109 protein-coding genes and 2 pseudogenes (1 of these 111 only partly in view) are annotated in these 109750 nt (G+C 63.3%); 52 read left to right on the plus strand and 59 right to left on the minus strand.

The window, feature by feature from the left end; genetic code table 11:
- Positions 1–167 precede the first annotated feature (167 nt).
- The 3 genes from ACL9RJ_RS06475 to ACL9RJ_RS06485 all read left to right on the plus strand — a co-directional run bounded on the left by ACL9RJ_RS06475 (position 168) and on the right by ACL9RJ_RS06485 (position 2466).
- Positions 168–797: a LysE family translocator gene (locus tag ACL9RJ_RS06475; RefSeq protein ID WP_042934610.1), complete on the plus strand. Its 630-nt coding sequence runs from the start codon at positions 168–170 to the stop codon at positions 795–797.
- 162 nt (positions 798–959) lie between these two features.
- Complete coding sequence (locus tag ACL9RJ_RS06480) at positions 960–2063, plus strand: aminotransferase class I/II-fold pyridoxal phosphate-dependent enzyme (RefSeq protein ID WP_422765053.1); 1104 nt, start codon at positions 960–962, stop codon at positions 2061–2063.
- A 151-nt stretch (positions 2064–2214) separates the two neighbouring features.
- A complete protein-coding gene (locus ACL9RJ_RS06485; protein WP_017124362.1) occupies positions 2215–2466 on the plus strand; it encodes a DUF1652 domain-containing protein in 252 nt (83 codons plus the stop codon).
- Positions 2467–2487: 21 nt separating this feature from the next.
- Here ACL9RJ_RS06485 and ACL9RJ_RS06490 read toward each other — a convergent pair whose 3' ends face one another.
- Together ACL9RJ_RS06490 and folD are read right to left on the minus strand one after the other, a co-directional pair.
- Entirely contained in the window at positions 2488–3057 is a 570-nt protein-coding gene (locus ACL9RJ_RS06490; RefSeq protein ID WP_017124363.1) for a methylated-DNA--[protein]-cysteine S-methyltransferase, read from the minus strand.
- On the minus strand, positions 3054–3962 hold the full coding sequence (gene folD, locus ACL9RJ_RS06495; protein ID WP_042934611.1) for a bifunctional methylenetetrahydrofolate dehydrogenase/methenyltetrahydrofolate cyclohydrolase FolD: 909 nt from the start codon (positions 3960–3962) through the stop codon (positions 3054–3056). Before folD ends, ACL9RJ_RS06490 begins: the two co-directional genes overlap by 4 nt.
- A gap of 264 nt (positions 3963–4226) precedes the next feature.
- Here folD and ACL9RJ_RS06500 point away from each other — a divergent pair, with 264 nt between their 5' ends.
- Both ACL9RJ_RS06500 and ACL9RJ_RS06505 read left to right on the plus strand, forming a co-directional pair.
- Positions 4227–6554: an AAA family ATPase gene (locus ACL9RJ_RS06500; protein WP_370591020.1), complete on the plus strand. Its 2328-nt coding sequence runs from the start codon at positions 4227–4229 to the stop codon at positions 6552–6554.
- A gap of 3 nt (positions 6555–6557) precedes the next feature.
- Entirely contained in the window at positions 6558–7577 is a 1020-nt protein-coding gene (locus ACL9RJ_RS06505; protein WP_422765054.1) for an endonuclease, read from the plus strand.
- A 19-nt stretch (positions 7578–7596) separates the two neighbouring features.
- On the opposite strand, the gene ACL9RJ_RS06510 is transcribed toward ACL9RJ_RS06505, so the two are convergent.
- Both ACL9RJ_RS06510 and ACL9RJ_RS06515 read right to left on the minus strand, forming a co-directional pair.
- Entirely contained in the window at positions 7597–8247 is a 651-nt protein-coding gene (locus ACL9RJ_RS06510) for an START domain-containing protein (protein WP_017124367.1), read from the minus strand.
- A gap of 66 nt (positions 8248–8313) precedes the next feature.
- Positions 8314–9258, minus strand: coding sequence for a LysR family transcriptional regulator (locus ACL9RJ_RS06515; RefSeq protein ID WP_017124368.1), 945 nt, complete (start codon positions 9256–9258; stop codon positions 8314–8316).
- A 110-nt stretch (positions 9259–9368) separates the two neighbouring features.
- Here ACL9RJ_RS06515 and ACL9RJ_RS06520 point away from each other — a divergent pair, with 110 nt between their 5' ends.
- On the plus strand, positions 9369–10352 hold the full coding sequence (locus ACL9RJ_RS06520; protein ID WP_422765055.1) for an aldo/keto reductase: 984 nt from the start codon (positions 9369–9371) through the stop codon (positions 10350–10352).
- Positions 10353–10635: 283 nt separating this feature from the next.
- Here the strand turns inward: ACL9RJ_RS06520 and ACL9RJ_RS06525 are convergent, their stop codons facing one another.
- Positions 10636–11412: an SDR family NAD(P)-dependent oxidoreductase gene (locus ACL9RJ_RS06525; protein ID WP_017125162.1), complete on the minus strand. Its 777-nt coding sequence runs from the start codon at positions 11410–11412 to the stop codon at positions 10636–10638.
- Positions 11413–11548: 136 nt separating this feature from the next.
- Between ACL9RJ_RS06525 and ACL9RJ_RS06530 the strand changes: the two genes are divergently transcribed.
- Entirely contained in the window at positions 11549–12472 is a 924-nt protein-coding gene (locus ACL9RJ_RS06530) for a LysR family transcriptional regulator (protein ID WP_177087800.1), read from the plus strand.
- A 45-nt stretch (positions 12473–12517) separates the two neighbouring features.
- On the opposite strand, the gene ACL9RJ_RS06535 is transcribed toward ACL9RJ_RS06530, so the two are convergent.
- On the minus strand, positions 12518–12793 hold the full coding sequence (locus ACL9RJ_RS06535) for a hypothetical protein (protein WP_083875303.1): 276 nt from the start codon (positions 12791–12793) through the stop codon (positions 12518–12520).
- Positions 12794–13043: 250 nt separating this feature from the next.
- Between ACL9RJ_RS06535 and ACL9RJ_RS06540 the strand changes: the two genes are divergently transcribed.
- On the plus strand, positions 13044–14300 hold the full coding sequence (locus tag ACL9RJ_RS06540; RefSeq protein ID WP_017125164.1) for a 3-phosphoshikimate 1-carboxyvinyltransferase: 1257 nt from the start codon (positions 13044–13046) through the stop codon (positions 14298–14300).
- Between the two features lie 13 nt (positions 14301–14313).
- Here the strand turns inward: ACL9RJ_RS06540 and ACL9RJ_RS06545 are convergent, their stop codons facing one another.
- Complete coding sequence (locus ACL9RJ_RS06545; protein ID WP_017125165.1) at positions 14314–14964, minus strand: HAD-IA family hydrolase; 651 nt, start codon at positions 14962–14964, stop codon at positions 14314–14316.
- 167 nt (positions 14965–15131) lie between these two features.
- Positions 15132–15974 carry an oxidoreductase gene (locus ACL9RJ_RS06550; protein ID WP_017125166.1) on the minus strand — a complete coding sequence of 281 codons (843 nt, stop codon included), beginning with the start codon at positions 15972–15974 and terminating at the stop codon, positions 15132–15134.
- Between the two features lie 134 nt (positions 15975–16108).
- Between ACL9RJ_RS06550 and ACL9RJ_RS06555 the strand changes: the two genes are divergently transcribed.
- Together ACL9RJ_RS06555 and ACL9RJ_RS06560 are read left to right on the plus strand one after the other, a co-directional pair.
- Positions 16109–17059 carry a LysR family transcriptional regulator gene (locus tag ACL9RJ_RS06555; protein ID WP_017125167.1) on the plus strand — a complete coding sequence of 317 codons (951 nt, stop codon included), beginning with the start codon at positions 16109–16111 and terminating at the stop codon, positions 17057–17059.
- A gap of 131 nt (positions 17060–17190) precedes the next feature.
- Entirely contained in the window at positions 17191–17967 is a 777-nt protein-coding gene (locus ACL9RJ_RS06560; protein WP_017125168.1) for an alpha/beta hydrolase, read from the plus strand.
- 17 nt (positions 17968–17984) lie between these two features.
- Here the strand turns inward: ACL9RJ_RS06560 and ACL9RJ_RS06565 are convergent, their stop codons facing one another.
- The gene (locus ACL9RJ_RS06565; RefSeq protein ID WP_017125169.1) at positions 17985–18269 is read right to left on the minus strand and encodes a hypothetical protein; all 285 of its coding nucleotides are present in this window, start codon (positions 18267–18269) and stop codon (positions 17985–17987) included.
- Positions 18270–18439: 170 nt separating this feature from the next.
- On the opposite strand from ACL9RJ_RS06565, the gene ACL9RJ_RS06570 reads away from it, so the two are divergent.
- Both ACL9RJ_RS06570 and ACL9RJ_RS06575 read left to right on the plus strand, forming a co-directional pair.
- Positions 18440–18643, plus strand: a complete 204-nt coding sequence (locus tag ACL9RJ_RS06570; protein ID WP_017125170.1) for a hypothetical protein — start codon at positions 18440–18442, stop codon at positions 18641–18643.
- Positions 18644–18831: 188 nt separating this feature from the next.
- A complete protein-coding gene (locus ACL9RJ_RS06575) occupies positions 18832–19131 on the plus strand; it encodes a putative quinol monooxygenase (RefSeq protein ID WP_017125171.1) in 300 nt (99 codons plus the stop codon).
- A gap of 39 nt (positions 19132–19170) precedes the next feature.
- On the opposite strand, the gene ACL9RJ_RS06580 is transcribed toward ACL9RJ_RS06575, so the two are convergent.
- From ACL9RJ_RS06580 to ACL9RJ_RS06605, 6 genes are all read right to left on the minus strand, one after another.
- A complete protein-coding gene (locus ACL9RJ_RS06580; RefSeq protein ID WP_177119146.1) occupies positions 19171–19983 on the minus strand; it encodes a hypothetical protein in 813 nt (270 codons plus the stop codon).
- Positions 19984–19994: 11 nt separating this feature from the next.
- Positions 19995–20342 carry a DUF2493 domain-containing protein gene (locus ACL9RJ_RS06585; protein WP_017125173.1) on the minus strand — a complete coding sequence of 116 codons (348 nt, stop codon included), beginning with the start codon at positions 20340–20342 and terminating at the stop codon, positions 19995–19997.
- Complete coding sequence (locus ACL9RJ_RS06590; protein ID WP_177109112.1) at positions 20330–22078, minus strand: Na/Pi cotransporter family protein; 1749 nt, start codon at positions 22076–22078, stop codon at positions 20330–20332. Before ACL9RJ_RS06590 ends, ACL9RJ_RS06585 begins: the two co-directional genes overlap by 13 nt.
- A gap of 24 nt (positions 22079–22102) precedes the next feature.
- The gene (locus ACL9RJ_RS06595; RefSeq protein WP_017125175.1) at positions 22103–22318 is read right to left on the minus strand and encodes a hypothetical protein; all 216 of its coding nucleotides are present in this window, start codon (positions 22316–22318) and stop codon (positions 22103–22105) included.
- Positions 22319–22428: 110 nt separating this feature from the next.
- Positions 22429–25143, minus strand: coding sequence for a magnesium-translocating P-type ATPase (mgtA, locus tag ACL9RJ_RS06600; RefSeq protein ID WP_422765056.1), 2715 nt, complete (start codon positions 25141–25143; stop codon positions 22429–22431).
- 288 nt (positions 25144–25431) lie between these two features.
- Entirely contained in the window at positions 25432–25731 is a 300-nt protein-coding gene (locus ACL9RJ_RS06605) for a hypothetical protein (protein ID WP_177119144.1), read from the minus strand.
- 435 nt (positions 25732–26166) lie between these two features.
- On the opposite strand from ACL9RJ_RS06605, the gene otnI reads away from it, so the two are divergent.
- Positions 26167–26952, plus strand: a complete 786-nt coding sequence (gene otnI, locus ACL9RJ_RS06610) for a 2-oxo-tetronate isomerase (RefSeq protein WP_177119143.1) — start codon at positions 26167–26169, stop codon at positions 26950–26952.
- On the opposite strand, the gene ACL9RJ_RS06615 is transcribed toward otnI, so the two are convergent.
- From ACL9RJ_RS06615 to ACL9RJ_RS06645, 7 genes are all read right to left on the minus strand, one after another.
- Positions 26949–27356, minus strand: coding sequence for a VOC family protein (locus ACL9RJ_RS06615; protein WP_017125178.1), 408 nt, complete (start codon positions 27354–27356; stop codon positions 26949–26951). The genes otnI and ACL9RJ_RS06615 overlap by 4 nt on opposite strands.
- A 25-nt stretch (positions 27357–27381) precedes the next feature.
- Entirely contained in the window at positions 27382–30015 is a 2634-nt protein-coding gene (locus ACL9RJ_RS06620; protein ID WP_422765057.1) for an MGH1-like glycoside hydrolase domain-containing protein, read from the minus strand.
- Positions 30016–30054: 39 nt separating this feature from the next.
- Positions 30055–31074 (minus strand): DNA topoisomerase IB, encoded by a 1020-nt coding sequence (locus tag ACL9RJ_RS06625; protein ID WP_178991907.1) that lies wholly within the window; start codon positions 31072–31074, stop codon positions 30055–30057.
- 74 nt (positions 31075–31148) lie between these two features.
- On the minus strand, positions 31149–32237 hold the full coding sequence (modC, locus tag ACL9RJ_RS06630; RefSeq protein WP_178991905.1) for a molybdenum ABC transporter ATP-binding protein: 1089 nt from the start codon (positions 32235–32237) through the stop codon (positions 31149–31151).
- A 3-nt stretch (positions 32238–32240) separates the two neighbouring features.
- On the minus strand, positions 32241–32921 hold the full coding sequence (gene modB, locus ACL9RJ_RS06635; RefSeq protein ID WP_017125182.1) for a molybdate ABC transporter permease subunit: 681 nt from the start codon (positions 32919–32921) through the stop codon (positions 32241–32243).
- Between the two features lies 1 nt (position 32922).
- Complete coding sequence (gene modA, locus ACL9RJ_RS06640) at positions 32923–33690, minus strand: molybdate ABC transporter substrate-binding protein (protein WP_017125183.1); 768 nt, start codon at positions 33688–33690, stop codon at positions 32923–32925.
- A gap of 240 nt (positions 33691–33930) precedes the next feature.
- Positions 33931–34995, minus strand: coding sequence for an NAD(P)H-dependent flavin oxidoreductase (locus ACL9RJ_RS06645; protein ID WP_177087824.1), 1065 nt, complete (start codon positions 34993–34995; stop codon positions 33931–33933).
- A gap of 202 nt (positions 34996–35197) precedes the next feature.
- Here ACL9RJ_RS06645 and ACL9RJ_RS06650 point away from each other — a divergent pair, with 202 nt between their 5' ends.
- From ACL9RJ_RS06650 to ACL9RJ_RS06660, 3 genes are read left to right on the plus strand one after another with little or no spacing between them, the layout of a single operon-like run.
- Positions 35198–35656 carry a GyrI-like domain-containing protein gene (locus ACL9RJ_RS06650; RefSeq protein WP_177087826.1) on the plus strand — a complete coding sequence of 153 codons (459 nt, stop codon included), beginning with the start codon at positions 35198–35200 and terminating at the stop codon, positions 35654–35656.
- A 57-nt stretch (positions 35657–35713) separates the two neighbouring features.
- A complete protein-coding gene (locus ACL9RJ_RS06655) occupies positions 35714–36349 on the plus strand; it encodes a TetR/AcrR family transcriptional regulator (protein WP_177106964.1) in 636 nt (211 codons plus the stop codon).
- A gap of 57 nt (positions 36350–36406) precedes the next feature.
- Complete coding sequence (locus ACL9RJ_RS06660; protein ID WP_422765058.1) at positions 36407–37390, plus strand: MDR family oxidoreductase; 984 nt, start codon at positions 36407–36409, stop codon at positions 37388–37390.
- 75 nt (positions 37391–37465) lie between these two features.
- On the opposite strand, the pseudogene alkB reads toward ACL9RJ_RS06660, so the two are convergent.
- From alkB to ACL9RJ_RS06675, 3 genes and pseudogenes are all read right to left on the minus strand, one after another.
- Positions 37466–38121, minus strand: a pseudogene (alkB, locus tag ACL9RJ_RS06665) (DNA oxidative demethylase AlkB).
- 28 nt (positions 38122–38149) lie between these two features.
- Positions 38150–38314: a hypothetical protein gene (locus ACL9RJ_RS06670; protein WP_017125188.1), complete on the minus strand. Its 165-nt coding sequence runs from the start codon at positions 38312–38314 to the stop codon at positions 38150–38152.
- 41 nt (positions 38315–38355) lie between these two features.
- A complete protein-coding gene (locus ACL9RJ_RS06675) occupies positions 38356–38661 on the minus strand; it encodes a DUF1883 domain-containing protein (protein WP_017125189.1) in 306 nt (101 codons plus the stop codon).
- Positions 38662–38884: 223 nt separating this feature from the next.
- On the opposite strand from ACL9RJ_RS06675, the gene ACL9RJ_RS06680 reads away from it, so the two are divergent.
- Positions 38885–39241, plus strand: coding sequence for a hypothetical protein (locus ACL9RJ_RS06680; RefSeq protein ID WP_017125190.1), 357 nt, complete (start codon positions 38885–38887; stop codon positions 39239–39241).
- Between the two features lie 33 nt (positions 39242–39274).
- Here the strand turns inward: ACL9RJ_RS06680 and ACL9RJ_RS06685 are convergent, their stop codons facing one another.
- Entirely contained in the window at positions 39275–39556 is a 282-nt protein-coding gene (locus ACL9RJ_RS06685) for a hypothetical protein (protein ID WP_017125191.1), read from the minus strand.
- Positions 39557–39568: 12 nt separating this feature from the next.
- Positions 39569–39751 (minus strand): hypothetical protein, encoded by a 183-nt coding sequence (locus ACL9RJ_RS06690; protein WP_017125192.1) that lies wholly within the window; start codon positions 39749–39751, stop codon positions 39569–39571.
- A 281-nt stretch (positions 39752–40032) separates the two neighbouring features.
- Here ACL9RJ_RS06690 and galU point away from each other — a divergent pair, with 281 nt between their 5' ends.
- The 6 genes from galU (at position 40033) to ACL9RJ_RS06720 (ending at position 44997) form a co-directional block, all read left to right on the plus strand.
- Positions 40033–40872, plus strand: coding sequence for a UTP--glucose-1-phosphate uridylyltransferase GalU (gene galU / locus ACL9RJ_RS06695; protein WP_042934967.1), 840 nt, complete (start codon positions 40033–40035; stop codon positions 40870–40872).
- Between the two features lie 186 nt (positions 40873–41058).
- The gene (gorA, locus tag ACL9RJ_RS06700) at positions 41059–42417 is read left to right on the plus strand and encodes a glutathione-disulfide reductase (RefSeq protein ID WP_017125194.1); all 1359 of its coding nucleotides are present in this window, start codon (positions 41059–41061) and stop codon (positions 42415–42417) included.
- Between the two features lie 2 nt (positions 42418–42419).
- Positions 42420–43187 carry an AraC family transcriptional regulator gene (locus tag ACL9RJ_RS06705; protein ID WP_177106962.1) on the plus strand — a complete coding sequence of 256 codons (768 nt, stop codon included), beginning with the start codon at positions 42420–42422 and terminating at the stop codon, positions 43185–43187.
- A gap of 104 nt (positions 43188–43291) precedes the next feature.
- Entirely contained in the window at positions 43292–43465 is a 174-nt protein-coding gene (locus ACL9RJ_RS06710) for a DUF1427 family protein (protein ID WP_177106961.1), read from the plus strand.
- 34 nt (positions 43466–43499) lie between these two features.
- Positions 43500–44459 (plus strand): quinone oxidoreductase family protein, encoded by a 960-nt coding sequence (locus ACL9RJ_RS06715; protein ID WP_103032636.1) that lies wholly within the window; start codon positions 43500–43502, stop codon positions 44457–44459.
- A gap of 79 nt (positions 44460–44538) precedes the next feature.
- Positions 44539–44997, plus strand: a complete 459-nt coding sequence (locus ACL9RJ_RS06720) for a DUF2214 family protein (RefSeq protein ID WP_177106960.1) — start codon at positions 44539–44541, stop codon at positions 44995–44997.
- Between the two features lie 120 nt (positions 44998–45117).
- Here ACL9RJ_RS06720 and ACL9RJ_RS06725 read toward each other — a convergent pair whose 3' ends face one another.
- Positions 45118–45663 carry a DUF4946 domain-containing protein gene (locus ACL9RJ_RS06725; RefSeq protein WP_177087838.1) on the minus strand — a complete coding sequence of 182 codons (546 nt, stop codon included), beginning with the start codon at positions 45661–45663 and terminating at the stop codon, positions 45118–45120.
- A gap of 219 nt (positions 45664–45882) precedes the next feature.
- Between ACL9RJ_RS06725 and ACL9RJ_RS06730 the strand changes: the two genes are divergently transcribed.
- The 4 genes from ACL9RJ_RS06730 to ACL9RJ_RS06745 all read left to right on the plus strand — a co-directional run bounded on the left by ACL9RJ_RS06730 (position 45883) and on the right by ACL9RJ_RS06745 (position 50901).
- Positions 45883–47142 carry an amidase gene (locus ACL9RJ_RS06730; RefSeq protein ID WP_017125199.1) on the plus strand — a complete coding sequence of 420 codons (1260 nt, stop codon included), beginning with the start codon at positions 45883–45885 and terminating at the stop codon, positions 47140–47142.
- A gap of 64 nt (positions 47143–47206) precedes the next feature.
- Entirely contained in the window at positions 47207–48502 is a 1296-nt protein-coding gene (locus tag ACL9RJ_RS06735) for a dicarboxylate/amino acid:cation symporter (protein ID WP_377652630.1), read from the plus strand.
- A 16-nt stretch (positions 48503–48518) separates the two neighbouring features.
- Positions 48519–49469 (plus strand): LysR family transcriptional regulator, encoded by a 951-nt coding sequence (locus tag ACL9RJ_RS06740; RefSeq protein WP_017125201.1) that lies wholly within the window; start codon positions 48519–48521, stop codon positions 49467–49469.
- Between the two features lie 154 nt (positions 49470–49623).
- Positions 49624–50901, plus strand: coding sequence for a serine/threonine transporter (locus ACL9RJ_RS06745; RefSeq protein WP_017125202.1), 1278 nt, complete (start codon positions 49624–49626; stop codon positions 50899–50901).
- A 52-nt stretch (positions 50902–50953) separates the two neighbouring features.
- Here ACL9RJ_RS06745 and ACL9RJ_RS06750 read toward each other — a convergent pair whose 3' ends face one another.
- The 4 genes from ACL9RJ_RS06750 to ACL9RJ_RS06765 all read right to left on the minus strand — a co-directional run bounded on the left by ACL9RJ_RS06750 (position 50954) and on the right by ACL9RJ_RS06765 (position 55440).
- Complete coding sequence (locus tag ACL9RJ_RS06750) at positions 50954–51811, minus strand: helix-turn-helix transcriptional regulator (protein ID WP_177119134.1); 858 nt, start codon at positions 51809–51811, stop codon at positions 50954–50956.
- A gap of 53 nt (positions 51812–51864) precedes the next feature.
- The gene (locus ACL9RJ_RS06755; protein WP_177119133.1) at positions 51865–53283 is read right to left on the minus strand and encodes an aminotransferase; all 1419 of its coding nucleotides are present in this window, start codon (positions 53281–53283) and stop codon (positions 51865–51867) included.
- A gap of 46 nt (positions 53284–53329) precedes the next feature.
- Positions 53330–54433 (minus strand): polyamine ABC transporter substrate-binding protein, encoded by a 1104-nt coding sequence (locus tag ACL9RJ_RS06760; RefSeq protein ID WP_177087848.1) that lies wholly within the window; start codon positions 54431–54433, stop codon positions 53330–53332.
- 182 nt (positions 54434–54615) lie between these two features.
- Entirely contained in the window at positions 54616–55440 is an 825-nt protein-coding gene (locus tag ACL9RJ_RS06765) for an aspartyl/asparaginyl beta-hydroxylase domain-containing protein (RefSeq protein WP_017125205.1), read from the minus strand.
- Positions 55441–55717: 277 nt separating this feature from the next.
- On the opposite strand from ACL9RJ_RS06765, the gene ACL9RJ_RS06770 reads away from it, so the two are divergent.
- From ACL9RJ_RS06770 to ACL9RJ_RS06780, 3 genes are all read left to right on the plus strand, one after another.
- Positions 55718–56365, plus strand: a complete 648-nt coding sequence (locus ACL9RJ_RS06770) for a ribonuclease T2 family protein (RefSeq protein ID WP_177119132.1) — start codon at positions 55718–55720, stop codon at positions 56363–56365.
- A gap of 96 nt (positions 56366–56461) precedes the next feature.
- Positions 56462–57160: an AzlC family ABC transporter permease gene (locus ACL9RJ_RS06775; protein ID WP_177119131.1), complete on the plus strand. Its 699-nt coding sequence runs from the start codon at positions 56462–56464 to the stop codon at positions 57158–57160.
- A complete protein-coding gene (locus ACL9RJ_RS06780) occupies positions 57160–57471 on the plus strand; it encodes an AzlD domain-containing protein (protein WP_177119130.1) in 312 nt (103 codons plus the stop codon). Before ACL9RJ_RS06775 ends, ACL9RJ_RS06780 begins: the two co-directional genes overlap by 1 nt.
- A 17-nt stretch (positions 57472–57488) precedes the next feature.
- Here the strand turns inward: ACL9RJ_RS06780 and ACL9RJ_RS06785 are convergent, their stop codons facing one another.
- From ACL9RJ_RS06785 to ACL9RJ_RS06810, 6 genes are all read right to left on the minus strand, one after another.
- Positions 57489–59843 (minus strand): TonB-dependent siderophore receptor, encoded by a 2355-nt coding sequence (locus ACL9RJ_RS06785; protein ID WP_177119129.1) that lies wholly within the window; start codon positions 59841–59843, stop codon positions 57489–57491.
- A 78-nt stretch (positions 59844–59921) separates the two neighbouring features.
- A complete protein-coding gene (locus ACL9RJ_RS06790; protein ID WP_017125210.1) occupies positions 59922–60743 on the minus strand; it encodes a FecR family protein in 822 nt (273 codons plus the stop codon).
- Complete coding sequence (locus ACL9RJ_RS06795) at positions 60740–61264, minus strand: RNA polymerase sigma factor (RefSeq protein ID WP_017125211.1); 525 nt, start codon at positions 61262–61264, stop codon at positions 60740–60742. Before ACL9RJ_RS06795 ends, ACL9RJ_RS06790 begins: the two co-directional genes overlap by 4 nt.
- Positions 61265–61383: 119 nt before the next feature.
- Positions 61384–61866: a DUF4440 domain-containing protein gene (locus tag ACL9RJ_RS06800; RefSeq protein ID WP_177087857.1), complete on the minus strand. Its 483-nt coding sequence runs from the start codon at positions 61864–61866 to the stop codon at positions 61384–61386.
- A 90-nt stretch (positions 61867–61956) separates the two neighbouring features.
- Entirely contained in the window at positions 61957–62916 is a 960-nt protein-coding gene (locus ACL9RJ_RS06805; RefSeq protein ID WP_177087859.1) for a GlxA family transcriptional regulator, read from the minus strand.
- A gap of 84 nt (positions 62917–63000) precedes the next feature.
- Entirely contained in the window at positions 63001–64077 is a 1077-nt protein-coding gene (locus ACL9RJ_RS06810; protein WP_244861749.1) for a GlxA family transcriptional regulator, read from the minus strand.
- Positions 64078–64188: 111 nt separating this feature from the next.
- On the opposite strand from ACL9RJ_RS06810, the gene ACL9RJ_RS06815 reads away from it, so the two are divergent.
- The 9 genes from ACL9RJ_RS06815 to ACL9RJ_RS06855 all read left to right on the plus strand — a co-directional run bounded on the left by ACL9RJ_RS06815 (position 64189) and on the right by ACL9RJ_RS06855 (position 72040).
- A complete protein-coding gene (locus ACL9RJ_RS06815; RefSeq protein WP_017125215.1) occupies positions 64189–65058 on the plus strand; it encodes an ABC transporter substrate-binding protein in 870 nt (289 codons plus the stop codon).
- Positions 65059–65125: 67 nt separating this feature from the next.
- Positions 65126–65914, plus strand: a complete 789-nt coding sequence (locus ACL9RJ_RS06820) for an amino acid ABC transporter ATP-binding protein (RefSeq protein ID WP_042935023.1) — start codon at positions 65126–65128, stop codon at positions 65912–65914.
- Positions 65915–66571 (plus strand): amino acid ABC transporter permease, encoded by a 657-nt coding sequence (locus ACL9RJ_RS06825; RefSeq protein WP_017125217.1) that lies wholly within the window; start codon positions 65915–65917, stop codon positions 66569–66571. It abuts the gene before it with no gap.
- Entirely contained in the window at positions 66568–67251 is a 684-nt protein-coding gene (locus tag ACL9RJ_RS06830) for an amino acid ABC transporter permease (protein ID WP_017125218.1), read from the plus strand. The genes ACL9RJ_RS06825 and ACL9RJ_RS06830 overlap by 4 nt, the downstream gene beginning before the upstream one ends.
- Before the next feature lie 4 nt (positions 67252–67255).
- The gene (locus ACL9RJ_RS06835) at positions 67256–68680 is read left to right on the plus strand and encodes an amidase (protein ID WP_422765059.1); all 1425 of its coding nucleotides are present in this window, start codon (positions 67256–67258) and stop codon (positions 68678–68680) included.
- A complete protein-coding gene (locus ACL9RJ_RS06840; protein WP_103032542.1) occupies positions 68680–69909 on the plus strand; it encodes a D-amino acid dehydrogenase in 1230 nt (409 codons plus the stop codon). Before ACL9RJ_RS06835 ends, ACL9RJ_RS06840 begins: the two co-directional genes overlap by 1 nt.
- Before the next feature lie 23 nt (positions 69910–69932).
- Positions 69933–70298, plus strand: coding sequence for a RidA family protein (locus ACL9RJ_RS06845; protein WP_017125222.1), 366 nt, complete (start codon positions 69933–69935; stop codon positions 70296–70298).
- Between the two features lie 130 nt (positions 70299–70428).
- A complete protein-coding gene (locus tag ACL9RJ_RS06850; RefSeq protein ID WP_212809768.1) occupies positions 70429–71007 on the plus strand; it encodes a TetR/AcrR family transcriptional regulator in 579 nt (192 codons plus the stop codon).
- Between the two features lie 760 nt (positions 71008–71767).
- The gene (locus ACL9RJ_RS06855) at positions 71768–72040 is read left to right on the plus strand and encodes a colicin immunity domain-containing protein (protein ID WP_017125225.1); all 273 of its coding nucleotides are present in this window, start codon (positions 71768–71770) and stop codon (positions 72038–72040) included.
- A gap of 90 nt (positions 72041–72130) precedes the next feature.
- Here the strand turns inward: ACL9RJ_RS06855 and ACL9RJ_RS06860 are convergent, their stop codons facing one another.
- Genes ACL9RJ_RS06860 through ACL9RJ_RS06870 form a run of 3 tightly spaced genes read right to left on the minus strand, consistent with a single transcriptional unit; the run spans position 72131 to position 75923 of the window.
- Positions 72131–73432 carry an NAD(P)/FAD-dependent oxidoreductase gene (locus ACL9RJ_RS06860; protein WP_177087870.1) on the minus strand — a complete coding sequence of 434 codons (1302 nt, stop codon included), beginning with the start codon at positions 73430–73432 and terminating at the stop codon, positions 72131–72133.
- Positions 73429–74517: a polyamine ABC transporter substrate-binding protein gene (locus ACL9RJ_RS06865; RefSeq protein WP_103032540.1), complete on the minus strand. Its 1089-nt coding sequence runs from the start codon at positions 74515–74517 to the stop codon at positions 73429–73431. Before ACL9RJ_RS06865 ends, ACL9RJ_RS06860 begins: the two co-directional genes overlap by 4 nt.
- A gap of 47 nt (positions 74518–74564) precedes the next feature.
- On the minus strand, positions 74565–75923 hold the full coding sequence (locus ACL9RJ_RS06870) for a glutamine synthetase family protein (RefSeq protein WP_017125226.1): 1359 nt from the start codon (positions 75921–75923) through the stop codon (positions 74565–74567).
- 172 nt (positions 75924–76095) lie between these two features.
- On the opposite strand from ACL9RJ_RS06870, the gene ACL9RJ_RS06875 reads away from it, so the two are divergent.
- Positions 76096–77007, plus strand: a complete 912-nt coding sequence (locus ACL9RJ_RS06875) for a helix-turn-helix domain-containing protein (protein WP_178989807.1) — start codon at positions 76096–76098, stop codon at positions 77005–77007.
- 7 nt (positions 77008–77014) lie between these two features.
- Here ACL9RJ_RS06875 and ACL9RJ_RS06880 read toward each other — a convergent pair whose 3' ends face one another.
- Positions 77015–77416, minus strand: a complete 402-nt coding sequence (locus ACL9RJ_RS06880) for a hypothetical protein (protein WP_042934985.1) — start codon at positions 77414–77416, stop codon at positions 77015–77017.
- 35 nt (positions 77417–77451) lie between these two features.
- Entirely contained in the window at positions 77452–78618 is a 1167-nt protein-coding gene (gene ampC, locus ACL9RJ_RS06885; RefSeq protein WP_063824051.1) for a class C beta-lactamase, read from the minus strand.
- Between the two features lie 250 nt (positions 78619–78868).
- Between ampC and ACL9RJ_RS06890 the strand changes: the two are divergent.
- Positions 78869–79729: pseudogene (locus ACL9RJ_RS06890) on the plus strand (LysR family transcriptional regulator); the annotation flags it as partial.
- A gap of 205 nt (positions 79730–79934) precedes the next feature.
- Here the strand turns inward: ACL9RJ_RS06890 and ACL9RJ_RS06895 are convergent.
- The 3 genes from ACL9RJ_RS06895 to ACL9RJ_RS06905 all read right to left on the minus strand — a co-directional run bounded on the left by ACL9RJ_RS06895 (position 79935) and on the right by ACL9RJ_RS06905 (position 83284).
- Entirely contained in the window at positions 79935–80627 is a 693-nt protein-coding gene (locus ACL9RJ_RS06895; RefSeq protein ID WP_017125231.1) for a hypothetical protein, read from the minus strand.
- A gap of 128 nt (positions 80628–80755) precedes the next feature.
- Complete coding sequence (locus ACL9RJ_RS06900; RefSeq protein WP_017125232.1) at positions 80756–81976, minus strand: diaminopropionate ammonia-lyase; 1221 nt, start codon at positions 81974–81976, stop codon at positions 80756–80758.
- Positions 81977–82021: 45 nt separating this feature from the next.
- Positions 82022–83284, minus strand: a complete 1263-nt coding sequence (locus tag ACL9RJ_RS06905) for a Zn-dependent hydrolase (protein WP_017125233.1) — start codon at positions 83282–83284, stop codon at positions 82022–82024.
- Between the two features lie 143 nt (positions 83285–83427).
- Between ACL9RJ_RS06905 and ACL9RJ_RS06910 the strand changes: the two genes are divergently transcribed.
- On the plus strand, positions 83428–83892 hold the full coding sequence (locus ACL9RJ_RS06910; protein ID WP_177087882.1) for an Lrp/AsnC family transcriptional regulator: 465 nt from the start codon (positions 83428–83430) through the stop codon (positions 83890–83892).
- 3 nt (positions 83893–83895) lie between these two features.
- Here ACL9RJ_RS06910 and ACL9RJ_RS06915 read toward each other — a convergent pair whose 3' ends face one another.
- Positions 83896–84966 (minus strand): hypothetical protein, encoded by a 1071-nt coding sequence (locus tag ACL9RJ_RS06915; protein ID WP_422765060.1) that lies wholly within the window; start codon positions 84964–84966, stop codon positions 83896–83898.
- A 345-nt stretch (positions 84967–85311) separates the two neighbouring features.
- Here ACL9RJ_RS06915 and ACL9RJ_RS06920 point away from each other — a divergent pair, with 345 nt between their 5' ends.
- From ACL9RJ_RS06920 to ACL9RJ_RS06930, 3 genes are all read left to right on the plus strand, one after another.
- Positions 85312–85842 carry a DUF3087 domain-containing protein gene (locus tag ACL9RJ_RS06920; RefSeq protein WP_422765061.1) on the plus strand — a complete coding sequence of 177 codons (531 nt, stop codon included), beginning with the start codon at positions 85312–85314 and terminating at the stop codon, positions 85840–85842.
- An 85-nt stretch (positions 85843–85927) separates the two neighbouring features.
- Complete coding sequence (locus ACL9RJ_RS06925) at positions 85928–86947, plus strand: hypothetical protein (RefSeq protein WP_177118712.1); 1020 nt, start codon at positions 85928–85930, stop codon at positions 86945–86947.
- An 88-nt stretch (positions 86948–87035) separates the two neighbouring features.
- Positions 87036–88391 (plus strand): MATE family efflux transporter, encoded by a 1356-nt coding sequence (locus ACL9RJ_RS06930; protein WP_422765062.1) that lies wholly within the window; start codon positions 87036–87038, stop codon positions 88389–88391.
- Positions 88392–88408: 17 nt separating this feature from the next.
- Here ACL9RJ_RS06930 and ACL9RJ_RS06935 read toward each other — a convergent pair whose 3' ends face one another.
- Positions 88409–89623 carry an MFS transporter gene (locus tag ACL9RJ_RS06935; protein ID WP_212809761.1) on the minus strand — a complete coding sequence of 405 codons (1215 nt, stop codon included), beginning with the start codon at positions 89621–89623 and terminating at the stop codon, positions 88409–88411.
- A 132-nt stretch (positions 89624–89755) separates the two neighbouring features.
- Here ACL9RJ_RS06935 and ACL9RJ_RS06940 point away from each other — a divergent pair, with 132 nt between their 5' ends.
- From ACL9RJ_RS06940 to ACL9RJ_RS06950, 3 genes are all read left to right on the plus strand, one after another.
- Complete coding sequence (locus ACL9RJ_RS06940) at positions 89756–90712, plus strand: LysR family transcriptional regulator (RefSeq protein WP_256351521.1); 957 nt, start codon at positions 89756–89758, stop codon at positions 90710–90712.
- Between the two features lie 83 nt (positions 90713–90795).
- Positions 90796–91407 carry a LysE family transporter gene (locus ACL9RJ_RS06945; RefSeq protein WP_103032539.1) on the plus strand — a complete coding sequence of 204 codons (612 nt, stop codon included), beginning with the start codon at positions 90796–90798 and terminating at the stop codon, positions 91405–91407.
- A 66-nt stretch (positions 91408–91473) separates the two neighbouring features.
- On the plus strand, positions 91474–92454 hold the full coding sequence (locus ACL9RJ_RS06950) for an arsenic resistance protein (protein WP_177118716.1): 981 nt from the start codon (positions 91474–91476) through the stop codon (positions 92452–92454).
- 6 nt (positions 92455–92460) lie between these two features.
- Here ACL9RJ_RS06950 and ACL9RJ_RS06955 read toward each other — a convergent pair whose 3' ends face one another.
- A complete protein-coding gene (locus ACL9RJ_RS06955) occupies positions 92461–92859 on the minus strand; it encodes a hypothetical protein (protein ID WP_017125242.1) in 399 nt (132 codons plus the stop codon).
- A 249-nt stretch (positions 92860–93108) separates the two neighbouring features.
- Complete coding sequence (locus ACL9RJ_RS06960; RefSeq protein WP_017125243.1) at positions 93109–93726, minus strand: TetR/AcrR family transcriptional regulator; 618 nt, start codon at positions 93724–93726, stop codon at positions 93109–93111.
- A 93-nt stretch (positions 93727–93819) separates the two neighbouring features.
- Here ACL9RJ_RS06960 and ACL9RJ_RS06965 point away from each other — a divergent pair, with 93 nt between their 5' ends.
- On the plus strand, positions 93820–94449 hold the full coding sequence (locus ACL9RJ_RS06965; protein ID WP_177087894.1) for an NAD(P)H-dependent oxidoreductase: 630 nt from the start codon (positions 93820–93822) through the stop codon (positions 94447–94449).
- Positions 94450–94463: 14 nt separating this feature from the next.
- On the opposite strand, the gene ACL9RJ_RS06970 is transcribed toward ACL9RJ_RS06965, so the two are convergent.
- The 3 genes from ACL9RJ_RS06970 to ACL9RJ_RS06980 form a co-directional block, all read right to left on the minus strand.
- A complete protein-coding gene (locus tag ACL9RJ_RS06970) occupies positions 94464–95909 on the minus strand; it encodes a SulP family inorganic anion transporter (protein WP_017125245.1) in 1446 nt (481 codons plus the stop codon).
- A 151-nt stretch (positions 95910–96060) separates the two neighbouring features.
- Entirely contained in the window at positions 96061–97566 is a 1506-nt protein-coding gene (locus ACL9RJ_RS06975; protein ID WP_017125246.1) for an amino acid permease, read from the minus strand.
- Positions 97563–98858, minus strand: coding sequence for an aspartate aminotransferase family protein (locus ACL9RJ_RS06980; protein ID WP_244861745.1), 1296 nt, complete (start codon positions 98856–98858; stop codon positions 97563–97565). Before ACL9RJ_RS06980 ends, ACL9RJ_RS06975 begins: the two co-directional genes overlap by 4 nt.
- A gap of 200 nt (positions 98859–99058) precedes the next feature.
- On the opposite strand from ACL9RJ_RS06980, the gene ACL9RJ_RS06985 reads away from it, so the two are divergent.
- Positions 99059–99952 (plus strand): LysR family transcriptional regulator, encoded by an 894-nt coding sequence (locus ACL9RJ_RS06985; RefSeq protein WP_017125248.1) that lies wholly within the window; start codon positions 99059–99061, stop codon positions 99950–99952.
- 21 nt (positions 99953–99973) lie between these two features.
- On the opposite strand, the gene ACL9RJ_RS06990 is transcribed toward ACL9RJ_RS06985, so the two are convergent.
- Complete coding sequence (locus tag ACL9RJ_RS06990; protein WP_103032538.1) at positions 99974–101008, minus strand: D-cysteine desulfhydrase family protein; 1035 nt, start codon at positions 101006–101008, stop codon at positions 99974–99976.
- Positions 101009–101196: 188 nt separating this feature from the next.
- Here ACL9RJ_RS06990 and ACL9RJ_RS06995 point away from each other — a divergent pair, with 188 nt between their 5' ends.
- Together ACL9RJ_RS06995 and ggt are read left to right on the plus strand one after the other, a co-directional pair.
- Positions 101197–102123 (plus strand): LysR family transcriptional regulator, encoded by a 927-nt coding sequence (locus ACL9RJ_RS06995; RefSeq protein ID WP_017125249.1) that lies wholly within the window; start codon positions 101197–101199, stop codon positions 102121–102123.
- Positions 102124–102206: 83 nt separating this feature from the next.
- Positions 102207–103934, plus strand: coding sequence for a gamma-glutamyltransferase (gene ggt, locus ACL9RJ_RS07000; protein ID WP_017125250.1), 1728 nt, complete (start codon positions 102207–102209; stop codon positions 103932–103934).
- 64 nt (positions 103935–103998) lie between these two features.
- Here the strand turns inward: ggt and ACL9RJ_RS07005 are convergent, their stop codons facing one another.
- The 5 genes from ACL9RJ_RS07005 to ACL9RJ_RS07025 all read right to left on the minus strand — a co-directional run.
- A complete protein-coding gene (locus tag ACL9RJ_RS07005) occupies positions 103999–105546 on the minus strand; it encodes an ArnT family glycosyltransferase (protein WP_422765063.1) in 1548 nt (515 codons plus the stop codon).
- Positions 105543–107234 (minus strand): lipid IV(A) 4-amino-4-deoxy-L-arabinosyltransferase, encoded by a 1692-nt coding sequence (gene arnT / locus ACL9RJ_RS07010; protein WP_103032505.1) that lies wholly within the window; start codon positions 107232–107234, stop codon positions 105543–105545. The genes ACL9RJ_RS07005 and arnT overlap by 4 nt, the downstream gene beginning before the upstream one ends.
- A 317-nt stretch (positions 107235–107551) precedes the next feature.
- Positions 107552–108223, minus strand: coding sequence for a histidine phosphatase family protein (locus tag ACL9RJ_RS07015; RefSeq protein ID WP_245222910.1), 672 nt, complete (start codon positions 108221–108223; stop codon positions 107552–107554).
- A gap of 256 nt (positions 108224–108479) precedes the next feature.
- On the minus strand, positions 108480–108923 hold the full coding sequence (locus ACL9RJ_RS07020; protein WP_017125254.1) for a CBS domain-containing protein: 444 nt from the start codon (positions 108921–108923) through the stop codon (positions 108480–108482).
- 195 nt (positions 108924–109118) lie between these two features.
- Positions 109119–109750 carry the 3' portion of a YkgJ family cysteine cluster protein gene (locus ACL9RJ_RS07025; protein ID WP_042935035.1) on the minus strand. Its footprint extends 124 nt past the window's final position, so 632 of the gene's 756 nt are visible here — the last part of the coding sequence; its start codon lies beyond the right edge, outside the window; the stop codon is at positions 109119–109121.

Consider the following 109750-nt stretch of genomic DNA (forward strand, 5'->3'; position numbering starts at 1 on the left):
CCCTGTCTGGTGGGAAACACGCTGAAACGCTTCAGTGCTGATCCTTGTTTTATCACGAAACAGCTTAGCCCCGTCCAGTGCAAACGACAGGATGCCGTACCCGCGGTTGATGGGCATCGGTGCAGGCCGCAGAATGGCGGCTGTTTTTCACTTTCAAGGCGACCTTCATGACGCTGACAACCTTGCTGCTGTTCCTGATCAGTTCGGCGGCGATCATCGCCATGCCTGGCCCGACGGTGTTGCTGGCTTTGCACAACGGTTCCAACCACGGCGTGCGGGCCGCGGCCTGGGGCATGGGTGGGGCGGTGCTCGCCGATGCGCTGCTGGTGACGGCCGTGGCCTGCGGCCTGGGGATCCTGCTGCAGGCCAGCGAGACGCTGTTCCAGGCGGTGAAATGGCTGGGTGCGGCTTATCTGGTCTGGCTCGGCTGGAAAATGCTGCGCTCGACCGGTTCCCTCGACGAGCTGCCGGCGGTGGATACGGCGAAGCGTTCTTCCGCGCTGTTCGTGCGCTGTTTCGTGGTGGCGCTGACCAACCCCAAGGCGCTGCTGTTCATGTCGGCGTTCCTGCCGCAGTTCATCGACAGCAGCCAACCGCAACTGCCGCAATATGCGGCTCTGGCGGCGGTGCTGACCCTGCTCAATGTCAGCATCATGCTGTTCTACGCACTGTGCGGTGCACGGCTGTTGAGTCGCTTGCAGGGCGGGCACCTGCGGGTGTTCAACCGGGTGACCGGTGGCTTGCTGATGACCCTGGGCGCGGTACTGGCGTTTTATCGGCGCGGTACGGCGTCCTGACGAGGACCTGGGCGCCAGCGCGTTTGTTGATCGCTTTCTGTAGGTTTTTTGGTACACGATTGCTGCTAAATCGTACTTTTTTCGCTTCGTCTCCCTTGGTAACAGTTTTTCACAAATGGCCTGAACGCCATCGGGTCCAACTGATCAAGGGAGAGCTTTTTCATGGTTGATATCACGCGTCGTTCGATGGTCGGGTTGATGGCGGCATTGCCATTGCTGGGTGGGGCCGGGCGGGCGTTTTCAGAGGCGCGGCCCTCTGGCGCGAAGGCTTCCAGTGAGGTCTGTCTCAACTTCAACGAGAGTCCCTGGGGCCCCGCGGACGCCGCACGACGGGCGATGGAGCAGGGTATCGCCCTGTCCGGGCGTTATCCCTACCCGTTTCAATATCAGTTGATGGCACTGCTGGCCCGGCAACTGGGCGTCGCTGAGGAAAACATCGGTATCTATGCCGGTTCCAAGGTCGCCTTGCAGCAGGCGATACTGGCGTTTACCGGTCCGCGCAGCCTGATCATGGCGACACCGTCCTACGAGGCGCCACGCCTGGCCGCCGAGGCCCATCGCGCGCCCGTGCATGAGGTGCCACTCGATGCCGGACATGCCCACGATATTGACCGGATGCTCTCGGTGGACCCGCAGTCCGGGGCGATCTATATCTGCAACCCGAACAATCCGACCGGGACGCTCACGCCCATGGCGCAGATCGAACGCCTGTTGAAGGACAAGCCCGCCGGTGCCCTGGTGGTGGTGGACGAGGCGTACATTCACTATTGCGATGCGCCCAGCTGTGTCGCGCTGGTCAAGGAACACCCGGACCTGCTGGTACTGCGCACGTTCTCCAAGATCTACGGCATGGCGGGGGCACGTCTCGGGTTTGCCGTCGGGCAACCGACGCTGCTGGAAAAGCTGAATGTGCTCGGCGAGCAGAATGTGGCCGCTACATCGTCATTGATGGGGGCTATCGCCAGCCTGGAAGATCATTCCTTGTTGGCCGAGCGCAAGCGCACCAACGCACGTATTCGTGATGAAAGCATGGGGTGGTTCCGCGAGCGGGGCTTCGATTGCACGGCGGCCCAGGGCAATTTCTTCATGGTCAATCTGCGTCGTCCGGCCGATGTCGTTGCCCAGGCGCTGGCCCAACGAGGTGTGCGGGTCGGACGAATCTGGAATGACTGGCCGAACTGGCTGCGCATTACCGTGGGCAATGACGATGACATGCTGCGCCTGCGCAGGACGTTCGCCGCGGTGGCGCTGCCGGCGAAACAGTGAACCGGCTCGGACCTTGTGACGGGGCTCACATTCTTTCAATCCGGCGCAGGCATGACGTGGCCCAAAGTCGTCAGGGGCCATGCAGGTTGCCGCGGCTGGTCTACTCTGTATCGGCAAGAACGGCCTGAAGCCTCCCTCAAGGACGACTGTGATGTTTCCAGTAGACAAGCTGTGCCAGACCATCGAATCCGGTTTTCTGCCGCTGTCCTGCACCTGCACGGTCAACGGCGGCGGCGCGCTGATGATCAAGATCTTCGATCCGGTTTCCGGGCGCGTGGACCTGCAGCTCAATGGTGTCTCCACCAGCAGTTTCACCAGTGTCCGTTCGGTGGCCAACTTTATCGGTGAGCTGCGCACTGAAATGAAGGCCGGGCGCCGGGCCTTTGCCGGTAGCGTGATCTAGGCACCACCGGCATCGATCGCTTCAGAACGGCAGTTCCAGATTCGGACTCTGTGCCTTGGCACGGGGTTTCCTTGTCGTTGCCGAGTGGTTTTTCCGGGCGTTCGCCCACTGACAACCTTCCAGTTCCAGCAACAAGGCCTTGGCCTCCAGCCCGCCGGCAAAGCCGGTCAATTCGCCCGATGCGCCGATCACCCGGTGGCAGGGCGCGACAATCGAGATCGGGTTCTTGCCGTTGGCCGCCCCGACTGCCCGTACCGCCTTGAGCGTGCTGCCGATCTGCAGGGCGATTTCGCTGTAGGTCCGGGTTTCACCGAAGGGAATGGTCAGCAGGGCTTGCCAGACCTTTTTCTGGAACTCGGTGCCGCTGAAGTCCAGTTCCAGCTCGAAGTGGTTGCGGGTCCCGGCAAAGTACTCCGCCAGTTGCCGGGCGGTGCGGACCAGCACCGGCTTTTCCGGGTCGAGGGTCATGTCGCCCAGGTGCACGCGATTTGGCTTGTCGTCTTCCCAGAGGATCGCGGCGAGCCGTTCGCCCCTGGCGACCAGCTTCAACTGACCGACAGGCGAGGGCATCAGCAGGTAGGTGTAGTTCATGGCTGAACCGGTGCCTCGCCGAGCAGTTGCCGGCCACGTTGCAAGTGTGTGGCAATCACGGTGTTCTTCAGCAGATAGGCGATGGTCATCGGCCCGACACCGCCGGGCACCGGAGTGATGGCACTGGCCACGGTACGGGCGCTGGCGTAGTCGACATCGCCCACCAGGCGTGGCCCGGACTCGGTCTCGATACGGTTGATGCCGACATCGATGACCACCGCCCCGGGCTTGAGCCAGCCGGCATCGATCAGGTGCGGGCGGCCGACGGCGGCGACCACGATATCGGCCAGGCGACACAGCGCCGGTGCGTCGACGCTACGCGAGTGGACTACGCTGACCGAGCAGTGGGCCTGCAGCAACAAGGTCGCCATCGGCTTGCCGACGATGTTCGACCGGCCGATGACCACCGCGTGCAGGCCACTCAGGTCGCCGCAGGTTTCCTGCAACAGGCGCATGCAGCCGCTGGGCGTGCAGGGTGTCAGGACTTCGGCGCCCTGGACCAGCCCGCCGACGTTTTCCCGGTGAAAACCGTCGACGTCCTTGATCGGGTCGATGGCGTGAATCACCGCCTGTTCCTCGATATGCGCCGGCAATGGCAGTTGCACCAGGATGCCGTTCACCAGGGGGTCGATATTCAGTTCGCCGATCAGTTTCAGTACTTCGGCCTGGGTGGTGGTGGCCGGCAGGCGATATTCGAGCGAGCGGATACCGGCCTCTTCGGCCCGCAGCAGCTTGTTGCGCACGTAGACATGACTGGCCGGATCCTCGCCGACCAGCAGCACCGCCAGGGCCGGGACAACGGCCTGCAACGCCAGGGCCGCGACATCCGCCCGGACTTCTTCGAGCACCCGGGCGGCAATGGCCTTGCCGTCGATATCGCGGGCGAGGGGAAGGGAACTGCTCATTGAATACGTCACCGTCATCTGGATAAACAGGAGATCGATCAGGGACTTGAAGGCGTGCTTAAGCCACTGGGCAGGGGCGGGAATATAGCATCTGCGCTCCGGCGCCCAGTGTGACATAGCGCAACACATCCGGGGGCTTGTACCTGACGGCAAGCGAAGGAATCAGCGACGAAAAACGGCTCCACTTTTTGCGGCGGGCCCTATAAAGTCCCTGCTTTTTCAGGGAAGCCGCAGGGTCTTCCCCGATCGTCAGGGAGATGAGTCGTGCAGCGATTTGACCGCAGCTTTGTGCCGGTGCCGGAGGTTTTTCAAGGCCCGGATTTTGCCCCGGCGCGGCGCCAGCTCAGGGAGTTTTTTCTCGCCAGCCCTGAAAAGCGCGCGCAGACACGCTTGCCCGATAGCTTCGACAACTTCAACGAAACGTCGATCCTGCTCGGCCTGCAGCGGCTGTTTCACGGTAAATGCGCGTTCTGCGAGAGTGCAGGGCAAACCGAACCGTATCAATTTCGCCCACCGTCCAACGCAGCACCCAGCAAAGGCCAGGATTCCGCCCACCTGTATTACGCCTGGCTGCGCCATGCCTGGGAGAATATCTATCCGATATGCGCCGCCTGCGTGCCTGACCAGCCGCGTTTCTTCCCGGTCAAGGGCAAGCGCGCGCCTTTGCCCGACAAGCAGCAACTGCTGCGTTATGAGCAGGAAAACCTCGGGCTGTGGCGTGATCATCCACCCAAGGAGAAAAACCTGCTGCTGGACCCTTGCGTTGACCATGATTTCGCCAGGCATTTCGATATTGACCTCTCCTCGGGGGAACTGGTCGGACTCAGTGCCGAAGGGCTACTGACCGCCCAGCATTTCAATCTCAACCGCTCGGCGCTGTGCGCGCAGAGAGGAACGGCTCTTCATCGCTACATGAGGGCGCTGATCGAGAGCACCTTCGAGCAACTCATGAAGGATGATTCGCTGGCACATCCCGGTTATCTGGCTATTTTCGATTTTTCCGCAATGGAGTTTGGCGGTATCTGGTACCTGCTGTGCCGCCGATTCGTCGCGGCCCTGACGCTTTCGGGGGAAAAGCCTCTTCCTGTGTCGCGGCTCAAGATCGCCGAGAGCTTCATGGTTCTGGCCCGTGACAAGCATTTCAGTCAACGTCTCACCCGGCTGCGGACCTGGTATACCGATGCAAGCCTCAAAAGCGTCAGGTCCGATAGCGAGTCGTTCACGGGGGCCTCGGAGCGCTTCCCCTCGCTGCTTTCGATCCAGCTCAATCATTTCAAGGGCATTGAACAGCTCAGCCTGAACCTGCCGGTTTCCGGGCATTCACAGGGCTTTTCAGGTAGCGCGCCACCTTTGCAGCCGGCATTGCTGATTCTCGGCGAAAACGCCGCCGGGAAAAGTTCGCTGCTGGAAGCCACCGCCCTGGCACTGTGTACGGACAAGGCCCGGGCGGAGTTGCAACTGGATGTCAGCGCGCTACCGCTGAATCCGGAATTGATGGGCGCCGCGTCGTTGCCCCAGGCGGCCTCGGCCAGTGTGACCCTTACCTTCGAGCAGGGCGTGCGCAGGACGCTGACCATTGCCGACGGCGTCTACTCGGTCGAAGGCCCGAGCCAGCTGCCGCCGGTCTTCGCCTACGGTGCCTTTCGCCAGTACCAGAAGGGCGTGCGGCGCTTCAGCGCGGCCAAGTCGATCATCAACCTGTTCCAGTCGGATGTGTTGCTGTCCAACCCCGAGAAGTGGTTGCTGAGCCTCAAGGAACCGGATTTCAAGATGGTGGTACGGGCCCTGCGGGACGTGCTGTCGATCGAAGGCGAGTTCGATGTGATGGTGCGCGACCAGGAGCGCCAGCGCTGCCTGATCGTGACCACGACCGCGGGCTGCCAGACGCGCCATGAAACGCCCCTGAGCCTGGCATCGTCGGGTTATCGTTCGATCCTGGCGATGGTCTGCGACATCATGCAGGGCCTGATGAACAGACAGGTCAACCCGTTCTTCGACACCTTGGCCACGGCCCAGGCCATCGTACTGATCGACGAGGTCGAGGCGCACCTGCATCCGCGCTGGAAGATCCAGATCATGCGTGCCCTGCGCAGTGCGTTGCCCAAGGTCACTTTTATCGCCACCACCCACGACCCGCTGTGCCTGCGCGGCATGCAGGCCCATGAGGTGATCGTCATGCACCGGGTCGCCCGTGATTGCGATCCCCAGACGCAGTTGCCGGTCATGGTCGAGCAACTGGTCGAACTGCCCGATGTCAGCCAGTTGACCATCGAACAACTGCTGACCTCGGACTTTTTCAGCCTGACCTCTACCGACCAGCCGGGCACCGAACGCGAACTGGCGCGGTTTGCCGATATCCTCGCCGCGCGCGAGCAGAATGAACCGTTGAACGAGGCGCAACTCAAGGCCTGGGCGCGCTTCGAGCGGGATATCAGCGATGCCTTGCCGGTGGGTTCCACCGAAGTGCAACGGCTGGTGCAGGAGGCGGTGGTGGAGTACCTGAAGAACCGCCGGCAGGCGTCGAGCGCCAGGCTGGGTGAGCTGCGCAGCGCCTCCAGGCAACGTATCCTGGATATTCTGGAGTCGCTCTGAATCATGCGTGCCGTTATCCGCAAGACCGCCAAGCTGCCCGATGCCCTGTCCGGAAACGACTCGGCTGCCGCCCGTGAATTGGGCAAGTTGCAAGCTTACTTCCGCGCCCCGACGGGCAGCCCGCCGGCGTTTGCGGTCTACAAGTCCGACAGTGTGAAAAAGCAGCTCGATGAGCTGTTCCATGGCAAGTGCGCCTACTGCGAAAGCTTCTTTGCCTCCACGGCGCCGGTGGATGTCGAGCATTACCGGCCCAAGGGCGCGGTGTCCGAGGAGAGCGGTCATCCGGGTTACTGGTGGCTGGCCATGGACTGGGACAACCTGCTGCCCAGTTGCATCGATTGCAACCGCAAGCGCAAGCAGGTCACGCCCAAACTGTCGGCCAAGCTGCAGACCCTGCTGGATCATCGCCAGGGTTTCAGTGACGCGAGTGTGGTACTGACGGGGAAGAAGGACAGCTTTCCGATCCTCGGCCAGCGGGCGATGGCCGAAGGCTCCGACCTGGTCGCCGAGTACCCGCTGTTGCTTGACCCTTGTCGGGACAACCCGGACGAACACCTCAGGTTTCATATCGACCGCGAGAACCTGATCGGCCTGGTCTTGCCCAGGCCGCATCCGGGCAGCGACCTGCCGTCGCTCACCGGCACGGCCATCGATAGCCTGGTCCGGGAAGCACGGGAGACGGGACTGAGCCTCAAGGGCACGGTGTCGATCCATGTCTACGGCTTGAATCGGCTCGGCCTGGTGCAGGAGCGCACGCGCTTGCTGCGGCAACTGGAGTTCCTGGAGATGCTGGCGCTGGAAATGGGCCTGATGGCCCAGGAGCTCGACCCTGATCCGGATGTACCGATCATCGATCCGCAGGACCAGGCCCGCCGGGATCGCGATGAGCGTATCGCCAAGCGCCTGCGTTTCCTGCAGGACCAGATACTCGGCGAGATGAAGGCCATGGCGCGGCCCGAAGCGCCTTACTCGGCCATGGTCCGGGCATGGATCGAAGGGTTCAAGCAGCGCCTGGGCCACTGACCCCTTCGCTTACCGGCGGTCAGGGTGCGGTCGTTCCGGCATCCGCCGCCGCCGGGCGGATCCCTTGTCGTTCCGCCACCGCCCGCAGGGTCTTGAGGCTGATCATTGGCGCATCGACGACAAACCGGTTGGCCAGCCAGGAAGGAATGTCTCCCGCCGGCTCGGCCTGCAACTGGTAGGTCACGCGGGTTTCATTTTCGCTCCTGGGCAGCATCTTCCAGGTGCCTGTCAGCTGGCGCACACGGATGAATCCCGGCACCACGGGGGTGTAGTCGGGCGCCGCGTCGAGGTGGCGGATCAGGCTGCCGTCGTCGTTGCGCTCGGTGTGCACATGCAACACCATGTCCCGCGGGCTGGCCGGCCAGGGCAGGTCCGTGGTCAGGTAGACCCACGTGTCGTCGCCATCGTTTTTCAGCAGGCGCATATCGGCGCAGGCATACAGCCACTTGCAGGCGACCCGGAGGTTTTCCTGCAGGTCGCTGAGGGTGGAGACATCGGCCTTGATATCGACCTCGCCACGAAAGCTCTGGTAATGCGAACCGGGTGCCTTGCTGAGGAAGACCTGGATACCGTCTTCCTCGTGGGCCAGTTTCCAGTCGTCGGCCGCCGCCACGGCTACCGTGTTCAGGCAGGCCGCTGCCAGGGCGATCACAGCTAACAAGCTCTTCATTCGAGTCTCCAGGACCGCACGGTGGAATGTCCGCGCCTACCGAGAGCTAACACGCTAGCACGGGGATTATTCGGTGACTCTCGAAAGTGTCGGCTCGATCAGTTGCGAGCCCAGGTTCTGCAGGCGAATCATGTCCATCAACTGGCGCAGCCCCGGTTGTGACTGGCGCTGGCTGGAGTAGTACATGTACAGCGGCGCGCCGGTACAAGACCAGTGTGGCATCACTTCGCAAAGGCGACCGTCGTGCAGTTCCGCACTGACCCGGCGTTCCAGGCAGTAGGCGATGCCGATGCCGGCGAGGGCGGCGTCGATCGAGGCCTGGGTGTCGGACGCGGTAAGCATGCCGGGCACCTCGATGCGGATCTGGCGCTCGCCGTTGCCCAGTTCCCATCTATAGGCGGTGTTGTTGCCCAGGCGCATCTTGATGCACGAATGCCGCAGCAGCTCGTCCGGCGTCTCGGGGGCCGGATGGCGGGCCAGGTAGGCGGGGGACGCGACCATCACCCAGCGCAGTTCGCCGGTCAGGGGCACCGCGATCATGTCCTGGGGCACTGTCGCGCCGTAGCGGATACCGGCGTCATAGCCTTCGGCGACGATATCCACCAGGCGGTCCTCGACCATCAGGTCCAGGTGCAACTGCGGATAGGCCTCCATGAACGGGCCGAGCACCGGGCTGATCAGCAGCTTGGCCGCGTCGCGAGGGACGTTCAGGCGCAGGCGCCCGATCGGGGCGTGGCGATACAGGTCCAGCTCGTCGAGGGCACCCTGGATGGTCTCGAAACCCTGCGCCAGTTTCTGCGCCAGCAGGGCTCCGGCGTCGGTCGGTTCCACCGAGCGGCTGTTGCGGTTGAGTAGCTTGACTCCCAGACGGGTTTCCAGATTGCGCATGGTGTGGCTCAGCGCGGAGGTGGTGACCCCCAGTTCATGGGCTGCCTGGCGAAAGCTGCGGCGACGGATGATCGCCATGAAGACATTGAGGTCCGCCAGTTCGGAGCGGTTGAATCCGGCCATCTCGAGGATTTTCCAGGGCAAGTCGGGTTAACGGGGTGTTGAGCCCTATTCAACCATGGATGACCTAGAGTAACTGACCTTTCTTCCCTTCGACTCAGACAGAGGTTTTCATGAGCATCGAACACATCAGCATTGCCGGTATCGACAAGCCGGTTTCGCGCATCGCCCTGGGCACCTGGTCCATGGGCGGCTGGATGTGGGGTGGCGCCGACGACGCCGTGTCCATCCAGACCATTCGCCACGCCCTCGACAGCGGCATCAACCTGATCGATACCGCGCCGGTCTATGGCAAGGGGCATTCCGAGCTTCTGATCGGCAAGGCGTTGGCGGGTGTGCGGCACCAGGCCGTGATCGCCACCAAGGCCGGCTTGCAGTGGGACGATGGATCGGTGCGACGCAACGCCACGGCCAGACGGATTCGCCATGAGGTCGAAGACTCGCTGCGTCGCCTGGACACCGACTATATCGACCTGTACCAGATCCACTGGCCCGACCCGCTGGTGGCTCAGGAGGAAACCGCCGGGGAACTGGAAAAGCTCCGTCAGGAAGGCAAGATCCTTGCGGTCGGCGTCAGCAACTATTCGCCGGCGCAGATGGACGAGTTCCGCGAGTACACCGCCCTGGCCAGCGTGCAGCCGCCCTATAACCTGTTCGAGCGGGCGATCGACAGCGATATCCTGCCATATGCCAGGCAGCATGAAATGGTCGTGCTGGCCTATGGCTCGTTGTGCCGGGGGCTGTTGGCGGGCTCGATGAGTCCGTCGACGGCATTCGGCAGTGATGACATCCGTGGCGCCGATCCGAAATTCCGTGCTCCGCGCTTCGAACAGTACCTGGCCGCCGTGGCGGCGCTGGATCTGTTCGCCCGCGAGCGGTACGACAAATCGGTGCTGGCCCTGGCCCTGCGCTGGGTACTCGACCAAGGCCCGATCATCGCCTTGTGGGGCGCCCGCAAGCCGGAGCAACTGAAGGGCTTTGAAGAGGCATTCGGCTGGGGCCTGTCGGCCGATGACCTGAAGCAGATCGACCAGATCCTGCTCAACACCATCAAGGACCCGGTAGGCCCCGAGTTCATGGCGCCGGGCACGCGCTGAGGACAGATGCGCGCCGCCTGTGCCGGCCTCTTCGTGGGCAAGCCCACTCCCACAGTTTTTGTGCCCTGCGCAATTGCTGTAGGGGCGAGCGTTGCCTGTGCCGGCCTCTTCGTGGGCAAGCCCACTCCCATAGTTTTTGTGTCCTGCGCAATTGCTGTAGGCGCGCGCGTTGCCTAAGCCCACTCCCACAGTTTTTGTGCCCTGCGCAATTACCGTGGGAGCGGGCTTGCCCGCGAAAGGGCCCTTGAGTTCACCGAAGATCTCGCTGGCACGCCAAGGTCGGTCAGGCCACCGAGTACCCTCCGTCGGCCAGCAGCGCATGGCCGGAGATATAGGTGGAGTCCTCGGAGCCGAGGAATGCCACCACCGTGGCCATTTCCTCGGCGGTGCCGAAACGACCTGCTGGCGTAGCGGCGGCGAAAGCCTGCTGGGCCTCCACCGACGGCCAGATCCCGCGATGATGGAGTGGCGTCTCGATCAGCCCCGGACACAGGGCGTTGACTCGTACTCCATGCTTGAACCATTCGATGGACGCGGTCCTGGTCATGCCGACCACCGCGTGCTTGGTGGCGATGTACAGCGAAGCATTTTCAAAGCCGATCACGCCGCCCATGGAGGCGTTGTTGATGATGCTGCCAAAGCCCTGTTCAAGCATGACCCGGGCTTCGTACTTCATGCAGTTGAAGACGCCCCGCACATTGGGCTCGAAGACCAGGTCGAAGCGTTCCCCATCCTGCTCCAGCAGGGGCGCGAAGACACCTTCGGTGCCGGCATTGTTGAAAGCGATATCCAGGCGGCCATAGGTGTCCACGGCAAAGCGGACCATCGCCTCGATATCTGCTTCCCGGGTCACGTCGACAATGATCGATTCGGCCATGCCGCCGTGGGCGCGGATGATCTTCACCACTTCGTCCAGCTCGCCCTGGCGGCGGGCCGCGGCAATGACCCGGGCACCCCGTCGTGCCAGGACAATGGCGGCGGCCCGGCCGATGCCGGAACTGGCACCGGTGATCAGGGCGACTTTGCCTTCGAGTTGAAGCGGGTTGTGTGCAGTGCTCATGGCTTTCTCCGACAGTGGAAACAAGGTGTGGAGAAAGCCTACGGCTTCGAGCCCCTGGCGATAATCGGGGTAATTGTTGTTCGGCTATGAACCAGAGGTTCATAATGGATCCCTGATCCAGGGGAGATACCGCGCCGTGAATCCATCGAGTCATCCCGCCAGCGGGGTTCACCTGCCGGGCCTGATCGCCTTTGAAGCCGTTGCCCGGCACCTGAGCTTTTCCAGGGCCGCCGCCGAGTTGCAGGTGTCGCCCACGGCGATGTCCAAGACGATCAACCAACTGGAACGGCGCCTGTCCATGCGCCTGTTCAACCGCACCACCCGCAGCGTGCAGTTGACCGAGGCGGGCCAGCAGTTGCTGCAATCCCTGGCGCCGGCGCTGGAGCAGATCCGCGGGGCGGTGCTGAGCATTGCCGAGGCCACCGGCAAACCCTCCGGGCTGTTGCGGATCAACACTTCCCATGTCGGTTACGGGCGGGTGATCGAGCCCTATTTGCCGGCCTTTCTCGAGCAGTACCCGCAGATCATCGTCGATGTCGCCCTCGACAACGGTTTCAGCGATATCGTCGGCGCGGGGTTTGATGTCGGGCTGCGCCTGGGCCATGCGTTGCACAACGACATGATCGCGGTCCCGGTGGGCGGCCCGCAGCAACTGATCGTCGTGGGAGCACCCGCGTACCTGCAACGCTTCGGTACACCGGCAGCGCTGGTCGATCTGTTGCAGCACCGTTGTATCCGCCAGCGACTGGTGAGCAGCTCGCGCCTGCTGGACTGGGATTTCAGCGTCGAGGGCCGGCACACGCGGATCGAGGTCAATGGCGGGCTGATCGTCGATGAGATGCAGGCGGCGTTGTCCGCCGCACTGCGTGGCCATGGGCTGGCCTATGTCTTCGCGTCCCTGGCGGCCGGGCCGATAGCGGCTGGAGCACTGGTGCCGCTGTTCGAGCGCTGTTCGCCGGACAGCGAGATCTTTCATCTGTATTACCCCAATCGGGCACAGATGCCGGGCAAGTTGCGGGCCTTTATCGACTTTATCCAGGCGGCGAACCGGGCGACCTGAATATTGCCCGGCGGCGACAATGCTTGTAGAACGCTTGCGGCTTGTTTATCGGCAACTGGCCACTGTCACTTTGCAGGTCGCTGGCGTGCCGCCTGATTCCGCCGCGTAGCGCCGGCAGTTGCTCAGGGATTTTACGCTGGCCGAGCCGATGCTCGCCCCCCAGGCGAGTCCGCCGACCCCGACCGTTGGCACGGCCTTGGCGTAGCATGGGTCCCCGTTGACCGGGGTTTGCGGGCGCTTGCCGGAGCAGCCGGCGATTATCGAAACAACGACGGTCAGCAGGAGCAAGGGCAGGAGGCTTCGCGGGAGGTGGTTGGTCATGGCAGGTTCGATATCGAGGAGTGGGGCCCATCCATTGTCTCCCCTTATCAGGGAAGCGCAAGGCCTGCTTGAACGGATCGGCCTGTAGCCAGCGCATTGCCAGGGCCGCCGTCACTCGTGCCGCGCATGCACGGGGTCGCGCCAGATGACGGAAACGGATGATCCACGGGGCGCATTAATGGCATCATGGCGGACTGTCGAGGCGCGCGAACCTGTGCGCTTATCTTTCGAGCCTGGAGAGTTGATTAAAATGGCTGTGCAGCAAACCGTCACCGTGATCCCGCCGAATGCGTCCCTGAACGGAAAGGTGACGCCGCCCGGCTCCAAGTCGATCACCAACCGGGCTCTGCTGCTCGCGGCCCTGGCCAAGGGCACCAGCCGTCTGTCCGGCGCGCTGAAAAGCGATGACACGCGACACATGTCCAATGCCCTGCGGCAAATGGGCGTAACCATCAGCGAGCCGGACGACACGACGTTCGTGGTCACCGGCAGCGGCCAGTTGCAGGTCCCCGAGCAGCCCCTGTTCCTCGGCAATGCCGGGACCGCGGTGCGTTTCCTGACCGCCGCGGTGGGTACCGTCAATGGCACCGTGGTGCTGGACGGCGACCACTACATGCAGAAACGCCCGATCGGCCCGCTGCTCGACGCCCTGCGTCGCGGTGGCCTGGATGTCGAGAGTGCCACCGGTTGCCCACCGGTGACCGTCCGTGGCACCGGCCGGGTCCAGGCGCGCCGGTTCGAGATCGACGGTGGCCTGTCGAGCCAGTACGTGTCGGCATTGCTGATGCTGGCGGCCTGTGGCCAGGAGCCCGTGGAAGTCGCGCTGACCGGCAAGGATATCGGCGCTCGCGGTTATGTCGACCTGACCATCGCCTGCATGCGGGCCTTCGGGGCCCAGGTGGAAGTCCTCGACGAGACCCTGTGGCGTGTCTCGGCCACCGGCTACACCGCCTGTGATTATCAGGTCGAGCCGGACGCATCGGCGGCGACCTACCTGTGGGCGGCCGAGGCGCTGACCGCGGGACGGATCGACCTGGGCGTGGCGGGCGAGGACTTCACCCAGCCGGATGCCAAGGCCCTGGAAGTGATCCAGCAGTTCCCGAACATGCCGGCGGTGATCAACGGCTCGCAGATGCAGGATGCGATTCCGACCCTGGCGGTGCTGGCGGCGTTCAACCGCACGCCGGTACGTTTTGTCGAGCTGGCGAACCTGCGGGTCAAGGAGTGCGATCGGGTCCAGGCGTTGTTCGACGGCCTGAACGAAATCCGTTCCGGGCTGGCGGCGGTGGAGGGCGACGATTTGCTGGTGGCTGCCGATCCGGCGCTGGCGGGCACGACCTGCAACGCGTTGATCGATACCCACTCCGACCACCGCATTGCCATGTGCTTTGCCCTGGCGGGCCTGAAGGTCGCCGGTATTCGTATCCAGGATCCGGACTGTGTCGCCAAGACCTACCCGGACTACTGGAAGGCCCTGGCGTCGCTGGGCGTGCAATACGCTTCCTGAGGCAGGCGGCTGATCAGGCCTGGAGCAGAGCCAGGCCCTGGTCGTTGCTGTCGATCGTCACCCGGCGATAATCCTCAAGCGTCGGGTGCGGGGTTTGCAACGGGTGACCGTGGGTCGCACTGATGACCACCACCGGGATCCCGGCCGCTTCCGCGGCGCCGATGCCGGCCGGCGCATCTTCGAAAATCAGGCATTGCGCGGGGGCCACGCCCAGGCGTTGCGCGGCCAGCAGGTAGCCGTCCGGTGCCGGTTTACCACGGCTCACGTCTTCGGCGCTGATCACCAGGTCGGGCAGGGCGATGCCGGCGGCGGCCATGCGGCTCTCGGCCAGGGCGCGCGGAGCCGAGGTCACCACGGCCCAGCGGTGCGGCGGCAGGGCCTTGAGAAAAGCCAGCGCGCCGTCGATGGCGACCACGCCTTCGACGTCGTCGATCTCGGCCTGGGAGATGGCAGCGGCTTCGCGCTCGGCGTCGACTCCCGGCAGGTTCTGGCGGCGCACGGTGTCGATGCTGCGCACGCCATGGATGGTCGGCAGGAACGCCTCGACATCCAGGCCGTGACGCCTTGCCCAGTTGCTCCAGACGCGCTCGGCGGCGGCGATCGAGTTGAGCAATGTCCCGTCCATATCGAACAGAAACGCCGCGAAGCGCTGACCTTCAAACATGCCGTGTCCCCCTTCGGGTAAAGAGGCCATGCTAGCACGGGAGATGGATGATCGTTCCCACGGTCCCCGTGGGAATGTCTCTCCGGACGCTCTGCGTCCGCTGTTGTCACGCGGAGCGTCACGGGCTGCATTCCCACGCGGGGCGGGGAAACGGTCACGGATGGATATCAGTCGAAGTGGGTGCTCAGCGAGAGCGCTTCCCACTGCTTGATTTCCGCCAGATGAGCTTCGAGCTTGGCCCTGACGAACTGCACCGCATCCTGCCCGAGCAGCAGGTGTACCGGTGGCTCGGCGGACTCGACCACGGCCATCATTGCCAGCGCCGCCTTGGCCGGATCGCCGACCTGGTTGCCGCTGCGTTGCCGGCGGGTTTCGCGCAGGGCATCGAAGGATGCGTCGTAGTCGGCGATGCTGCGTTCGGCGCGAACCATCGAGCGGCCGGCCCAGTCGGTACGGAACGCTCCCGGCTCGATGGCGGTGACAAAGATGCCGAATGGCCTGACTTCCTTGCCCAGTGCTTCGGAGATACCTTCCAGGGCGAATTTGCTGCCGTGGTAGTAACCCAGGCCGGGGAAGGTGGTGATGCCGCCCATGGAGGTGACGTTGAGGATATGCCCGCGACGGCGCTCGCGCATGAACGGCAGCACCGCCTTGGTCACCGCCACCGCACCGAACACATTGACTTCGAATTGCTGGCGCAGGTCTTCCAGCGGCGACTCTTCGACCGGCCCTTCATGGCCATAGCCGGCGTTGTTTACCAGTACGTCGATCGCGCCGATCCGCGCTTCGATATCCGCCACCACCGCCGGCACGACGGCCGTGTCGGTGACGTCCAGCAACTGCCCGAACGACAGGCCCGGACGGCTGTTTTCAAAGGCCAGGCGCGCCGCTTCGTTGCGCAGGGTGCCCACCACCCGATGGCCGGCGGCGAGCAACGCTTCGGCCAGGGCCTTGCCGAAACCCGAGCTGACGCCCGTGATAAACCAGGTTTTTTGCGTGAACTGAGTCATGGTGCATCCTCCAGGGAACAGACCTGCAGTTCACCCCATCGACACTCTTCAGACAATCCACTCAATACTGGCAGGGCTATTAAGTCAGGGTTCATAATAAGCGCCGATGTCGACTATTCAATGAGGAAGGTGCCATGCGTCAGGATCAACTCGATGGGCTGGTGACCTTTGTCCATGTGGCCGAACTTTCCAGTTTCACGGCGGCGGCGACCCGCCTCGGAGTCAGTCCGTCGGCGGTCAGCCAGGTCATTCGCAATCTGGAGCAGCGCCTGGGCATCGCCTTGTTCAATCGCACCACCCGCAGCGTGGCCCTGAGCGAGGCGGGCGTGCGCTTCCTGGAGCGGGTGATGCCGGCGGTCAGGGAACTCAGCGCGGCCGCCGAGGAACTGGGTGACAGCAGCGGCCAGCCCTCGGGACTGTTGCGGTTGAATGTGCCACGGTCGGCCTACCTGACAGTATTGCAGCCGATCCTCAAGGGCTTTCTCGATGCCTATCCGGAGATCGACCTGGAGATCAGCCTGGAAAACTCCCTGGTGGATATCGTGCGCCAGGGTTATGACTGCGGTATCCGGTTTGGCGGGCATGTCGAGCAGGACATGGTGGCCGTGAGGATCGGTCCGCCGCTGGCGGTGCATGTGGTGGCGTCGCCGACCTATCTGGAGCAGCACGGTATTCCCCTGCATCCGCGGGAGCTGGTCGGGCACCCATGTTTCGGTTTCCGCCCGTCCGGCAGCGGTGTGGTTGAGCGCTGGGCCTTCGGCAAGGACGGCGAAAACCTGCAGATCGCCGTCAATGGCCGGCTGATCGTCAATGATTCCGGCGTGCTGGTGCAGTCGGCGCTGGACGGCCAGGGCATCGCCTACATGGTCAACGGCTATATCGAGCCGTTCCTGGCCGACGGTCGCCTGGTTCGGCTGCTGGCGGACTGGAGCCCGACGCTGCCCAGCTACACCCTGTACTATCCGGATCGCCGCCAGGGCACCCGCAAGCTGCGGGCGCTGATCGATTATCTGAAAGCGGTGGACTGGACACAGACCCAGGGTTGCAGCGCTCTGCTGCGGACCGATGCACGCCCGGCAGGCTGAATCCGGGTTATTTTTCAGGGGGCACTGGAATAAACCCGGCGCTCGTTCGTCGGACTCGGGCAAACCACTTTGACACAGCAGGAACGTCGCTCAGGCGCCCTGAAACCCGATCCCCTTGCGAGATGAGCCCGATGAAACTTTCCAAAGCCCGTTCCCTGTTTGCCGCCGCATCCCTGGCTTTCCTGGCCGCCGGCACTGCCAGCGCCGCCCCGGCCGCGCCGATCCACAATATCGTGCTGGTGCACGGGGCTTTCGTTACCGGCGCCGGTTGGAAACCGGTCTACGACATCCTGGTCAAGGACGGTTACCACGTATCGATCGCCCAGCATCCCCTGACCGGTTTCAGCGATGACGTGACCGCGGTCAAGCGCATTCTGGCGATGCAGGACGGCCCGACCATCCTGGTCGGCCACAGCTATGGCGGTGCGGTGATTTCCGATGCCGGTACCGATGAGCATGTGGCGGGCCTGGTCTATATCGCCGCCCACGCCCTGGATATCGGTGAGACCGAGGCCGCCAACGGCAAGCTCTATCCCAACGCCACCAAGGCGGTGAAGAAGACCGCGGATGGTTTCCTCTACCTCGATCCGGCGTTCTACCCGGCCGATTTCGCCGCTGACCTGCCCAAGGCCCAGGCCGAGTTCGAAGCCAATGCCCAGGCGCTGACTTCAGCGTCGGTGTTCACCACCGCCGCCACCTCGGCTGCCTGGAAAACCAAGCCGAGCTGGTACGCGGTAGCCAAGTCGGACCGGATCATCAACCCGGACCTGGAGCGCATGTACGCCAAGCGCGCCAACAGTCACACCATTGAAATCGCCGGTGCCAGCCATGCGGTCTACGAGTCGCATCCGAAGGAAGTGGCCGCCCTGATCGAGCAGGCGGCCAAGCATGCCCTGGACGCCAAATAGGTCGGTTGCCGGGCGGGCTAGACGAAAGCCTGTCCGGTAAACCCGCGAGGCAGGCGCTGACGACCGGGCAGGGCGGTCAGGCGCTGGACCCAGGCCGCGCGCCAGTCGTTGGCGGTGTGCTGGGTCTTGGCCTTGCGCGCCGCCCGGCGCGCGGCGTTGCGCTGGTCCTTGCGGGTGGCCTTGAAGGCGTCGGTATTGCGGCAACTGCGGCATTTCACGCGGGCCAGTTCGGTGCTGGACAGCAGATTGTCGCCGTGGCGACCGCAGGCCAGATGCCCGTCGGTCTTGAAGTGGGTAATCATGGTTATTCTCCTCGGGACCGCCAGGGGCCCCTGTAAACGGTGGACGTGCACACCCGGCAGATCGTTCAATTCATTTACCTGGCTGTCGCCCCGGCGGCAGGTCGTTCGCGTTTTGCCTACACTGGAGATTCAACGCCCGGACGGTCCGGGCATCCTGATGCGAGGTGCGTATGGATACCCAGCCTGCTTCCCTGGTCGAGCCGTTTGCGCGGTGGCCCTTCAGTGCCATGCCCTGGCGCGAGGTGCCCGTGCCGCAGGAGGACGAACTCGGCGAAGACGACACCCCCGATGAACCCCCGCCGCAAACCTGGAAGCACCCCGACGATGGCAAGGAGATGCCGGAGCGCGACCGGGAAACACCGCTGAAACCCTGAATTCGCCGGGGCCTGCCGCTGCCCGTCCATGTGATGGGCAGCGCTGTTCCGGGGGGCTGCCTGCCCCGACCTGATCCGTGCGCAGTAGCGATCCAGAGCCTTTCGCCCTTGCTGACCGACGGCAGAGGGATCATGATCGCGGTCCCGATAGCCTTCGCCGTTCAAGGCCACTTTCAGGTAGAAAACCGATGAATCATGAAATTCGTGTCGTTGCCATTCTTCAAGCCAAGCCGGGCAAGGCCCGCGAACTGGAAGCCGCGCTGAAGGCCGTCGTGGTGCCCTCGCGCGCCGAACCCGGTTGCCGTGAATACGTCCTGCATGTCGACCAGGAAAATGCCGAGCGTTTCGTTTTCGTCGAGCGCTGGACCAATATGGCCGCGATCGAACACCATCGCGATACCAAGCACTACAAGGCCCTGGGTGCTGCAGTGGCCGACCTGGTTCTGAGCCGGCAAGTCCTGCTGATGGACGAGGTTCCAGGGCAGTAACGCCGGCATGCAGGGAGGCCTCCCTGCCTCCCTGTGATCTCAGAACCGCAAGGTCGCGCCAGTGGTGAACCACTGGTCGCGATCACCGTTCAGGTGCCGCCCGACCACCAGGTCGATATCGAGCTTCTCGCCGAGATGCAGGCGCGGTCCGGCCTGCCAACCCTGGTCACCATGCTGCTGCCCGAAACGCTCGGCCAGCAGCGTCAGTGAACGAGCTACGTCATATTCCACGCCGGTCCCCCAGGTCAGGGCGTGATTCTGTTCGCCATCGTCGTAGGCCTGGGTCCAGCCGCCGCTGACGGTCAGGCGTAGCGGGTCGATAGGCTGGTAGGTCAGCGGCACGTTCAGGTCGACGCCGTCGAAAGCGTGTCGACGGGCTGTGGCGAAGTGCAGCGCTGCCGACAGCGCGGCTTCCAGGCCAAGGTCGGTCCGGCTGAGCAGGGCGGTCTTGAGGTGCGGGCTGAGCAGTGTCTGGTGCTGGCCGTCGTCGCGACTGCGATTGATATCGGCACCCAGTTGCAGTCCGGGCAGGCTGTTGGGCGTGCAGTCCTGGGACAGCACGGTTTCCCCGCTCGATGCGTGGTGCCGGCCGCTCTTGTACCAGGTGTCGATATTGCATTCGCCAGGGGCGTTGATGCCGCCGTCGTCGACCACATAGGAGCCACCCGCGGCCTGGGCCTTGGAGTAGATCGACAGCAGCGCGAAAGTGCCGAGGGTCGCACCGACGAACAGCAGGGTGCGGCGCAGGGTGCGTTGCCGGGCGCGGGGCAGCGCCTGATAGAGGGACGTGTATTGGCCGGTGCGGGGCGGGCGCCCGCTCGGCGTGTCGCGGCGAGCGTTGTGCTTTTGCATGGGAGGCTCCTTCAATCGTCGATGGGCAGGGTTTCAATGCCGATGGCCCGGGCTTGTGCCACCAGCTCTTCGGTGTCGTTGCCGCCGGGAAAGGCGAGCACCAGGTCCGGCTCGCTGTCGAGCAGCATGAACTGGTTGCGGCGGCGCTCGGCCTGCTTGCCATAGAGCTGCCAGTTGGAGGGGTAGCGCACGAGATGGGTACCGGTTTCCCGGGCCCAGTCCTCGATAGTGCTGCCCAGGTACTGGTTGCCGCCGTGGATCAATACCTCGATCCGGCGCACCTGCTGGTAGGCCTCCAGGACCTTGCGGCAACGGGTGGCGTTCATGTAGTAGCGCCCGGCGCAGATCAGGACGCGCATGGGTAGTCATCCTTGTCGCGCGGGCGGCGCAGGTCGTGGTGCACCTCGTCGCCGCCGATCCCGTCGTGACGCAGCAGTGCCGGCGCGGGATTCTCCGCCGGCTCGTTCAGGCCTGGAATGTGTTCTCCCGCGCGCTCCAGCACCGGATAGGCGAGTGCGGCGATGTGATGATGGACGCGGCGGTAGTCGCGCAGCACCCGCTGGAAAATGTCCCCGGATTCGGCCCAGGCGCTTTTGTCGGCACTCAGTTTGCGGAAGTGTTCGCGGCTGGCATTGGCCTCCAGCCGGCGGATCGAAGCCTTGCGCGCCACCAGTTGGTGAGCGGTGGTGGTGTCCTCGCGCAGGAACACGGTAATGGCCAGGTTCAGGCTTTCCAGCAACTCGTCGTGCAGCGGATAGATATGCCCCAGCTCGAATTTCGAGAAGGCTTCGCCACGTCGCCGCCGCCGGGCCGCCAGTTGCGCCAGGCTGCTGGAGAGAATGTCGCCGGCGTGCTCCAGGTTGATCACGAACATGAGGATTTCCTGGGCGCGGTCGGCGTCTTCGTCGCTCAGGCCGTCCTGGCCGATATCCGCCAGGTAGGCGCGGATGGCGGCGCTCAGCAGGTCCAGCGACTGGTCCAGTTGGCGAATCTGCTCGGCCGTGACCTCCATGGGCGCCTCGAACAGTTTCAGCACCCGTTCGAGCATCACCGAGAGCATGTCGGCCAGGCGCAAGGCTTCGCGTACGGCGTTCGACAGACCGATATTGGCGACCTCCAGGCCGGCTTCATCGAGGTAGTGCGGCATGCCCGGATCGGCGGGTTGTTCGGGGGCGGGCAGCAGTCGGGTCAGGACCGCGGCCATCCGTTCCACGAGGCCGATAAAACCCACCGCCAGCAACCCGTTGAAGGCGATGTGCAGGTACACCACCTGATGGCCGGGCGTAACGCTTGAAGCGGCCAGGGCACTGCCCAGCCACGAGGCGAACGGCAATACCAGCAGCGCGCCGAACAGCCGCACGGCGAGGTTGCCCAGGGGCAGGCGACGGGCGATCTGGGTGCTGGCGCTCAGCACCGGCGGCAGCGCACCGCCGATGTTCACGCCCAGCACCAGGGCCAGGGTGGTCACCGGCGACATCAGGCCGGTGCCGGCCAGCGAAGCGATCAACAGGATCACCGCGACGCTGGAATGGCAGATCCAGGTCAGCAGGGCGGCGACCAGCAGGGCGATCAGGATATCGCCCTGCAGGCCCTGCATCACCGCGTGGAACACCGGGGTGCTTTCCATCTGCCCGAGGACCGCAGCCAGCAGGCTCAGGGCCAGCAGCATCAGGCCGAGGCCGATCAGCGCGCAGCCGATGCTTTCGTAGCGCGAGTCATCCCGCAGGCGGAATACCACGAAGCCGACCAGCAGGACGATGGGAATCGCCATCGAGGTATTGAAGCTCAGCAACTGCACGACCAGGGTCGAGCCGATATTGGCGCCGAGCATGACCGCCAGGGCCGGCGCCAGGCTCAGGGTGCCGGTGGCGGTAAACGAGGTGGCCATCAGGCTGACAGCGGTGCTGCTTTGCAGGATGGCGGTGATGCCGATGCCCGAGAGCAGGGCTTTCCAGCGCTTGTCCAGGTTGCGTCCCAGGCCATTGCGCAGTTGGGTGCCGAAGCCGCGCAGCAGGGCCGTGGAGATCATGTGGGTGCCCCACAGCAACAAGGCGATGGCGCCGGCGAGATTGATCAACAGAGTGGTTCCAGACATGAGGATTCTCCCAGTGCTGGTTTTTTACTTTCTGGGTGGGCGCAACAACCTCACCGAGGCGCGACTGATGGCGCTGGAAAATTCCAGCAGGTAGCGCATCTCGATACTGGTCAGCGTCCCGCGCACGTAGAGCTTTACGGTGATCCGCCTGACGACCTTGGCCGCCTTGGTCAGGCACAGCACCGACAGCGCCCGGTAGCTGTAGTCGAAGTGGGCGAACAGCTGTTTGAGGGTTTCCATGATGGGCTCCGGATTGGCGTCGACGGTGGGAGCCGGGCTTGCCCGCGAAGAGGCCCGCGAGGTCATCGATGACCTCGCGGACAAGCACCGCTCAGGTTTTCAGGACTCCATCAGAACCACTGCTTGAAGCGGCGGATGTAGAAGGTCTTCATGGTCTGGGCCACCACGCAGTACGCCAGCAGGGTGCCCACCAGCCATGGGAAGTAGGCCATCGGCAACGGCACCAGGCCGACCAGCGTGCCCAGTTGCGAGAACGGCAGGTAGATACCGATGGCCACCGCCAGGCAGGTCATGACGATGATCGGCAGTGCCGCGGTGCTCTGGAAGAACGGGATCTTCTGGGTCCGCAGCATGTGCACCACCAGCGTCTGCGAGAGCAGACCCTCGATAAACCAGCCGGACTGGAACAGTGCCTGCATTTCCACGCTGTTGGCGGCGAACACGTACCACATCAGGGCAAAGGTGGTGATGTCGAAGATCGACGAGGTCGGCCCGATCCACAGCATGAAGCGGCCGATATTCTTCGCATCCCACTTGCGCGGCTTGCGCAGGAACTCCTTGTCCATCTTGTCCCAGGGCAGGGCCAGTTGGGAGATGTCGTAGATCAGGTTCTGCAGCAGCAGGTGGATCGACAGCATCGGCAGGAACGGGATGAAGGCACTGGCCACCAGCACCGAGAACACGTTGCCGAAGTTGGAGCTGGCGGTCATGTTCAGGTACTTCATGATATTGCCGAAGGTTTCGCGGCCCTTGAGCACGCCTTCTTCCAGCACCATCAGGCTCTTTTCCAGGAGGATGATGTCGGCCGATTCCTTGGCGATATCGGTGCCGCTGTCCACCGAGATACCGACGTCGGCATCGCGCAGGGCCGGGGCGTCGTTGATGCCGTCGCCGAGGAAGCCGACGGTGTGGCCGTTGGATTGCAGGGCCTTGAGCACCCGCGACTTCTGCAACGGAGTCAGCTTGGCGAACACGGTGCGTTCCTCGACCCGCAGTTTCAGGATCTCGTCGTCCATGTGCTCGATGTCCTGGCCCAGCAACGGCAGGCCCGGCTCCAGTCCGACCTCGCGGCAGATCTTGCAGGTGACGACCGCGTTGTCGCCGGTCAGGACCTTGACGGCGACACCGATCTCGCGCAGGGCGGCAATCGCCGGGCCGGCGGTTTCCTTCGGCGGATCGAGGAAGGTCAGGAAGCCGCGGATCACCAGTTCGCGTTCATCCGCAGTCTTGTACTGGTCCTTGCTCTGGGGCTTGAGGATATCGCGGGTGGCGACCAGCAGGACGCGGAAACCGTCCTTGTTGTAGTCGTTGGCCAGGGCCAGCAGCTCCTTGCGGCGCTGCTCGTCGAGGGGCACCACGTCGTCGCCTGCCATCATATGGCTGGAGATGGCGAGCATTTCCTCGACCGCGCCCTTGCAGATCAGCAGGTGATCGCCACGGCTGTCCTTGACGATGATCGACAGGCGCCGACGGACGAAGTCGAACGGCAGCTCATCGACCTTGCTGTAGGCGAACGGCACCTGGAACTTCGGATCCTGCTCGGAGAAGCGCAGCACCGCCTGGTCCATCAGGTTCTTCATGCCGCTCTGGTGATGGCTGTTCAGCCAGGCCAGGCCGAGGACCGCGTCGTTGCGTTGCCCGTCGGTGCCGACATGGTGCTCGAGGATGATCTTGTCCTGGGTCAGGGTGCCGGTCTTGTCGGTGCACAGCACATCCATCGAGCCGAAGTTCTGGATCGCGTTCAGACGCTTGACCACCACCTTGCGCCGGGCCATGGCCATGGCGCCCTTGGCGAGGTTGGCGCTGACGATCATCGGCAGCATTTCCGGGGTCAGGCCGACAGCCACAGCCAGAGCAAAGAGCAGAGCATCGCCCCAGTCGCCCTTGGAAAAGCCGTTGAGCAGGAACACGATCGGCACCATCACCAGCATGAAGCGGATCAGCAGCCAGCTGACACTGTTCACGCCGCGGTCAAAGGCGGTCTGCACCCGCGAACCGACGATGGCCTTGGCCAGCGAACCGAAGTAGGTGCGCGGACCGGTGGCGACCACCACGGCCTTGGCCGTGCCGCTGACCACGTTGGTGCCCATGAAGCAGATATTCTGCAGGTCCAGCAGGTTGCTCTGGTCGGTGGGATTGGCGCCGACGGACTTCTGGGCGACATCGCCGAGGGTGTCGTACTTTTCCACGGGCAGGGCTTCGCCGGTGAGCACCGCCTGGCTGATGAACAGGTCACGGGATTCGATCAGGCGGATATCCGCCGGGATCATGTCGCCGGCCGACAGGTGGACGATATCGCCGGCCACCAGTTCGCGCATCGGCACTTCGCGCAATACCGGCTTGCTGCCCATCTGGTCACGGCGCAACACGCTGGCGGTGGTGCGGACCATGGCCTTGAGGGCTTCGGCGGACTTGGCCGAACGGTGTTCCTGCCAGAAGCGCAGGGTGCTGCTGAGGGTGACCATGGTCATGATGATGATGACCTTGGTCAGGTCGCCTTCTTCGCCGGCGCGTTCGGACAGCCAGAAGTCGGTGAAGAAGCTGATCCCGGCGAGGATCAGCAGGACGTAGATAAAGGGATTGTTCAGGGCCTGGAGGAACTGCACCACCGCGTGGGGCGGCTTGTCGTGGGCGACCTCGTTGTAGCCTTCGCGTTGCAGGCGGCCCGAGGCGTCCAGTTCGGTGAGGCCGTCGCGGGTGGCCTTGACGTTGCTCAGGGTGGTGGCCAGGCCATGCTGGGATTCGCGGGCGGCGCGCATCGACAGCCGGGCATCGTCCCTGCTGTTGTTCTGGCCGCGCCGTGGTGGAGTTTTTACGCTGTTCATGGTTATGCCCCTGTCACTTGTCCGCGACCAGGCATGGGGACGGCTCACCGGATCATGGGCGAGCGAATACCTGCCGAGTCGCGAGGGTGCGATCGATTCGAATTGAGTTCTGTCCGGATATTTAACGTTCGCTGCCCGCCCACGGAAAAACAACAGGCAGCGAACCGACTACTGGCTTCGTCCATAACAACTTTCTCTATATGTATTAATTGCCGGGCAATAGAAGTTCCGTGCACTTCAAAGTTTCGAAGTACAAGTTCGGAAGTTGTCCATGTCAGTGCCGGTCAATCAGGCGACACGGGCCTCGACATACAGGTTCAGGGTCTGGCCGGCGCGCTGTAGCAGCTGCGCGAGCCCCATACTCTGAGGGTCCTGGCTGTCGTCGAAGCTCCAGCGCTGTTGCAGCTGGCCGGTGGCCGGGCAGATGCGCCAGCCGATGGCCGCGCGCGGCGCAGCCTGGGCACTGGAGGAAGGGATGGCGAACAGGGCGCTGGCCCGCGGCGCGCGGGTGGGCTCGCGGGACAGCTTGACGCGCATGCTGGAGGCAAAGGCGCGAACGCCTGGCATTACAGAGGATTTGAAAGTCATAACACACCTCGCGACCGGACTGGCGCCGGCAGAGGCGAGTTACGTGGGAGCACTAAGCCCTGGCGCAGCTCACCCGACTGTGCGTCGAGTCCCGTCATTTTTTGGGTTAAGCGCCCGGTGAGCCGCGTTCGCGGTAACCGGACAGCGTCTAGATACTGTGTCCATTGGGTTCTTTTATGAGTTGAAAAAAGGCCTGAGCAGCAGGCAGGGGGAATTTACTCAGCGAGGTAGATTAAGTCAACCTCAAATGTGCTGTTTTGTTGTATTAAACTGAATGAACGCTGAAGTGAGTTGAATATTGAACTTCGAGTTGGTTGTTTGCAAAGTATGCCGGGGTTATTCGATACCTATCCATCAGTACCAACGCGACCAGTTGCCCGATCCGCCGGCTTTGTGTATTCCTGGCGCCTCCCCAGCCAAGATCGAGACCTGCCCATGCCCCGTTTCGCCGCCAACCTGAGCATGCTCTACCCGGAGCACGATTTCCTCGAGCGCTTTTCCGCCGCCGCGGCTGATGGCTTCGAGGCGGTGGAGTATCTGTTTCCCTACGACCACAGCCCGCAGGTGCTCAAGCAGCGTCTCGACGACAACGGCCTGGTCCAGGTCCTCTTCAATACCCCACCTGGCGATTGGGCGGCCGGCGAGCGCGGCACCGCATCCTTGCCGGGGCGCGAACAGGAATTCCGCGAAGGTTTTTCCCGCGCCCTGGAATACGCCGCCATTCTGGGTAACAGGCATCTGCATGTAATGGCCGGCCTGTTGCCTGCCGGAGCGAGCCGCGAGCGGCATCACGCGACCTATCTGGAGAATCTTGCCCATGCCGCGGCAGAGGCGGCCAAGGTTGGTGTCACCGTGCTGCTGGAGCCGATCAACACTCGCGATATGCCGGGTTTTTTCCTCAACCGCCAGGACCAGGCCCATGCTGTCCGCGAGGCCATCGGTGCAGCCAACCTGCAGGTCCAGTTCGATTGCTACCACTGCCAGATCGTCGAAGGCGACCTGGCGACCACCTTGCGTCGCGACCTGGCCCATATCGGCCATATCCAGATCGCCGGGGTACCGGATCGCCATGAGCCGGACCAGGGCGAGGTGAACTACCCGTGGCTGTTCGAATTGCTCGACCGCCTGGGCTACAGCGGCTGGATCGGCTGCGAGTACCGGCCGCGTGGCAATACCTCGGCCGGACTGCAATGGCTGCGGGACTGGCAAGCCCGAGGTTAATCCGCGGTGCCCGGCAGCGGATCATGGCAGCAGACGCACAGTTTGTTGCCGTCGGGGTCGCGAAAGTAGGCACCGTAGTAGTTGGCGTGATAGTGCGGGCGCAAGCCGGGCGCGCCTTCACAACTGCCGCCATGTTCCAGGGCCAGTTGATGGCAGCGGTCCACCGCTTCGCGACTGGGCGCCAGCAGGCCAAGCATCTGGCCGTTGCCGGGACTGGCCGCTTCGCCATCGAAGGGCACGCCGATAATCAGCAACGGGCGTGGCGCGTCTGGCCTGACCCAGCCTGCCCAGGGCTTGTCTGCATCGCTGAAGCGCAGCTTGAGGCCCAGTGTCTCCATCAAGGGTTGATAGAAACCGAAGGCCCGGTCGAAATCGGTAATGCCCAGGTAGACGTGTGAAAGCATTCGGCAAGACTCCAGGTGAACAGGCTCAGTCGCGCGGTTGCAGCAGCAAGGCCACCAGCGCGCTCCAGCCGGTCTGATGAGAGGCGCCCAGGCCACGCCCGGTGTCGCCATGGAAATATTCATGGAACAGCAGCAGATCGCGGCTAGCCGGATCGGCCTGCAACTGCGGGTAGGCCGCCATCGCCGGGCGCTGGCCGTCTTCGCCACGCAGGAACAGCGAGGTCAGGCGTCGGCCGAGGCCGTCGGCGACTTCGTCCAGCGACGATAAATAGCCGGAACCGCTGGGATATTCCACTGAAAAATGATCGTCGTAGTAGCGATGGAACTCGCGCAGCGATTCGATCAGCAGGTAGTTGATCGGCATCCACAACGGCCCGCGCCAGTTGGAGTTGCCGCCGTACAGGCGCGAGTCGGATTCCGCCGGCTGGTAGCGGGCGCAGAGGGCCTTGCCGTCGAGTTGCATCGCCAGTGGTTGTTCGGCAAACGCCCGGGACAGCGAGCGGATGCCGAAGTCGGAGAGAAACTCGGCCTCATCGAGCATGCGCTTGAGCAGGTTCTTGGTGCGTTCGCCGCGCAGCAAGGCCAGTAGCAGGCGATTGCCGTCTCCGGGTTCGTTCCAGCGCGAGACCAGCGCCGCCAGGTCCGGCCGGTGGTGCATGAAACCCAGCAGCCGTTCGCGCAGGCCGGGCAGGTCCTGATGTTCACGCTGCTCCAGCACCAGCACGGCGAACAGGGGCATCAGCCCGACGATGGAGCGCAGGCGCACCGGTTCGCTGTGGCCGTCGGGGTGTTGCAGCACGTCGTAGAAGAATTTGTCCTGGCTGTCCCACAGTCCCTCGGCGCCGTCGTCGACCCGGTTGATCGCCCCGGCGATATAGAGAAAGTGCTCGAAGAATTTCACCCCGATATCCACGTACACCGGGTTGCGCCTGGCCAGTTCCAGGGCGATGCGCATCATGTCCAGGGCATAGGCGGCGACCCAGGCCGTACCGTCGGCCTGGTCGAGGGTATAGCCCGGCGGGATATCGTCGGAGCGGTTGAACAGGGCGATATTGTCCAGCCCGAGGAAACCGCCCTGGAACAGGTTGCGGCCCTCGGCGTCCTTGCGGTTGACCCACCAGGAGAAGTTCAGCAGCAGCTTGTGGAAGATCCGTTCGAGGAAGTCCATGTCGCCGCTGCCGGTCAACTGCTTTTCCCGCTGGTAGACCCGCCATGACGCCCAGGCATGCACCGGCGGATTGGCGTCGTCGAAGCGCCATTCGTAGGCGGGCAACTGGCCGTTGGGGTGCATGAAGCGATCCTTGACCAGGAGCAGCAGCTGGTGCTTGGCGAAGCCCGGATCGATCAGGGCGAAGGCCACCGCCTGGAAGCCCAGGTCCCAGGAGGCGTACCAGGGGTATTCCCATTTGTCCGGCATGGACACGATGTCGAAGTTCGACAGGTGCCGCCAATGGCTGTTGCGAATCTGCGGGCGCCCGGCCGGTGGTCGCGGCTGGGCCGGGTCGCCGTCAAGCCACTGGTTGACGTCGAAGTAATACAGTTGCTTGGACCACAGCAGGCCGGCCAGGGCCTGGCGCTGGACATTGCGCGCATCGGCATCGGCCAGGCCGTGCTGCAGGGCGGCATAGAAGTCATCCGTTTCCTCGCGGCGCTGCTCGAACAGGCGGCGGACATTGATTTTTTCCGCCGCGGGCGGAGCGAAGCGCAGGTAGACCGTGCGGGTTTCGCCCCCTTGCAGCTCTAGGGAGAAGTGCGCCGCCACCCGCGTTCCGCTGTCACGGCGAATGCTTTGGGCACCGTTGACCACATGATCGTTGATGCCATCCTTGAAGGGCCCGGCGGCCTGCGAGCCGTTCAGGCGACGGGTGTTGGTCTCGTTCTCGCAGAACAGCCATTCGAAAGGCGCGTCGCCCCAGGCACTGGCCTGCATGGGATCGCAGCCGGCGTGCTGGGCGCTGACCTGGTCATCCAGCAGGGTCAGGCTCGGCCGTCGGGCATGGAGACTCCAGCTCCAGTCATTGCGCGCCCACAGCTGCGGCAGCACGCGCAGGCGCGCGGGCTGGTGAAAGCGGTTCTGCACGCTGACGCGCATGACGATATCGTTCGTGCCGTGCTTGGCGTACTCCACCGTGATATCGAAATAGCGGTTGTCCTCGAAGACCCCGGTATCGAGCAGCTCGTATTCGGCATCGTCGAGGCCCCGGCGGGCGTTTTCCCTGACCAGGTCGTCATAGGGAAAGGCCGCCTGCGGGTATTTGTAGAGCATGCGCATGTAGGCATGGCTGGGTACGCCGTCGAGGTAGAAGTACAGTTCCTTGACGTCTTCGCCGTGGTTGCCTTCGGCGTTGTTCAGGCCGAACAGGCGCTCCTTGAGAATCGGGTCGCGTTCGTTCCAGAGCGCCAGGCCGAGGCACCAGTGCTGGGATTTTTCGGAGAATCCCGCGAGGCCATCCTCGCCCCAGCGATAGGCGCGACTGCGGGCATGGTCGTGGGGGAAATAGGCCCAGGCGTCGCCGTCGGCGCTGTAGTCCTCGCGGACCGTGCCCCACTGCCGTTCACTCAGGTAGGGGCCCCATTCGCGCCAGTCGGCGGCGTTTTCGCCCCTCAGGCGCTGGCCTTCAATCGTGTCGAGAAGCGTCGCAGCAGGTTTGGCCGTCATCGGGTCTTCCGTCGTTGTGGTGGGCTGCTCTTCACTGTTCTACGGCTGGCGTTGCAGGAACATCGCCAGGCCGGCTTCCTCCAGGTTCAGGTCCTTGCGCACCCGGGGGCGGGGCAGTTTCGCCAGGTCGCCGAGGACGAACGCTTCAAGGACGGCAGGATGGATATAGCACTTGCGGCAGACGGCGGGGGTATTGCTCAACTGCCTGGCGACATTTTTCACCATCTCGACGATCTGTTTTTTCGCCTCGGCTTCCGGTTCCCAGCACAACTCGCGCAAGACCGCCAGGGCCAGGGCGCTGCCGGCCCAGGTGCGAAAGTCCTTGGCAGTGAACTCGGCGCCGGTCAGTTCATGCAGGTAGGCGTTCACGTCCGATGAACTGACCGTGTGGCGTTCGCCGTGTTCATCCAGGTACTGGAACAGGTTTTGTCCGGGCAGTTCCAGGCAGCGCTTGAGTACGTTGGCCAGGCGCCGGTCCTTGAGTGTCACCTGGTGCTCGACGCCGCTCTTGCCGCGAAACTGGAAGACCATGGCGCTGCCGTTGATTTCCACGTGCCGGCTGCGCAGGGTGGTCAGGCCGTAGGAGCGGTTCTCCCGGGCGTAGCGGGTATTGCCGATGCGGATCAGCGTGGCGTCGAGCAGGCCGATCACTGTGGCCATGACCTTGTCCCGGGTGAATCCCGGTCTCGCGAGGGTGGCTTGCAGTTGCCGGCGCAACTTGGGCAGGGCGTTGCCGAACGCCAGCAGTCGCGCGTATTTGTCCTGGTCGCGGATTTCCCGCCAGCGCGGGTGATAGCGGTACTGCTTGCGACCCCTGGCATCCCGGCCGGTGGCTTGCAGATGGCCCCGCGGATCGGCGCAGATCCACACGTCGGTGTAGGCCGGCGGCACGGCCAGGGCATCGAGGCGCTTGATCTCCTGGCTGTCGCGAATGCGTTGGCCATCGGCGCCGAAGTAGGCGAACCGGCCCCGCCAGGGTTTGCGGCGAATACCCGGCAGGGTGTCGTCGACATAATGCAGGTCGGGCGGCAGGTCGACAGGCGTCGGTACATCAGTCATGGCAGGGAGTCCTTGGCGCGAAGTCAGGCCGCTATGACTGATTGACCACCGCCTGGCCCGGAGGTGCCTTCAATTCAGGCCAGGACCGCCACGGCCTTGATCTGCGCCCACAGTTGCTGACCGGCCTGCAGCTGCAACTGGTCCCGGGAAAACCGGGTGATCCGTGCCAGCAGCGGGGTTCCGCCAGCCTCCAGCCTGACCAGCACATGGGCACTGTTGTCCGCGGGAGTCTCGCCGGTGACCGTCACCGGTAGTCGATTGAGGATACTGCTGTGTTCTTCCGCCTGCCGGCTGAGGCTGACATCCCGCGCCTGGACCTTGAAACGCAAAGGCTTGCCGACGGCCAGGGGCGCGTGGGCGACCCGCATGGTCAGCAGGCTGCCGGGCAACTGCAGGGTGACCAGTTGGTAATGCATGTCGTAGGCACTGACCTGGCCTTCGATCACCACGCCGGCATCATCGCCGAGGGCCAGGGGCAGGTCGAGCCGCGCGAGGGTTTCGCCGATGGGGCCGCTGGCCAGGGCCTTGCCGTCGCCGAGCAGGACGATATGGTCGGCCAGGCGCGCCACTTCGTCCTGGGAATGACTGACGTAGAGCACCGGGATATCCAGTTCGTCATGCAGGCGTTCGAGGTACGGCAGGATCTCGCCCTTGCGCTTGCTGTCGAGGGCCGCCAGGGGTTCGTCCATCAGCAGCAGTTGCGGACTGGTGAGTAGCGCCCGGGCGATGCCGACACGCTGGCGTTCGCCGCCGGACAGGTGCTGCGGGTGGCGCTCCAGCAGGTGGGTGATGCCCAGCAATTCGCTGGCATGGGCCATGTCCACCCGGCGTTGGGCCCGGGGAATGCGCCGCAGGCCGAACTCCAGGTTCGCCAGCACCGAGAGATGCGGGAACAGGCTGGCTTCCTGGAACACGTAGCCCAGGGCGCGTTTGTGTGGCGGGACGAAATGCTGCCGGCTGCTGTCCTGCCAGACTTCGCCGTTGACCTGGATAAACGCCTGCGGGGCCTTTTCCAGGCCGGCGATGCAGCGCAGGCAGGTGGTCTTGCCCGAGCCGGAATGACCGTACAGCGCGGTCACGCCGCGGCCGGGCAGGTCCAGGTCGAGGTCCAGGGAGAAACCCGTGTAGCTCAGTTGCAGGCTGACCTTGATCGAGGATGCCATGGCTCAGCTCCAGCCCATCTTGGTCTTGCGGCTCGAATACAGCGCCAGCAACACGATAAAGGAAAACACCAGCATGGCGCCGGCCAGCCAGTGGGCCTGGAGGTATTCCATGGCCTCGACGTGGTCGTAGATCTGCACCGAGACCACGCGGGTCTTGTGCGGGATATTGCCGCCGATCATCAAGACCACGCCGAACTCGCCGACGGTGTGGGCGAAACCGAGGATCGCGGCGGTGATGAAGCCCGGTCGTGCCAGGGGCAGGACCACGCTGAAGAATGTGTCCCAGGGATTGGCGCGCAGGGTTGCGGCCACTTCCAGCGGGCGGGTGCCGATGGCACTGAAGGCATTTTGCAGCGGTTGCACCACAAAGGGCATCGAGTAGATCACCGAGCCGATCACCAGCCCGGTGAAACTGAAGGTCAGGGTACCCAGCCCGATGGACTGGGTGAACTGGCCGATAAAACCGTGGGGGCCGAAGGCCAGCAGCAGGTAGAAACCGATCACCGTCGGTGGCAGCACCAGCGGCAGGGCCACCACCGCGCCGATCGGCCCGCGCAGCCAGGAGCGGGTGCGCGCCAGCCATAACGCGATCGGAGTGCCGATCACCAGCAGGATCGCCGTGGTCAGGGTGGCCAGTTGCAGGGTCAGCCAGATCGCGGCGAAGTCGGCACTCGTCAGCGGCATGTCAGAGCTGGTAACCGTAGGACTTGATGATGGCCGCGGCTTTCGGACCTTTCAGGTAGTCGACCAGCGCCTTGGCGGCGGCATTGTCCTTGCCCTTGGTCAGGATCACCGCGTCCTGCTTGATGGCTTCGTGCATGTCGGCCGGGACGATCCATGCCGAACCGCTGGTGACCTTGCCGTCCTTGTAGATCTGCGACAGTGCGACAAAGCCCAGCTCGGCATTGCCGGTGGAGATGAACTGATAGGCCTGGGTGATGTTCTGGCCGGTGACCAGTTTGTCCTTGACCTTGTCGGTCAGGCCCAGCTTGGCCAGGACCTGGGTGGCGGCCAGGCCGTAGGGCGCGGCTTTCGGATCGGCGATGGACAGGTGCTGGTACTGGTTGTCCTTGAGTACCTGGCCCTTGGCATCGACGTAGCCGTCCTTGGCCGACCACAGTGCCAGGGTACCGACGGCATAGGTGAAGCGCGAGCCGGCAACGATATCGCCTTCTTTTTCCAGCTTGGCCGGGGTGGTGTCGTCGGCGGCGAGGAACACTTCGAACGGCGCGCCGTTCTTGATCTGGGTGTAGAACTGGCCGGTGGCGCCGTAGGCGGCGACCAGCTTATGGCCGGTGTCTTTCTCGAAGTCGGCGGCAATCGCCTGGATCGGTGCGGTGAAGTTGGCGGCGACGGCCACCTGGACTTCAGCGGCCTGGGCCGAGGCGAAGGTGAAGAGGCCGAGCAGGGCGGCCAGGCAAGTCGGGGCAAAACGTGAGGCACGAGTGATCATGAAGCGGCTCCGTTCAAACGTTGGGGACAGGCACAGGCGCCGCTTGTTATAGGAAGTGTGCGGCGCTGAGAGGGGTGAATCGCTATATAAACAAATATATAGCGATTTCATGGCGCTGGCGAGAGTCCCCCCTTTCTTGAAAACGTCAGGTCCATTGCTGGAGCCGGCTTGCTGGCGATGCGATCGGCCAGTCGACAACCGTTGTCTGGAAACGCCATCGCCTTCTACAGGGGGAGGCGATCAGCGTCCTTTCAAGAGCGCCTGGGCCTGTTCCGCCAACTGCCGGGTCAATGCCTCCGCCGGTAACTCCACGCCCAGGCGCAGGGCCTGGCCCGACCACAGGTTGCTGAAGTCCGCCTCGCCCTTGGCCCGCAGCGGCATCAGCGCGCCGCCGGCGAGGGGGAACGCCGGGGCCATGTCGCTGATCGGTCCCAGGTCGCGCATCACCCGGTTCATGATGCCGCGCGCCGGGCGGCCGGTGAACAGGTTGGTCAGGGCCGTCTCGCTGTCCTTCGCCGTACGCAGGGCCTGGTGATGGGAGGCCGAGACCTTGGCCTCGGGGGTGAACAGATAGGCCGTGCCCAGTTGCACTGCCGAGGCTCCGAGCATGAAGGCCGCGGCGATGCCACGGCCGTCGCCGATACCGCCGGCGGCAATCACCGGCACCTTCACCGCATCGGCGATCTGTGGCACCAGGGCGACGGTGCCGACCTGGGTGTTGAGGTCGTTGCTGAGGAAGATGCCGCGATGGCCGCCGGCTTCGTTGCCCATGGCGATGATCGCGTGGCAGCCGCGTTCTTCCAGCCAGCGCGCCTCGTCCACGGTGGTGGCGCAACCGATAATCGTCGCCCCGGTGGCTTTCACCCGATCGAGCAGGGCCTCGGGCGGCAGGCCGAAGTGGAAGCTGACGATCTCCGGACGCAGCTCTTCCACCAGTTGGCAGCTGGTTTCATCGAAGGGCGCGCGGCTGGAAACCGGTGTCGGTGCATTGAAGTCGACACCCAGCTCGCGGTAGTAGGGCGCCAGGCGTTCCTTCCAGCGTTTTTCACGCTCCGGGTCGGCGGCAGGTGGCTGGTGACAGAAGAAATTGACGTTCAACGGGGCCTGGATCGCTGCGCGAAAGGCCTGCACCTCCTGGCGGATCTGCTCCGGGGTCAGCATCGCGCAAGGCAGCGAGGCGAGGCCGCCGGCCCTGGCCACGCCCAGCATCATCGCGGCCGTGGTGGCTCCGGCCAGGGGCCCCTGGATGATCGGTAGCTGGATGCCGAACAGGTCTAGAATGCGGGTGTCAGGCCAGGTGCTCATGGCGGCTTTTCTCCGGGGCAGATAAAAGGATAACGACGAGAACAGGGCTGGTTTGTATCAGGAATGATGCGCGCAAGGCCAGTCATGATCTGTCCGGGCAGGCAAAAAGAGTGATTTGCGATGACGCTCGCGGCAGAATCCACCTAAAGTTGTCGTCGTTCAAAAATCGCCGTTCAAAAAACCGCCCAGGAGCATGATGCAGATGGATGTGAAACGCGTGGAAGTGGCTGCTTTCCAGGTGTCCGGCCCGCAGGTCCGGACCCGCAACGAGGACGAGCGGTACGCTGAGACGGCAAGGATCGGTGGGTTGTGGGGCGGTTTCTTCGCCGAAGGACTGGCCGAGCGTATCGCCAACCGCCAGCCGGATTCACCGGTGTATGGCGTCTACTCCGGCTACGAGTCGGATGCCAGCGGCTATTTCGATGTGACCGCCGCGGTCGCGGTGACGACGCCGGCCCCGGGGTATCCGACCCTTGAGGTGCAGGCCGGCCCCTATCTGGTTTTCGAAGGCCGGGGCGCCATGCCGCAGACGGTCATCGACACCTGGGGGCGGATCTGGTCCTACTTCGAGCAGCATCCCGGACAACGTCGCTTCGCTACGGATTTCGAGGTTTATACCGGGCCGGACAGCGTTGCGGTGTATATCGGGATCGTCGAGTGAGCCGATCTGCGCCTTTAGTCGCATGTATTTTCTAGCCGATCGGTCTATATTGTGCCCATGACCTCGATAACTGCCGCACCGCGCAAGCCTGGCCGTCCGCCGAAAATCCCCCGGGAGCAATTGCAGACCCGCGAGATGCTGGTGCGTTGCGGCACCGAAATCCTCACCGAACAGGGTTTCATGGCCACCGGTATCGACGTCGTGCTCAAGCGGGTGGGGGTGCCCAAGGGCTCGTTCTACCACTACTTCGACAGCAAGGAAGCGTTCGGCCAGGCGGTGCTCGCCAACTACGCCGAGTACTTTGCCCGCAAGCTCGACCGCTGGCTGCTGGATACGTCACTGCCACCCTTGCAACGCCTGCGCGGCTTTGTCGACGAAGCCAAGGCCGGCATGGCGCGGCACGGGTTTCGGCGCGGTTGCCTGGTGGGCAACCTGGGCCAGGAAGTGACGCTGCTGCCGGACAGCTATCGCGAGCAACTGGACGCGGTGCTGCGCAGTTGGGAGCTGCGCCTGTCGCACTGCCTGCAGGCGGCGCAGGACGCGGGTGAACTGGCCCGCGACACCGACTGCGCGGCCCTGGCGAATTTTTTCTGGATCGGTTGGGAGGGCGCGGTATTGCGCGCCCGGCTGGTGCGCAGCGAGGCACCCTTGGAAACCTTTATGCAGGGCTTTGCACGCTGCCTGGCGCATTGATTTTCCGGGGCTTTTTTTCGGCTATTTCTAGACGATCGGTCTAAATTGGAGGCAAGCATGTTCAGTGGCATCTTGATCGAAAAGGACGAAGACGGTTATCGGGCCAACCTGGCCTCCCTCAGCGATGAACAATTGCCGGAAGGCGATGTGACGGTGCGGGTTGCCTACAGCACCCTGAACTTCAAGGACGGCCTGGCGATCACCGGCGCAAGCCCGGTGGTGCGGCGCTTCCCGATGGTGCCGGGCATCGACCTGGTGGGCACGGTAGAGCACAGCAGCCATGCCGATTATCAGGCCGGCGACGCGGTGTTGCTCAATGGCTGGGGTGTCGGCGAGGGGCATTGGGGTGGACTGGCGCAGAAAGCCCGGCTCAACGGTGACTGGCTGATTCCATTGCCCCGGGGGTTCACGGCGGCACAAACCATGGCCATCGGCACGGCAGGTTTTACCGCGATGCTCAGCATCCTGGCGCTGGAGCGCAATGGCCTGACGCCGGACCAGGGCGAGGTGCTGGTGACCGGGGCCAACGGTGGCGTGGGCAGTTTCGCCGTGGCCTTGCTGGCGCGCCTGGGGTATCGGGTGCTGGCATCCACCGGACGCACCAGCGAGCACGCCTATCTGAAGCAGCTGGGCGCCGCCGAGATCATCGACCGCGAGACGCTGTCGCAACCGGGCAAGCCGTTGGCGAAAGAGCGCTGGGTCGCGGCCATCGACTCCGTGGGCAGTCACACCCTGGCCAATGTCTGCGCCGCTACCCGGGCCAATGGCACGGTGGTTGCCTGCGGCCTGGCCCAGGGCATGGATTTCCCGGCCTCGGTGGCACCGTTCATCCTGCGTGGGGTGACGTTGGCCGGGATCAACAGCGTGACCCAGCCCAAGGCGCAGCGAATCGTCGCCTGGGATCGCCTGGCGAGGGACCTTGATCGCGAGCAGTTGGCGCTGATCAGCCAGGAAATCAGCCTGGGCGAGGCGCTGGAAGTGGCTCCACGATTGCTCGCCGGGCAGGTCAGGGGGCGGGTGGTCGTCGACGTCAACCGCTAGGGGCGACGAAAACGCTCTGCGCGATGATCATGCCGCGTTGGAAGCAGTCTCGTTGGCTCACCGCTCGGCGAGTTTTCAGCCGGCCATGCGCAATGTGAAGTTGATGCGCTCGGCACCCAGTTGCGGATGCCGGCCGTCCTTGATCGGCAGCACGCCGTGAAAACGCAGGCGGTCGACGCCGCCCCAGACCACCACATCGCCGTGGAACAGCGGAACGCGCAAGGTCTTGTCGCTGCGCTCGTGGCCGCCGAACAGGAACATCGCCGGTAAACCCAGCGAGATGGAAACCACCGGGCGCTGAAGTCCTGTTCGTTGCGGTCCTGGTGCAGGGACATCTTCGCCCCCGGCACATAGCGGTTGATCAGACAGGCATCGGGGATGAAGTGGGCAAAGCCGGCCCTCTGCGCGGCGTCGACCGCCAGCTGGCGGAATACGTCCGGCATGGCCGGCCAGGGGCGGCCGGTTTGCGGGTCGACGGCGCTGTAGCGGTAGCCGCTGCGGTCGGTGGTCCAGCCCCAGGTGCCGCAACTGCTCAGGCTGGCGGACATGGTGAAACCGCCGGGGGTGACCATCTGCCGGAACGGCGCTTCAAGCAGCACCTGTTGCAGGGCGGGGAGCAGACGCTCGACCCAGGGCAGGGCGAAGCCGCGCAGCACCCACGACTGTTCGCCGATCCGCTCGTTGCGCTCGGGTTGCTGCAGATCGTCGGCGGCAAACAGATCGAGGTTCATGGGCTGTCTCGTCAGACCCGTCGCGCGCTTACAGGGCCTTGCTGACTTTCACATCGGTGATGCTATCGTCGACTTTGCCATGAATGGCTTCCAACGCGGCGCGGGCTTCGGCCTCGGTGCCGTTTTCCAGTTGCGCGAAGTCGAAACGGCGTTCACCGTCGAGTTTGTATTTGATGACGTATTTGGTAGTCACGGTCATTCCAGTAACGAGAGAAGGTGGGCGTGTGCGCTGAATTAACGCAATTTCGAGCTGGAGCGGCGGATAATGCGGATCGAATGCGTCAGGTTCGGCTTGCGGGTGACGCTGATGGCGCGCTTGGTGACGACCGTGTCCAGGGTGATGTTCCAGAAACCGGTGCTCGGTACGGTGATCTTGGCCGGGAAGGTATCGAAGGCACCGCCGTGGTAGGTGTGGCGACCGCCATTCTTGAAGCTGCGGAAGTTGGCGTCGTTCATCAGGCGGATGTTGCAGGTCTGGGAGCAGTCGATCACGACGATGTCGTCTTCGTTGAGGTGCTCGCGCTGGTGGATGAATTTCATGGGCGCCTCCAGAAGGCTTTTTCTACAAAATCAAAAAGATAGCATGTGGCAGAGCGGGGATAACGGCTACGATGGAGTTGTTCTCCGGGCAGACTGACAAGTTTGACGGATTACACGGCCTTGTCGCCATAGATGATCGATTTAATTCAGGTGCTTTTAATTCACGTCCCAGGGAGAAAAATCCCGCGGATGCTGTCCGAGCGTCTTTATCGGAGGTTTTTTCATGAAGTGGGGCGTTTGGGTCGCGGTCTTGGCGTTGAGTGGTTGTGCGAGTGTAAAGGACATCCAGCAGACACCACCGACGCTGAATGTGATTTCGGGCAAGAAGCCCAATGAGTATGCCCAGTGCGTGGACACGATCCTGATCAAGAGCCGGGGCCCCTCGTTGCTGACGCCGCACAAGAACGGGATCAAGATGGTGGTGCGCGATCGCCTGTCGACCTCGCCGGCGGCGCTGCTGGATATCGAGGAGCGCTCCAACGGCAGCAGCATCAAGCTCTACGAGAGCATGTCGAACAACCCGTTGCGCTCCAGCGCGGTGCTCGATGCGGCGACCCGCTGCATTTCCGGTCAGCCCTGAGGCCGGCGCCAGCCGGACCCCGGCCGGCCTGCTTCACTTGCAGACCACCACCACGGTGCGGCTCTTGAAATTGCCGACATCCACGCCCAGGGTCTTGTCGCTTTCGGCGGGCTGCGGCGTGCCGTCCGTGCCGACGATGGTGTAGCCGGTCCCGGCACAGGAGGCGTCGGCCTTCTCGTAGCACTTGGCCCAGGACATGGCCTCGCCCGAACAGTCGATCGCCAGGCCCTGCCGGCCGTTGTCCAGGTAAGTCTTGGATGCCGTGGCGCAGCCGCCCAGGGCCAGTACCGCAATCAGTGTCAGAAGTCGCTTCATGTCGTTCAGCCTTCAGTTGCCACGACGCTTGGTGGCGGGGGCAGGGGTGTCCTGGAAAACCGAGGCCACTTCAATGGCCAGTGCTTCGGTCGGGAACGGCCCTGCAATGTTCTCGCCATCGACGCCGGCGACCCACCACTGTCCGTCCTTTGCCTGGTTGATCAGGTAACCGTTCACGTTTTTTGCTGCCGACATCGATCTGTCTCGCTGGGGGGGATGGAAGGCCGGAATCATAGCGCAGATCAAGGCGCAAACCGGCATCAGCAGCTAGAATTGCTGCCTTGGAGCGTGCGTGGAAGAGTTCCGCAGTCGCCGCGGTTACCGGGCGTCGTACTATTTGCAAGTCTTGCGGAACTATCAGCGCCAGTTTTTCTCTATGTTGGCGTCAGTATGCTATCAGCGGGGCATTGTAAGGTGACCGCCGCCTGATTAGACTGCGCCGAAACTCGTACACACCGCCCTTTTTAAGGACTTATATGATCAAGAAATGCTTGTTCCCAGCAGCCGGTTACGGTACTCGCTTCCTGCCAGCGACTAAAGCCATGCCTAAAGAAATGCTGCCGGTGGTGAACAAGCCACTGATCCAGTACGGCGTCGAGGAAGCGCTGGACGCTGGCTTGAACGAGATCTCGATCGTCACCGGCCGCGGCAAGCGCGCGCTGGAAGACCATTTCGACATCAGCTACGAGTTGGAAAACCAGATCAAGGGCACCGACAAGGAAAAATACCTGGTCGGTATCCGCCGCCTGTTGGACGAGTGTTCGTTCTCCTACACCCGCCAGACCGAAATGAAGGGCCTGGGCCATGCGATCCTGACCGGCCGTCCGCTGATCGGCGACGAGCCGTTCGCCGTGGTCCTGGCGGACGACCTGTGCGTCAACCTCGAAGGCGACGGCGTGCTCAAGCAGATGGTCAAGCTGTACAAGCAGTACCGCTGCACCATCGTCGCGATCATGGAAGTCGATCCGCAGGAAACCAGCAAGTACGGTGTGATCGCCGGCGACCTGATCGGTGACGACCTGTACCGCGTACGCAACATGGTCGAGAAACCAAAACCGGAAGATGCACCGTCGAACCTGGCGATCATCGGTCGCTACATCATGACCCCGGACATCTTCACCCTGATCGAGCAGACCGAGCCGGGCAAGGGCGGCGAGATCCAGATCACCGACGCCCTGATGAAACAGGCCCAGGACGGTTGCGTGATTGCCTACAAGTTCAAGGGCAAGCGTTTCGACTGCGGTGGCGCCGAAGGCTACATCGAGGCCACCAACTTCTGCTTCGAACACTTCTACAAGACCGGCAAGGCTTACTAAGCCAGGCGGTCTCTCGATCGTTCCCAGGCTCCGGCGTGGGAACGATCAGGAAGCCAGCGCTGCTTCTCCAGTAGTAAAGAAAAGCCACCTCCGGGTGGCTTTTTCATTTGGGCGCCCTTATGTAGTGTCCAGCGCTGACCCAAAGGGCTACAGCGGTTATGCTGTGTGCCTGCCGAGGAGATAGATATGGCCTACGATTTTGATCTGTTTGTAATTGGCGCCGGTTCCGGCGGTGTGCGTGCGGCGCGGTTTGCCGCCGGTTTCGGGGCGAAGGTGGCGGTGGTCGAAAGCCGCTACCTGGGCGGGACCTGTGTCAACGTCGGCTGCGTGCCGAAGAAGTTGCTGGTGTACGGTTCGCACTTCGCCGAAGACTTCGAACACGCGCAAGGCTTCGGCTGGTCCCTGGGCGAGGCGAACTTCGACTGGGCGACCCTGATTGCCAACAAGGACAAGGAAATCAACCGCCTCAACGGCATCTATCGCAACCTGCTGGCCAACAGCGGCGTTACCTTGCTGGAAGGTCATGGCAAGTTGGTCGACCCGCACCAGGTCGAGGTCAACGGCCAGCACTACAGCGCCAGGCATATCCTGATCGCCACCGGCGGCTGGCCACAGATCCCCGAGATTCCGGGGCATGAACATGCCATCGGCTCCAATGAGGCGTTTTTCCTCAAGGAACTGCCCAAGCGCATCCTGGTGGTCGGCGGCGGTTATATTGCCGTCGAGTTCGCCGGCATTTTCAATGGCCTCGGCGCCGACACCCAACTGCTGTATCGCGGCGACCTGTTCCTGCGCGGCTTCGATGGCGCGGTGCGCAGGCACCTGGCCGAAGAACTCAGCAAGCGCGGCCTGGGCCTGCAGTTCAATGCCGATATCGAGCGTATCGACAAGCTGGCCGACGGCAGCCTGAAAGCCACCCTCAAGGATGGCCGCGAGCTGGAAGCCGATTGCATTTTCTACGCCACCGGCCGACGCCCGATGCTGGACAACCTGGGCCTGGAAAACACCGGGGTGAAGCTGGACAAGAACGGCTTTATCCAGGTCGACGAGCTATACCAGACCAGCGAACCGTCGATCCTCGCCCTCGGCGATGTGATCGGGCGCGTGCAACTGACGCCGGTGGCCCTTGCCGAAGGCATGGCGGTGGCCCGGCGCCTGTTCAAGCCCGAGCAGTATCGTCCGGTCGACTACAACCTGATTCCGACCGCTGTGTTCAGCCAGCCGAATATCGGCACGGTCGGCCTGAGCGAGGAACAGGCGCGGGAGCAGGGCCATGAGGTGCAGATCTTCGAAAGCCGGTTCCGGCCGATGAAGCTGACCATGACCGAAGACCAGGAACGCACCCTGATGAAGCTGGTGGTGGATGCCCGCACCGACAAGGTCCTGGGCTGCCATATGGTCGGCCCCGACGCCGGTGAAATCATCCAGGGCCTGGCCATCGCACTGAAGGCCGGCGCCACCAAGCAGCACTTCGACGAAACCATCGGCGTCCATCCGACGGCGGCCGAAGAGTTCGTCACCATGCGTACGCCTGTCGCCAGCTGATCATGGCCCTGGCCGCGCCGCCCGATCTCACCGACACCGGTCGGCCCGTGCAGCCCCTGGCACGGACCTACCCGCGGGGCTTGTACATCGAGCCCCACGAGCATGTCTGGGGGCAATTGCTGTATGCGATGTCCGGGGTCATGTGGGTCGAGACGCCCCACGAAGCCCTGGTGGTCCCGCCGCAGCGGGCGGTGTGGTTGCCGCCCGGTGTCGCCCACGGTATCCGGGTGGTGTCGGATCTGCAGATGCGCAATATCTACCTGCGTCCGGCCCTGGCCGAAACCCTGGAAAGCACGGTCCAGGTGATCGAGGTCGGTGGTTTGCTGCGCGAGCTGATCGTCCGGCTGGTGGAGCAGACCGATGACCCGCAGGGCGAATACTATGAGGCGCTGGTCAACCTGGCGTTGCTGGAGCTCAAGCGGGCACGGCGTTCCCTGCTGAAAATCCCCATGCCCTCCGACACCGACCGGCGCCTGATGAGTCTTTGCCAGGCGGTGATGGGCGCGCCGTCACTGGCGATTTCCTTCGATCAGCATGCCGAACAGGCCGGCGCCAGCGTGCGCACCCTGGCGCGCCTGTTCCAGGCGGAGCTGGGCATGGGCTTTGCCGAGTGGCGACGCCAGGTGCAACTGGCGACGGCGGTGGCGGAATTGATCCAGGGCGTGCCGGTCAGCCGTATCGCCCGCTCGCTGGGTTACTCGCCCAGCAGTTTCAGCGACATGTTCCGCCGCGCCCTCGGCATCGCCCCGTCGCATTATCCGGTGGGCTGACGCGGCCGACGCGATTTTGGCCGATATCCAGAAGCCCTTGACCGGCAGCCGTGGTTTGTCGGCCATAGACTGCGGGCATTCCTTTATCGAGCGCGGAGTTCGTCATGAGCTACCTGATTTCCCTCGCCATCGGCATTGTTGTCGGGCTGCTTTACGGCGGGCTCGATTTCCGTTCCCCGGCGCCACCCGCCGTGGCCCTGGTCGGTTTGCTGGGCATGCAACTGGGCGAAAAAGCCTGGCCTCTCGGCAAGCAACTGGTGACTGGCTGGTTGTCCTGAAGAATCCCTTGTTCCCTGTCTGGATGCGTACCTTATGAAAGCCCTGCAATTTTCGAAGACCGGCGACCTTTCGGCGCTGCAACTGGTCGACCTGCCGATGCCCGTGCCTGCTGCCGGAGAAGTCCTGGTGCAGATCAAGGCGGCCGGCCTGAACCCCAGCGATGTGAAAAACGTCCTGGGACGCTTCGCCTACACCACCTTGCCCCGGGTGCCCGGACGTGACTTCGCCGGCGTGGTGGTCGAGGGCCCGCAGGCGCTGCTCGGCCAGGAAGTCTGGGGCACCGGCAAGGAGCTGGGTTTTACCGGCGACGGTTCCCATGCGCAGTACCTGACCCTGCCGGCCAGGGGCGTGGCACTCAAGCCGAGCCACTTGAGTTTTGTCCAGGCCGCCAGTCTCGGTGTGCCGTACACCACCGCCTGGGATGCCCTGGAGCGCAGCCTGGTGAAGGCCGGTACACGCCTGCTGGTGATCGGCGCCAATGGCGCGGTCGGCAGCGCGGCGATGGCCCTGGCGAAGATCCGTGGTGCCCATGCGCTGGGCGCGGTGCGGCGTCCGGAGCAGGTCAAGGCGCTGCAGGACAAGGGCTTCGAAGCCATTCAACTGGACCAGCCGGAAGCCTTGGCGGCGGCGGTCAACGGCGTTTTCCCCGGCGGCGCCGAGGTGATCTTCGACACCACCGGTTTCTGGCTGCCGGCGGCGGTCGGCGCGCTGGCGCCTTTCGGGCGGATCGCGATCATCGCCGCGCCGGTCGACGGCCATGTGCAACTGCCGGCCCTGGCCCTGTATCGCAAGGGCGGTTCGGTGGTCGGTATCAACTCCTTGCTCTATGGCACCGAGGCCTGTGCGCGGATGCTCGAACAATTCGGACGGTTCTTCGACGAAGGCCTGCTGGAGCTGCCATCGGACCTGCGGGAATCGCCGCTGGCCGAGGGCCCGGCGCGCTATGCCGAGGTCAACCAGGGCAGCGGCGACAAGGTGATCCTGCTGCCTTGAGGGCCTGATCCGGGCGGAGCTTGCGCAAAGATCGGCGGTTTGAGCTACAACTGTCTTGCTCATTCAAGGAGACGATCCGATGTTTGCTCACTGGTCCCTGGCAGCGCTGCACCTTCTGGCCTTCGGTATCGCCCTGGCGGCGGTGTTCGGCCGTGGCGGGGCCTTGCGCCGCCTCACCGGCAGCACCCCGGCGGAACTGCGCCAGGTATTCATCTGGGACAATCTCTGGGGCATCAGTGCCGGCATCCTGCTGGTCACCGGTGGCCTGCGGGCGTTCGGCGGTTTCGAGAAGGGAAGCGACTACTACCTGCACCAGCCGCTGTTCCATCTCAAGCTGACGCTGTTCGTGATTGTCCTGCTGTTGGAGCTGGCGCCGATGATCAGTCTGATCAAATGGCGGATCGCGCAGAAGAGGGGCACGGCCATCGATATCGGCCGGGCCCGCTTGTTCGCGCGCATCAGCCATATCGAAGCCCTGTTGATCATGCTGATCGTGGTTGCCGCCAGCGGCATGGCCCGCGGATTCCTCGCGGGTTGACCGGGGCCCTTGTGTAGCAGCGAGCCAACTCGCGAAAGCGCTTCTTCCAGCACCGCAGGATTTGGCCGGATGGCCGCCTTCGGCGGTTCGCGGGCAAGCCCGGCTCCTACAAGAGGTGACTCAGGGTTGCAGGTGCAGGCTGGCGCGGATACCGTTGACCACCGGTTCCACGGTCTTGTAGCCGTCCGCCGAGCCGGCGTAGAGCAGGGAATAGGCCTTGCCGTCGTGGGCCGCGGCCACCAGGGTCTGGGTCATCACATGTCCGCCGTTCTGGGTGATGGTGCAGGTGGTTTCCACCGCCGCCAGGCCACCCAGGGTGCTGTCGTGAATGCGATTGCACACGCTCATGAAACCGCGCTCGACGAAATTCTTCTGCACCGCCTTGCGCATCTCCAGCAACACGCCGGGGAGGTTGACCTCATGGCCGGGGTTGAGCGCCGACTGGGTCAGCTCCATGACCATCATCGGGTCGCCATTGGGATCGTTCTTCACCGCGCGCTGGCGCAGTCCGCTGACGACTTCGCCCGCGGCGTTCTGCGCTGGCGGCAGGGTCTGGACTTCCCAGTCGCCGGGCCAGGTGATCATCAGGTCGTCAGCCAGGGCTGAGGAGCCACCCAGCAGCAGGAAGAGGGCGGTGAAACAGGCACGGCGTTGCACAGGGGTCATGGGAAGGCACTGACAGGAAGGCTGGGATCAATTGTTACAGTGTATCAATAGATCAGGCCGATTTGCCGATTCTTCTGCGCTTTTACCCAAGGCCGTTCCCGGATCGCGGCTCTGAGCGTTCGTTTTCGACAAAGGCTGGCTTTGCCAACCCTCGCTGTTTTCCCGGATCGGGCCCCTCGATACTCGCGTCACAAGAACGCCCGGAGGAACACACCGATCATGCAATATCTCGACCGCCGGCCGACTGCCGAACGCCCTCACGATGACCACCGGGCTCCGGCCGCCCTGTTGCAGCCGGGACTGCACGGTGCCTTTGTCCGCGAAGGTTTTGCCCGGGCACCTTTTGTCGCCCGTCATTCCGGCGCCTTGTCAGGCCTGCGCCTGGCGGCCAAGGATGTCTTCGATATCGAGGGACAACGCACCGGTGCCGGCAACCCGCGCTGGCTGGCCCAGCAGGCCCCGGCCACGACGACGGCCCTGGCGGTGCGCCTGCTGCTGGAAGCCGGGGCCGAATGGACTGGCAAGACGGTCACCGACGAACTGGCGTTCAGCCTGGCGGGGATCAACCTGCACTACGGCACACCGTGCAACCCGGCCGACCCGTCACGGATTCCCGGAGGCTCGTCGTCCGGCTCGGCAGTGGCGGTGGCCGCAGGGCTTGCGGATATCGGACTGGGCACCGATTGCGGTGGTTCCTGCCGTTTGCCGGCCAGCTACTGCGGGGTCTGGGGCATGCGCCCGACCCAGGGAAGGATTGCCACGCGCGGTTGTTTCGCCCTGGCCCACAGCTTTGACACCGTGGGCTGGTTCGCCGCCAATGGGGAGCATCTGGCGGCGGTGTTCGCGGTCCTGGCCAACGAGGCCGTGGATGAACACCCGCGAGAAAACCCGCTGTTCCTCCTGAGCGAGGATGCCCTGGCGGTGTGCGACGAGGCGGTGCAGGTGGCGTTCGGCGCCCTGGTCGAACGCCTTGGCAGCACCCTGCAACATACGCTGCTGCCATCGGCCAGCCTGACCCTGGCGGATTACGCCAGGGCCCATCGGGTCCTGCAGGGCGGTGAGATCTGGCAGCAGCACGGGGCCTGGGTCAGCGTCCACCTTGAGCAGCTCGCGGAGGATGTCCGCCAGCGTTTTCTAGCCGGTTCGCGGGTCACCGCACAACAGGTCGCCGCCGAACAGCAGGTGCGCCAGGCTGCGGCGCAGCAACTGGCACGACTTTTTGTCAATGAGTCGAGCTTCCTGCTGTTGCCCACGGTGCCGGCAGTTGCCCCGCGCCTGGACGCCAGCACCGAAGCCATGGAGCAACAGCGCCTGCGTTCCCAGCAGTTGCTGAGCCTTGCCGGCCTGGCCGGCCTGCCACAGGTCAGCCTGCCCTGGATCAGCCTCGACGGGGCTCCGTTGGGCTTGTCGGTGATCGGCCCGCGTGGCAGCGATGCGCGGGTCCTGACCGCGGCACGGTGGCTGCACCGGCACCTCTGACGCGAGCGATGCCTTGCGGATTTTCTCGGGCGGGAAAATCGCCCGATACCTTTTGTGGAGACCAATAATGAAAAGACCCTTCTACAAAGTGCTGTACATCCAGGTCCTCGCCGCGATGCTCCTGGGCATCGCCGTCGGCCACTACTGGCCAGGCCTGGCCGCCGACATGAAGCCGCTGGGCGATGCCTTCATCAAGCTGATCAAGATGGTGATCGGGCCGATCATCTTCTGTACGGTGGTCACCGGTATCGCCGGCATGGACAGCATGAAGAAGATCGGTCGGGTCGGCGGCAAGGCCTTGCTCTACTTCGAGGTGGTTTCGACCCTGGCCCTGGTGATCGGCCTGGTGGCGACCCACTGGCTGACGCCCGGCGCCGGTTTCAACGTCGATCCGGCCAGACTCAATGCCAGCGCGGTGGCCGCCTATGCGGACAAGGCCCACGAACTGAGCACCAGCGGTTTTCTGATGAACATCATCCCGGACACCCTGGTATCGGCTTTCGCCCAGGGCGCGATCCTGCAGATCCTGCTGGTGGCGCTGCTGTTCGGTGCCGTGCTGGCAGGGTTGGGGGAGAAGGCGAGGGCGGTCAACCAGTTGATCGACGACCTGTCCAAGGTGTTGTTCGGGATTGTCGGGATCATCACCCGACTGGCTCCCATCGGTGCCTTTGGCGCCATCGCCTTCACCATCGGTACCTACGGCGTCGGCTCGTTGCTGCCGATGCTGAAGCTGATTGGTACCTTCTATATCACGGCCCTGTTTTTCGTGATCGTGGTTCTGGGGTCGATCGCTCGGTTTGTCGGCTTCAACCTGTTCCGCTTCCTGGCTTATATCAAGGAAGAACTGCTGATCGTCCTCGGCACCAGTTCCGGCGAACCGGTACTGCCGCTGATGATGACCAAGCTGGAACGCCTCGGTTGCTCGCGCTCGGTGGTCGGGTTGGTGATTCCCACCGGTTACTCTTTCAACCTCGACGGCACCAATATCTACATGACCATGTGTGTGCTGTTTATCGCCCAGGCGATGAATATCGAGATCACCTGGGCCCAGCAACTGACCTTGCTAGCGGTGGCGATGGTGACGTCCAAGGGCGCCAGCGGCGTGACCGGCGCTGCCTTTATCACCCTGGCGGCGACCCTGGCAGTGATGCCCACCGTGCCGGTATCCGGACTGGTGTTGATCCTCGGCATCAACCGCTTTCTCAGCGAAGTGGTGGCCCTGACCAATGTGATCGGCAACGGTGTGGCGACGGTGGCGGTGTCGGCCTGGGAGAAGGAACTGGATCGCGAGCGCATGCACCGGGTGCTCAATCGCCTGCCCGAGCCCATGGCGGACAAGGCGCCGGTCATTGCCAAGTGACCTCGGGTAGGGTGTGATGACCGGGCTCTTTCAACGTGGCTCGATCCTCATGCATTACGATCTGGTGGACCTCAAGGTGTTCCTCGCGGTAGCCGAGGAGGGCAACCTGACCCGCGGCGCGGCGCGCTGTCACCTGGCACCGTCTTCGGTCAGCCTGCGCCTCAAGGGCCTGGAAGACGCCATCGGCGCCGCGCTGCTGGTGCGCCAGGCCCGGGGTGTGAAGCTGACCCAGGCCGGCGTGGTGATGCTCGAACACACCCGGCGCTGCCTGGCCCAACTGGAACAGATGCACGCCGACCTGACGCCGTATGTGCAGGGCCTGACCAGCCATATCACCTTCTTTGCCAATAACAACGCCATCAGTTCCTTCCTGCCCGACGATCTGACCCGGTTCTTCGCTGCCTACCCGGCGGTGCGGATCAACCTGGAGGAGCGCATGGGCTCGGAAATCGTCGCGGCGGTGGCGGCGGGCAGGGCGGATATCGGAATCATCGCGGTGGACTCCGATCACCCGGACCTGCAGTTCGTGCCGTACCGCGAAGACCGCTTCGTGATCATCGCACCGTCGGACAGCGCTCTGGCCCGCGAGGCATCCGTGCGTTTTACCGCATGCCTGGGCCGGCCCTTCATCAGCCTGCAAAGCGGTGCCGCGCTGCATACCTACCTGATGAGCCAGGCTGCCCTGGCCGGCGGCTCGCTGGATGTCTGCGTACAGGTTTCGGGTTTCCGTTCGATCGCCCAACTGGTAGCGTCAGGCGCCGGCATCAGCATCGTGCCGTTGTCGACCCTGGCTCCCGACGATGATCGACGCCTGGCGATCATCGAGCTGCGCGAGACCTGGGCCTTGCGTCATCATCGGGTATGTTTTCGCCGGGAAGTTCTGGAAAAACACTACTTTCTGCGACAGTTGGTCGAACTGTTGCACCAGGGCTACCAGGCTCCAGGTGACCGTACAGAGGTTCCCTGAAACACCGGCACAGTCGACCGTTGCTCAGCTAACCCTTTGCTTCTTAAGCTTAATCCCGGACAATCGCGCCCCTCTTATGGCCGGGGCGCTGCCAGTGACACGTTTTTTCCGCCCCGGTCGCGTGGTAATGACCGGCTAACGGAGATTCGACCGGATGAATGACCAGGCCAACAGCGTCGACGAACGCTATGAATCGGCACCCGCTGCACTGAGCAGCTGGAGCCGTCACGACACCACCTGGATGCTGGGCCTGTTCGGCACGGCGATCGGTGCCGGGACCCTGTTCCTGCCGATCAACGCGGGGCTGGGCGGCTTCTGGCCGCTGCTGATCCTGGCGCTGCTGGCGTTCCCCATGACTTTCTACGCCCATCGCGGCCTGACCCGCTTCGTGCTCTCCGGGCGCGACGGCGCGGACATCACCGAAGTGGTGGAAGAACATTTCGGCCTCAAGGCCGGGGCGCTGATCACCTTGCTGTATTTCTTCGCGATCTTCCCGATCCTGCTGATCTACAGCGTGGCCCTGACCAACACCGTCGGCAGCTTCCTCGAACATCAGTTGCATATCACGCCGCCGCCCAGGGCGATCCTGTCCCTGGTGCTGATCCTCGGCCTGCTGGCGGTGGTGCGGTGCGGCGAGCAGGTGATCGTCAAGGCCATGAGCATGATGGTCTACCCGTTCATCGTTGCCTTGCTGTTCCTCGCGGTGTTCCTGATCCCCCACTGGAACGGCGGTATCCTCGCCACGGCCGGCAGCCTGCCGCAGCCTTCGGCACTGCTGCACACGTTGTGGCTGGCGATCCCGGTGATGGTGTTCTCGTTCAACCACTCGCCGATCATTTCCGCCTTCGCGGTGGACCAGAAGCGTCGTTATGGCGTGCATGCCGAAGCTCGTAGCGGCCAGATCCTCTCCCGGGCCCATGGCCTGATGGTGGTGATGGTGCTGTTCTTCGTGTTCAGTTGCGTGCTGACCCTGTCGCCGGCACAACTGGCCGAGGCCAAGGCACAGAACCTGTCGATCCTGTCGTACCTGGCCAACCACTTCAGCAACCCGACCATCGCCTTTGCCGCGCCGCTGATTGCCTTCGTGGCGATCGCCAAGTCGTTCCTGGGGCATTACATCGGTGCCAGCGAAGGTCTCAAGGGCCTGGTGGTGAAGAGTGGCCGCAAGCCGGGGACCAAGGCCCTGGACCGCATGACCGCGGCGTTCATGCTGGTGATCTGCTGGCTGGTGGCGACCCTGAACCCGAGCATCCTCGGCATGATCGAAACCCTCGGCGGGCCGATCATCGCGGCGCTCCTGTTCCTCATGCCGATGTATGCGATCCGTCGCGTACCCGCCATGCGCCAGTACGCCGGGCAGATGTCCAACGTGTTCGTCACCCTGGTGGGCCTGGTGGCGATTTCGGCGTTGATCTACTCGCTGTCGGCCTGAGTCGTTGTCCTTGTGGGAGCTGGCAAGTCAACTCCTGCAGGATCGTGAACGCTCAGCCTTGGCGTAACCAGTCGATGAACTGCGCGAACAGTTCCGACTGGGAGCTGATGCCCAGCTTCAGGTAGAGGTTCTTGCGGTGCATGCGCACGGTTTCCGGGGAGATATTCATTTCCCTGGCCGTGGACTTCACCGAATGGCCGCGCAGCACCATCTGCGCGGCTTCGCGCTCGCGCTCCGTCAGTACCCCGCAACCGAACCGGCCGAAGGCCGCCTGGATCCGCAGATTGACCTCGGCGTCCTGTGCCTGCCCGTCGGCCGGCTGGTCGAACAACAGGGGATTGCGTTGCAGCCCACGGGCAGCGAACTGGCTCACCAGGGTGCGCACCATCGGTTCGACCGCCCGCAGCAGGTCCAGCTGTGAACTGCTCAGGCTGGCGGCGCCCAGGCCCTGGAACAGGCTGACGGAGATCTTGCTGTGCTCGTCGAGGTTGACGATGTAGTAGCTGTCTTCGGCGCAACCGAGCTTGAGGTAGTAGGTCTTGTAGTACTCGCTGTCGAAGAAATCGTCCGGGGCGATTTCCTCCAGCGGATAAAAACCTTCGGCCAGGCCGTTCTCCACCGCCAGGCAGAACGGGTCGAGCAGATAGCCGCCGGCGAAGTAGCGCTCGATGATCGCATCGCGAAACTCTTCCGGAATACCTTGCAGGTACAGCAACTGCGGCGGTCGATCCTTGCGCTCGAGGCTGATCATCACCGACTCGACCGGCACCAGCTCGCCGAAGGCCAGGGCCAGGTGGCGCAGGCCGTCGGGTTCGTCGAGATGGGCAAAGGCCCCCGCCAGCCCGGCATGCCAGCGATGCAGGGCCTGGAAGGACAGGCGGGTGGCGGTGTCGTCGGGTACGGGGCTCATGCCCCGCAGTCTAACCACCCGCCCCATCGGGCGCAAAGTCGCCGGCAGGACACTCATCGTCCGCCGTATTGGCCGCTTTTCTGCAACTCGTCGGCCACTTCGAGGATGCACTCGCGCAGGGTCTCGACGATTTCATCGACCTGGGCCCGGCTGATGATCAGCGGTGGCGACATCACGTTCAGGTGCATGATCGGCCGTACCAGCAGGCCCCTGGCCTGGGCCCGCAAGTGGATCTTCTCGCCGATGTTCAGCTTGTCGGGAAACAGCTCGCGCGTCTGCTTGTCGGCGACGAACTCGACACAGGCCATCAGCTTCATGCAGCGCACGTCCCCCACCAGCGGCAGGTCGCGCAGGCTGCCCAGGCGCTCCTCCAGGTAGCCACCGACCTCATCGACATGCTGCAGCAGGTTTTCCCGCTCGATGATTTCGATGTTCTTCAGGGCGGCGGTGCAGCACACCGGATGGCCGCTGTAGGTGAACCCGTGGGTGAAGCAGCGGCCCTTGCCCGGTTCGCCGATCACGTTCCAGATCCGCTCCGAGAAGATGCAGGCGCCCAGTGGCAGGTACGCCGAAGTCAGGCCCTTGGCGGTGGTGATGATGTCCGGCTGCACGCCGAAGACGTCCCAGGAGGAGAAGAACTTGCCCAGTCGGCCGAAGGAGGTCACCACTTCGTCGGCGACAAACAGGATGTCGTACTGCTGGCAGACTTCCCACATGCGCCGCAGGTAGCCCTTGGGCGGAATGATCACGCCGCCGGAGCCCATGATCGGTTCGGCAAAGAACGCCGCGACCTTGTCTTCGCCGATACTGAGGATCTTGTCCTCGAACTCCGCCACGAGGAATTCGAGGAACTGCTCTTCGTCCATGCCATCGGGGGCGCGGTAGGGATTGGGGTTGGATACATGGTGGATGCGTTCGTGGGCGTAGTCGAACTCGGGCACCCGGTCGGCGGCCTTGTTGCCGATCGACATGGCCACGGTGGTGGAGCCGTGGTAGGCGTTGTAGCGGGCGATGATGTGCTTCTTCTGCGGCTTGCCCCGGCTGTTCTGGTAGAACTGCACCAGGCGATAGGCGGTGTCCACGGCGGTGGAGCCGCCGGTGGTGAGGAACACGTGGTCGAGGTCGCCGGGGGCCAGGCTGGCGAGCTTTTCGCAGAGGCGGATGGCTACCGCGTTGGACATGTCGCAGAACGGATTGGAGTAGGCCAGCTGGCGAACCTGGTCGGCAATCGCCTCGGCCATTTCCTCCCGGCCCAGGCCGATATTGGTACACCACATGCCGCCCACGGCATCGAGAAAACGATTGCCCTCGGTGTCGTAGATGTAGGCGCCATCACCGGCGACGATATTCAGGGCACCTTGCTCACGGTGCTCGTCGAACATGTGATAGCCGTGCATGTAGTGCGCCTTGTCCGCCTCGACCAGGCTCTGCTGGTCGAATCCGGCGAGAAATGCTTGTGTTGGAATAGCCATGGGCGTGCCCTTTTTCGAAGGTGTGGATCTTTGAGTCATACCGGGCCTACAGGCCGGTCTTTACCGTGTTCCAGACGCGGGTGATGGCCCGCATGTCCTTGGCGTCCTGGGTTTTCTGCGCAAACAGGCGCTGGCGGGTGGCGTCGTCCGGGTAGATCGCCGGGTTGGCGCGCACATCGGCATTCACCCGTGGAGTCGACGCGGTGTTGCTGTTGGCGTAGTGGATGAAGTTGGTCACGTCCGCCATGACCTGGGGTTGCAGCAGGTATTCGAGGAACTTGTGCGCATTGGCGACATGGCTGGCATCGCTGGGGATGTACATATTGTCGAACCAGATCAGCGAGCCTTCCCTGGGAATGAAGTACGCCAGCTTGATCTTCAGACCGGCCTCTTCGGCGCGGGCCTGGGCGGTGGCGGCGTCGCCGGACCAGGTCATGGCCATGCAGATGTCGCCGTTGGGCAGGCTGCTCAGGTAGTTCACCGAGTCGAATTTCTTCAGGTACGGGCGGATCGTCATCAGCAGCTTTTGCGCCGCCTCGAGGTCGTCGGGCCGGGCGCTGCGGGGATCGCGGCCGAGGTAGGTGAGGGCCAGGGGAATGACTTCGGTCGGTGCATCGAGCAGGGTCACGCCGCAATCGGCGAAGCGCGAGACGATCTTCGGGTCGAAGAGCATGGCCAGGGAGCCGATGGGGGCGTCCGGCATGCGTTCGCGGATCTTCTCGACGTTGTAGGTCACGCCGTTGCTGCCCCAGGTATAGGGCGCGGAGTAGACCACGCCGGGGTCATAGCCCTGCAGGTGCTGCAAGGTCTGCGGGTCGAGATTTTTCCAGTCGGGCAGTTGTTGCTTGTCCAGGGGCTGGAATACCCCGGCCTTGATCAGTGGCGGCACCAGCGAGGCGTTGAGGGTCACCAGGTCGTAGCCGGAATGCCCAGTGAGCAGCTTGGCCTGCACGGTTTCGTAGGAGTCGAAGGTGTCGTAGATGACCTTGATGCCGGTGGCTTTCTCAAAGTCGGCGAGGGTGTTTTCGCCGATGTAGTCGGCCCAGTTGTAGAGGCGCAGGGTTTTCGACGCATCCACTTCTTCTGCGTGCGACGCGGAAAAAGCCGGGACAAGCAGGAGACTCAGGGTTACCACCAACGCCTTGTGCATGGCCATCTCACCTTCGGACTGGATTCGGCTCGGGAAGAGCGGGTGAGTCCACTATTCAGGCAGGGCGAAGCCGGGAACATACTCCGAATGGGTAGGTAGTCGGTTTTGGACAAGTGCGCATGGGGCGAGATGCCCTGGCTGAACGCGGGGTCCGATTCCAGGGCAGTTACAGGTGGGAGGTATTACTGGATCAGTTTCCAGTTCTTGTAGAACACCCGGCGCAGGGCAAAGACCACCCCGGCGAAACCGGCGATCACGCCCTTGAGGATGAACGGTGTGCGTGACGGGCGCACGATATCGATGAACAGGCAGTAGCGCTTGGTATCGTTCTTGTTGAACGAGGCATGCAGCAGCGTGTCATCGAAGATGAACAGCGGATCGTCGTGCCAGAAGTGTTTTTCCTTGCGGCACTGGATGTACACGCCGTCATGGTGCGGGGCCGGTGCCATGTTGTAGAGCACCCGGAACATCATGCGCAGCGGACCGAAGTGGAACGAGGTCGACTGGTTGGCGTTGAACACCGAGACGCCGACGGTTTTCACATAAGGGAACTTCTGTTGCAGTTCCCGGATGTCCAGTTCGGTGTCGATCTTGCGTCCGTACCATTGGAAGAACAACATGCCGCGCTTGTTCTGCGCCATGCGTCCGTCGAGGTAGTCGATGATCTCGTCCTTGTGGCTCATGGCCTTGTCGATGACCTGCTGCAGGTCGCGCTGGCAGTCTTCGGGCAGGTCCTGCATCCGATAGACGCCGCGGTTGCGTCGGCTCACCAGGTCGAACAGGGTATTGAACGGTGCCAGCACCCAGGTGTTGCGGCCGCTGCCGATAAAGTATTTCCTGGCCAGTTCGGCGGTGTAGATGCCATTGCGCAGGAAATCGTATATACCGCAGACCACGACCAGGGCGAGGAAACCGAAGACGGTTTTCGGGAAACAATAGATGATCAAGAGCACGCCCAGTGTCCAGAGGACCGAGACGATTTTCTTGCGGGTGGATCGAGTACTCATGACGCGCTTGCTCCTTCAGAAGCAGAATTCCACATATCAGGACTCAGCCGGCAACGTGCGGCGAAATCCCGAGAAAACCGCCTCAGGGTGCGCAACCGACGAGGTCGGCATGGCACCTGAGTCGGTGGGCCCGGATGGATGGAAACACAGCCCTCGATCATAAGAAGTCAGGGAGGTGAAAGGTGTAGCAAATGTTACTGTTTTGTAACGAATCTTCATAATTTATTTGACGCCACGGATATTGATTTATGCATCCAACAAGACGCGGGAGAAGGGAATGAGGTGGTTTTCGTGGGTACTGGTGCTTTTCATGGTGTCAGTGGGCGGGGTACAGGCGGGTCAGGGGCGTGACAAGCAGCGAGGCGAGGCCGGCGAGTTCGATTACTACCTGCTGGCGTTGTCCTGGTCGCCAACGTTCTGCCTGACCCATACCGGCAACGAGCAATGCACGGGCAAGGGCTATGGGTTTGTTCTTCACGGCCTCTGGCCACAGTACGCGCGGGGTGGTTGGCCGCAGTCCTGCGCGCCATTGACGCCGCTGTCGACCGAGCAGCGCCAGCAGGGCCTGACGCTGTTTCCGACCGCCAGGCTGATGGAACATGAGTGGAAGAAGCACGGTACCTGCAGCGGCCTGGGCGCCACCGCCTATCTGGATACCACCGACCGGGCGTTGGGCAAGGTACGGATTCCCGAAGCGTTGCAACCCTCGACGGCGGTGCGGGAGTATTCCGCCGAGGAAATCGCCGTGTTGTTCCGGCAGAGCAACCCGGGCATGCCGAGCGATGGCGTGGCAGTGAGTTGCAGCGGTCCGCAACTGTCCGAGGTGAAGGTCTGCCTGAGCCGGGACCTGGGGTTCGCGTCCTGTGGCAAGGGCGTGAAGAGCCAGTGCCGGGCCGGCAAGGTCCGCTTGCCGCCAATTCGTTGAGGGGGGGGGCGGGCGTCGGTCAAGTTGCAAGATTGTTCAAGACAAGCCGCGGACGCCCTGCCAAAGTCACGCGTCTTTTCCTGAAGCGCGAGTTCTATGTCCGATCACCTTCTGCCCCGCACCGCCTTCCTGCGCGGTGCCGTGGCCATCATGCCGCTGTCCCTGGCGACGGCACCCTGGGGGCTGCTGGCCGGCTCCATGGCCATCGAGGCCAACCTGACCCCCCTGCAAGGCCAGGGCCTGTCGAGCATCGTGTTTGCCGGCGCCGCGCAACTGGTGGCCATCGGCATGCTCAAGGGCGGCGCGGGGATCTTCTCGATCCTGCTGACCACCGCGCTGCTGACCTCGCAGCACCTGTTGTACGGCATGAGCATGCGTTCGGTGATTGCCCCGCTGCCCGGTCGCTGGCGCGTCGGCCTGGGCTTCCTGCTCACCGACGAACTGTTCGCCCTGACCAGCCAGCACGACAAGCAACAGTTCGACCGCTGGTATGCGCTGGGGGTGGGGTTGACGTTCTATATCGCCTGGAACTTGTTCACCCTGGCGGGGATCGTACTGGGCCGCAGTATTCCCGGACTTGAGCACCTGGGGCTGGACTTCTCGATTGCCGCGACCTTTATCGCCCTGATCACCCCGGTAGTGCGCAGTGTGCCGACCGTGGTCTGCGTGGCCGTATCGTTGTTCTGCTCGGTGCTGTTCAGTTACTGGCAGTGGGGTTCGGCGCTGGTACTGTCGGGACTGGCGGGGATGGCGGCGGGATTTGTCTGCAACAAGCTGTATCGGGGGGGCGAATGATGGTCTGGGCGGTAATCATCGGGATGGGACTGCTGGTGTTTCTCAACCGCTACGTGTTTCTCGAACCCCGCCTGCCGTTGCGCCTGAGCAGCAACGCCCGGCAGTTTCTCGGCTTTGCCGTGCCGGGCATGCTCACGGCGATCTGCGGACCGATTGTGTTCATGCCCGACCGGCAACTGAACCTGCACCTCGACAACCCGTACCTGATCAGTTCCCTGGTCGCCATCGGGCTGGTGCTCTACACCCGCAACACCCTGCTCAGCATGCTGCTGAGCATGGCGTTCTTTTTCCTGCTGCGCTGGTGGTTGTAGGTCGCCAAAGCGCTGCTTCAGAATCGATAGTTGAGCCCCAGGGTCAGCGAGCGCTCCGGTGCCGGCTGCCGACCCCACGGGCTGGTGTCGATCCCGCGGAAGTAATACTCGCGGTTGAACAGGTTGCTGATGCCCGCCGAGGCCGTCAGCACGGTCTTGTCCTGCAGCGGGAACTGGCGCTCGATGGCGGTGTTCCAGATCCAGTAGGCCGGTAGCCGGCCCACGGAGGCGCTGGCGTCCTCGGCCCCGGAGTTGGCGGCGTCGGTGTAGGCGCTGCTGACATACAGGCCGTCGAGGCTGTAGGTCCAGCGTTCGGCGAAGTGGTAACGCCCGTCGACGCTGAACTGGTTGCGCGAGGAGAACGGCACCTCATTGCCCTTGAAGGTGCCATTGCGCTGCTTGGCGTCGAGGTAGGCGTAGCTGGCGTGCAGGTCTAGGTCGGGCAGGGCGCCCGGGGTCCAGAAGATCTCGCTCTCGATGCCCTGGTGACGGGTGCTGCCGAGGTTGACGAAGCGGTCGGTGGTGGCGTCGTAGACGATCTGGTCGTCGAAGTCGATGCGGTACACGCCGAGGTCGACACGCAGGCCTTTCCACGGGGTGTAGCGCACGCCGGTCTCGTAGTTCCAGGCCAGTTCGGCGCCGACATCACCCTCCTTGACGATCTGCGTGACCTGCGGCGGGCGCAGGGATTTCTGCGCGTTGGCATACACGTACCAGTCGTCCGTGGCCTGGTAGCCGACCGTCAGGCCGGGCAGCCATTCTTCCGACTTGTTGTCGTGCCGGAAGCCGGTAATGCCGTCCTTGTAGTCCATCTGCGCATTTTCATAACGCACGCCGGGGGTGATGGTCAGGCGATTGTTGAACAGGCCTATGGCGTTGCTCAGGTAGAACGCCCTGGCCTCGTCGTTGAACTGCCAGTCGCGGAACGGCGTGGTCTTGCCGGTCGCCACGCTCTGGCGATCGACCTTGTAGTCGATGTCCTCGGCGACGTAGCGGGCGCCCACCAGCCAGGTCTGGCTGAGGCTGTCGCCGTCGATGCTCAGGCTCAGGCGCGGTTCGCTGCCCCAGACCTTGAAATCCCGCGGGCCGTCCTGGCGGCTGGTGGCGGTGCCGTCCGGGGTGAAGGGCAGGCCGACGATAAAATTGCGATAGCTGTCATGGGCGAAGTTGGTCCAGCTGAACTCCACCGAATCGAACGGGCCGATGGCGCCCAGGCGCTGGGTGTAGGTACCCCAGACCCGGTCGGTGTTGCCGTCGAAATGATCCAGTGGCCGGGTCGACTGACGTGGGTCGTCGCGGTAGTCCTTGACGCTCAGGGCGCCCGCCAGGTCCATGTCGGCCTCGTAGTGCTGCACGCCGAAGCTCAGCTCGCGGTCGTCGTCGATATTCCACTGGCCGCGCAGGCGGTAGTTCTGGATATCGGTGTCCGAGTGCTCTCGTCCGGCTTCGCCCGAGATCGTATTGAGGTCCAGTTGCAGGCCGAAGTTGTCGGTCAGGTAGCCGCCGGTGCCGAAGTAGGTGTCCCACAACTGGCGCCCGCCGGCGTTGAAGGTGGTGCGCTCCTGCAGGGTGTTTTCCCATTCGCGGGGAATCGGCTTGCTGATGAAGTTGATGACTCCGCCGACGTTGTTCGGCCCGTACTGCACGGCGGCACCACCGCGCACGATATCGATGCGATCGACGGTGGCCATGGTCACCGGGAACAGCGACAAGCCGGTCTGCCCGTAGGGCGCGAGGGCCAGCGGAATACCGTCGGACAGCGCCTGGATCCTCCCGCTGCGGCTTTCGTACAGGCCGCGCACGGCGATCTGCGGCAGGGCGCCGGTGCCGGTCTCGTCGAAGATCTTGACCCCGGGCACCCGTTGCAGGGCATCGTCGACCCCGCGCACGCTGGCCTTGTCCAGGTTGTCCGCGCCAACCACCGTGCGGCTGCCGGCGTAGGTCAGTACCTGCGGATCGCTGGCGCTGCCCAGCACGTCACCCTTGATCACCATGGGTGCGATATAGGACACCTCGGCCGGTTTGGCCGCCGGGGCCGGTGCAGCAGCGGCCGGGACGATGACGAAGGTCCTCTCGTCCTTGACCCGGGTTTGCAGGCCGCTGTTGTCGAGCAGTCGCGCCAGCGCTTCCTGCGGGGTGAAACTGCCCTTGAGGGCGGGTGTGGTCCGCTCCTGTGCGATGTCGCTGGCAAACAGGATCTGCACCGACGACTGGCGTGCCAGGGCATTGAGCGCCTGGTCCAGGCGCGAGCTCGGCAGGTCGAGCAGGACCTTGTCCTCGGCCTGGGCCGAGAGGGCGAACAGCAGGCTGCCGGTCAGCAGGGGCAAGGACAGTGACAGGGGCAGGCGAGCGCTGAGCAGGCGTGGCTTCATGGGCGATGTTCCTTGGAAAACAGGGGGCTTTGACTACCTGCCGTTTCTCGCCCGGAAAAACCCTACCTGTCGGCTCGATTATTTTTTTCCGCTCTTGCGGCGCACGTGCAAGGTCCCGTCGCTCTCGCTGTGCAGACTCAAGGGCAGGATGCCCGGCAGCAGGGCGAGCAGGTCCTCGACCTTGCTGCTGTCGAACACCCCCGTGATAGGCAGGCCGGCCAGGCTCGGATCGTCGAGGCGAATCGGCGCCGTGCGATAGCGCTGGATCCGTGCCAGGGCGTCGGCCAATGGCGTGCGGTCGAAGATCAGGCGGTTGTCCTTCCAGGCGATCGCCGCCTCGGCGTCCACGCCGAGCGGTTGCAGGTGTCGCCCCGGACCTGTCTCGACCTGTTGACCGGGGGCCAGTTGCACATGACGACCGTCCGCGGTATCGACGTCGACCTTGCCACGTACCAGGGTCACGCGCGCGCCCTGGTCAAGGCGATCGACACTGAACAGCGTGCCCAGCACCCGCACCCGGGTCGTGCCCGCTTCCACTTCGAAGGGCCTGAAAACGGTTTTCGAGACATCGAACAGCGCCTGGCCGGCCTGCAGTTCCACCCGTCGCGAGCGCAGGTGCCATTCGACGGTGACCCGGCTGTTGCTGTCCAGGGTCATGCGGCTGCCATCGGCCAGCGCCAGTACGCGTCGCTCGCCGACGGCGCTGGCATGGGACTCGCGGTGATAGGCCGGGTCCAGCCAGCCCAGCCCGGCGGCCAGCAGCATCGCCAACAGGGCGCCCGCCACGGCCTTGCGTGGTTTGCGCGGCCTGGGCTCGGGCAGGGGAAAGCGTTTGCGCAATTCTTCGCGATGTCGCGCCAGGGCTTCTTCTTCGCGGGACGGCGGGGGCAGGGTGGTCATGAGACGGGTTCCGATAGGTCGAGCCTGGCGCGGCAGGCGGCCAGGCCGAGCTTCAAGTGCTTTTCCACGGTTTTCAGGGAAATCCCCAGGCGTGTCGCGACTTCCGCCTGCGGTAACTGGTGGATCTTGTGCATCACGAAGACCATCCGGCAGCGCGGCGGCAACGCCTCGATGGCCTGGGCCAGGTACTCCAGCTCGCGCTCGGCTTCATACTGGCGAGGTGGCGACGGCGCCTCGCTGGCGGCCTCGAACGGCTCGGGCAACTCGACGATCCAGGCCTGGCGCCGCCGTTCGCTGCGGTAGCGGTCGATGGCCTGGTCGTGGGAGATCTTGCGCAGCAGCGCCAGGGGCGTGCGCACGTCCTCCGACTGGCGTTTCTCCAGCAGTTGCACGCAGACATCGTGCACCACTTCGCGGGCAAAGCCGCGATCGCCAAAGCGTCGGCGCACGTGATCGACCAGTTCGTCGTAGTGACGCACCAGGGTGCTGAGCAGGGATGGCTTGGCAGGGTCGAACGGCATGATGGACCTGGAACGAGGCAGTGCAGGCGCAAATATAAATGAGAAACCTTTTCATTCATAGCGCAAGCCATCTCGACAGGGCCGGAGGTCATTCCGGCCGCTCAGGTCCGTGGCGGGGTTTATTTGAAGTTGGTATCGGCCACCGGCATGATCGTCGCGACCCGCCAGCCGTCGGCACCGCGCAGCAGGGTCTGGCTGATCAGGAAGGTGTTTTTCTGCGGTGCTTCCCCGGCATGGCTGCGGGTGAAGGTCACGGGCACTAGGATCTGCGCCACGCTGTCATTGAGCTGGGTGATGCGCAACCGGCTCATGTCCGGGTCCAGTTGCCAGACGCCCTGATAGTAGTCCTTCAGGCGCTCGACCACCGCATCCGGGCCCCAGTTCGCACCGCCCCGGGCATACCAGAGCATCTGTGGCGAATCCCAGAGCATCGCGCGGATCTGCTTGAGGTCGTGGGCGTTCTGCGCCTTGACGAAATCGGTGAAGAAACCGCGCACTTCGTCCTCGTTCGAGGCGGCGAAGGCACTCTGGCTCGAAAGGGTGAGCAGCGCACCCAGTAATAGCGAGCAGGTCGCGATACGGGTGATGGAAAGCAGTTGCATGGTGTCTCCTGGCAGGCGTTCTGCGATGGCTTGTAGGGTGACTCAGCGTAATCGCCCGAAGACCGTGAAACGTGTCGTTTAACCCTCGTTTCAGGCCATGGTTTCGCCTTGTCGGGGCTTGTCCCCCTGGCGGGCATTGCGGCGCATGGCCCGTGGCGGTTCGCCGAACGCACGGACAAAGGCGCGGCGCATTCGCTCGCTGTCGCCAAATCCGGTCTGGCGGGCGATGGCTTCTATCGGGTGGCGGCCTTCCTGGATCAGCACCAGTGCCGCGTCGATACGCAGTTTTTCGATGGCCTTGGCCGGGGAGGTGCCGGTCTGCTCGCGAAAGGCCCGGCTGAACTGGCGGCTGCTCAGGTGGGCGGCCTGGGCCAGCCGCTCCAGGCTCAACTCGGTGTGCAGGTGATTTTGCGCGTAGGCCAGGGCAACCTGGATGCGATCGGAACGTTGTTCTTCCAGCAGCGCCGATGACTGTGGCTGACCACCGGCCCGGCGGCTTTGCAGGATAAAGGTCTTCGACACGGCCCGCGCCAGGTCGGCACCGAGGTCTTTCTCGACCATGGTCAGTGCCTGGTCGATACCCGCGGTCATCCCGGCCGAGGTCCACAATGAGCCGTCGACGACGAACAGGCGCTCCTCGTCCAGCCTGACCCTGGGGTAACGGGCGCGGAATTGCGGGGCGAAGAACCAGTGGGTGGTGGCCTGGCGGCCGTCGAGCAACCCGGCCTCGGCAAGAAAAAAGGTTCCCGAACAGGTGGCCGCCAGGCGCCGGCAGCTTTGCGCCGCCTGGCGCAGGTAGGCGAGCAGCGCGGACGTGAAGGGGCGTTCGTTGCCGCCGCCGATGATCACCGTATCGTATTCGTCAGCCGTGAAAGGCTCGGTCTGCACAACGATCCCCACGGAGCTGCGCACGGCACCACCGCCCTCCGATAGCAGGCGTACGTCATAGTGAGGCTTGCCGAGCAGGCTGTTGGCCGTTTCGAACACCGAGAGCGCGGAGAAGCTCATCACGCCGAAACCGGGAAAGACGATAAAACCGATACGCAGCATAGGGCTCCCTGACATCCTGAACCTGAAAGCGAATAGATTACCCTGAACATGCAAAGGTGTTGAGTGAATACGCCTTGCCGACGCTTATTCCCCGGCGTGTTTCAACAGCTCCTTGCGCAACTTGCCGGGCGACAGGCCGAACAGGCTCTGGAAATGCCGGATGAAATGCGGTGCGTCGGCGAAGCCGCATTCGAAGGCGATTTCGCCGATCTGGCGATCCGAGCTGACCAGCAGCCAGCGTCCATAGCGTAGCCGTACCTGGCGGTAGAACTGCGCCGGGCTGGTATCGGTTTCGGCCATGAACAACCTTTCCAGCTGGCGTTTGCTGGTGCCGACCCAGTGGGCGATCGCCTCGATCTCCAGGGGTTCGGCCATGTGCTTTTCCATCAGCATCACCGCTTCGTGCAGACGCCGGTTGGATGAACTGGCGTAGCCGAGGGCCTTGCGCCGGTCGAGGAAGCTGCCGCTGCCGCTCTTGGCCACGGTCATCTGGTGCACCACCTTGCCGGCGCGGTCCGGGCCGCAGTGCATGCCGATCAGATGCACCGCCAGTTCGATCACCGAGACGCCGCCGGCACAGGTGATGCGGTCCTTGTCGATGAGGAAGTCGTTGTGGGTGATAAACCGCAGCGTCGGGAACAGGCGCTTCCAGTCATTGGCATGGTAGGCATGTACGCAGGCGGTGCGACCTTCCATCAGTCCGTGGCGGGCCAGCACGAAGCTGCCGGTACACAGGCCGATCAGCGGCACGCCCGCCGCCGCGGCCTGGTGCAGGAACGCCGGGTAGCTCCTGGGCACATCGGCCAGGGAGTCCAGCAGGCCACCGATGACCACGATGTAGTCGAAACGTTGCGGGTCGCCCATTTCGCTGTCGATGGGCACGTCCAGCCCGCCGCTGGACACGACCCGCTGCCCCGGCGTGCCCAGCACCTTCCATTCGCAACGGATCGGTCGGCTCTGGTCGCCGGTGTCGGCGGCATGACGCAGCGCATCGGTCAGCCCGGACAACGACAGCAGCGGAAAACGCGGCCAGAGCACGATGCCCACCGACAGTTCGGCGGTCCCGCGACGCTTGTGCGACGAGGGGGCCGATTGCTGGTCGAGTCGCGCCACCAGGCTCTGTTCGTCAGCCTGGTCCGCGGTTTCATCTGGATGTCGCAAATATTCAATCATTCGTGCAAAGCATCCAACTGGTTGAACCGCCCTCGGCCCTAGGATGGAGGCCTGCCCAACGTCCTGTCGTTCAATAAGAAAACCAACGAGGTGCATACGATGAACAAGTCTGGCATTCAACGCTTTACCGGCCTTTGCGCCGGATTGATGCTGTCCCTGCTGGCTTCGGCCCCGGTGTTCGCGCTGGATACCGTGGAGCCGGGCAGCCTGACCATCGCGTTCAGCGGCGACATGCCGGGAACCGGTTATCAAGATAGCAAGATGGTCGGCTATGACGGTGAAATCCTTCAACAAATTTCTGAGAGACTGGGGCTCAAGGTCAAGCCGGCGTTGATGGAATGGTCGGGGACCATTGCTTCAGTGCAGGCTCGCCGCGTGGATGTAATGGCCGGGACCATGGGCTGGACCGAACAGCGCTCGAAGATCATGGCCCTGAGCGATCCGATCCACTATTTCAAGAACGGTATCACCCAGACCGGGAAGACCGACTGGAAGACCCTCAAGGACTTGCAGGGCAAGAAGGTCGGGACCATCACCGGGTTCTCCTTCATTCCTGAAATGCGCAGGATCCCCGGGCTGCAAGTGACGCTCTACGACACCTCGGACGCCGCCGTGCGCGACCTGCTGGCCGGGCGTATCGACGCGGTGATCGGTGATCCGCCGGTCATGCAATACGCCATTTCGCGCAATGCCCAATGGCACCTGCACTTCAACGCCTTTACCGACAACGATCCGGATTTCCCGCTGCTGACCGGACTGGGCCAGGTGGTGTTCGGTTTCAACAAGGACAATCCGCAGCTGCTGGCGGCGGTCAACGAACAGATCCAGACGCTCTGGAAAACCTGCGAGATGCGCAAGATCGGCGCCCGCTACGGCCTGACCCAGGATGTCTGGTTCATGCCCCAGGGCAAGGACCTGCGCCTGAGCGTCGACCGTCCGGCGGACTGGAAACTGCCCGGCTGCCAATAACAAAGCGTGGTGCGCAGGGGCGTCCTGTCGACCCTGCGCCAGACCGAGAAAAAAGCGGGTGAGCAACATGTCCGACCTGATGGAACCTGCGCTGCTGCGCGTGTGTGACCTGTACAAGCATTATGGCGACCTGGCGGTGCTCAAGGGCATCAGCCTGGAACTCAAGGCCGGGGAAACCCTGTCGCTGATCGGCCCCAGCGGGTCCGGTAAATCGACCTGCCTGCGCTGCATCAATTACCTGGAAAAACCCAGCCAGGGTGAAATCTGGCTTGGCGATGAGCTGATCGGACAGGCCGGGGACGGCTCGCGCCGGCGCTTGCTGAGCGATCGGGAAATGGCCCCGCAACGCCTGGAGATCGCCATGGTCTTCCAGCTGTTCTACCTGTGGCCGCACTTGAACGTACGCGACAATGTCGCGCTGGGGTCGATCAAGGCCCGCGGCATGCCGCGCAAGCAGGCCTATGAACTGGCCGAGGCGATGCTGGAGAAGGTCCATCTGAGGCACAAGGCCGATGCCTATCCCGAGCAGTTGTCCGGCGGGCAGCAACAACGGGTGGCGATTGCCCGGGCGCTGGCACAGCAACCCAAGGTGATCCTGTTCGACGAGCCGACCTCGGCCCTTGACCCGGAGCTGGTGGGCGAGGTCCTGGCGGTGATCCGCGAACTGGCCGAGGAGGGGCGGACCATGATCATGGTGACCCATGAAGTCCGCTTTGCCCGCGACGTGGCCGACCGGGTGATCTTCATGGACGGCGGTCACATCGTCGAACAGGGACCTTCGGCCCAGGTGATCGATCATCCCAGCCATGAACGCACCCGCAGCTTCCTCGGGCGCATGGCCATGGAGAACGCTTGAATGAGCAGCCTCCAGACCTTTTTCGGGTTGTTGCCCCTGCTGTTGAGCGGTGCGCTGGCGGCGCTGGAGATCGCCCTGTGCACCCTGGTGCTGGCGAGTATCGGTGGCCTGGCGCTGGCGGTATGGCTGACCTTCAGCCGTTCGCGCCTGGTGCGGGCGGGGATCGCCTGCTACATCGAGTGGATGCGCAATGTGCCGGCCCTCGCGCATCTGTTCCTGATCTATTTCGGCCTGTCGTACCTGGGGATCAATCTGCCCGCCTGGCTGGCGGCCATCGCCGGCCTGAGCCTGGTGGGCAGCGCGGTACTCTGCGACATCTTCCGCGCCGGCCTGCAGTCGCTGCATGTCGGGCAATACGAGGCGGGCCTGGCGGTCGGCCTGACCCGTGCGCAGATCCTGGCGAGCATTCTCTTGCCGCAGTCGCTGCGCCGCTCGTTGCCGGCGTTCGCCAACTATGTCACGCAACTGATCAAGGACACGTCCATCGCCTCGGCCATCGCCGTGCCGGAGATCATGTTCCTGGCGCGCAACCTGGTGACGTCGACCTTCCAGACCTCGCTGATCTACTTCGCGGTGATGTGTATCTACGCGGCGATGATCCTGCCCATCGGCCTGGGCTTTATCCGTCTTGAACGGCAGTGGGGGAGCGCACGATGATCGCCTTCTTCGCGCAATACCCCGAGTACTGGAGCGACTGGACGGCGCGTCTGCTGCAAGGGGGCGTGGTCACGGCCAAACTGTCGCTGGCCGGCTTTGCCCTGGCGGCGCTGCTCGGCAGCTTGCTGACCTGGGCCTTGCGCAGCCCGTTTGCCTGGCTGCGTCGCCCGGCGGCGTACTTCATCCAGGGCATGCGTGCGCTGCCGCTGCTGGCCTTGCTGCTGGCGCTGTATTTCTCCCTGCCGAGCCTGGGCCTGACCCTATCCGGTTTCGCCGCCGGTGTCCTCGGACTGGGATTGCAGGGCAGCGCCTATGTCGCCGAGATCCTGCGCGGTGGCCTGGATGCCCTGCACCGCGGACAGCGCGAGTCGGCGATAGCCGTCGGCCTGACACCGTTCCAGGCCTTTACCGCGGTGATCCTGCCCCAGGCGATTCGCGGGATGCTGCCACCGTTGCTCAACGCCTATGTGTCGATCCTCAAGGACAGTTCGCTGTGCGCCCTGATCGCCACCGATGAACTGATGCTGGCCGCCCGGGCGATTGCCTCGGAGAGTTTCCTGCCGATGCATATTTTCCTGTTGGTTGGCCTGTTCTATTTCGTGATCGCGTTCCCGCTTTCCCTGCTGTCGCGTGTGCTTGAGAAGCGCTTTTCCCGTGGCCGCAAAAGCCTGAGAGGTTGACTGCATGAATTCCCTGGACCACAGCACTTTCCACAGTATCGGCCAATTGCAGCAGGCGCTGCGCGGTGGCCGGCTGACCAGCGAGGCGCTGGTGCTCGCCCAACTGGCCCGTATCGAGCGTTTCAACGGCCAGCTCAATGCCTATGTCGAGGCCTACAGCCAGCGTGCCCTGGGCGCGGCCATCGCCGCCGATCGCCAGCGTGCCGCCGGCGTTGACCTGGGACCTTTGCATGGCATCCCGGTGGCGATCAAGGATCTGTTTGAAATCGCCGGACAGGCCATCACGGGTGGTTCGCTGGCGCGACGTCCGCGTATCTCCACGCTCACGGCAACGGCCGTGCAGCGCCTGGAGCGGGCCGGCGCGATCATCCTGGGCAAGACTCATACGGTGGAGTTCGCGTTTGGCGGCTGGGGCACCAATGTGGTGATGGGCACGCCCTGGAATCCCTGGGACCGCCAGGTCCATCGGGCTCCGGGCGGCTCCAGCAGCGGTTCGGCGGTCGCGGTAGCCAGCGGCCTGGCCAGCGCTGCCCTGGGGACCGATACCGGCGGTTCGGTACGGATTCCCGCCGGCATGTGCGGCCTGGTGGGCTTGAAGACCACGCGCGGGCTGATCAGTCGCCATGGGTTGATCGAGCTGTGTCCGTCGCTGGATTCGGTGGGACCGATCACCCACACCGTCGAAGACGCGGCGTGGATGCTCGACGCCTTGCTCGGCCCGGACCCGCTGGACCCGGTCTCGGCCCGGGCGCCGGTGTTCAGTGCCGCGGCGGGACTCGACCAGTCGGTGGCCGGCCTGCGGGTCTGGGTCTTGCCGCAGGCCGAACGTGCCGCCATTGCGCCGGATATCCTGGCGGCCTACGATCATGGCCTGGAACAACTGGCCGCCCTGGGCATGCACCTGGTGGAGCAGCCACTGCCACGCTCGCTGGAGTCGTGCATGCGGGTGGCCGGCGGACTGATGAGCGCCGAAGGATATGCCAGCCTCGGCACGCTGTTCGAACAGCCCGACCTGCGTTTCGATCCCCATGTGCAACGGCGCGTGCTGAGCGGCAAGGCCATCGACGCGGCGGCCTATATCGAGCTGCACCACCAGCGTCGTGCGGCGCGCAAGGCCATGCAGGAAGCGATGCTGAATGTCGATGCCTGTGTGTTCCCGACCAATGCCGTCGGCAGCGTACCGCTGGATCAGGTTGATGAGTACGGTACGCCACTGGCCCTGCTGGGACGTTTCGCCAACCTGCTCAACCTGTGTTCGGTGGCGCTGCCGGTGGGTTTTGACGACCAAGGCATGCCGGTGTCGATGCAGGTGGTTGGCCGGGCGTTCGCCGAGCCGCTGATCCTGCGCATCGGCCATGCCTATCAGCAGCGGACAGACTGGCACCAGATCAATCCGAGCGGCTGGGCGTTGGACAAGGAGGCGGTGTAATGGAGATTTGCGTGGTAGGCGCGGGCATCGTCGGCCTGAGCAGTGCCTGGTTCCTGCACCAGGCCGGGCATCGGGTCACGGTGGTCGACCAGGCATCCGGGCCCGGCATGGGCGCCGTAGCCGGTAACGGTGCACAGTTGAGCTACAGCTATGTGCAGCCGCTGGCCGACCCGTCGCTGTTGCCCGGTATCCCCAAGTTGCTGCTCGACCGCAGCGGTCCCTTGCGCTTCACCCCGCAATGGAGCCCGGAGCAATGGCGCTGGTGCATGGAGTTCCTGGCCGCCTGCCGGACCTCGGTCTCCCGCCAGACCACCGTGGAGCTGCTGGCGTTGGCCACCGAGAGTCGCCAGGCCCTGGATGGCTTCATGCAGGAGCAACAACTGGATTGCGATTTCACTCGAACCGGCAAGCTGGTGTTGTACCCGGATGCCGAAAGCCTTGACAAGGCGCAGCATCAACTGCGCTTCCAGGCCGGCCTGGGATCGCGACAGCAGACAGTCAGCGCCAGCGAGGCGGTGGCGATAGAGCCGGCGCTGGCCGGCTATCGGTCGGCGTTCCACGGTGCGATCCATACCGACAGCGAGTGCGCGGTGGACGGACTCAAGCTGTGTCGCGAAATGGCCCGGATCATGGCCGACGAGGGCGTGCAGTTGTTGTTCGGACGCAAGGTCGAGGGCTTCCGGCGCCAGGGCCAACTTATCACCGCGTTGAACCTGCGCCATGTCCGCGAGGGAGCCGAAGTGCTGCACTGCGAGGCGGTGGTGCTGGCGGCAGGCGCCCACACCACCGGCTTGCTGGCGCAACTGGGCCGCCGCCTGCCAGTGTATCCGCTCAAGGGCTACAGCATCACCCTGCCGATTACCGGACACACCCGGGCACCGACGGTGAGCATCACCGATATGCGCCGCAAGACCGTGTTCGCCCGTATCGGCGATCGCCTGCGAGTCGCGGGGATGGTGGAGTTGTGTGGAATGGATGCGTCGATTCCGCCGGCGCGGATCGAGCAGTTGCAGGCCTCGACGGAGGCGCTGTTCGGTGGAGGCTGGGACATCGGGGACTGCCAGCCCTGGACCGGCTGGCGACCGGCAACACCCACCGGCAGGCCTGTGCTTGAATGCCCCGCAGGCAGTAACCTGTACCTCAATACCGGTCATGGCGCACTGGGCATGACCCTGGCCTTTGGCAGTGCGCAGCGACTGGTACGGTTGGTCGAACACACGACCCACTGAATTTTATCCAAGGAGAACGACCGATGACGATTCAACGTTTCCAGAGCAATGCGCGGATGTCCGGTGTAGTCAGCCATGGCGGCGTGCTTTATCTGGCCGGCCAGGTTCCCGGTGACCTGCAAGGCGATATCACCTCCCAGACCCGCCAGGTGCTGGCAAAGATCGACGGGCTGCTGGCCGAGGCGGGTAGCGACAAGACCCACCTGCTCAGCGCACAGATCTGGCTCAAGCATATCGACCGCGACTTCGCCGCGATGAACGCGGTGTGGGATGCGTGGCTGCCACAAGGCGGCTCGCCGGCCCGGGCCACGGTCGAAGCCAACCTGGCGCATCCCGAGGTGCTGGTGGAGATCATGGTGATTGCGGCCAGGGCAGAGCTGATCTCGTGATCCATGACCGCACCGGGGGGCCGAACCGCTGCTGAAGAAGCAAGCTGCGGTAAACTGTTGGCAGAGGTTTATCGGTTGGCCTGTAAACCAACCGATCAAATCATTCGTGTCAACGAACGGTGCAATGGACATGGCAGTATCACAGGTACGGGAAAAGCTCATCGAAGCGGGGCTGAGCATCATCGCCACCCAGGGCTTCAATGGCACCGGAGTCCAGGAGATCGCCGACCTGGCGGGCGTCCCGAAAGGCTCTTTCTACAACTACTTCGACAGCAAGGATGCGTTTGCCGTCGAAGTGCTGGAGCGCTACTGGCAGAAGGGCCGGTACAGAGTGATCCTCAGTGACGAGTCCCTGGGCGATCCGCTGGTGCGCCTACGGCATTATTTCGAGGCGCTGGCGGCCGCCCGGGTCGATGACAGGTTCCTCTCCGGTTGCCTGATCGGCAACTTCTCTTCCGAACTCTCCGAGCAGAGCCGGCTGGTGCGTGATCGCCTGTCCGAGATATATGCCGGCTGGGCCCGCGCCCTGGAAATCTGTATCCGCGAGGCCCAGGACCTGGGCCTGGTCGGCCGCGATGTGGCGGCCGCGGAGCTGGCGTCGTTCGTCCTGAATGCCTGGCAGGGTGCGGTCCTGCGCACCAAGGTGGAAAAGGACGGGCTCGCCCTGCAGCAGTTCATGACCGTGGTTTTCAAGCGCGTCCTCGTCTGAGGGCATTTCTACCGCAGATCAGCGCAGGTTGTCGGGCTTCTGAATGACCCGCTGGTTTGTATTGCTCTTGCATTGCGACAGGATCCTGTCGCAATGCAGTTAAATATATATGTAGCCGCAGTCCCACGTAATAAAGGGTCAATCCTCTCCGACGCCAGGTTTATTGCTTACAACAGCTCCGTTCGAAGTATACGAAAGTGAACGTTCTGAATGGGGGTAATCATGTAGGTGGAGACTTGATGATGGCGGACGAGAGATATGTACCAGGGCAGGTGTTTGAAATCAGACCCTTGCACATCGTGGCGGGAAGGCCACAGACCTTCGGCACTGGCGTGGGTGGAAGCTACGCAGGAGACGGCAACGGCTGGGGGCTTCAGGAGGGGCCACGACGAGGGGAGGGTGGTCCGGGCAGGATCCGTGAGGCCACACCGAATCTCCTGTCCGACTTGATGGGCGGCGAAACGGATTTTCAGTCTGTCGCCGATGAATATGACTCGCGTCTCAGAACAGTGTCGACTGATACAGAATATGAGCTTGAGCAAAAAAAGCAGGCCATATAGAGCTGGCAGGTGAGCGGTCAGGTTGGCGCGAAATGGGCGAGCTACCACGATGCCTTTCAGGGATTTGATTCCGGACTTTCCGGGTAATCTTTCGGAGATCGCCGCATCTGTAGGCACGGTGGATCTGCTTTATCGGATTTATGGCGACCGTTCGAATTACTCGGTGATTGCCACGCCAACATAGATAAAGAGGTATTGTGATGAGCATGGAACTTGTCATTCTTGCGAAGACATTTGTTTCTGGTGGCGTTCCGGCAGATCAGTTTGCTAAGTCTTATATGAAATCCTGGAAGAGCGAAGGCGAAGGCGGTTTTCTGCAAAAGGATGATCCTGAACTCTCGGAGTGCTGCTCGGACATTTTCATGCATGCCGACTGTTATCAGCCGGAGCCTGGTCGCGATGAATCAGAGACTGATGAAGGTGAGTTCAGGAAGCGAGTGAGGGACACCCTGGATAAATTTAAACTCATTTGAGCCACCTTTTCTATTCAGGGTTAATCAAGAGCAAGCCCCGTTATTCGACGGGAGTAACGAGGTTTGTTCCTGATCGGCCTGCGTGTACTCTCAGCCCACCACCTCCCGCAATCGATGCCATAACATTCCCAGCGCCAACAGCGGCGAGCGCAGGGCCTTGCCGCCGGGGAAGGTCATGTGCGGCACCGCACTGAAGATATCCATGCCCTGGCTCTGGCCGGCATGGATGGCTTCGGCCAGCAGGCGGGCGGTCCAGTGGGTCACGTTGACGCCGTGACCCGAATACCCCTGGGCATAGAACACATTCGGGTGCTGCTGCAAACGTCCGACCTGGGGGAAGCGGTTGGCGGTGATGCCGATCTTGCCGCCCCATTGGTAGTCGAGACGCACATCGGCCAGTTGCGGGAATACCTTGAGCATCTTCGGTCGCATATAGGCACCGATATCCGCCGGGTCCCGTCCGGAGTAGTGGCAGGCGCCGCCGAACAACAGGCGACGGTCGGCGGAAAGGCGGTAGTAATCCAGGCCGACCTTCTGGTCGCACAGCGCCAGGTTCTGCGGGATCAGTTCGGCGGCCATTGCCGGCGTCAGCTGTTCAGTGGCGATGATGTAGCTACCGGCTGGCAGGACCTTGCCGTTCAGCCGTGGCTCAAGGTCTTCCAGATGCGCGTTGCAGGCCAGCACCAGGCTGCCGGCACGTACCGAGCCGGCGGCGCAGCGGACCTGCACGGTATCGCCGTGAACCAATTCGAGTACCGGACTCTGCTCGAAGATCCGCACCCCCAGCGACTCCGCCACCCGGGCTTCGCCGAGCACCAGGTTGAGCGGGTGCAGGTGGCCGGAGCCCATGTCGATCAGACCACCGGCATAGGCGCTGGATGCCACCACCTGGCGCATGTCCCGTGGCTCGACAATCCGCGTCTCATGGCCGTAGCCCAGTTCCGCCAGGTGTTCCTGCTCGGCACGGAACGCTGCGAACTGCGCTGGGGTATTGGCCAGTTCGCAGAAGCCCCAGCGCAGGTCGCAGTCGATGGCGTGTTGGCTGATCCGCTCGCCGACCACCGCCACCGACTCGATGCCGGCACGTTCCAGGTAACGCACGCCATCCTCGCCGACGTACCTGGCGAAGCCGCTGACATCATGACCGATGCCACGGATCAACTGGCCGCCATTGCGTCCGCTGGCGCCCCAGCCGATGCGTCGACCTTCGAGCAGGATGACCGAAAGTCCGCGCTGGGCCAGTTCGATCGCCGTGTTGACACCGGTGAAGCCGCCTCCGATCACGCAGACGTCGGCCGTCAGCTGCGACTCGAGCCGGGGTCGATCCGGCAGCGAGTGGGCGGACGCAGCGTAATAGGAACGGGCATGTTCCATCGTGCTGTCATGGATCATTTGTTGGTCTTCACTTTGCTCCAGGAGCGGGTCATCAGGCGCATGATTTCCGGTTTCGGGGTGGTCGAGATGTACAGCTTGTCGAGGACCTCCTGCGGTGGATAGACCTCAGGATTGTTCACCAGGTCGGCATCCATGTATTGCTGGGCGGCCGGATTGGGGTTGGCATAGCCGACCGTGGCGCTGACCTTGGCGATCACCTGCGGATCCAGCAGGTAGTTGATGAAGGCGTGGGCTTCTTTCACGTTGGCGGCGTCGGCCGGGATCGCCAGCAGGTCGAACCACAGGTTGCTGCCTTCCTTGGGAATCGAGTAGGCGATATTGATGCCGTTCTTCGCTTCCTTGGCCCGGTTGGCGGCCTGGAACACGTCGCCGGAGTAACCGAAGGCGACGCAGATATCGCCGTTGGCCAGGTCCGAGATGTACTTGGAGGAATGGAAGTAGGTGATGTAGGGACGCAGGGTCAGCAGCTTGGCCTCGGCTTTCTTGTAGTCCTCGGGATTGGAACTGCGCGGGTCCATGCCCATGTAGTTGAGGATTGCCGGGAACACTTCATCCGGCGAGTCCATGAACGACACACCACACTGGGTCAGCTTCTTCAGGTTCTCCGGCTCGAACAGCACCGCCCAGGAGTCGATATGGTCGATGCCCAGGACCTGCTTGACCTTCTCGACGTTGTAGCCGATGCCATTGGTGCCCCACAGGTAAGGCACCGAGTGCTCGTTGCCCGGATCGTTTTTCTCCAGCAGCTTGAGCAGTTTCGGATCGAGGTTCTTCCAGTTCGGCAGTTGCGAGCGGTCGAGCTTGAGGAAGGCCCCGGCCTTTACCTGGCGGGCGAGGAAATGGTTGGAAGGCACCACCACGTCGTAGCCGGTGCGTCCGGCCAGCAACTTGCCTTCCAGGGTTTCGTTGGAGTCGAACACGTCGTAGATCACCTTGATTCCGCTCTTCGCCTGGAAGTCGGCGAGGGTGGTTTCACCGATGTAGTCGGTCCAGTTATAGACACTGACGGTCGGTTCGGCGTGGGCCGTGGCACTGAACAGCAATGCCAGGGCGACCGGAATCGCGGATTTCAATAGACGCATATCGACACCTCGTTGAGTGGTTTTTAACGTGGGTAAAGGGTTTGGGGTCAGACGCTCAGCAACAGGAACTCACGTTCCCAGGAGCTGATCACGCGCTTGAAGTTCTCGTGTTCGGCGCGCTTGACCGCGACGTAGCCGCGCACGAACTGGGTGCCCAGGTAGCGGTCGATGGTCGGGCAATCCTCCATGTGGGCCAGGGCATCCTCGATGGTGATCGGCAAGCGCAGGTTGCGACGTTCATAGGCGCGGCCTTCCACGGGCGCGTTGGGCTCGATGCCTTCGATCATGCCCAGGTAGCCGCACAACAGGCTGGCGGCGATGGCCAGGTACGGGTTGGCGTCGGCCCCCGGCAGGCGGTTTTCCACGCGCATGGCATCGGGACTGGACGTGGGGACGCGCAGGCCGACGGTGCGGTTTTCCTCGCCCCATTCGACGTTGACCGGTGCCGAGGTGTCCGGCAGGAAGCGGCGGAACGAGTTGACGTTGGGCGCGAACATCGGCAGGACCTTGGGGATGTACTTCTGCAGGCCGCCGATGTGGTGCAGGAACAACTCGCTTTTGGAGCCGTCTTCATTGACGAAGATCGGCTTGCCGGTGGCGATGTCGACCACGCTCTGGTGCAGGTGCATGGCGCTGCCGGGTTCGTCGGCGATGGGCTTGGCCATGAAGGTCGCGGTGACGTTGTGCTTGAGCGCCGCTTCACGCAGGGTGCGCTTGAATACGGTGATCTGGTCGGCCAGGTCGAGGGCATCGCCATGGCGGAAGTTGATTTCCATCTGCGCCGGACCGTCTTCGTGGATCAGCGTGTCGAGGTCCAGGCCTTGCAGTTCGCACCAGTCGTAGACGTCTTCGAACAGCGGATCGAATTCGTTGGCGGCATCGATGGAGAACGACTGTCGGCCGCTCTCGGCACGACCCGAACGGCCCAGTGGCGGCTTGAGCGGCAGGTCCGGGTCTTCGCAGCGCTGGGTCAGGTAGAACTCCATCTCGGGGGCGACGATGGGCTGCCAGCCCTTGTCGGTGTAGAGCTGCAGGACTTTCTTCAGGACGTTGCGCGGCGACAGCTCGACCGGGTTGCCCTGTTTGTCGAAGGTGTCGTGGATGACGATGGCGGTCGGCTCGATGGCCCATGGCACCACGTAGATCGCCGAGGCGTCGGGTCGGCAGATCATGTCGATATCGGCGGGGTCGAGCAGGTCGTAATAGACATCGTCGTCGACGAAGTCCCCGGTTACCGTTTGCAGCAGCACACTTTCCGGCAGGCGCATGCCTCGTTCATGCAGGAACTTGTTGGTGGGCGCTATCTTGCCGCGAGCGATACCGGTCAGGTCGCTGACCACACACTCTACTTCGGTAATCTTGTGTTCTTTCAGCCAGGAAGACAGCTGATCGAAAGGGGCATTCATAAGGACCTCGTCGTTGGTTTTATCAACGCCAGGTGGGGCCTCCGGTTTGCCTGAAAACGGCGGGAGGCTTCCCCTGCAGCGCATTGACGACTATCTTGGGCGAGCTTTGTGGTTCCATCTATCCACTTTTTGAGCTCTAAGACGCACCAAAAAAGTGCGCGACGGTCAGCCCATGACAGAGTCAATTCCCTTGCGGGTCCAAGCGTTCAATACCGCCGACGTGGCCGAGCAGATCCGCGCGACGCCGGGTTGGGTCCAGCATTACCAGCAGATGTCGCCCGGGCATTTCGCCGGGCAGATCCGCTATCTCGACCTGCACGGCGTGGAGATCTACGAGGAGTGCATGAACACCCGCGTCGAGCAGAATTTCAGCGCGCCGACGGGCTCGCTGGCGTTCTGTTTCGATCGCAGTGACAACGCCTTGTATGTGCTCAATGGCGAAAGCCGCAATATCTGGATCACCCCGGAGAACTACCAGGAGATAGCGGTAGTGTTCGGGCCGGAGTTCGTCCAGCGCCATGGCCTGGATGTCGCGAGGCTGGAGGGGCTGTTCCTGGCGCCGCTCAACGCGCAGCAGAATGCGTTGTTCTGTCGTTGGCTGAGCGGGACGTTGACGCGCCTGGCACAGACCTTCGATCCGCCGAGCCGGGAAGTCCTGACCGGGCAACTGCTGGAGGACTGCCTGTATATCCTCGATAACGCCTGTGTGCGTCTGGATCACGGTTCGCTGCAGCGTCGGGCGGAGGAGCGGGGGATCATGAAGCGTATCGGCGAATGGGCTGCCGATGCCCCCGAGGAGACTCTCAACCTGCTGCAGCTTTCCCAGGTCGCCGGGGTTTCATTGCGCCAGTTGCAGCATGCCTTCAAGGCGTTCACCGGGATGACTCCGACCCACTGGCTGCGCCTGCGTCGCCTGAACAGCGCGCGCAATGAGTTGCTGCGCAGTCGCAACCTGGAGACCACGGTTGCCGAGGTGGCGATGCATTGGTCGTTCTGGCACCTGGGGCGGTTTTCCAGTAGCTATCGGGCGCTGTTCAAGGAGTTGCCGAGCGAGACCCTGAAGCGTCGGCAACTGATCCGCTAGGCGGGGATCAGAGACCGCCCAGCAAGTCATGGGCGTTGAGCAGTTCGTAGGCTATTTCCGGATGTTTTTCCAGGCCACGGCGAATCGCCGCGGGGATCGACTGGCGGGTCTTGCGACACATGCCGGGCAGTTCGTCGATATGAATGCCGATACCGCGCATGGTCCGTACTTCGTTGGGGCCCGGGGCGATGGTCACGCGAATCCCCAGTTGTTCGTACATCCGATGTTGCAGGCGTTCGAGGTCCGCCAGGCTCTTGAGGTCTTCGAGTCGGTCGAGCAGAACCTTCTCCTCCTGACGGGTCAGGCGCAGGATTCGCAGGTCAGTGCCGGGCGTGTCCAGCAGGCGTTCCCGCTCGCAGATGCAGGCGCCGGGTGGACAGGGCTGGCGGATCGGAGGCATGGGGTTCATGGACTCCGATCATAGCTAACCGGGCCGGCTTTTGCTCATCGGCTTTGCAGCGCACTCAGCACTTCATAGGCGGCCTTGACCCGAAGCGGATTCGGGTAGTTCTTGTTGGCCAGCATCACGATGCCGATATCCTTGGCTGGTACATAGGCGACATAGGCGCCGAAGCCACTGGTCGAGCCGGTCTTGTTCACCCACCTGTCGGCGCGTGGTGCCTCTGGCGTCTTGAACCAGCTGGTTTTCTGCGGGTCAAGCATCGTGTTCGAGTTGCCTTCGGTCAGGGTATCCAGCTTGACCGGGTAGGGGTAGAGCTCCCAACCCAGGCCCTGGGTGGTGTTCCCGAACTGGTAGTAGCCGGTGTGGGTCAAGGCGATCGCCTGCTGCAACGGCGCCTCCAGCTGTTGCGGCTTCATGTTCACCTGGACGTAATGCAGCAGGTCGCTGGATGTGGTCTTGATGCCATAGGCTTCGGAGTCCATCGCACCAGGGCCGACCCTGGAAAGGGAGTCGTCTTTCTTGTAACCCTGGGCATAACGGTTCATCCGGTCCTTGGGGACCCTGACGTAGCTATCCTGGAGCCCCAGCTTGGGAAGCAGCGTCTTTTCCATCAGATCATCAAACGGCCGGCCCAGGCTTCTGGCTGCCACGTAGCCGAACAGGCCGAGGCTCGGATTCGAATACTGCCGTTGCTCGCCGGCGGGGTAAGTCGGTTTCCAGTTCTGGAAGTAGCCGAGCATCTTGTCCGAGCTGTCCGCCTCATCCGGAAATTGCAGCGGCAGGCCGCCGGGAGTGTAGGTACCCAGTTGCAGTACGCTGATCTTGTCGAAGGCACTGCCTCGCAGCTCGGGCAGGTAGTGGCTGGCGTTTTCCGAGAGCGACAGTTTGCCCTGGGCGACGGCGTAGCCGGCGAGGGTGGCGGTAAAGGTCTTGCTGACCGAACCGATCTCGAACAGGGTGTTTTCCGTCACGGCCTGCTTGCCGGCTTTCGACGCCACGCCGTAGTTAAAGTAATGTGCCTGGCCATTGACGAGTACCGCCACGGCCATGCCGGGAATGCCCTGTTCCTGCATGAGGGGACGAACCGCTGCGTCCACGACAGCCTTGAGTTCGGCAGGTGTGGCAGCGGCGGCAAGACAGTTTCCGGAGCCGAGCAGACCCAGGAGGGTGGCGAGCAATGTGCTTGTGAAAGGAATTTTCTTTGGCATGATCTGGCTACTTTCCATGAATTTCATCTTGTTTTGTTACATTTTGCCGGGCAGGCTCAAGGGGTGGTCCGTCTTCGCCCTCAAGTGCCTGATGGATTGACGAACGCCGCATCGAGCGGTGACAGCGGCTGCCGAGTACGAGGCGACAAGGAGGCTGGTCTGCAATGCGAGGCTCAATCTATGCGATGACCCTATCATCGGCAAACGACGAATTTTCGGATTAGCCATTAGGAAAATTAGGAGATCAAGTGTGGTTCGACCTCACCTGCCGTTGAATGCCCTGCGTGCGTTCGAAGCGTCGGCACGCCATCTGAGCTTTACCCGGGCGGCTGTCGAGCTGTGCGTGACCCAGGCGGCGGTCAGTCATCAGGTCAAGAGCCTGGAAAGTCAGTTGAAGGTCACGTTGTTCAAGCGCCTGCCCCGTGGCCTGATGCTGACCGCCGAGGGCGAAAGCCTGCTGCCGGTGGTGCGCGACTCCTTCGATCGGATCGCGCAGGCCCTGGGTCGGTTCGAGGGAGGCCATTATCGCGAGGTGCTGACAGTGGGGGCGGTCGGGACCTTTGCGGTGGGCTGGCTGCTGCCGCGCCTGGCGGATTTCCAGGCTCGCCATCCGTTTATCGACCTGCGTCTGTCGACCAACAACAACCGGGTGGACGTGGCGGCCGAAGGGCTCGACTTCGCCATTCGTTTTGGCGCGGGGGCATGGCATGGGGTCGACGCCATGCGTCTGTTGGAGGCACCACTGTCGGTGTTGTGTATTCCGGAAATTGCCCGGCAACTCCACACCCCGGCGGACGTATTGAAACAGACGCTGCTGCGTTCCTACCGTACGGACGAGTGGCCGGAATGGTTCCAGGCCGCCGGATTACCGGGTAACAGCCTGGTCACCAACAGCATCGTCTTCGATTCTTCGCTGGCGATGATGGAGGTGGCGCTCCAGGGCGCCGGAGTGGCCCTGGCACCGACCATGATGTTCTCCCGGCAACTGGACGCCGGTGATATCCGCCAACCCTTCGATATCGGCATCGTGACGGGTAGTTACTGGCTGACAAGGCTGCAGTCACGTCCGGAGACGTCGGCAATGGCTGCCTTTCGCAGTTGGCTCATCGAGCAACTTCAGGATTCAGGAGTGAATCAGGGCAATGGCGAACGACACCACGATTGCACAAGCGATGGCCAAATTCAGATTCATGAGTGAGCGTCCGGCAGGATAGGAGGTGGCCTATCCTGGAGGGGACTGTTGAAAATAAAAAATTCTGTTTTGCGATTTGAATGATCAATCGAAATGATGATTCAACACGTCGAGTCAGGCTGGTTCAGGGAGCCAGCAACTCGAACGCCAGCTTGAACAGCGGAATGGCGACGCAGACGATGACCAGGCCAATCTGCCAGCGCATTACATTGATCTGTGACTGCATGCCCGACATCGACAATCGCAGCTCCGCTCCCTGTTCCTGCATCGATAGGCGCAGCTCGCTGCCTTGTTCCCTGATCTGTGAACGGAGCTCGGCATTCTGTTCAAACATCAGGGTTCGCAGCTCGTTACACTGTTCCTTGAACGAGCTGCGTAGCTCATTGCTCTGCTCCTTGATCGAGTTGCGTAACTCATTGCCTTGCTCGTTGATCAGGCCACGTAGCTCGTTACACTGCTCCTTGATCGAGCTGCGTAACTCATTGCCCTGCTCGCTGATCAGGCCGCGCAGTTCGTTGCTCTGCTCCTTGATCGAGGCGCGTAATTCATTACCTTGCTCGCTGATCAGGTTACGTAGTTCATGACTCTGTTCCTTGATCGAGCTGCGTAGCTCGTTACCCAGTTCTTTGATCGAACCGCGCAACTCATCACCCTGCTCCTTGATTGACGTCCGCAGGCGCTCTTCGGTCTGTAGCAGATCTGGCTTTGACGTAAAGTCCTGCATATCGGCCTCCCAGGCATCTACCACAGCCTTGGCTTTGTCGGTCGGAGCGTTGGTGGCGACCAGCGCATCGTATAGGCTCAGGGATAGTCTCATCGTTGCTCCTGCAATAGACGATAGCGATTCTGGTGGAATAATCGACTCAAACTTGCAGGGTCTGATAGTCAGGCTTTTCTTCAGATTTTGTAGGTAAGTCCTTAGCCTTTTGCGCGCAGTTGATCGTTTTATGTAGCCTGGCGAGACGCCCAGTCCCGTTGCCGCCGTGCCACCGCCTGCGCGGTTTCCCCCACCAGCGCCTCGTAGACCGAGGGGGCAGTGGCACCCTCGGTGCTGATCAGCAAGACCCGTGAGTGCCTATCCAGCCCCACCTCGTCCTTGAGTGCCGGGGATTTGAGCAGATGGATCAGTCCGGCCAGTCCGGCCACCGCCGACTCGCCCGCTATCAGCGGGCTGTCGCGTCGACTGCCACGGGCCAGGAGGCGCATTGCGTCGACCGCTTCATCGTCTTCGATCGCCAGGAAGTGATCGATGCCCGGACGCAGGAATTTCCACGCCAGGGGAGAGGTTTCGCCACAGGCCAGCCCGGCCATTACCGAGTCCACCGAGCCCTGGGTCCGGCTGGCACGACCACTGATGGCACTCTGTAGGAGGCAGTCGGCCTGCCGCGGTTCTACCACGATCATCCGTGGCCGGGCCTGCCCGTGGTGTTCCCAGAAGTAGCTGGCGATCCCGGCGGCCAGGCCGCCGACGCCGCCTTGCAACAGCAGATGAGTAAAGGCAGGTTGTCCACGGTGCTGTTCGAGCACTTCGGCGGCAATGGTGCCGTAGCCTTGCATCACGTCGCGGGGGATATCCTCGTACCCTTCATAGGAGGTATCGGAAACCACCCACCAGCCATTGGCGGTTGCCAGTCGCGCAGCCTCTTCGACGGAGGCGTCATAGTGGCCGCTGATGCGTACGATCCGCGCGCCATAGGCGGCGATGGCGGCTTCCCGTTCGTGGCTGACATTCGCATGCAGGACGATAACGCAACGGCAGCCGATGCTTTGCGCCGCCGCCGCCAGCGCACGCCCGTGATTGCCATCGGTGGCGCTGATGACCGTGAAGTCGGCCAGTGTGTCGCGATAGTCGCCGTTGAGCAGGCGCGCCACGTCGAAGTGCCGTTGCGCAAACTGCCGAAGCAACAGGTGCAGCAGGGCGACCGGGGCACCCAGGGCCTTGAAACTGCCGAGTTCGGAGCGTGCCGATTCATCCTTCACGCATAGTTGGTCGATGCCCAGGCTGGCTGCCAGGTCCGGTAGTTCGAACAGCGGCGTCGGGCCCGGGTTCAGCCGGCTCCAGCCGGCCAGCCAGGCACGGCTCTGGTTGGCTTGCTCAATGTTGAGAATGGCCTTCAGTTCATCGGGGTAGTCCTGGCGGCAGGCATTTTCATTGGTGATCAGCATGGAATACTCCAAGGGACGGGAAGCGGGCGTGGGACTCGCGGGCGATCAGCGGCAAGTGGCGAGGCGGCGGGTCACAACGTCGAGCAACACCTCGGCACCCTTGAGCAGTTGCCCGTCGTCGGTGTGTTCCCGTGGGTTGTGGCTGATGCCGCCTTGGCTTGGCACGAAGATCATCGCCGCCGGGGCGATACGGGCGATCATCTGGGCGTCATGTCCGGCCCCGGAAGTCATGCGCCGTGACGAGAATCCCAGGCGTCGGGCCGAGGCCTCGATTTCGTCCGCCAGTCCGGTATCGAAGACCACCGGCTGGAAGCGCACCAGTTGTTCGCACTGGATATTTACGCCTTCCTGCTCGGAGACTTGCCCGATGATCGCGTTGAGGCGTTGTTCGGCCGCTTGCAGGCGGGCCTCGTCCGGATCGCGCAGATCGACGGTGAATGTCGCCTTGCGCGGGATCACGTTGATCACATCCGGTTCGAAACGCATGCAGCCGACAGTCGCCAGGGTGGTGCCGGCCGAAGCCAGGGCGATCTCGCGCAATTGACTGACCAGGGTGCTGGCGGCCCAGCCGGCATCATGGCGCAGGTTGATCGGGGTGGTGCCGGCATGATTGGCGTTGCCCTGTACCGTGACCCGCTGCCAGGAGATGCCCTGCAGGTTCTCGACCACGCCGATCAGGGTGTTTTCCGCTTCCAGGATCGGTCCCTGTTCGATGTGCAACTCCAGGTATTCATGGGGCACGATGCTGCCCGGCTGCAACTCGCCGGCATAGCCGATACGCGCCAGCTCATCGCCGAGGCGCGTGCCGTCGGTGCCCCGGGTCGACAGTGCCACCTCGAGCGTCAGGCCACCGGCGTGCACCAGCGAACCCATCATGTCCGGCTGGTAGCGCACGCCTTCTTCATTGCTGAACGCGGCAATCACCAACGGGCGGGCGGGATGCTCGTCAGCCTCGCGAAAGGCGCGGGCCACCGCCAGGCCGGCGAGCACGCCGTAGCAGCCATCCAGCGCGCCGGCGTTGGTCACGGTGTCGATATGGGAGCCGATCATCAGCGGCGCCAGCGCGGTGCCATTCCGAGGGTTCAAAGTGCCGAAGATATTGCCGATGCGGTCGATCCGTATCTCGAGTGCCAATTCGTTCATCCACTCGACCAGTTGATCGCGCCCGGCTTTTTCCGCGTCGGTGAAGGCGATGCGTGTGCGTCCTCCTGCCTCATGGTCGCGGCCGATCTCGCCAAGCACCCGGATCTGTCGCAGGAGTTCGTCGCTGTTCAGGTGCAGGGCGGTGTGGGGGACGGGATCGGTCATCGGCGACTCTCTTGTCTGGAGGTTCTGTGTGTGAATGAAATAATATCCCGCGTGATGCTGATTCTTTCCTTGAAATTCAGGCTATGGCTGATGTTTTCTTGCATCATCGAGCAGGTCTGATCAATTTTATTGCGAGGTGCTCCTTGAGCCTGGACGAGTTCGACCGCCGATTGATCGCCGCGGTCCAGGAAAATGCCGGGCTGTCCCAGAGCGAGTTGGGCGAGCGGGTCAACCTGTCGCCCGCTGCCGTCAATCGCCGGCTCAAGCGCCTGGGCCAGATCGGTGCGATCCGCAAGACCGTCGCCGTGGTCGATCCCGTCGTGCTCGGTTATCCGTTGACGATCATTGCCGAGGTCGAGGTGGAAAGTGAGCGCCTGGACCTGCTGGATGCGATGAAGCGCAGCTTTGCCGACTGCCCCCAGGTCCAGCAGTGCTACTACACGGCCGGAGAGTGGGATTTCGTCCTGATCCTGGCGGTGCGGAGCATGGAGCACTACACCGAGCTTACCCGGCGGCTGTTCTTCGAGAACAACAACGTCAAGCGCTTCAAGACGCTGGTCTCCATGAGCAGCGTCAAGGCCGGCCTGCAGGTGCCGGTCGACGAGTAGCCGTCAGGCGAACAGCCGAACGCCGCACATGCCGCAAAGAATCGCCGCGGCCAGCAACGCGCTGACTGCGGCACCACACCACCATGCGCGATTGGCGAAAGATGGCCTGGCACCATGGGCCAGCATCACCCCGCGCAGACCGCTGGCCAGGTGGGTCAGTACAAAAAACACGCCCAGCGCATAGTGGGGCACCAGGCGGATATTCCACGGGTCGTGAATCAGTCCGGTCGGTGCGCCCGTGGCGAAGGCCCAGTCGGTGGGGATGCCGAGAAAGGTCCTGGCGAAAATGAAGACCGAGTTCATGTGCCCGAGGATGAACACTGCCAGAAACAACCCCGAGGCCACCTGGAACATGCGATAGCGATCGACGCCCTGGTGGCTCCAGGTCCATGCCAGGTGCAGGCCGCTGCCGATCTGGAAGAGCATGACCAGGACCAGCAGCGGTTCTATCACGGGGGCCCGATAGACGTGGCGGCCGATCTCCATCACCGTCGCGTGAGACTCGGGGCTGACCAGTCCGAAGAGGTGGTTGAACAGATGAAACAGTACATACAGGGTCGCCAGAGAACCGGCGATACCATGGGCGACACGCAGCTTTGCGCTGGCGGGTGCGCGTACCGGTTCGTCGGCATTCCGGCTATTGTTCAGCCATGCCCCGAGCAATAGCCAGATCGGCGTCCAGAGCCATTTATCCGGCAGCGTGCTGCCCGCCATGTAGGTGAGCACGCCAAAAAATACATAGATCGTCGGCGCCGCCATCGCCAGCATCGCAAATCGCCTAGCCCGGCGCTGAATCGTCGAGGAGAGTGCCGGATGCGGGGATTGCCCGGCCAGCAGCAGGTTGCCCAGGGGGACCAGGAAAGCGACGAGCAGCCAGAGGGCAGCCAGACGGCTTGCGCCGCCCGACAGCGCCTCGTCGCCGCCGCCTGCCGATACCGTTCGATGAAAGGCGTCGAGTATCCACGGATAGAGCGCGGCACTCAGGGCCGGCGCCCAGACGATCAGTCGCCTGGTCCGGGTGTCTTGCCTGTCCCGGTGGGCGTGGAGCGTCTCTGAGGCAATATTGTCGGGCATGGGGTGGATCATCCATCGGCAAATAAGGTCCGGCCGGGCACGAAGCCACGGGATAACGTCCCGGGCGGGCATGGCAGGAGTGGAACGTCGGGTGGTGCGTGAGGTACGCTGGGGCTGCTGCACCAGCGTTTGCACCGTGGCAGATCATGCAGGCAAGAGTGAGGCGTGTAAGCGGCCAATCCGTGGATAAACGAGGAGACCAATAGGCGTGCGAAGCGTCTGGCCCGGGACGATAACGGGCATGGCCCTTGTTTCGCGGAACACTTTTCATTGACCCGGATGCCCCCGCGTCGCTCATCAGGCCCGATAATGCCGGGCTTCCCTCACTCCAGGCGTTCCCTCTCCATGTTTGAAATCAAGCCGTTCAATCCCGAGACCTATCGGCAGCAGACCCGTCGTAGCACCCTGATCATCGCGGTGCTCTTCGTCGTGCTGGCGATGCTGCTGTCCGGGCTGGCGGTCATGCTCTTCGGCACGCCCGGTGGCGACAACTTCCGCTTCAACGCCGGCGGCGTGCTCGCGGCGGTCCTGCTGATGGCGGCGCTGATGCGCCAGGTATTCTGGTCGCAGCCGTGGATGGCCGCGGCAGTCTATGGCTGGCAGCTCAAGCGCAGCCTGATGCGGATCACCAACGTCATGCACCAGGTGACCGTGCAGGTGCAAACCAATGATCCGGTGGCGATGAAGTTGCTGCGTTTCTATCACCTGGGGCTGACCCAGATGCATCAGTTGGACGGCAACTCCAGCAGCTTCAGCCAGATGGTCCATGAGATCGACCAGCACAAGGCGGCCATGGAAACGCTCGGGCTCGACCCCGAGCAACCCCGGCTGGATCCGCAATGGCTGGAAGCCGTCAGGAAAACCGCCACGCGCTAGGGTGCCAGGCGTTCGCGACCTATACTCAAGGCATTCGAAGGCGTGCGGCCGATTGTGACCGCGCCTGTTTCAGGGAGTGGCGAGCGTGAGCCGGCGTGGGTGGATCTTCGCCTTGATCGCGGTGCTGGCCGGATGCATCGGCCATGAGCGCGCCCGAGAGAATCCGGTAGCCGTCAATGTCAGCCCGCAGACCTGGCTGCAGGTCGACGTCGATCTGGTGCTCGCCTCGCAGGAGGCCACCCGTCAGGCCGAAGAGTATGCGCGCGGCGCCATGGACCATTGGCGAACGCGGGTCTACCAGCAGACCGACGAAAAATTCCTGCCCTGGTACAACAGCTACTGGACCCAGGAGTGGCTGTCGGTCAAGGTCGGCTGGTACAAGCTCAACGAGCGCGGCGAAGCTGATCCGTCGGCCAGGCGCCTGGCAGTCTACCTGCAGGATCAGTATCAACGGCGCGTGCTGGCGCCGGTCGCGGTGGAGATCGATCCGGAGGTGATCCTCGAGCAGTCGACGCAATTCTATGTGGAACTGATGGGGCGTCAGGCCGGGGCCATTGCACAACGTCATGGCGTGCCGTCGGAGCAACTGGACCGTCACCTCCAGGCCATTCCAGCCATCACGCTGGGGCCGCCCCCGGCGCGCAATGCCTCCCTCTATCAGCTGTTGCAGGCACAACCCCTGAATACATTGCCGGCCTATGCGGCATTGGCCGATAGGGTTCGCACCGCCGCCGGAGCACCGTCGGACGAGCCGGGTGTCGGCATCTCCGCGGTGGCCAGGCAGACCCGCGAAGACCTTGAGGCCCAGTTCGCCGGTCGGGGCGTGGCCGGTGCCGTCGCGGCGGCGGTAGGGCGGGTGGCCGGGGCGATGATTTCCGTTGGCGTGGCCGGTATCCGTGCGATGAGCCACGAGAGCGATCGACCCAATACCGATGCGCAGATTCGCAAAAACCTGGGAGCGGCCTTCGACCAGGCCTGGCTCAAATCGCTGAACAGCCCCGGTACGGGGGTGATGGCGGGCGTCTATTATCTATCGGGGCAGATCGAGGGGGCCCTGGCGATCACCGCCAGGGAACCGATATCCCGAGAGATATCCGGCCCCTGAACATGTGACGCAAACTCATCCCGAAGGCTTCTATTAAGGTAGAGTCGGCGCCTACGTCGATGCACATCATCAGGGATTCGAGTCTTTCATGCAGCCACGCCCGCAACGCCCCCTCTGGCAGGTCTACCTGGTTTTTCTCGCACCCATGGTGCTGTCCAACTTCCTGCAATCGTTCTCCGGCACGCTCAACAGTATCTATATCGGGCAGATGCTCGGCACCCAGGCCCTGGCGGCGGTGTCCGGTATGTTCCCGGTGGTGTTCTTTTTCATCGCCCTGATCATCGGCCTGGGGGCAGGCGCCTCGGTGCTGATCGGGCAGGCCTGGGGGGCGCGCGAGCCGGAGGCCGTCAAGGCCGTGGTCGGCACGACCCTGGCCCTCGGCGCGCTGATCGGGCTGGTGGCGGCGGTGCTCGGGAGCATCTTCGCCCGGCCTGCCTTGCTGGGGCTGGGCACACCCGCCGACGTGCTGGACGATGCCGTCCGTTATGCGCAGGTGATGATGCTGATCATGCCGCTGCTGCTGCTCTTCGTGCTGTTCACGCAGTTGCTGCGTGGAATCAGTGATACGGTATCGCCGCTGCTGGCGTTGCTGGTGTCCACCGGTGTCGGCCTGTTGCTGACCCCGGCCTTGATTCGCGGCTGGCTGGGGCTGCCGCAGATGGGCATCCAGAGCGCGGCATTGGCCGGCCTGGCGGGGACGGCCTGCGCCATGCTGTTCCTGGCCCTGCGCCTGCGCCACAAGAACAGCGTCATGGCGCCGGACCGCGCCCTGCTGGCGGCAATGCGCCTGGACCGGGCGATCCTCGGCAAGGTCCTGCGTATCGGCCTGCCGACCGGCTTGCAGATGATCGTGCTGTCGTTGTCCGAACTGGTGATCCTGTCCCTGGTCAACCAGCACGGTTCCCAGGCCACGGCGGCCTATGGCGCGGTCACGCAGATCGTCAACTACGTGCAGTTCCCGGCGCTGTCGATCGCCATCACCGCCTCGATTCTCGGGGCCCAGGCCATCGGTGCGGGGCGTCAGGAACGGATCGGCCCGATCCTGCGCACCGGCCTGCTGATCAACACCTGCCTGACCGGTGGCCTGATCGTCCTCGGCTACGGGCTTTCCCACTGGTTGCTGGGACTGTTCATCACCGACCCGGCCACCCAGGCGACTGCCGAGCACCTGCTGCATATCATGCTCTGGAGCCTGCTGGTGTTCGGCTTCCAGGCCGTGATCGGCGGCATCATGCGCGCCAGCGGCACGGTGATGGTGCCGGTGCTGATCATCATCTTCTGCATCGTCGGGATCGAGTTGCCGGTGGCCTACCTGCTCGATGCCCGCCTGGGCCTCGAAGGCGTGTGGATGGCATTCCCGGCGGCCTATATCGGCATGCTGGTACTGCAGAGCGCCTACTACCGCCTGGTATGGCGACACAAGCGGATCGAGCGCCTGATCTGAGCGCGGATGGCCCTCGTTCAAACGGTGCGTCGGACAGGGGGGAAGGCGTGACGCCTGGCCCGCCAGGCAATCAGCAGGCCCGCCAGCAGCCAGGCCACCAGCGTCCAGGGAAGGGCCGTGGCGCCCAGGGTTTCCAGGACCACGGCGCCGACGATGCCGCTGCCCGCATAGGCCAGGTTGAACACGGTGACGAGCATCGACTGGGCTTCTTCGGCACCATCGCCGGCGGCATCCGCCAGGGCGGTCTGGAGCAATGTCGGCGCGCCGCTGAAACTCAGGCCCCAGAGTGCGACGCCGATATACAGCACCGCCTGCGACGTCCCCCGCAGGCCCAGGCCCAGGGCGACCAGCGCAAAAGTCCCCAGGCTGATCACTACCAGCACGCGCAGCCACCGATCGACGAGCAGGCCGACGAGCCAGACGCCCAGCATGGCTGACAGGCCGAACACCAGCAGCACCTGTTCGAGGGCGATACCGGGGTCGACACTTTCCAGGAAGGGGGCGATGTAGGTATAGAGCGTGTAGTGCGCCATGATCCACATCCAGACCACGCACAACACGGGACGCACCCCCGGTGTGCTCAGCACCTTGCGCAGCGACGGGCGGGCCACTTGCTGTTCGGCGGGTGCCTCGGGGACGCCCAGCCATACCCAGATCATCAGCAGCAGGCTCATCGCCGACAACAGGCCGAAGATCACACGCCATTCAACCAGCCTTGTCAGCCAGGCACTCAAGGGCACACCCAGGGACAGGGCCAATGGAATACCGAGCATGGCCAAGGCCAGGGCGCGACCTTGCAACGAGGTCCCGACCATCCTGCGGGCACAGCCGGCCATCAGGCTCCAGGCCATCCCGGTCGCCAGGCCAACGATAAAACGGGCCAGGAGTATCAGCCCATAGGAACTCGACAGGGCGGTCAGCGCGTTGCAGATAAAGAACAGGGCGATGCTCAGCAGCAGGAGCGAGCGGCGCCCATGATTGCGGGTGGCAAACGTCAGGGGAATGGCCCCCAGTCCCGACCCCAGGGCACAAAGCGTCACCCACTGGCCGGCCAGCGCCTCGGACACCCGGAATCCGTCGGCAATCTGCGGCAGCAGTCCGGCGGGCACGGTTTCATTGGCGGTGGCGATAAAGCTGCTCAGTGTCAGCGCCAGCAAGCGAATGACCGGGAGTCCGCTCGCGATGTCGGGTGGGTTGGGCGACGGGAGCGTCGCGACTGTCTGTTCTTTCATGGTTTGGCATGACCTTCCAGGGTGGGTTTCAAGCCTGAAAGATTGCGGAATCAGCTTGTATTTGATAATTGGCTTATGAATTGAATGACTTTCAAATCTGGATAGAGAATGGCGACTGACAGGCTTGGGGATATGCGATTGTTCGTCGAGGCCGCCGCCCAGGGCAGCCTCTCGGCGGGCGGACGGTTGTCCGGTCTGTCGCCGGCCGCCGCCAGTGCGCGTCTGATCAAGCTGGAAGCGGCATTGCAGGCCCGGCTTTTCGATCGTACGACCCGCCGCTTGCGACTGACCGAGGAAGGGCGGATCTACCTGCAACATTGCCAGGTGGCCTTGCGTGCCATCGAGGAGGGCGAGCAAGCCTTGCAGGCCGTGCGCGGTGGCGTGCGAGGCAAGGTGCGGCTTTCGGTGCCGGCTGATCTGGGCCGTACCCTGATCAACCAGTGGCTTGATGCATTCTGCGATCTCCATCCGCAACTGCAGATTTCACTGACCCTGTCCGACTCGGTGTCGGATCTGCTGCAGGACGACATCGATATCGCGATCCGCTTCGGGCTGCCCCGGGACGGTACGCTGGTCGCGCGACGCCTGGCGCCCAACTGGCGGGTGCTCTGTGCCTCACCCGACTACCTGGAACGTCATGGCGAGCCGCGAACGGTGGCGGACCTGGCGGATCATCAATACATCGTGCTGGTGACCGCGGCGGGCCCGCTGAATGTGTTCCATTTTCTCGACCACGAGCAGCACTGGAACTACACCGTGCCCCTGGACCAGGCCTGGGAAACCAATGATGGCGCCCAGGCCCGGACCTGGGCGTTGGCCGGGCGGGGGATTGCGCGCAAGACCATCTGGGATGTCGCCGCCGATATTCGCGCCGGCAGACTGAAGGTCGTGCTGCCCGGTTTGAGTGTCAATGAGGCGGGGGTTCATGCGGTCTTCCACGGCAGCCGCTACATGATGCCGCGCGTACGGGTATTGCTGGACTACCTGATCGAGCGTTTTGCCGACGCGAGCGATGAGTTGCTGGGCGACATGATCGCTCCGCGCTCGACGGACGTGCCGGGGAATCAGTGGGCCGAGCGACGGGAATAAACGCCAGTCCCCGAGTGTTGTTGATTATTGAGCGGGGTATGCGCATTCTGGGTGTTCGCGGCAACGGATAAGGAGTACGGGTGATGTTGGGTGTCAGTAACTACGGGGCCTTTGTGCTCGCGTTCGTGATTCTGCTGTTGATTCCGGGGCCGGGCAATTTCGCCCTGATCACCTCGACCGGCAAGGGTGGCGTGCGTGCCGGCCTTGCGGCGACAGTTGGGGTGATCCTCGGCGACCAGGTGCTGATGTGGCTCGCGGTGGCAGGCGTGGCGTCCTTGCTCAAGGCTTATCCGGCAGCGTTTCATATCGTGCAGTGGATGGGGGGCGCGTACCTGTTCTACCTGGGCTGCCGGTTGCTGTTCGCCAGGTCTGGCGGGGCGATGCCTTTTGAAATGAAGCCTCACCAGTATCTGCGCCAAACCATGGTGATCACTTTGTTCAACCCCAAGGCGATCCTCTTTTACATGGCCTTTTTCCCGCTATTCATCGATCCGACCCAGCATCCGGGCATGCTGACCTTTGCTTTCATGGCGGTGACCGTCTCGTCCCTGACCTTCCTGTATGGCCTGATCGTGGTGCTGTTGACGCACTTCTTCGCCGAGCGGGTAAGGGCGAGCCGCAGGTTGACCACCGTGCTGGAAAAAGTGGCCGGAATGTTCCTGATCGGCTTTGGCATCCGGGTGGCGGTTCAGTAGTTCCTGCTCGACGAACGTCCCCCCGTTGCATAGGCTGACGGCTTTTTTGCAGCAGAGGGACGCGTCTTGAATCGCGACACACTTGAGCAGAACCAGATACCGGTCTATTTCGTCGCGGTGTTGATCGCGGCGCTCCTCGGGCTGACCGCGCCCCTTGTCGCCCTCGGGTTGAATGCCCTGGTGACCCCGACCATCGCGGTGCTGATGTACGCGATGTTCCTGCAGATCCCGTTTCTCGACCTGCGTCGTGGCCTGGGCGACAAGCGCTTCATGACGGCCTTGCTGTTCGCCAACTTCGTATTGATTCCTCTCCTGGTCTGGGGCCTGAGTCGAGGCCTGGCGGGGCATCCGGCGATTCTCGCGGGGGCGCTGCTGGTGCTGCTGACACCCTGTATCGACTACGTGGTGGTGTTCACCCATATCGGCAAGGGCGACTCGCGAAGAGTCCTGGCCGCCACCCCCGTCCTGTTGTTGCTTCAGTTGATCCTGTTGCCGGTGTACCTGGCTTTCATGCTGGGCAGCGAGTCCGGGGTGGTGATCTCCATCGGGCCGTTTGTCGAAGCCTTTCTCGTGCTGATCGTCGCGCCATTGCTACTGGCCGTGGGGACTTGCTCGCTGGCCCGGCGTTCGCGGATCGTCAATGCCTGGAGCGATGCCTGGGCCTGGTTGCCGGTGCCGGCCATGGCCGCCGTTCTGATGGCCGTGGTCGGTTCGCAGTTTGCCGCGGTGGTGCGCGATATCGACCGGCTTGCCCCGGTGATCCCGGTGTACATCGGCTTCATGCTGCTGGCGCCAGTCATGGGCGCACTGGCTTCGCGACTCTGCAGGTTGCCGGCAGGCAGTGCGCGGGCTGTCACCTTCAGTGCGTCGACGCGCAACTCCCTGGTGGTGTTGCCATTGGCCCTGGCACTGCCCGAGGATATCCGTGGCCTGGCCGCCGCCGCCGTGATCACCCAGACGCTGGTCGAACTGGTAGGCGAGCTGATCTATGTTCGGGTCATTCCGGTGCTGGTCTGGCGCGATCGCTTCGACGGCCCGGCGAACTGAGCCGGTCTACAGTTCCTCGATGGCCGCGCGGATCTGGTTGGCGACCGGCTGTTCCAGTGTGCTGTAGAGCTGCGCCAGGACCCGGCCGCTTTTCGAGCGATAGACATGGGGCCCGGCCAAGGCCTTCAAGGTTTGAAAGTGCTCCTGCAAATAATCACAGTACTCACGGGTTTCACAGACGAAGAACTGCCCGCCCTTGGGGGCGATGCTCGGGAAGGCTACTTCCACCCGCTCCCTGTAGGTGTTCGGCAACAGGCTCAGGGGCTTGCGCTTGGGGTAGCTCACCGCGTTGAAAGGGACGCCGTTGGCTTTCAGGGCATCGAGTACCGTCTTGGCGGAGGGGGTGGCATCGCTGCCACAGGCGACCAGGGGCAGGCCGGCGATTATCAATAGAAGGGCTTTCATCCTGACATTCCTTGTTTCATCACGCTTTCCATCAGTGGCTACTGACTGAAACTGGCAGGTGGGTAGGGTGTTTTGTATCAATGATTGTGCAGGACTGTTGTTTCGAACGTTGTAAGTCGGATCGCGATATTCGACGGTTATTATCCTGAGTGTCGTCAGTAGTGTCGTATATCGGGCCTGATTGCCTAAACGGTGCCTGGGCAGTCAGGCACTGCCTCGCCCGATGAAATGTGCAAGCGTCCTGCGTATTCAGTGACGGGAACTTCTTTCGACCATCGCGACAATGGTTTCAAAGAGTTCGTCCTGCGCCTGTTCAGGGGAAATCTCAGCCAATGCGGCGGCGTGGGACAGGGCTTCCGCGGCACCAAGCATCGCTCGCAGGCCGGCCCTGCCGATCTCGCCCGTGCGGCTATAAGGGGCGAGGGCACTCCGGCACTTTTCCAGGAAGATCACTTCATAGTCACGCTTGATCTGCTCCAGTTCCGGCGAGCTGGCCAGGGCGGCGATCACGCCGGGAATCTCCCGGCCCTGCTGCAAGACGCATTGCACATAGGCGCCGGCAATCACCTGCGCAGATCCGGCCAGGCTCTGCTCGGCGGCCTGGAGTGCAGCATCCATCAGGGCGGTCTGGCGCAGGTCATAGTCCTGGTAAAGCGCCCCCAGAAGACCGGGACGGGTGGTGAAGTGATCGTAGACCACCGGCTTGGTGACTCCGGCCCGTTCGGCGAGGTGGCCCAGGGTCAGGGCATCGGTGCCTTCCTCGCGTACCACTTGCCAGGCCACATCGAGCAGCTGGCGGTGGCGGTCTTCCCGGGTCAGGCGTCGCCGGGGCTGGGATTCGGAAAGCGGTTTCCTGCTGCTTGACATGCTTATATACCAAAAGTAACTTACTAATAGTAACTTGTGTCGAGCATATCAAGGTTCGCCTTTGAGCCGCAATCAACCTGCCGGAGTGTCGCCATGCATGCCCTTATCGTTGTTGCCCACCCTGAACCGCATTCCCTGAGCCACAGCCTGGCTGCACGCCTGGGGGAAGGACTGACGTCGGCGGATGCCGGTCATTCGTTTGAAATCGCCGATCTCGCGGCGGAGGGTTTTGACCCGAGGTATACCGCGGGGGACCTGGCGGTGCATCGCCAGCACGCGGCATTCCCCGCCGATGTGGCCGCCGAACACGTACGGCTTGAGCGCGCCGATGCCCTGGTGCTGGTATTCCCGGTGTACTGGTGGTCGATGCCGGGGTTGCTCAAGGGCTGGATCGACCGGGTGTTCGCCAACGGCTGGGCTTTCGATTTCAGCCTGGACGGACCGTTCGTGAAGAAGCTAGGGCGCCTGCAGGTGCATCTGGTCGGGGTCGGGGGGGCCGACCCGCAGACCTTCGAGCGCCATGGTTATGCCCATGCCATGAAGACCCAGATCGATCACGGGATCTTCGATTACTGCGGGGCGACGGTGGTGACTTCCTCGTTGCTGCTCAACTCGGAGAGCGACGATCCGCAGGCGCACCTGGACACCGCGCGGGCAATCGGCCGCGGTCTGTTTGCCGGCGCCAACCGTCCCGATTTGACCGAAATGGCTATCTGCGGATAAAGGTATCCGGGGTTTCACCCATGCTGGACTCCGGCCCGTTTCAGCAACTGCCTGCAGCGTTCGGACAGGTGCTCGACGCGCAGATGCTTGCCGGCCTTGGCATAACGTTCGCGCAGGCTCTTCAGTGCAGCAATCGCCGAGTAGTCGACGAAGCTCAGGTGGCGGCAATCGAGCACCACTTTCTGCGGGTCGTTGGCGGGGTCGAACAGGTTCTGGAACGGCGTCGTCGAGGCAAAGAACAGCGTGCCGTGCAGGCGATACAGCTTGCTGCCGTCGGCCTCTTCATGGGTGTCGGCATACAATTCGCGGGCGTGCTGCCAGGCGAAGTTGAGCGCGGCGATGAGGATCCCGCAGAGCACCGCCGTCGCCAGGTCGGTAAACACGGTGATCACGGTCACGGCAATGATCACCAGCACATCGTTCAGCGGCACCCTGTTCAGCACCCGCAGTGAAGCCCAGGCGAAGGTCTGCTGGGATACCACGAACATCACCCCGACCAGCGCGGCCAGCGGGATGCGCTCGATCAGCGGCGAAAGAAACAGCACGAACAGCAGGATCATCACCCCGGCCACCACGCCGGACAAACGACCGCGGCCGCCGGAACTGAGGTTGATCACGGTCTGGCCGATCATGGCACAGCCACCCATGCCACCGAACACGCCGGAAACCATGTTGGCCGCTCCCAGCGCCACGCATTCGCGGTCCGGGTAGCTGCGGGTCTCGGTGATCTCGTCGGTGAGGTTGAGGGTCAGCAGGGTTTCCAGCAGGCCCACCAGCGCCATCAGCAGCGCATAGGGGGCGACGATATGCAGGGTTTCCAGGCTCCACGGAATCTGCGGCAGCGTGGGGGCGGGCAGGCCACCGGCGATATGCGCCATGTCTCCGAGGGTACGGGTCGGCAGGCCACAGAGGTAGACCAGCAGGCCGACCCCGAGGATCGCCACCAATGCCGGCGGCACCGCGCGGCTCAGGCGTGGCAGCAGGTAGACGATTGCCATGGTCAGCGCCACCAGCCCGAGCATCAGCGCCAGCGGCTCGCCGCGCAACCAGCCATCGCCGACCTTGAACTGTTCCAGTTGGGCCAGGGCAATGATGATCGCCAGGCCGTTGACGAAGCCGAGCATCACTGAATGCGGCACCATGCGCACCAGCTTGCCCAGGCGCAACAGGCCGAATACCACCATGATCAATCCGCCCAGCAGCACCGTCGCCAAGAGGTACTGCACGCCATGCTGCACCACCAGCGCGACGATCACCACGGCCATGGACCCGGCTGCTCCGGAGATCATCCCCGGGCGTCCGCCGAACAGCGCGGTCAGGGTACAGATGATAAAGGCCCCGTACAGGCCCATCAGCGGGTTGAGGTGAGCGACCAGGGCAAAGGCGATGCACTCGGGCACCAGGGCGAAGGAAGTGGTGAGTCCGGCCAGGACATCGGCGCGTAGACGGGCGGGTTTCATGGTTTACCTGAATTGGGAGCCGGCGGGGGCAAGCGAGGGCAGGGCGAAAAGGAGGGAATGGTACGGAAATACCGACGATGCGACCAGCCCGTTGGCGCGTCCCGGCAATGACAAAGCCCCTCGCGGGGCCTTGTCATTCATCGCCTTCGCATCACCCCAAGCGCTTGGTGCTCGGTCCCGCGGTTCCTTCATTGAGGCGCTTTCTCAGGGATACCACCCACCACAAGGCTCCGACACCCAGGGTGATCCCGGTGGTCAGTGCGCCGGTATGGCTTTCTTCCGGTACGCTCAGGGTGAGGATCACCGCCAGTGCCCAGAGCGCGCCCAGCAGGATCATCGGCAGCAACCAGCGACCCAGGCTGAAGACGCCCTCGGGCGCTTCCGGCATGCGCCCGTTCCTGTAGGCCAGGTAGGCGGCGATCAGGGTCAGCAGGTAGGTGCAGTAGTAGGTCAGCCCGACCATCGAATAGATCGCCGTGACAAACCCGCCGCTGGCTAGGTTGAGCAGTACCGCGATGCCGGTGATCAGTATGATCGCCGCCACCGGCGTGCCGAAATGCGGGTTGATCCGTGCCAGTACCCTGGAGCCGGGCAGCATATTGTCCCGCGACAGGGCGAAGGTCATGCGTGTCGCCACCGCCATGTTGGCGATCAGGCAGGCGAGGATCGAGGCAAAGGCGATCACGATCATCACCGTGCCGGCGGCATTGCCCAGTTGCAGGCGGACGATATTGATCACCGGATTTTCCGACTGCTTGAGCAGGTCGCCGACCGAGCCGGGAATCGCGATGCTCAGCAGGGCGAACACCACGAAACCGAGCACGCTCGATACCACCACCGCGCGGATCATCGCCCTCGGCGCTGCCCGGCGCGGGTCCCTGGTTTCCTCGGACAGGTCCGCCGCGCCTTCCCAGCCGAGCAGTACCGAGACTGGCAACAGGGTGGCCAGGGCCAGGGTGGTAAAGCTGATCTCACCGCCGCTGACCGGTGCCGCCGACGTGAGGATCGCCACGCCCTGGGTGTGCTCGAAGAAGAAAAACACTCCGAAGAACAAGGCCGCTGCCAGCAGCACGGTGCCGATGATCTCGATGATCGCACCGATGTCATTGATCCGCGTCGCCAGGCGGATGCCGCAGATATTCAGCACCCCGACCACCAGTGTCGCGCCGATGCTCAGGCCCTGGATCTGTCCCTGGGTCGGGTTGGCCCAGATCTCCGGTGCGAAGACCGTGCCGATGGCGGCCGACGTCGCGGCGGTCCCGGCGACAAAGGAGATGAAGGCCACCCAGCCGGTAAACCAGCCGAAGTGATTGCCCGCCAGGCGGCTGGACCACTGGTAGGCATAGCCGGTCAGGGGAATGCGCCCGGCCAGGTGGCAGTAGACCATGACGATGCAGCACACCAGTGGAATCACCAGCAGCCAGAGGAGGATGCCGATACCGCCGACCCGGTTGAACGGATCGGCGAACAAGGTCACCACACCGGTGTTGATCGAGACCATCGAAAAGGCCAGGGCGAAAGACGTGAAGGCACTCATGGTGCGGTGCATCTTCTGCTCGTAGCCGAGGCTGGCGAGGTCCGCGTCGTCCTGGGTCATGCCGCTGGCAGGCGGTTCGGTGCCAGCCAGCGGGCGATTGCTTTCAAGGACTGTGCTCATGACCGTTGTTCCTCGATGATACCCAGCACTTCATCCAGTACGTCGAGGGCCCTGGCCAGCAACGGACGCTCGATATCCAGGGGCGGCTTGACCTTGATCAGGTTGCCCAGCCCGGCATAGCGGCTCTCGCCGAACAGCACGCCGCGCTCGACACCCAGGCGATACACCTCGTGGGACTCGCGGCAGGCCGGCTCCTTGGTCGCCCGGTCCTTGACCAGTTCGATCGAGGCCATCAGCCCCGGGCAGCGTACATCACCGATCAGCGGGTGGCGGGTCTGCATCTCCAGCAGGCGCTCGGTGACATATTCCCCGGCCAGCCGGGCCTTCTCGCACAGATCGTCGGCGACAATCGCCTCGACCGCCGCGTAACCCGCCGCCAGCGACACCGGGAAGTGGCCGAACGTCAGCGCCTCTTCACCCTCGTCGAACCAGCGCAGGCGGTCGTCGGCAAGAATGCCGGCGAGGGGGAAACCACCGCCCACGCCCTTGCCGAAGACGATGATATCCGGCACCACATCGTAGTAGTCCGCGGCCCACATGGTGCCCATGCGGCCGAATCCGGTCTGCACTTCGTCGAAGATCAACAGCACGCCGAGGCGGTCGCAGAGCTCGCGCACGCCCTTGTAGTAGGAGCGTGGAAACTCGATATGCCCGCCGTTGCCCTGGATCGGCTCCATCATCACCGCGGCCACGGCGCCGTCGACGCCTTTGACAATAGTCTCTTCCAGCAGGCCGAGACAGAGTTGTGCCTCGAGTTCCGGATCCATGCCCAGGCGTGTACGGTAGGGGTTGGGATGCGGCACGCGGGTAAAGCGCGGCTGGATCGGCAGGAACGGGTTGTTCGGGTGCGGCCAACTGGCGCCCAAGGTCGCCAGGGAGCGGCCGTGGTAGCCGTCCTGCAGGACGATGAGGTTCTGCGCTCCGGGACGATTCTTGAAGGCCAGCTTCATCGCCATCTCGCCGGCCAGGCTGCCATGCAGGGCAAAGCCCATCTGGTTCAGCGAGGCGGGGGAGACCTCACGCAGCTTGGACACCAGCCGGGTATGGGCGGCCGAGCCGAAGTTGGGCCGGATATGGGTCATGTCCCGCAGTTGGGCAATCGCCGCCTCCACCACGCGCGGGTCGTTGGCGCCGAGGTTGTTGGACCAGGCCTGGGCCGTGCAGTCGATGTATTCCTTGCCCTGGTCATCCCAGACCAGCGAGCCACGGGCCTTGACCAGGTTGATCTTGTCGGCCGGATGGGCAACGGCGGTCGGGGCAAGGTTTGTCGGGGATTGGATCACGTCGTTCATCTGCTTATCTCTTTTGTTCGGGGCAGTGTTCGTGGTTTTGCAGTGTCTTGTTCTGGACGCTCGCCTGCATCGAGCTGGATCGATACTAGCGCCGGGGGGCGGGGCTTTAGAAAGACCGATTAGCGGCCGATTAATTGGCACAGCTTATAAGTCGTGCCATGATCGGGTGAGCTGCCGAGGGTTGTCGGGGGAGGGGAAAAATGCTGATCAACGGGGTCGATATCCGCCAGTTGCGGGCGTTTGCCATGGTGGGTGAAGAGCTGAGTTTCGTGAAAGCGGCGGCGCGCCTGCATGTGTCCCAGCCGGCACTGTCGCAGACCATCCGCCAGTTCGAGGGGCAGTTGGATGTACCGCTGTTCGAGCGCAATACCCGCAAGGTGGCCCTGACCGAAGCCGGTGAAGCGCTGCTGCCGCAGGCGCTGGAGATCCTGGAGAAACTGGCGCGGATGGCGCAGACCGCCAGCGATCATGCCGTGGGCCTGCGCGGTTCGCTCAAGGTCGGTTTTCTGATCGGTGCGGGTGTCGACCTGATGCCGCGTATTCTCAGCTCATTCGCCCGGCGCTTTCCCCAGGTCAAGGTGCTGGTCAAGGAGTTCGACTTCTCCGAGCCCCATGCCGGCATTGCCGAGGGCATGGATGTGTCGATCCTACGACCGCCCCTGGAGTTGCCGGAGGTCGAGTTGATCACCCTGGTGGAAGAGGATTGCGTGGCGTGCCTGCCGAGCACCCACCGCCTGGCCGCGCAGGCGTCGGTGAGCATTTTCGATATTCTCGACGACCCCATCGTAGCGGCGCCGGGAAGCAATGTCTGGCGCAGCTACTGGACGGCGGACCAGTATCGCCAGGGCCGCAGTGCCCCGGTCATCCACGAGGCCTCGACGGTCGAGAGCGAGTTGCAGGCGGTGGCTTCGGAGCGCGGGATCAGCATCACGGCGGCGTCCACGGCGCGGTTCTATTCGCGTCCGGGCCTGTCGTTTCCGGTGATCCGCGATATGCCGCCCTGTACGGTGTGCGTGGCCTTGCCGGCCCAGGCCAGCGTGGCGGCACGCAATTTTGCCGAGCTGGCACTGGAGGTCGCCGGGCGGCAGGAGTGATTCCGCCGGCCCGTCGCGGTGCTACGCCGGCTGGAATGTCTGGCGATAGGCATAGAGGCCCGGCGAACCGCCGGTCATCACGAACAGCAGGTTGTCGCCCGGCTGGTGGCGGCCTGCGCGCAGATCGGCGAGCAAGCCGGCCAGGGCCTTGCCGGAGTACACCGGGTCCACCAGCAACCCTTCGCTGCATGCCAGCAGGCGCACGGCCTCCAGCATGGCCTCGGTCGGTGCGCCATAGGCACTGCCCAGCTGGCTGCCGTCGATCCGTATCGACGCCCGTTCCAGTGGCGACTGATGTCCCAGCAGGTCCAGGGTGTCGCGGGTCAGTTGCCAGGTGCGTTCGATCGACACGGCCTCATCGGCGAGCACCGACCAGGACTTCACCACGGCCGCGCCGCGGCCCATGGCTGCGAAGCCGGCCGCCAGTCCGGCGTGGGTCCCGGCACTGCCGTTGGGCACCAACACCTTCTGGAAGCGCAGCCCCAGCCCGGCTTCCTGCTGGACGATTTCCTCGGCGCAACGGGCATAGCCCAGGCTGCCCAGGGCCGTGGAGCCGCCGATCGGGATCACCAGGACCTTGCGCCCGGCTTCGCGCAGTTGCGTGGCCCGCTCATTGGCAACCGCCAGTGAATCGGAGCCGGCGGGCAACAGGTGCAAGCGGGCACCGAACAACTCGTCGAGCAGCCGATTACCGTTATGTTCGTAATCGATGCCGGAAACCACGGCCGATTGCGTCAACACCAATTCGCAGGCGAGTCCCAGTCGGGCGGCGGCGGCGGCCGTCAGCCGGGCATGATTGGACTGCAGGCCGCCGACGGTGATCACGGTGTCGATCTGCTGGCGCAGGGCCTCGCCGAAATGGAATTCGAGTTTGCGCAGCTTGTTGCCGCCACCGCCGAGGGCCATGAAATCATCACGCTTGAGATACAGCCCGATGCCGCTGGCATCTGCCCCCAGGACTTGTTCAAGGCGATGGGCCCGCTGGATCGGGGTCGGACCGTCCAGCAGAGGGGCACGAGGAAAAGAAGCGAGGGTGTTGGCAAGCGCGCGGGTCATGGTCGGGCTCTCGGGGATTTGCCGTTCAGGGTAGGGCCCCATCAGGCCTTGATAAAGACATCACGCGTTTGTTGATTGCTAACCTCGGGTTAGTAATTATCTGTGCGTTCGATGACGAGCCGTTGATTGACTTGCGGTCATCGCCATGCATGATGGCGACCGTGTCCTGGCCCGGCCGAGGGGGAAGTATGAGCAAGCTCAGGCAAATGGAAGTGTTCGTGGCTGTGGTCGAAGCGGGCAGCTTTGCCGATGCGGCGCCGCTGCTGGGGATGTCGGCAGTCATGGTGGGCCGACATATCCAGCATCTGGAGCAGGCTCTCAAGGTCCGCCTGATCCAGCGCACCACCCGCCGCCAGACGGTGACCGCCGAAGGCCGGCTGTTCTACGAGGAAGCGCGGCTGGCCCTCGAACAGGTCAATGCCGCCTTTGCCCGTCTGGAGTCTTCCGGCGACCGGCCCGGCGGCCTGCTGCGGATCACCGCGCCGATGACGCTCGGAGTGGCCCTGGTGGCACCGCTGGTGGCGCAATTCATGAAGGCTTTCGAGGATATCCAGGTCGAGCTGATCCTCGGCAATGAGATCATCGACCTGCAGGAGCGAGCCTTCGACCTGGCGTTCCGGGTTTCGGAGTCGGTGGACGTCAGCCTCATGTCCGTTGCCCTGGCCCCGTACCAGATGCTGATCTGCGCATCGCCCGACTACCTGGCGCGACAGGGCACACCGCTCGAACCGGCCGATCTTTCACGCCATCGAATCCTCACCCATACCTCCTGGCACAACCGCTTTGCCTGGCCATTGACCGATGGCACGGAAGAGGTGCCGTGGCCGGAAAAGGCCGTGCTCAAGAGCAATGACGGCCAGGTGTTGCTGCAGGCGGCGCTGGCCGGCAACGGCATCCTGATGCAGCCGGATTTCCTGGTGGCCGAAGCGCTTGCCGAGGGGCGCCTGGTCCGCCTGCTGGATGCCTGTATCCCGGCGCCCAAGCCCGTGCACATGGTCTATCCGCGCTCGCGGACACCGGTGCCCAAGCTGGACGCATTCGTGGGGTTCGTGTCGCGGCATGTCTGCGCCGGACAGCCTGGTACGGCGAAAAACCGAGGAATTGGTACTAGGTGAATTGTTCCGTAGCGACTACCTTGTAAAGGCCCGCGCAGACAGGCGTCTGCGTTTCCAGCAAATAAAAACAAGAGAGTCGGCTTATGAAGTTTGAACCCCTTGCGCGCTCGCTCCTGGCGACAGCGCTGATTCTGGCTGTTTCTCCCGTCCACGCAGCTTCCCAGGCGCCGGTCGCCGGGGAAAACGGCATGGTGGTCACGGCGCAGCACCTGGCGACTCATGTCGGTGTCGATATCCTCAAGTCCGGCGGCAATGCGGTCGATGCCGCCGTTGCGGTCGGCTATGCGCTGGCGGTGGTCTACCCGGCGGCGGGCAACCTCGGTGGCGGCGGTTTCATGACCGTGCAACTGGCCGACGGCCGCAAGACCTTTCTCGATTTCCGGGAAAAAGCGCCCCTGGCCGCCACGGCCAACATGTACCTGGACAAGGACGGCAATGTCATTCCCGACCTGAGCTCAAAAGGGCATTTGGCCGTCGGCGTGCCGGGCACCGTCTCGGGCATGGAGCTGGCACTGGAAAAATACGGCACGAAAAAACGTGCCGAAGTCATCGCCCCGGCGATCAAGCTCGCCGACCAGGGCTTTGTCCTGGAGCAGGGCGATATCGACCTGTTGCACACGGCCACCGCCGAGTTCAAGAAGGACATCCACGATTCGGGCTCGATCTTCCTGAACAAGGGCGAGCCGATGCAGGTCGGCCAGAAGCTGGTGCAGAAAGACCTGGCCAGGACCCTGCGGGAGATCTCCGCCAAGGGCACCGACGGTTTCTACAAGGGCTGGGTCGCCAAGGCCATTGTCGATTCGAGCCAGGCCGGCAAAGGCATCATCACCCAGGCCGACCTCGACAAGTACAAGACCCGCGAGCTGGCACCCATCGAGTGCGATTACCGTGGCTACCATGTTGTCTCGGCGCCGCCACCCAGCTCGGGCGGCGTGGTGATCTGCGAGATCATGAATATCCTCGAAGGCTATCCGATGGACAAGCTGGGTTATCACTCCGCCCAGGGCCTGCACTACCAGATCGAGGCCATGCGTCACGCCTATGTCGATCGCAACAGCTACCTGGGCGACCCCGACTTCGTCAAGAACCCGGTGGCCCACCTGCTGGACAAGGGCTACGCCGAGAAGCTGCGGGCCGCCATCGATCCGCAGAAGGCCGGGATCTCCAAGGAGATCAATCCGGGCGTGGCGCCCCATGAAGGCAACAACACCACCCATTACTCGATCGTCGACAAATGGGGCAACGCGGTGTCGGTGACCTACACCCTCAACGACTGGTTCGGCGCGGGTGTCATGGCGAGCAAGACCGGGGTCATCCTCAATGACGAGATGGACGACTTCACCTCCAAGGTCGGCGTGCCGAACATGTACGGCCTGGTCCAGGGCGAGGCGAACGCCATTGCCCCGGGCAAGACGCCGCTGTCGTCGATGAGCCCGACCATCGTCACCAAGGACGGCAAGACCGTCATGGTGGTCGGTACGCCGGGTGGCAGCCGCATCATCACCGCGACCTTGCTGACCATCCTCAATGTCATCGACTACAAGATGAACATCCAGGAGGCGGTGGATGCGCCGCGTTTCCACCAGCAGTGGCTGCCGGAGGAAACCAATATCGAGGCCTTCGCACTGAGCCCGGACACGCAGAAGATTCTTGAAGGTTGGGGGCACAAGTTTGCCGGTCCGCAACCCTTGAATCACCTGGCGGCCATCCTGGTCGGCGCGCCTTCCCTCGACGGCAAGCCAGTAGGCAACAACCGCTTCTACGGGGCCAATGATCCGCGTCGCAACACCGGGCTGTCGTTGGGTTACTGATTGAGCCCAGGCGAGCGGCGGGGCCGGCACGTGCAATGCGTGCCTGCCCCGCGCCACCGTTCGTTCAGGGCTGAAGCCCGGGCATCTTCGGAATGTACGCCACGCTGCCATCCTCGTGGTGATGGGCAAGTCGGGCGCCATTGGTGGGCTGGCTGAGCACGACATCATGATCCGCCGCGAGGCCGCTCAAGGGCACCGTATCGCCGCTCCCGAAGCTGCCGACGATCAGTGTGCGTGCCGGGTCCCAGGCGCGGCCGCTGGTCTTTTCCAGCCAGTCGATAAAGGCGTCGGTGTCGCCGTGACGCGGATAGTCCTGGGTCTCCTGCACGTAGTAGAAGGGGGCGCCCTGGTTGTCCAGGTACATCGGCAGCTTGTTGTCGACCTCGATCATGACCACCTGCCATTCATCCCAAGGTGCTCTCTGGCTCGCCTTGGCCCGTACGTCCTCGGCAAACCGTATCGTGCCGCCACCGCCATTGGCCCAGGGGTAGATCATCCCGATGACCAGCAGCAGAAGCAGCGCCGTCACTCCGAACCCCTTGGCCCAACCCGGCCCGCTGACTTTGCCGGCGGCGCGTTTTGCGGCCATGCGCCGGGTTACCCACCAGGCCGCCAGCAACTGGGCGAACGGCACCAGGGGCAGCACGTAGTAGCTGCGCCGGCTGCCGCTGGCGGTGAAGAACACAAACAGCAGGCCCAGGCCCCAGACCAGCCAGCGGGTTTCGGGTTCGATCTGCTTCCATTGGCGCAACGCCAGCCATAACCCGAGCATCCAGCAGGGCGCCCAGGGCAGGGTGTAGGCCGGCAGATAGATCAGGTAGGTGTAGATCGGTTCCATATGATCGAAGGGGTCGAAAAAACGTACGACGTTCTCCTTGAACACCAGCGCCAGGCCGCTTTCGCCATAGGTCGGCGAGCCGTAGAAGTGCGATAGCACGAATGGCACGGCATAGACCCCGGCGGCCACCAGCAGCGCGACGAATACCCGTGGATTGAGATGGCGTTTCCAGCGCCCCTCGACGAGCAGGTGCGGTAACAGCACCAGTCCGGGCAGGACAAAGCCGATCAGCCCCTTGAGCAGCGAGGTCAGGGCCAGTATCAGGAAAAACACCGTGTAGCGGCCCAGCCGCGTATCGTCCGGTCCGCGCCAGTACCACCAGACCGCGGCGAGCACGCCGAACACCGTGAGGATATCGGCGGTCGCCACGCGGGCCCAGAACACGAAATAGAAGGTGGTCGCGAGCATCCAGCCGGCGATCAGTCCGGTGCCCTTGCGCCACAGGCGCTCACCGATCAGGTAGATCAGCCAGACACTCAGCCACGCGGCAATCACCGAGGACAGGCGCAGCGACCAGGGCCCCAGGCCACCCGTCAAGCCGGCACTGGCGGTGATCAGCCAGTAGGAGGGCAGCGGCTTGTCGTAGTAGGGCTGGCCCTTGAGATAGGGGTCGAAATAGTTGCCTGACTGCAGCATCTGCAGGGCAATGTTCGCCCAGCGGGTTTCCGGTCCCCACAGCTCCCGCGAGCCGAGGCCCAGCAGCAGGAGCATGGCCGAGACCACCAACAGCAGTACCAGCGCACCTTTGTCGGTTTTCCAGTAGCCGAGGTTCATGGTCGGGTCTGCGGGAAGATGATGATCTCGAGGTCACCGTCCTTGTAGCGTTTGCCATCCACGGGCAGCAGCGCGATCTCCTGCATTTCCACAACGCTGCGGACCCGCATGACCACCCCGACCGGGCCCTGCTTGCGTGCCTCGCTCATCCACTGGCCGACGCTGTCGAAGGTAACGAGGCGCCCTGCGGCGTCTGGATAATCCAGGCCGTATTTCAGTTCGCCGGCGGTATTGAACAGGTCCACCTGCGGACGTTGCAGGCGCCAGGAGAGGGCGGCTGCGGCGCCGAGTTCGTTGCTCAGCAGGCGGTTGGTCTGGCGCAGTTCGTCGATGTGTTCGGCAATGAACTGGTCGGGCATCTTGTTGTTGATCACGCTCGCCGGCATGCCGGCCGGCAGCAGGGCCACCAGCAGGGCGATACCCAGCGCCGGCATCGCCCACAGCGTGAGCGGTCGCAGCGCCTGCAAGGCATTGGCGATGATCCAGGCCATCAGCATGATGAACACCAACGACAGGTTGAAGACCTCGGCGTGGCTGTTCTCGTAGAGGTAGCGGGTCGCCTGCAGCACGATCAGGCCGATCAGCGCCGCGAGCCCGAGGATCAGGTTGAGCATGCCATTGAGACGCAGCGCCCGGCCCTCGGCCCGGGCCACGCGGTCGATCAGGGCATTGCCCATCATCAGCGCCAGTGGCAGCAGACACGGCATGATGTAGGTCGGCAGCTTGCCCTTGCTGAGACTGAAGAATGCCAGCGGCAGCAGGAATGCCAGCCAGAGGAAGCCGGTGCCGGCCTGGCGTTTTTCCTGCCAGGCCTGCTTGAAGGTCGGGATCAGCATCACTGACCACGGCAGGCACGACACCACCAGCAGCGGCAGGTAGAACCACCAGGGCTGGGCGTGTTGTGCGTTGTTCCCGGCGAAGCGCTGGATATGCTCGTGCCAGAAGAAAAAGTGCCAGTAGTCAGGCTCCTGCGCGTTGACGGCCAGCACCCAGGGCAATGCGACGACAACCGCCACCACCACGGCAATCGGGCCGCACCGCAGCAATTCGCCCAGGCGGCGTTGCCAGATCATGTAGGGCAGGGCGATCAGCACCGGTAGCAACAGGGCGAGAAAGCCCTTGGTCAGGAAACCCATGCCACAGGCCAGGCCCAGTACGGCCCAGGCCCAGAGTCGATGGCGACGTTCCTGGCTGTCGAACGCAAACCAGAAGGCAACCAGGCTCAGGTTCGACCACAGCGTGAACTGCGGATCGAGGTTGGCGTAACCGGCCTGTCCGGCGATCAGGCCGAAACTCATGAACAGCAACGCCGAGGCGAAACTCTTGCGTGGGTCATTCCACAGGCGGCGGGCCATCAGGTACGTCAGCAGCACACTCAGCCCGGTACTGACCGCCGAGGCAACGCGGACCCCGAACAGGTTGTCACCGAAAATCGCCTGGCCGATGGCGATCATCCAGTAGCCGGCGATGGGCTTTTCGAAGTAGCGCAGACCCATGAAGTGCGGGGCGGTCCAGTTGCCGCTCAAGAGCATTTCCTGGCTGATCTGGGCATAGCGGGTTTCGTCGGGAATCCACAGGCCGTGAAACATCATCGGCAGCAGATAGAACATGCCGAAAGCCAGGATCAATACCGGTAGCGACCAGCGCTTGAGGGTGGCGGGAGAGAGAGGAAAGAAGTGCGTGTTCATGAGTCGACCTTAGCGGTATATACCGCCACAAGGGTTTTAACCAAAGATGGAAATTCGGGGGCCCTGATGTTCAACGATCAAGTTGCCCGGTAATCAAATGGTTCAATGATCAGATCCGACAGAGCCTCGACGAACGCCTGCCCGCCGGCGCTCAAGTCCCTTGAAGGACTGGAGGCGGCGGCCGTGACGAGTACGGTGGATCAGGTTCCGACGGTGAGTGGCGCTTCGAACAAAGTTGTCAAAGCAGAATGCATTCAAATAACGACATCTTCCATTGTCCTGATGTTTAAAAGTGCAAAGTGCTTATTACATGCCACTCATATCTTCTTGCCGAGAACGGTTGGCCAGTCTTCGGCATTCATGATTCCAAGCATGTTCAGCTGGCCGTCGGCACCTACGGAAACAAGGACCGAACTGGTGTATTCACTTTTCACCGCGTGCCGGTAACCCAGTTCTTTTTCCAGGTCATCGATACAGCCGCTATGGGTCACCAGCACCAGGTTGCGATGGGCCGCCTTGTGTGCCAGAGCCTCCTCGCCCAGGGCCGGACCGCAGCTGAGCAGCCAGTCGGCGGTGATCGCGGTTTTGCCGAACATCGCCTGTGCGGTCTGGGCGGTTCGGGTGGTCGGACTGCTCAGCACATCGGTATTGCCCATGCCGACGATCTGGAAGGCCTGGCCCACACCGGCCGCGGCGTGGCTGCCCAGGCGAGTGATGCCATCCTCGGGACCCAGGCACGGATTGCTCGAACGATCGCAGCGCTCGGCATGGCGCACCAGCACGATCACGTCGCCGGCTTTCCAGTGAGCGTAGACACCGGCACTGTTCATATGATTCTTGACCGCCAGGTCCAGGGGCGATTTGGGCCACAGGGCGAAGCCGGTCATGACCAAGGCCATGACCGCTACCCCGACCGCCAGGAACATGGACTTGAAGCGGGGCTTGAGGGGGCGCGGCAACACCGGTTGAAGAGCATCAGGGATAACCACACATTCACCCATTGACTGATCTGGCCATTCAGAAAGGGCGTCTGTGCAGACTCGCCCGGAAAGTGACAATCGCCGTCATGCAACTCCAGCGGATGTTGGTGACGACGATGGGAATTTACGGAGGCGCAGGTGGGAGCGAAGTGAAAGCGTTGTGAAAAATTTGGAAGTCCGCCAATCCCCAATGTTTCCGGGACGTTTTGCCTTATCCGGAAACACTTTTGCAGGGGATTGGGGCGGGAGAGGTGCCACGGAGGGACTATTCGCCGCGGATATACTGCTCCAGCTGGCGAATCAGGTCGGCCTGTTCGGCAATGGCTTCCTTGACCAGGTCGCCGATGGACAGCAAGCCGATCAGCTTGCCGCCCTCGACCACGGGCAGATGGCGCAGATGCCTGTCGGTCATGATCCCCATGCAGGTCTCGACATTCTGGTGGGAGTCCACGGTGACGACCGGCGTATTCATGATCTGGCTGACCTTGGTGGCGACCGAACTGAGCCCGTGCAGGATCACCTTGCGCGCGTAGTCGCGCTCGCTGACGATACCCACCACCTCGCCGCTTTCGTTGACCACCGGCAAGGCACCGACGTTTTTCTCGGCCATCCTGATCAAGGCCTCGAACACCGTGTGATCCTGGCGGATCGTGTGGACCTCCTGGTGCTTGCTCTCCTTTTGTTTCAACAGTTCTGCGACAGTTTTCATGGGTGGCTCTCTCATGCGGTTTTCAGGCGGTTCTTTTGACACGGGCACAGTCCATCGCGACCGTTCTTACAGAATCGTAGACGGATCCCGCGAGGACGATGCAGAAAGCGGCCTGTAGACGCTGAAAAAACGTCATTGCCCGGTGTTTTGGCCGGGAAGGCCGCTTTTCACCCGATCAATACTGGGCCGAGCCCTTCAATCGACAGGCTGCAAGGGTATAAAACGATAGTGGCCTGCACCCGATGAAGTGATCGAGGCACCTTGGGCGAGCAATGCCCGGGTGCTGTCTTCATCCGCCAGCTGAAAAGCCCAAGACTGTTGTGCGTGGCGCTCGGGTCGCTGCGCTGCCACCTCTTCGATGGCTTCCAGGAAAGCGCCCATATCGGGCAGATAGGTGGCGAAGCCGTTGCCCTTGAGGGCAGTGGTCGCGATGCCGAGGCGGACACAGATCGCCGCCTTCGCCACGATATCCTCGCGATCGGCCTGGCGCGAACGCTCGATCAGTCTGGCCAGTTCCCGGTCCACCGGTTTTCCGCCGGCGATCAGTTCCGGGCCCTGTTCCCAGGACTCGGGCGGGCAGTCCTTGCGGTCGGTGCGCAAGCTGATATGCGGGTTGATCTCCGCCGGATAGATGCGGCAGACCAGTGGCCGTCGTTCGTAGATGCCGCAGCGATTGTCGGCATCGAGGTGGCGACACGGCCCGTTGTTGTACGCTGCGAACGTCACTGCCAGCCAGGCCCGGGTCGTTCCGCTGGCAACCAGCACGGAACGGCGGTGGGCGTGCTCGAACTGTTCCTCGGCAATGCCGTGACCGCTTTCCAGGAATG

The organism is Pseudomonas sp. Mn2068, assembly GCF_049319725.1.
Lineage (GTDB): Bacteria > Pseudomonadota > Gammaproteobacteria > Pseudomonadales > Pseudomonadaceae > Aquipseudomonas > Aquipseudomonas gingeri.

Excerpts from the sequence above, each read along its gene's own strand:
- ACL9RJ_RS06475 (WP_042934610.1), top strand. The coding sequence starts at position 168 with ATGACGCTGACAACCTTGCTGCTGTTCCTGATCAGTTCGGCGGCGATC.
- ACL9RJ_RS06480 (WP_422765053.1), top strand. The coding sequence starts at position 960 with ATGGTTGATATCACGCGTCGTTCGATGGTCGGGTTGATGGCGGCATTG.
- ACL9RJ_RS06485 (WP_017124362.1), top strand. The coding sequence starts at position 2,215 with ATGTTTCCAGTAGACAAGCTGTGCCAGACCATCGAATCCGGTTTTCTG.
- ACL9RJ_RS06490 (WP_017124363.1), bottom strand. The coding sequence starts at position 3,057 with ATGAACTACACCTACCTGCTGATGCCCTCGCCTGTCGGTCAGTTGAAG.
- folD (WP_042934611.1), bottom strand. The coding sequence starts at position 3,962 with ATGAGCAGTTCCCTTCCCCTCGCCCGCGATATCGACGGCAAGGCCATT.
- ACL9RJ_RS06505 (WP_422765054.1), top strand. The coding sequence starts at position 6,558 with ATGCGTGCCGTTATCCGCAAGACCGCCAAGCTGCCCGATGCCCTGTCC.
- ACL9RJ_RS06510 (WP_017124367.1), bottom strand. The coding sequence starts at position 8,247 with ATGAAGAGCTTGTTAGCTGTGATCGCCCTGGCAGCGGCCTGCCTGAAC.
- ACL9RJ_RS06515 (WP_017124368.1), bottom strand. The coding sequence starts at position 9,258 with ATGGCCGGATTCAACCGCTCCGAACTGGCGGACCTCAATGTCTTCATG.
- ACL9RJ_RS06520 (WP_422765055.1), top strand. The coding sequence starts at position 9,369 with ATGAGCATCGAACACATCAGCATTGCCGGTATCGACAAGCCGGTTTCG.
- ACL9RJ_RS06525 (WP_017125162.1), bottom strand. The coding sequence starts at position 11,412 with ATGAGCACTGCACACAACCCGCTTCAACTCGAAGGCAAAGTCGCCCTG.
- ACL9RJ_RS06535 (WP_083875303.1), bottom strand. The coding sequence starts at position 12,793 with ATGACCAACCACCTCCCGCGAAGCCTCCTGCCCTTGCTCCTGCTGACC.
- ACL9RJ_RS06540 (WP_017125164.1), top strand. The coding sequence starts at position 13,044 with ATGGCTGTGCAGCAAACCGTCACCGTGATCCCGCCGAATGCGTCCCTG.
- ACL9RJ_RS06545 (WP_017125165.1), bottom strand. The coding sequence starts at position 14,964 with ATGTTTGAAGGTCAGCGCTTCGCGGCGTTTCTGTTCGATATGGACGGG.
- ACL9RJ_RS06550 (WP_017125166.1), bottom strand. The coding sequence starts at position 15,974 with ATGACTCAGTTCACGCAAAAAACCTGGTTTATCACGGGCGTCAGCTCG.
- ACL9RJ_RS06555 (WP_017125167.1), top strand. The coding sequence starts at position 16,109 with ATGCGTCAGGATCAACTCGATGGGCTGGTGACCTTTGTCCATGTGGCC.
- ACL9RJ_RS06560 (WP_017125168.1), top strand. The coding sequence starts at position 17,191 with ATGAAACTTTCCAAAGCCCGTTCCCTGTTTGCCGCCGCATCCCTGGCT.
- ACL9RJ_RS06565 (WP_017125169.1), bottom strand. The coding sequence starts at position 18,269 with ATGATTACCCACTTCAAGACCGACGGGCATCTGGCCTGCGGTCGCCAC.
- ACL9RJ_RS06570 (WP_017125170.1), top strand. The coding sequence starts at position 18,440 with ATGGATACCCAGCCTGCTTCCCTGGTCGAGCCGTTTGCGCGGTGGCCC.
- ACL9RJ_RS06575 (WP_017125171.1), top strand. The coding sequence starts at position 18,832 with ATGAATCATGAAATTCGTGTCGTTGCCATTCTTCAAGCCAAGCCGGGC.
- ACL9RJ_RS06580 (WP_177119146.1), bottom strand. The coding sequence starts at position 19,983 with ATGCAAAAGCACAACGCTCGCCGCGACACGCCGAGCGGGCGCCCGCCC.
- ACL9RJ_RS06585 (WP_017125173.1), bottom strand. The coding sequence starts at position 20,342 with ATGCGCGTCCTGATCTGCGCCGGGCGCTACTACATGAACGCCACCCGT.
- ACL9RJ_RS06590 (WP_177109112.1), bottom strand. The coding sequence starts at position 22,078 with ATGTCTGGAACCACTCTGTTGATCAATCTCGCCGGCGCCATCGCCTTG.
- ACL9RJ_RS06595 (WP_017125175.1), bottom strand. The coding sequence starts at position 22,318 with ATGGAAACCCTCAAACAGCTGTTCGCCCACTTCGACTACAGCTACCGG.
- mgtA (WP_422765056.1), bottom strand. The coding sequence starts at position 25,143 with ATGAACAGCGTAAAAACTCCACCACGGCGCGGCCAGAACAACAGCAGG.
- ACL9RJ_RS06605 (WP_177119144.1), bottom strand. The coding sequence starts at position 25,731 with ATGACTTTCAAATCCTCTGTAATGCCAGGCGTTCGCGCCTTTGCCTCC.
- otnI (WP_177119143.1), top strand. The coding sequence starts at position 26,167 with ATGCCCCGTTTCGCCGCCAACCTGAGCATGCTCTACCCGGAGCACGAT.
- ACL9RJ_RS06615 (WP_017125178.1), bottom strand. The coding sequence starts at position 27,356 with ATGCTTTCACACGTCTACCTGGGCATTACCGATTTCGACCGGGCCTTC.
- ACL9RJ_RS06620 (WP_422765057.1), bottom strand. The coding sequence starts at position 30,015 with ATGACGGCCAAACCTGCTGCGACGCTTCTCGACACGATTGAAGGCCAG.
- ACL9RJ_RS06625 (WP_178991907.1), bottom strand. The coding sequence starts at position 31,074 with ATGACTGATGTACCGACGCCTGTCGACCTGCCGCCCGACCTGCATTAT.
- modC (WP_178991905.1), bottom strand. The coding sequence starts at position 32,237 with ATGGCATCCTCGATCAAGGTCAGCCTGCAACTGAGCTACACGGGTTTC.
- modB (WP_017125182.1), bottom strand. The coding sequence starts at position 32,921 with ATGCCGCTGACGAGTGCCGACTTCGCCGCGATCTGGCTGACCCTGCAA.
- modA (WP_017125183.1), bottom strand. The coding sequence starts at position 33,690 with ATGATCACTCGTGCCTCACGTTTTGCCCCGACTTGCCTGGCCGCCCTG.
- ACL9RJ_RS06645 (WP_177087824.1), bottom strand. The coding sequence starts at position 34,995 with ATGAGCACCTGGCCTGACACCCGCATTCTAGACCTGTTCGGCATCCAG.
- ACL9RJ_RS06650 (WP_177087826.1), top strand. The coding sequence starts at position 35,198 with ATGGATGTGAAACGCGTGGAAGTGGCTGCTTTCCAGGTGTCCGGCCCG.
- ACL9RJ_RS06655 (WP_177106964.1), top strand. The coding sequence starts at position 35,714 with ATGACCTCGATAACTGCCGCACCGCGCAAGCCTGGCCGTCCGCCGAAA.
- ACL9RJ_RS06660 (WP_422765058.1), top strand. The coding sequence starts at position 36,407 with ATGTTCAGTGGCATCTTGATCGAAAAGGACGAAGACGGTTATCGGGCC.
- ACL9RJ_RS06675 (WP_017125189.1), bottom strand. The coding sequence starts at position 38,661 with ATGAAATTCATCCACCAGCGCGAGCACCTCAACGAAGACGACATCGTC.
- ACL9RJ_RS06680 (WP_017125190.1), top strand. The coding sequence starts at position 38,885 with ATGAAGTGGGGCGTTTGGGTCGCGGTCTTGGCGTTGAGTGGTTGTGCG.
- ACL9RJ_RS06685 (WP_017125191.1), bottom strand. The coding sequence starts at position 39,556 with ATGAAGCGACTTCTGACACTGATTGCGGTACTGGCCCTGGGCGGCTGC.
- ACL9RJ_RS06690 (WP_017125192.1), bottom strand. The coding sequence starts at position 39,751 with ATGTCGGCAGCAAAAAACGTGAACGGTTACCTGATCAACCAGGCAAAG.
- galU (WP_042934967.1), top strand. The coding sequence starts at position 40,033 with ATGATCAAGAAATGCTTGTTCCCAGCAGCCGGTTACGGTACTCGCTTC.
- gorA (WP_017125194.1), top strand. The coding sequence starts at position 41,059 with ATGGCCTACGATTTTGATCTGTTTGTAATTGGCGCCGGTTCCGGCGGT.
- ACL9RJ_RS06705 (WP_177106962.1), top strand. The coding sequence starts at position 42,420 with ATGGCCCTGGCCGCGCCGCCCGATCTCACCGACACCGGTCGGCCCGTG.
- ACL9RJ_RS06710 (WP_177106961.1), top strand. The coding sequence starts at position 43,292 with ATGAGCTACCTGATTTCCCTCGCCATCGGCATTGTTGTCGGGCTGCTT.
- ACL9RJ_RS06715 (WP_103032636.1), top strand. The coding sequence starts at position 43,500 with ATGAAAGCCCTGCAATTTTCGAAGACCGGCGACCTTTCGGCGCTGCAA.
- ACL9RJ_RS06720 (WP_177106960.1), top strand. The coding sequence starts at position 44,539 with ATGTTTGCTCACTGGTCCCTGGCAGCGCTGCACCTTCTGGCCTTCGGT.
- ACL9RJ_RS06725 (WP_177087838.1), bottom strand. The coding sequence starts at position 45,663 with ATGACCCCTGTGCAACGCCGTGCCTGTTTCACCGCCCTCTTCCTGCTG.
- ACL9RJ_RS06730 (WP_017125199.1), top strand. The coding sequence starts at position 45,883 with ATGCAATATCTCGACCGCCGGCCGACTGCCGAACGCCCTCACGATGAC.
- ACL9RJ_RS06740 (WP_017125201.1), top strand. The coding sequence starts at position 48,519 with ATGACCGGGCTCTTTCAACGTGGCTCGATCCTCATGCATTACGATCTG.
- ACL9RJ_RS06745 (WP_017125202.1), top strand. The coding sequence starts at position 49,624 with ATGAATGACCAGGCCAACAGCGTCGACGAACGCTATGAATCGGCACCC.
- ACL9RJ_RS06750 (WP_177119134.1), bottom strand. The coding sequence starts at position 51,811 with ATGAGCCCCGTACCCGACGACACCGCCACCCGCCTGTCCTTCCAGGCC.
- ACL9RJ_RS06755 (WP_177119133.1), bottom strand. The coding sequence starts at position 53,283 with ATGGCTATTCCAACACAAGCATTTCTCGCCGGATTCGACCAGCAGAGC.
- ACL9RJ_RS06760 (WP_177087848.1), bottom strand. The coding sequence starts at position 54,433 with ATGCACAAGGCGTTGGTGGTAACCCTGAGTCTCCTGCTTGTCCCGGCT.
- ACL9RJ_RS06765 (WP_017125205.1), bottom strand. The coding sequence starts at position 55,440 with ATGAGTACTCGATCCACCCGCAAGAAAATCGTCTCGGTCCTCTGGACA.
- ACL9RJ_RS06770 (WP_177119132.1), top strand. The coding sequence starts at position 55,718 with ATGAGGTGGTTTTCGTGGGTACTGGTGCTTTTCATGGTGTCAGTGGGC.
- ACL9RJ_RS06775 (WP_177119131.1), top strand. The coding sequence starts at position 56,462 with ATGTCCGATCACCTTCTGCCCCGCACCGCCTTCCTGCGCGGTGCCGTG.
- ACL9RJ_RS06780 (WP_177119130.1), top strand. The coding sequence starts at position 57,160 with ATGGTCTGGGCGGTAATCATCGGGATGGGACTGCTGGTGTTTCTCAAC.
- ACL9RJ_RS06785 (WP_177119129.1), bottom strand. The coding sequence starts at position 59,843 with ATGAAGCCACGCCTGCTCAGCGCTCGCCTGCCCCTGTCACTGTCCTTG.
- ACL9RJ_RS06790 (WP_017125210.1), bottom strand. The coding sequence starts at position 60,743 with ATGACCACCCTGCCCCCGCCGTCCCGCGAAGAAGAAGCCCTGGCGCGA.
- ACL9RJ_RS06795 (WP_017125211.1), bottom strand. The coding sequence starts at position 61,264 with ATGCCGTTCGACCCTGCCAAGCCATCCCTGCTCAGCACCCTGGTGCGT.
- ACL9RJ_RS06800 (WP_177087857.1), bottom strand. The coding sequence starts at position 61,866 with ATGCAACTGCTTTCCATCACCCGTATCGCGACCTGCTCGCTATTACTG.
- ACL9RJ_RS06805 (WP_177087859.1), bottom strand. The coding sequence starts at position 62,916 with ATGCTGCGTATCGGTTTTATCGTCTTTCCCGGTTTCGGCGTGATGAGC.
- ACL9RJ_RS06815 (WP_017125215.1), top strand. The coding sequence starts at position 64,189 with ATGAACAAGTCTGGCATTCAACGCTTTACCGGCCTTTGCGCCGGATTG.
- ACL9RJ_RS06820 (WP_042935023.1), top strand. The coding sequence starts at position 65,126 with ATGTCCGACCTGATGGAACCTGCGCTGCTGCGCGTGTGTGACCTGTAC.
- ACL9RJ_RS06825 (WP_017125217.1), top strand. The coding sequence starts at position 65,915 with ATGAGCAGCCTCCAGACCTTTTTCGGGTTGTTGCCCCTGCTGTTGAGC.
- ACL9RJ_RS06830 (WP_017125218.1), top strand. The coding sequence starts at position 66,568 with ATGATCGCCTTCTTCGCGCAATACCCCGAGTACTGGAGCGACTGGACG.
- ACL9RJ_RS06835 (WP_422765059.1), top strand. The coding sequence starts at position 67,256 with ATGAATTCCCTGGACCACAGCACTTTCCACAGTATCGGCCAATTGCAG.
- ACL9RJ_RS06840 (WP_103032542.1), top strand. The coding sequence starts at position 68,680 with ATGGAGATTTGCGTGGTAGGCGCGGGCATCGTCGGCCTGAGCAGTGCC.
- ACL9RJ_RS06845 (WP_017125222.1), top strand. The coding sequence starts at position 69,933 with ATGACGATTCAACGTTTCCAGAGCAATGCGCGGATGTCCGGTGTAGTC.
- ACL9RJ_RS06850 (WP_212809768.1), top strand. The coding sequence starts at position 70,429 with ATGGCAGTATCACAGGTACGGGAAAAGCTCATCGAAGCGGGGCTGAGC.
- ACL9RJ_RS06855 (WP_017125225.1), top strand. The coding sequence starts at position 71,768 with ATGAGCATGGAACTTGTCATTCTTGCGAAGACATTTGTTTCTGGTGGC.
- ACL9RJ_RS06860 (WP_177087870.1), bottom strand. The coding sequence starts at position 73,432 with ATGATCCATGACAGCACGATGGAACATGCCCGTTCCTATTACGCTGCG.
- ACL9RJ_RS06865 (WP_103032540.1), bottom strand. The coding sequence starts at position 74,517 with ATGCGTCTATTGAAATCCGCGATTCCGGTCGCCCTGGCATTGCTGTTC.
- ACL9RJ_RS06870 (WP_017125226.1), bottom strand. The coding sequence starts at position 75,923 with ATGAATGCCCCTTTCGATCAGCTGTCTTCCTGGCTGAAAGAACACAAG.
- ACL9RJ_RS06875 (WP_178989807.1), top strand. The coding sequence starts at position 76,096 with ATGACAGAGTCAATTCCCTTGCGGGTCCAAGCGTTCAATACCGCCGAC.
- ACL9RJ_RS06880 (WP_042934985.1), bottom strand. The coding sequence starts at position 77,416 with ATGAACCCCATGCCTCCGATCCGCCAGCCCTGTCCACCCGGCGCCTGC.
- ampC (WP_063824051.1), bottom strand. The coding sequence starts at position 78,618 with ATGCCAAAGAAAATTCCTTTCACAAGCACATTGCTCGCCACCCTCCTG.
- ACL9RJ_RS06895 (WP_017125231.1), bottom strand. The coding sequence starts at position 80,627 with ATGAGACTATCCCTGAGCCTATACGATGCGCTGGTCGCCACCAACGCT.
- ACL9RJ_RS06900 (WP_017125232.1), bottom strand. The coding sequence starts at position 81,976 with ATGCTGATCACCAATGAAAATGCCTGCCGCCAGGACTACCCCGATGAA.
- ACL9RJ_RS06905 (WP_017125233.1), bottom strand. The coding sequence starts at position 83,284 with ATGACCGATCCCGTCCCCCACACCGCCCTGCACCTGAACAGCGACGAA.
- ACL9RJ_RS06915 (WP_422765060.1), bottom strand. The coding sequence starts at position 84,966 with ATGCCCGACAATATTGCCTCAGAGACGCTCCACGCCCACCGGGACAGG.
- ACL9RJ_RS06920 (WP_422765061.1), top strand. The coding sequence starts at position 85,312 with ATGTTTGAAATCAAGCCGTTCAATCCCGAGACCTATCGGCAGCAGACC.
- ACL9RJ_RS06930 (WP_422765062.1), top strand. The coding sequence starts at position 87,036 with ATGCAGCCACGCCCGCAACGCCCCCTCTGGCAGGTCTACCTGGTTTTT.
- ACL9RJ_RS06935 (WP_212809761.1), bottom strand. The coding sequence starts at position 89,623 with ATGAAAGAACAGACAGTCGCGACGCTCCCGTCGCCCAACCCACCCGAC.
- ACL9RJ_RS06940 (WP_256351521.1), top strand. The coding sequence starts at position 89,756 with ATGCGATTGTTCGTCGAGGCCGCCGCCCAGGGCAGCCTCTCGGCGGGC.
- ACL9RJ_RS06945 (WP_103032539.1), top strand. The coding sequence starts at position 90,796 with ATGTTGGGTGTCAGTAACTACGGGGCCTTTGTGCTCGCGTTCGTGATT.
- ACL9RJ_RS06955 (WP_017125242.1), bottom strand. The coding sequence starts at position 92,859 with ATGAAAGCCCTTCTATTGATAATCGCCGGCCTGCCCCTGGTCGCCTGT.
- ACL9RJ_RS06960 (WP_017125243.1), bottom strand. The coding sequence starts at position 93,726 with ATGTCAAGCAGCAGGAAACCGCTTTCCGAATCCCAGCCCCGGCGACGC.
- ACL9RJ_RS06965 (WP_177087894.1), top strand. The coding sequence starts at position 93,820 with ATGCATGCCCTTATCGTTGTTGCCCACCCTGAACCGCATTCCCTGAGC.
- ACL9RJ_RS06970 (WP_017125245.1), bottom strand. The coding sequence starts at position 95,909 with ATGAAACCCGCCCGTCTACGCGCCGATGTCCTGGCCGGACTCACCACT.
- ACL9RJ_RS06975 (WP_017125246.1), bottom strand. The coding sequence starts at position 97,566 with ATGAGCACAGTCCTTGAAAGCAATCGCCCGCTGGCTGGCACCGAACCG.
- ACL9RJ_RS06980 (WP_244861745.1), bottom strand. The coding sequence starts at position 98,858 with ATGAACGACGTGATCCAATCCCCGACAAACCTTGCCCCGACCGCCGTT.
- ACL9RJ_RS06985 (WP_017125248.1), top strand. The coding sequence starts at position 99,059 with ATGCTGATCAACGGGGTCGATATCCGCCAGTTGCGGGCGTTTGCCATG.
- ACL9RJ_RS06990 (WP_103032538.1), bottom strand. The coding sequence starts at position 101,008 with ATGACCCGCGCGCTTGCCAACACCCTCGCTTCTTTTCCTCGTGCCCCT.
- ACL9RJ_RS06995 (WP_017125249.1), top strand. The coding sequence starts at position 101,197 with ATGAGCAAGCTCAGGCAAATGGAAGTGTTCGTGGCTGTGGTCGAAGCG.
- ggt (WP_017125250.1), top strand. The coding sequence starts at position 102,207 with ATGAAGTTTGAACCCCTTGCGCGCTCGCTCCTGGCGACAGCGCTGATT.
- ACL9RJ_RS07005 (WP_422765063.1), bottom strand. The coding sequence starts at position 105,546 with ATGAACCTCGGCTACTGGAAAACCGACAAAGGTGCGCTGGTACTGCTG.
- arnT (WP_103032505.1), bottom strand. The coding sequence starts at position 107,234 with ATGAACACGCACTTCTTTCCTCTCTCTCCCGCCACCCTCAAGCGCTGG.
- ACL9RJ_RS07020 (WP_017125254.1), bottom strand. The coding sequence starts at position 108,923 with ATGAAAACTGTCGCAGAACTGTTGAAACAAAAGGAGAGCAAGCACCAG.